This is a genomic window from Actinomycetospora aurantiaca, assembly GCF_037401875.1.
Classification (GTDB): domain Bacteria; phylum Actinomycetota; class Actinomycetes; order Mycobacteriales; family Pseudonocardiaceae; genus Actinomycetospora; species Actinomycetospora aurantiaca.
Genome location: NZ_JBBEGN010000003.1, coordinates 113,022 through 226,663, shown reverse-complemented (window position 1 = coordinate 226,663; position 113,642 = coordinate 113,022). Strand labels below are relative to the sequence as shown.

At 74.1% G+C, this 113,642-nt stretch carries 111 protein-coding genes and 1 pseudogene (1 of these 112 only partly in view); 46 read left to right on the top strand and 66 right to left on the bottom strand.

All coding sequences use genetic code 11. From position 1 onward, the window contains the following. Positions 1–101 precede the first annotated feature (101 nt). The 13 genes from rpsO to rimP form a co-directional block, all read right to left on the bottom strand. Positions 102–371: a 30S ribosomal protein S15 gene (rpsO, locus tag WCD74_RS08905; RefSeq protein ID WP_337694488.1), complete on the bottom strand. Its 270-nt coding sequence runs from the start codon at positions 369–371 to the stop codon at positions 102–104. Positions 372–508: 137 nt separating this feature from the next. Beyond that, positions 509–1,003 (bottom strand): 2'-5' RNA ligase family protein, encoded by a 495-nt coding sequence (locus WCD74_RS08900; RefSeq protein WP_337694487.1) that lies wholly within the window; start codon positions 1,001–1,003, stop codon positions 509–511. Continuing rightward, positions 1,000–1,944 (bottom strand): bifunctional riboflavin kinase/FAD synthetase, encoded by a 945-nt coding sequence (locus tag WCD74_RS08895; RefSeq protein WP_337694486.1) that lies wholly within the window; start codon positions 1,942–1,944, stop codon positions 1,000–1,002. Before WCD74_RS08895 ends, WCD74_RS08900 begins: the two co-directional genes overlap by 4 nt. Before the next feature lie 267 nt (positions 1,945–2,211). Next, positions 2,212–3,147, bottom strand: coding sequence for a tRNA pseudouridine(55) synthase TruB (truB, locus tag WCD74_RS08890; protein WP_337694485.1), 936 nt, complete (start codon positions 3,145–3,147; stop codon positions 2,212–2,214). Next, entirely contained in the window at positions 3,144–3,875 is a 732-nt protein-coding gene (locus WCD74_RS08885; RefSeq protein ID WP_337694484.1) for a hypothetical protein, read from the bottom strand. Before WCD74_RS08885 ends, truB begins: the two co-directional genes overlap by 4 nt. A gap of 31 nt (positions 3,876–3,906) precedes the next feature. Next, a complete protein-coding gene (fabG, locus tag WCD74_RS08880) occupies positions 3,907–4,668 on the bottom strand; it encodes a 3-oxoacyl-ACP reductase FabG (RefSeq protein WP_337694483.1) in 762 nt (253 codons plus the stop codon). Between the two features lie 78 nt (positions 4,669–4,746). After that, positions 4,747–6,060, bottom strand: coding sequence for an MATE family efflux transporter (locus tag WCD74_RS08875; RefSeq protein WP_337694482.1), 1,314 nt, complete (start codon positions 6,058–6,060; stop codon positions 4,747–4,749). Next, positions 6,057–6,554 carry a 30S ribosome-binding factor RbfA gene (gene rbfA, locus WCD74_RS08870; protein ID WP_337694481.1) on the bottom strand — a complete coding sequence of 166 codons (498 nt, stop codon included), beginning with the start codon at positions 6,552–6,554 and terminating at the stop codon, positions 6,057–6,059. Before rbfA ends, WCD74_RS08875 begins: the two co-directional genes overlap by 4 nt. A gap of 25 nt (positions 6,555–6,579) precedes the next feature. Then, positions 6,580–6,876, bottom strand: coding sequence for a DUF503 domain-containing protein (locus tag WCD74_RS08865; protein WP_337694480.1), 297 nt, complete (start codon positions 6,874–6,876; stop codon positions 6,580–6,582). 4 nt (positions 6,877–6,880) lie between these two features. Further along, positions 6,881–10,021 (bottom strand): translation initiation factor IF-2, encoded by a 3,141-nt coding sequence (gene infB, locus WCD74_RS08860; protein WP_337694479.1) that lies wholly within the window; start codon positions 10,019–10,021, stop codon positions 6,881–6,883. 61 nt (positions 10,022–10,082) lie between these two features. After that, entirely contained in the window at positions 10,083–10,472 is a 390-nt protein-coding gene (locus WCD74_RS08855) for a YlxR family protein (RefSeq protein ID WP_337694478.1), read from the bottom strand. Between the two features lie 50 nt (positions 10,473–10,522). Further along, positions 10,523–11,521 (bottom strand): transcription termination factor NusA, encoded by a 999-nt coding sequence (gene nusA / locus WCD74_RS08850; protein ID WP_337694477.1) that lies wholly within the window; start codon positions 11,519–11,521, stop codon positions 10,523–10,525. Then, positions 11,518–12,078, bottom strand: coding sequence for a ribosome maturation factor RimP (gene rimP, locus WCD74_RS08845; protein ID WP_337694476.1), 561 nt, complete (start codon positions 12,076–12,078; stop codon positions 11,518–11,520). Before rimP ends, nusA begins: the two co-directional genes overlap by 4 nt. A gap of 81 nt (positions 12,079–12,159) precedes the next feature. Here rimP and WCD74_RS08840 point away from each other — a divergent pair, with 81 nt between their 5' ends. Then, positions 12,160–12,651, top strand: coding sequence for a hypothetical protein (locus WCD74_RS08840; RefSeq protein ID WP_337694475.1), 492 nt, complete (start codon positions 12,160–12,162; stop codon positions 12,649–12,651). Next, positions 12,648–13,097 carry a DUF4439 domain-containing protein gene (locus WCD74_RS08835; RefSeq protein WP_337694474.1) on the top strand — a complete coding sequence of 150 codons (450 nt, stop codon included), beginning with the start codon at positions 12,648–12,650 and terminating at the stop codon, positions 13,095–13,097. The genes WCD74_RS08840 and WCD74_RS08835 overlap by 4 nt, the downstream gene beginning before the upstream one ends. Before the next feature lie 76 nt (positions 13,098–13,173). Here the strand turns inward: WCD74_RS08835 and WCD74_RS08830 are convergent, their stop codons facing one another. Then, positions 13,174–14,466 (bottom strand): hypothetical protein, encoded by a 1,293-nt coding sequence (locus WCD74_RS08830; RefSeq protein WP_337694473.1) that lies wholly within the window; start codon positions 14,464–14,466, stop codon positions 13,174–13,176. A gap of 89 nt (positions 14,467–14,555) precedes the next feature. Continuing rightward, a complete protein-coding gene (locus WCD74_RS08825) occupies positions 14,556–15,341 on the bottom strand; it encodes an SDR family NAD(P)-dependent oxidoreductase (RefSeq protein WP_337694472.1) in 786 nt (261 codons plus the stop codon). A gap of 100 nt (positions 15,342–15,441) precedes the next feature. Here WCD74_RS08825 and WCD74_RS08820 point away from each other — a divergent pair, with 100 nt between their 5' ends. Next, entirely contained in the window at positions 15,442–15,852 is a 411-nt protein-coding gene (locus WCD74_RS08820; RefSeq protein WP_337694471.1) for a secondary thiamine-phosphate synthase enzyme YjbQ, read from the top strand. 23 nt (positions 15,853–15,875) lie between these two features. Continuing rightward, positions 15,876–17,156, top strand: a complete 1,281-nt coding sequence (locus WCD74_RS08815; protein ID WP_337694470.1) for a geranylgeranyl reductase family protein — start codon at positions 15,876–15,878, stop codon at positions 17,154–17,156. A gap of 21 nt (positions 17,157–17,177) precedes the next feature. Here the strand turns inward: WCD74_RS08815 and WCD74_RS08810 are convergent, their stop codons facing one another. The 4 genes from WCD74_RS08810 to WCD74_RS08795 all read right to left on the bottom strand — a co-directional run bounded on the left by WCD74_RS08810 (position 17,178) and on the right by WCD74_RS08795 (position 21,952). Then, on the bottom strand, positions 17,178–18,221 hold the full coding sequence (locus WCD74_RS08810; RefSeq protein ID WP_337694469.1) for an alcohol dehydrogenase catalytic domain-containing protein: 1,044 nt from the start codon (positions 18,219–18,221) through the stop codon (positions 17,178–17,180). 147 nt (positions 18,222–18,368) lie between these two features. After that, the gene (locus tag WCD74_RS08805) at positions 18,369–20,183 is read right to left on the bottom strand and encodes a helix-turn-helix domain-containing protein (protein WP_337694468.1); all 1,815 of its coding nucleotides are present in this window, start codon (positions 20,181–20,183) and stop codon (positions 18,369–18,371) included. A gap of 73 nt (positions 20,184–20,256) precedes the next feature. After that, positions 20,257–20,697, bottom strand: a complete 441-nt coding sequence (locus tag WCD74_RS08800; protein WP_337694467.1) for an SRPBCC domain-containing protein — start codon at positions 20,695–20,697, stop codon at positions 20,257–20,259. Then, complete coding sequence (locus WCD74_RS08795) at positions 20,681–21,952, bottom strand: ROK family transcriptional regulator (RefSeq protein ID WP_337694466.1); 1,272 nt, start codon at positions 21,950–21,952, stop codon at positions 20,681–20,683. Before WCD74_RS08795 ends, WCD74_RS08800 begins: the two co-directional genes overlap by 17 nt. A gap of 65 nt (positions 21,953–22,017) precedes the next feature. On the opposite strand from WCD74_RS08795, the gene WCD74_RS08790 reads away from it, so the two are divergent. Beyond that, complete coding sequence (locus WCD74_RS08790) at positions 22,018–22,611, top strand: HAD-IA family hydrolase (RefSeq protein ID WP_337694465.1); 594 nt, start codon at positions 22,018–22,020, stop codon at positions 22,609–22,611. Continuing rightward, complete coding sequence (locus WCD74_RS08785) at positions 22,608–23,813, top strand: MFS transporter (RefSeq protein ID WP_337694464.1); 1,206 nt, start codon at positions 22,608–22,610, stop codon at positions 23,811–23,813. Before WCD74_RS08790 ends, WCD74_RS08785 begins: the two co-directional genes overlap by 4 nt. Before the next feature lie 42 nt (positions 23,814–23,855). Here the strand turns inward: WCD74_RS08785 and WCD74_RS08780 are convergent, their stop codons facing one another. Beyond that, the gene (locus tag WCD74_RS08780) at positions 23,856–25,607 is read right to left on the bottom strand and encodes a proline--tRNA ligase (RefSeq protein ID WP_337694463.1); all 1,752 of its coding nucleotides are present in this window, start codon (positions 25,605–25,607) and stop codon (positions 23,856–23,858) included. Positions 25,608–25,682: 75 nt separating this feature from the next. Between WCD74_RS08780 and WCD74_RS08775 the strand changes: the two genes are divergently transcribed. Continuing rightward, positions 25,683–26,825 (top strand): outer membrane protein assembly factor BamB family protein, encoded by a 1,143-nt coding sequence (locus WCD74_RS08775; protein ID WP_337694462.1) that lies wholly within the window; start codon positions 25,683–25,685, stop codon positions 26,823–26,825. 4 nt (positions 26,826–26,829) lie between these two features. On the opposite strand, the gene WCD74_RS08770 is transcribed toward WCD74_RS08775, so the two are convergent. From WCD74_RS08770 to WCD74_RS08755, 4 genes are all read right to left on the bottom strand, one after another. Then, positions 26,830–29,103, bottom strand: a complete 2,274-nt coding sequence (locus tag WCD74_RS08770) for a hypothetical protein (RefSeq protein WP_337694461.1) — start codon at positions 29,101–29,103, stop codon at positions 26,830–26,832. Between the two features lie 134 nt (positions 29,104–29,237). Continuing rightward, positions 29,238–30,320: a cysteine--tRNA ligase gene (locus WCD74_RS08765; protein ID WP_337694460.1), complete on the bottom strand. Its 1,083-nt coding sequence runs from the start codon at positions 30,318–30,320 to the stop codon at positions 29,238–29,240. A 21-nt stretch (positions 30,321–30,341) separates the two neighbouring features. Next, on the bottom strand, positions 30,342–30,770 hold the full coding sequence (locus WCD74_RS08760; protein WP_337694459.1) for a LapA family protein: 429 nt from the start codon (positions 30,768–30,770) through the stop codon (positions 30,342–30,344). A 64-nt stretch (positions 30,771–30,834) separates the two neighbouring features. Further along, positions 30,835–31,668: an SDR family oxidoreductase gene (locus tag WCD74_RS08755; RefSeq protein ID WP_337694458.1), complete on the bottom strand. Its 834-nt coding sequence runs from the start codon at positions 31,666–31,668 to the stop codon at positions 30,835–30,837. Positions 31,669–31,738: 70 nt separating this feature from the next. On the opposite strand from WCD74_RS08755, the gene WCD74_RS08750 reads away from it, so the two are divergent. Next, complete coding sequence (locus tag WCD74_RS08750; protein ID WP_337694457.1) at positions 31,739–32,557, top strand: LysR family transcriptional regulator; 819 nt, start codon at positions 31,739–31,741, stop codon at positions 32,555–32,557. Between the two features lie 549 nt (positions 32,558–33,106). Here WCD74_RS08750 and WCD74_RS08745 read toward each other — a convergent pair. From WCD74_RS08745 to WCD74_RS08720, 6 genes are all read right to left on the bottom strand, one after another. After that, positions 33,107–33,433, bottom strand: coding sequence for a cobalamin biosynthesis protein (locus tag WCD74_RS08745; protein WP_337694456.1), 327 nt, complete (start codon positions 33,431–33,433; stop codon positions 33,107–33,109). An 11-nt stretch (positions 33,434–33,444) separates the two neighbouring features. Further along, positions 33,445–34,782, bottom strand: a complete 1,338-nt coding sequence (locus WCD74_RS08740) for a cobyrinic acid a,c-diamide synthase CobB (protein ID WP_337694779.1) — start codon at positions 34,780–34,782, stop codon at positions 33,445–33,447. Positions 34,783–34,796: 14 nt separating this feature from the next. After that, on the bottom strand, positions 34,797–35,411 hold the full coding sequence (gene cobO / locus WCD74_RS08735) for a cob(I)yrinic acid a,c-diamide adenosyltransferase (protein WP_337694455.1): 615 nt from the start codon (positions 35,409–35,411) through the stop codon (positions 34,797–34,799). Positions 35,412–35,431: 20 nt separating this feature from the next. Then, a complete protein-coding gene (locus WCD74_RS08730) occupies positions 35,432–37,588 on the bottom strand; it encodes a VWA domain-containing protein (RefSeq protein ID WP_337694454.1) in 2,157 nt (718 codons plus the stop codon). A 75-nt stretch (positions 37,589–37,663) separates the two neighbouring features. Continuing rightward, a complete protein-coding gene (locus WCD74_RS08725) occupies positions 37,664–38,461 on the bottom strand; it encodes a siderophore-interacting protein (protein WP_337694453.1) in 798 nt (265 codons plus the stop codon). A 119-nt stretch (positions 38,462–38,580) separates the two neighbouring features. Continuing rightward, positions 38,581–39,507, bottom strand: coding sequence for a S1 family peptidase (locus WCD74_RS08720; RefSeq protein WP_337694452.1), 927 nt, complete (start codon positions 39,505–39,507; stop codon positions 38,581–38,583). A 297-nt stretch (positions 39,508–39,804) separates the two neighbouring features. On the opposite strand from WCD74_RS08720, the gene WCD74_RS08715 reads away from it, so the two are divergent. Beyond that, positions 39,805–41,187, top strand: a complete 1,383-nt coding sequence (locus tag WCD74_RS08715; RefSeq protein ID WP_337694451.1) for a mycothione reductase — start codon at positions 39,805–39,807, stop codon at positions 41,185–41,187. A 55-nt stretch (positions 41,188–41,242) separates the two neighbouring features. Here WCD74_RS08715 and WCD74_RS08710 read toward each other — a convergent pair. Further along, positions 41,243–41,929: pseudogene (locus WCD74_RS08710) on the bottom strand (alpha/beta fold hydrolase); the annotation flags it as partial. Between the two features lie 54 nt (positions 41,930–41,983). Here WCD74_RS08710 and WCD74_RS08705 point away from each other — a divergent pair. Continuing rightward, positions 41,984–42,574 carry a TetR/AcrR family transcriptional regulator gene (locus tag WCD74_RS08705; protein ID WP_337694450.1) on the top strand — a complete coding sequence of 197 codons (591 nt, stop codon included), beginning with the start codon at positions 41,984–41,986 and terminating at the stop codon, positions 42,572–42,574. 16 nt (positions 42,575–42,590) lie between these two features. Here the strand turns inward: WCD74_RS08705 and WCD74_RS08700 are convergent, their stop codons facing one another. The 3 genes from WCD74_RS08700 to WCD74_RS08690 form a co-directional block, all read right to left on the bottom strand. After that, positions 42,591–43,103, bottom strand: coding sequence for a CinA family protein (locus WCD74_RS08700; protein ID WP_337694449.1), 513 nt, complete (start codon positions 43,101–43,103; stop codon positions 42,591–42,593). Between the two features lie 103 nt (positions 43,104–43,206). After that, positions 43,207–44,076: an ABC transporter permease gene (locus WCD74_RS08695; protein ID WP_337694448.1), complete on the bottom strand. Its 870-nt coding sequence runs from the start codon at positions 44,074–44,076 to the stop codon at positions 43,207–43,209. 2 nt (positions 44,077–44,078) lie between these two features. After that, positions 44,079–45,068: an ATP-binding cassette domain-containing protein gene (locus tag WCD74_RS08690; protein WP_337694447.1), complete on the bottom strand. Its 990-nt coding sequence runs from the start codon at positions 45,066–45,068 to the stop codon at positions 44,079–44,081. Between the two features lie 62 nt (positions 45,069–45,130). Between WCD74_RS08690 and WCD74_RS08685 the strand changes: the two genes are divergently transcribed. Then, positions 45,131–45,745, top strand: a complete 615-nt coding sequence (locus WCD74_RS08685) for a TetR/AcrR family transcriptional regulator C-terminal domain-containing protein (RefSeq protein WP_337694446.1) — start codon at positions 45,131–45,133, stop codon at positions 45,743–45,745. Between the two features lie 66 nt (positions 45,746–45,811). Next, positions 45,812–46,273 (top strand): MSMEG_3727 family PQQ-associated protein, encoded by a 462-nt coding sequence (locus WCD74_RS08680; RefSeq protein WP_337694445.1) that lies wholly within the window; start codon positions 45,812–45,814, stop codon positions 46,271–46,273. Here the strand turns inward: WCD74_RS08680 and WCD74_RS08675 are convergent. Then, positions 46,270–46,923, bottom strand: a complete 654-nt coding sequence (locus WCD74_RS08675) for a TetR/AcrR family transcriptional regulator (RefSeq protein ID WP_337694444.1) — start codon at positions 46,921–46,923, stop codon at positions 46,270–46,272. The two genes, WCD74_RS08680 and WCD74_RS08675, sit on opposite strands and share 4 nt — an antisense overlap. Before the next feature lie 102 nt (positions 46,924–47,025). On the opposite strand from WCD74_RS08675, the gene WCD74_RS08670 reads away from it, so the two are divergent. From WCD74_RS08670 to WCD74_RS08660, 3 genes are read left to right on the top strand one after another with little or no spacing between them, the layout of a single operon-like run. Then, entirely contained in the window at positions 47,026–47,496 is a 471-nt protein-coding gene (locus WCD74_RS08670; protein WP_337694443.1) for a nitroreductase/quinone reductase family protein, read from the top strand. A gap of 9 nt (positions 47,497–47,505) precedes the next feature. Beyond that, on the top strand, positions 47,506–48,732 hold the full coding sequence (locus tag WCD74_RS08665) for a saccharopine dehydrogenase family protein (protein WP_337694442.1): 1,227 nt from the start codon (positions 47,506–47,508) through the stop codon (positions 48,730–48,732). 47 nt (positions 48,733–48,779) lie between these two features. Further along, complete coding sequence (locus WCD74_RS08660; protein WP_337694441.1) at positions 48,780–49,343, top strand: SRPBCC family protein; 564 nt, start codon at positions 48,780–48,782, stop codon at positions 49,341–49,343. A 3-nt stretch (positions 49,344–49,346) separates the two neighbouring features. On the opposite strand, the gene WCD74_RS08655 is transcribed toward WCD74_RS08660, so the two are convergent. Next, a complete protein-coding gene (locus tag WCD74_RS08655; protein ID WP_337694440.1) occupies positions 49,347–50,867 on the bottom strand; it encodes a cobyric acid synthase in 1,521 nt (506 codons plus the stop codon). A 75-nt stretch (positions 50,868–50,942) separates the two neighbouring features. Here WCD74_RS08655 and WCD74_RS08650 point away from each other — a divergent pair, with 75 nt between their 5' ends. After that, the gene (locus tag WCD74_RS08650; protein ID WP_337694439.1) at positions 50,943–52,868 is read left to right on the top strand and encodes a S9 family peptidase; all 1,926 of its coding nucleotides are present in this window, start codon (positions 50,943–50,945) and stop codon (positions 52,866–52,868) included. Positions 52,869–52,888: 20 nt separating this feature from the next. Here the strand turns inward: WCD74_RS08650 and WCD74_RS08645 are convergent, their stop codons facing one another. Further along, complete coding sequence (locus WCD74_RS08645) at positions 52,889–53,797, bottom strand: LysR substrate-binding domain-containing protein (protein WP_337694438.1); 909 nt, start codon at positions 53,795–53,797, stop codon at positions 52,889–52,891. 148 nt (positions 53,798–53,945) lie between these two features. On the opposite strand from WCD74_RS08645, the gene WCD74_RS08640 reads away from it, so the two are divergent. Further along, a complete protein-coding gene (locus WCD74_RS08640; protein ID WP_337694437.1) occupies positions 53,946–55,109 on the top strand; it encodes a TauD/TfdA family dioxygenase in 1,164 nt (387 codons plus the stop codon). After that, complete coding sequence (locus WCD74_RS08635) at positions 55,106–55,681, top strand: HD domain-containing protein (protein ID WP_337694436.1); 576 nt, start codon at positions 55,106–55,108, stop codon at positions 55,679–55,681. The genes WCD74_RS08640 and WCD74_RS08635 overlap by 4 nt, the downstream gene beginning before the upstream one ends. Before the next feature lie 12 nt (positions 55,682–55,693). Here the strand turns inward: WCD74_RS08635 and WCD74_RS08630 are convergent, their stop codons facing one another. Further along, the gene (locus WCD74_RS08630; protein WP_337694435.1) at positions 55,694–56,596 is read right to left on the bottom strand and encodes a helix-turn-helix transcriptional regulator; all 903 of its coding nucleotides are present in this window, start codon (positions 56,594–56,596) and stop codon (positions 55,694–55,696) included. Between the two features lie 115 nt (positions 56,597–56,711). Here WCD74_RS08630 and WCD74_RS08625 point away from each other — a divergent pair, with 115 nt between their 5' ends. From WCD74_RS08625 to WCD74_RS08565, 13 genes are all read left to right on the top strand, one after another. Beyond that, complete coding sequence (locus WCD74_RS08625; RefSeq protein WP_337694434.1) at positions 56,712–57,749, top strand: zinc-dependent alcohol dehydrogenase family protein; 1,038 nt, start codon at positions 56,712–56,714, stop codon at positions 57,747–57,749. Further along, complete coding sequence (locus WCD74_RS08620) at positions 57,746–58,504, top strand: glucose 1-dehydrogenase (protein WP_337694433.1); 759 nt, start codon at positions 57,746–57,748, stop codon at positions 58,502–58,504. Before WCD74_RS08625 ends, WCD74_RS08620 begins: the two co-directional genes overlap by 4 nt. 31 nt (positions 58,505–58,535) lie before the next feature. After that, entirely contained in the window at positions 58,536–58,841 is a 306-nt protein-coding gene (locus tag WCD74_RS08615; RefSeq protein WP_337694432.1) for a carboxymuconolactone decarboxylase family protein, read from the top strand. Next, complete coding sequence (locus WCD74_RS08610) at positions 58,838–59,605, top strand: glucose 1-dehydrogenase (protein WP_337694431.1); 768 nt, start codon at positions 58,838–58,840, stop codon at positions 59,603–59,605. Before WCD74_RS08615 ends, WCD74_RS08610 begins: the two co-directional genes overlap by 4 nt. Positions 59,606–59,623: 18 nt before the next feature. Continuing rightward, positions 59,624–60,028 carry a (R)-mandelonitrile lyase gene (locus WCD74_RS08605; protein ID WP_337694430.1) on the top strand — a complete coding sequence of 135 codons (405 nt, stop codon included), beginning with the start codon at positions 59,624–59,626 and terminating at the stop codon, positions 60,026–60,028. Positions 60,029–60,290: 262 nt separating this feature from the next. Next, positions 60,291–61,826, top strand: coding sequence for an amidase (locus tag WCD74_RS08600; protein ID WP_337694429.1), 1,536 nt, complete (start codon positions 60,291–60,293; stop codon positions 61,824–61,826). 46 nt (positions 61,827–61,872) lie between these two features. Then, positions 61,873–62,553: a nitrile hydratase subunit beta gene (nthB, locus tag WCD74_RS08595; protein WP_337694428.1), complete on the top strand. Its 681-nt coding sequence runs from the start codon at positions 61,873–61,875 to the stop codon at positions 62,551–62,553. Positions 62,554–62,590: 37 nt separating this feature from the next. Beyond that, a complete protein-coding gene (nthA, locus tag WCD74_RS08590; protein ID WP_337694427.1) occupies positions 62,591–63,223 on the top strand; it encodes a nitrile hydratase subunit alpha in 633 nt (210 codons plus the stop codon). 3 nt (positions 63,224–63,226) lie between these two features. Next, positions 63,227–63,658: a nitrile hydratase accessory protein gene (locus WCD74_RS08585; RefSeq protein ID WP_337694426.1), complete on the top strand. Its 432-nt coding sequence runs from the start codon at positions 63,227–63,229 to the stop codon at positions 63,656–63,658. Then, entirely contained in the window at positions 63,655–63,894 is a 240-nt protein-coding gene (locus WCD74_RS08580; protein ID WP_337694425.1) for a hypothetical protein, read from the top strand. Before WCD74_RS08585 ends, WCD74_RS08580 begins: the two co-directional genes overlap by 4 nt. Next, entirely contained in the window at positions 63,891–65,315 is a 1,425-nt protein-coding gene (locus tag WCD74_RS08575) for an amidase (RefSeq protein WP_337694424.1), read from the top strand. Before WCD74_RS08580 ends, WCD74_RS08575 begins: the two co-directional genes overlap by 4 nt. 48 nt (positions 65,316–65,363) lie before the next feature. Further along, positions 65,364–65,702, top strand: coding sequence for an ArsR/SmtB family transcription factor (locus tag WCD74_RS08570; protein ID WP_337694423.1), 339 nt, complete (start codon positions 65,364–65,366; stop codon positions 65,700–65,702). Between the two features lie 18 nt (positions 65,703–65,720). Beyond that, a complete protein-coding gene (locus WCD74_RS08565) occupies positions 65,721–67,166 on the top strand; it encodes an ABC transporter substrate-binding protein (RefSeq protein WP_337694422.1) in 1,446 nt (481 codons plus the stop codon). Here the strand turns inward: WCD74_RS08565 and WCD74_RS08560 are convergent. Continuing rightward, the gene (locus tag WCD74_RS08560) at positions 67,163–67,720 is read right to left on the bottom strand and encodes a TetR/AcrR family transcriptional regulator (RefSeq protein WP_337694421.1); all 558 of its coding nucleotides are present in this window, start codon (positions 67,718–67,720) and stop codon (positions 67,163–67,165) included. The two genes, WCD74_RS08565 and WCD74_RS08560, sit on opposite strands and share 4 nt — an antisense overlap. Positions 67,721–67,798: 78 nt before the next feature. Between WCD74_RS08560 and WCD74_RS08555 the strand changes: the two genes are divergently transcribed. Continuing rightward, positions 67,799–68,821, top strand: a complete 1,023-nt coding sequence (locus WCD74_RS08555; RefSeq protein ID WP_337694420.1) for an LLM class flavin-dependent oxidoreductase — start codon at positions 67,799–67,801, stop codon at positions 68,819–68,821. A 17-nt stretch (positions 68,822–68,838) separates the two neighbouring features. On the opposite strand, the gene WCD74_RS08550 is transcribed toward WCD74_RS08555, so the two are convergent. Together WCD74_RS08550 and WCD74_RS08545 are read right to left on the bottom strand one after the other, a co-directional pair. Further along, positions 68,839–69,822: a TIGR03617 family F420-dependent LLM class oxidoreductase gene (locus WCD74_RS08550; RefSeq protein ID WP_337694419.1), complete on the bottom strand. Its 984-nt coding sequence runs from the start codon at positions 69,820–69,822 to the stop codon at positions 68,839–68,841. Then, a complete protein-coding gene (locus WCD74_RS08545) occupies positions 69,819–70,793 on the bottom strand; it encodes a LuxR C-terminal-related transcriptional regulator (RefSeq protein ID WP_337694418.1) in 975 nt (324 codons plus the stop codon). The genes WCD74_RS08550 and WCD74_RS08545 overlap by 4 nt, the downstream gene beginning before the upstream one ends. A 101-nt stretch (positions 70,794–70,894) precedes the next feature. On the opposite strand from WCD74_RS08545, the gene WCD74_RS08540 reads away from it, so the two are divergent. The 3 genes from WCD74_RS08540 to WCD74_RS08530 are packed head-to-tail and all read left to right on the top strand — an operon-like array spanning position 70,895 to position 74,786. Beyond that, on the top strand, positions 70,895–72,328 hold the full coding sequence (locus tag WCD74_RS08540; protein ID WP_337694417.1) for an amidase: 1,434 nt from the start codon (positions 70,895–70,897) through the stop codon (positions 72,326–72,328). A gap of 44 nt (positions 72,329–72,372) precedes the next feature. Then, entirely contained in the window at positions 72,373–74,100 is a 1,728-nt protein-coding gene (locus WCD74_RS08535; RefSeq protein ID WP_337694416.1) for an FUSC family protein, read from the top strand. Then, positions 74,091–74,786: a carbon-nitrogen hydrolase family protein gene (locus tag WCD74_RS08530; protein ID WP_337694415.1), complete on the top strand. Its 696-nt coding sequence runs from the start codon at positions 74,091–74,093 to the stop codon at positions 74,784–74,786. Before WCD74_RS08535 ends, WCD74_RS08530 begins: the two co-directional genes overlap by 10 nt. Here the strand turns inward: WCD74_RS08530 and WCD74_RS08525 are convergent. After that, positions 74,783–76,513 (bottom strand): HNH endonuclease signature motif containing protein, encoded by a 1,731-nt coding sequence (locus WCD74_RS08525; RefSeq protein ID WP_337694414.1) that lies wholly within the window; start codon positions 76,511–76,513, stop codon positions 74,783–74,785. The two genes, WCD74_RS08530 and WCD74_RS08525, sit on opposite strands and share 4 nt — an antisense overlap. Positions 76,514–76,691: 178 nt before the next feature. Between WCD74_RS08525 and WCD74_RS08520 the strand changes: the two genes are divergently transcribed. Beyond that, positions 76,692–77,612 (top strand): alpha/beta fold hydrolase, encoded by a 921-nt coding sequence (locus tag WCD74_RS08520; RefSeq protein WP_337694413.1) that lies wholly within the window; start codon positions 76,692–76,694, stop codon positions 77,610–77,612. After that, positions 77,609–78,562: an alpha/beta hydrolase gene (locus tag WCD74_RS08515; protein ID WP_337694412.1), complete on the top strand. Its 954-nt coding sequence runs from the start codon at positions 77,609–77,611 to the stop codon at positions 78,560–78,562. Before WCD74_RS08520 ends, WCD74_RS08515 begins: the two co-directional genes overlap by 4 nt. Positions 78,563–78,566: 4 nt before the next feature. Here the strand turns inward: WCD74_RS08515 and WCD74_RS08510 are convergent, their stop codons facing one another. The 6 genes from WCD74_RS08510 to WCD74_RS08485 all read right to left on the bottom strand — a co-directional run bounded on the left by WCD74_RS08510 (position 78,567) and on the right by WCD74_RS08485 (position 86,750). Continuing rightward, positions 78,567–79,205 carry a response regulator gene (locus WCD74_RS08510; RefSeq protein ID WP_337694411.1) on the bottom strand — a complete coding sequence of 213 codons (639 nt, stop codon included), beginning with the start codon at positions 79,203–79,205 and terminating at the stop codon, positions 78,567–78,569. After that, entirely contained in the window at positions 79,193–82,105 is a 2,913-nt protein-coding gene (locus WCD74_RS08505) for a serine hydrolase (RefSeq protein WP_337694410.1), read from the bottom strand. The genes WCD74_RS08510 and WCD74_RS08505 overlap by 13 nt, the downstream gene beginning before the upstream one ends. Further along, a complete protein-coding gene (locus WCD74_RS08500; RefSeq protein WP_337694409.1) occupies positions 82,102–82,989 on the bottom strand; it encodes a CPBP family glutamic-type intramembrane protease in 888 nt (295 codons plus the stop codon). The genes WCD74_RS08505 and WCD74_RS08500 overlap by 4 nt, the downstream gene beginning before the upstream one ends. A gap of 278 nt (positions 82,990–83,267) precedes the next feature. Next, entirely contained in the window at positions 83,268–83,993 is a 726-nt protein-coding gene (locus WCD74_RS08495; protein ID WP_337694408.1) for a class I SAM-dependent methyltransferase, read from the bottom strand. Positions 83,994–84,082: 89 nt separating this feature from the next. Next, complete coding sequence (locus WCD74_RS08490) at positions 84,083–84,505, bottom strand: DUF7793 family protein (RefSeq protein WP_337694407.1); 423 nt, start codon at positions 84,503–84,505, stop codon at positions 84,083–84,085. Between the two features lie 82 nt (positions 84,506–84,587). After that, positions 84,588–86,750 carry a malate synthase G gene (locus WCD74_RS08485; protein ID WP_337694406.1) on the bottom strand — a complete coding sequence of 721 codons (2,163 nt, stop codon included), beginning with the start codon at positions 86,748–86,750 and terminating at the stop codon, positions 84,588–84,590. 204 nt (positions 86,751–86,954) lie between these two features. On the opposite strand from WCD74_RS08485, the gene WCD74_RS08480 reads away from it, so the two are divergent. Together WCD74_RS08480 and WCD74_RS08475 are read left to right on the top strand one after the other, a co-directional pair. Further along, entirely contained in the window at positions 86,955–87,944 is a 990-nt protein-coding gene (locus WCD74_RS08480; protein ID WP_337694405.1) for an LLM class flavin-dependent oxidoreductase, read from the top strand. A 95-nt stretch (positions 87,945–88,039) separates the two neighbouring features. Next, on the top strand, positions 88,040–88,423 hold the full coding sequence (locus WCD74_RS08475; protein ID WP_337694404.1) for a BMC domain-containing protein: 384 nt from the start codon (positions 88,040–88,042) through the stop codon (positions 88,421–88,423). Here the strand turns inward: WCD74_RS08475 and WCD74_RS08470 are convergent, their stop codons facing one another. The 8 genes from WCD74_RS08470 to WCD74_RS08435 all read right to left on the bottom strand — a co-directional run bounded on the left by WCD74_RS08470 (position 88,424) and on the right by WCD74_RS08435 (position 96,535). Continuing rightward, positions 88,424–90,511, bottom strand: coding sequence for a helix-turn-helix domain-containing protein (locus WCD74_RS08470; RefSeq protein ID WP_337694403.1), 2,088 nt, complete (start codon positions 90,509–90,511; stop codon positions 88,424–88,426). It lies immediately after the preceding gene. 16 nt (positions 90,512–90,527) lie between these two features. Further along, the gene (locus WCD74_RS08465) at positions 90,528–91,559 is read right to left on the bottom strand and encodes an alcohol dehydrogenase catalytic domain-containing protein (protein ID WP_337694402.1); all 1,032 of its coding nucleotides are present in this window, start codon (positions 91,557–91,559) and stop codon (positions 90,528–90,530) included. Positions 91,560–91,572: 13 nt separating this feature from the next. Beyond that, positions 91,573–92,919, bottom strand: a complete 1,347-nt coding sequence (locus WCD74_RS08460; protein WP_337694401.1) for a malate dehydrogenase — start codon at positions 92,917–92,919, stop codon at positions 91,573–91,575. Then, positions 92,916–93,557, bottom strand: a complete 642-nt coding sequence (locus WCD74_RS08455; protein WP_337694400.1) for a BMC domain-containing protein — start codon at positions 93,555–93,557, stop codon at positions 92,916–92,918. Before WCD74_RS08455 ends, WCD74_RS08460 begins: the two co-directional genes overlap by 4 nt. Next, on the bottom strand, positions 93,554–94,375 hold the full coding sequence (gene eutJ / locus WCD74_RS08450; protein WP_337694399.1) for an ethanolamine utilization protein EutJ: 822 nt from the start codon (positions 94,373–94,375) through the stop codon (positions 93,554–93,556). The genes WCD74_RS08455 and eutJ overlap by 4 nt, the downstream gene beginning before the upstream one ends. A 34-nt stretch (positions 94,376–94,409) precedes the next feature. Next, entirely contained in the window at positions 94,410–95,831 is a 1,422-nt protein-coding gene (locus tag WCD74_RS08445) for an aldehyde dehydrogenase family protein (protein ID WP_337694398.1), read from the bottom strand. Between the two features lie 28 nt (positions 95,832–95,859). Further along, positions 95,860–96,147: a BMC domain-containing protein gene (locus tag WCD74_RS08440; protein WP_337694778.1), complete on the bottom strand. Its 288-nt coding sequence runs from the start codon at positions 96,145–96,147 to the stop codon at positions 95,860–95,862. Between the two features lie 97 nt (positions 96,148–96,244). Continuing rightward, the gene (locus WCD74_RS08435; RefSeq protein WP_337694397.1) at positions 96,245–96,535 is read right to left on the bottom strand and encodes a EutN/CcmL family microcompartment protein; all 291 of its coding nucleotides are present in this window, start codon (positions 96,533–96,535) and stop codon (positions 96,245–96,247) included. Between the two features lie 229 nt (positions 96,536–96,764). Here WCD74_RS08435 and WCD74_RS08430 point away from each other — a divergent pair, with 229 nt between their 5' ends. The 3 genes from WCD74_RS08430 to WCD74_RS08420 are packed head-to-tail and all read left to right on the top strand — an operon-like array spanning position 96,765 to position 99,431. Continuing rightward, on the top strand, positions 96,765–97,739 hold the full coding sequence (locus WCD74_RS08430; RefSeq protein ID WP_337694396.1) for a DUF7064 domain-containing protein: 975 nt from the start codon (positions 96,765–96,767) through the stop codon (positions 97,737–97,739). Beyond that, positions 97,736–98,710: an HAD family hydrolase gene (locus tag WCD74_RS08425; protein ID WP_337694395.1), complete on the top strand. Its 975-nt coding sequence runs from the start codon at positions 97,736–97,738 to the stop codon at positions 98,708–98,710. Before WCD74_RS08430 ends, WCD74_RS08425 begins: the two co-directional genes overlap by 4 nt. Continuing rightward, positions 98,703–99,431, top strand: coding sequence for a tyrosine-protein phosphatase (locus tag WCD74_RS08420; RefSeq protein WP_337694394.1), 729 nt, complete (start codon positions 98,703–98,705; stop codon positions 99,429–99,431). The genes WCD74_RS08425 and WCD74_RS08420 overlap by 8 nt, the downstream gene beginning before the upstream one ends. Before the next feature lie 75 nt (positions 99,432–99,506). On the opposite strand, the gene WCD74_RS08415 is transcribed toward WCD74_RS08420, so the two are convergent. From WCD74_RS08415 to WCD74_RS08400, 4 genes are all read right to left on the bottom strand, one after another. After that, the gene (locus WCD74_RS08415) at positions 99,507–101,984 is read right to left on the bottom strand and encodes a pyruvate, phosphate dikinase (RefSeq protein ID WP_337694393.1); all 2,478 of its coding nucleotides are present in this window, start codon (positions 101,982–101,984) and stop codon (positions 99,507–99,509) included. Beyond that, the gene (locus WCD74_RS08410; protein ID WP_337694392.1) at positions 101,981–102,586 is read right to left on the bottom strand and encodes a hypothetical protein; all 606 of its coding nucleotides are present in this window, start codon (positions 102,584–102,586) and stop codon (positions 101,981–101,983) included. The genes WCD74_RS08415 and WCD74_RS08410 overlap by 4 nt, the downstream gene beginning before the upstream one ends. 79 nt (positions 102,587–102,665) lie before the next feature. Next, positions 102,666–104,096, bottom strand: a complete 1,431-nt coding sequence (locus WCD74_RS08405) for a hypothetical protein (RefSeq protein ID WP_337694391.1) — start codon at positions 104,094–104,096, stop codon at positions 102,666–102,668. Positions 104,097–104,146: 50 nt separating this feature from the next. Beyond that, entirely contained in the window at positions 104,147–104,563 is a 417-nt protein-coding gene (locus WCD74_RS08400; protein ID WP_337694390.1) for a PEP-utilizing enzyme, read from the bottom strand. 481 nt (positions 104,564–105,044) lie between these two features. Between WCD74_RS08400 and WCD74_RS08395 the strand changes: the two genes are divergently transcribed. Next, positions 105,045–105,245, top strand: a complete 201-nt coding sequence (locus tag WCD74_RS08395) for a hypothetical protein (protein ID WP_337694389.1) — start codon at positions 105,045–105,047, stop codon at positions 105,243–105,245. A gap of 48 nt (positions 105,246–105,293) precedes the next feature. Here the strand turns inward: WCD74_RS08395 and WCD74_RS08390 are convergent, their stop codons facing one another. From WCD74_RS08390 to WCD74_RS08380, 3 genes are read right to left on the bottom strand one after another with little or no spacing between them, the layout of a single operon-like run. Further along, a complete protein-coding gene (locus WCD74_RS08390; protein ID WP_337694388.1) occupies positions 105,294–105,890 on the bottom strand; it encodes a response regulator transcription factor in 597 nt (198 codons plus the stop codon). Then, positions 105,884–106,978 (bottom strand): GAF domain-containing sensor histidine kinase, encoded by a 1,095-nt coding sequence (locus tag WCD74_RS08385; RefSeq protein ID WP_337694387.1) that lies wholly within the window; start codon positions 106,976–106,978, stop codon positions 105,884–105,886. Before WCD74_RS08385 ends, WCD74_RS08390 begins: the two co-directional genes overlap by 7 nt. Before the next feature lie 31 nt (positions 106,979–107,009). Continuing rightward, on the bottom strand, positions 107,010–108,524 hold the full coding sequence (locus tag WCD74_RS08380) for a class I adenylate-forming enzyme family protein (protein WP_337694386.1): 1,515 nt from the start codon (positions 108,522–108,524) through the stop codon (positions 107,010–107,012). 109 nt (positions 108,525–108,633) lie between these two features. Between WCD74_RS08380 and WCD74_RS08375 the strand changes: the two genes are divergently transcribed. The 3 genes from WCD74_RS08375 to WCD74_RS08365 all read left to right on the top strand — a co-directional run bounded on the left by WCD74_RS08375 (position 108,634) and on the right by WCD74_RS08365 (position 111,616). Further along, positions 108,634–110,103 carry a linalool dehydratase/isomerase domain-containing protein gene (locus WCD74_RS08375; protein ID WP_337694385.1) on the top strand — a complete coding sequence of 490 codons (1,470 nt, stop codon included), beginning with the start codon at positions 108,634–108,636 and terminating at the stop codon, positions 110,101–110,103. Continuing rightward, positions 110,100–110,594: an SCO family protein gene (locus tag WCD74_RS08370; protein WP_337694384.1), complete on the top strand. Its 495-nt coding sequence runs from the start codon at positions 110,100–110,102 to the stop codon at positions 110,592–110,594. Before WCD74_RS08375 ends, WCD74_RS08370 begins: the two co-directional genes overlap by 4 nt. 134 nt (positions 110,595–110,728) lie before the next feature. After that, the gene (locus WCD74_RS08365) at positions 110,729–111,616 is read left to right on the top strand and encodes a crotonase/enoyl-CoA hydratase family protein (protein ID WP_337694383.1); all 888 of its coding nucleotides are present in this window, start codon (positions 110,729–110,731) and stop codon (positions 111,614–111,616) included. A gap of 76 nt (positions 111,617–111,692) precedes the next feature. On the opposite strand, the gene WCD74_RS08360 is transcribed toward WCD74_RS08365, so the two are convergent. The 3 genes in view from WCD74_RS08360 to WCD74_RS08350 are tightly spaced (at most 15 nt apart) and all read right to left on the bottom strand, a layout consistent with a single transcriptional unit that may run on beyond the window. Further along, on the bottom strand, positions 111,693–112,544 hold the full coding sequence (locus WCD74_RS08360) for a mycofactocin-coupled SDR family oxidoreductase (RefSeq protein WP_337694382.1): 852 nt from the start codon (positions 112,542–112,544) through the stop codon (positions 111,693–111,695). Positions 112,545–112,559: 15 nt separating this feature from the next. After that, positions 112,560–113,369, bottom strand: a complete 810-nt coding sequence (locus tag WCD74_RS08355; protein WP_337694381.1) for a mycofactocin-coupled SDR family oxidoreductase — start codon at positions 113,367–113,369, stop codon at positions 112,560–112,562. Then, positions 113,369–113,642, bottom strand: partial view of a nuclear transport factor 2 family protein gene (locus WCD74_RS08350; RefSeq protein ID WP_337694380.1) — the 3' portion only. Its footprint extends 116 nt past the window's final position; only the last 274 of its 390 coding nucleotides appear in the window; its start codon lies beyond the right edge, outside the window — the gene reads right to left on this strand; it ends in the stop codon at positions 113,369–113,371. Before WCD74_RS08350 ends, WCD74_RS08355 begins: the two co-directional genes overlap by 1 nt.

Genomic DNA, 113,642 nt, shown 5'->3' with positions numbered 1-113,642 from the left:
CCGGGCCTGTTCGGGCGAGCCGCCGCGGGGCGGGGCTCGGGTCTTCAGGTGTCCGGATGTGGGTCGGGCCGCCCGCGCGGTGCGCGGGCGGCCCGGGTGGTCTAGCGGCGCAGGCCGAGACGCTCGATCAGCGACCGGTAGCGCGTGATGTCCACCGACGCCACGTACTTCAGCAGCCGGCGGCGGCGACCCACCAGCAGCAGCAGGCCGCGGCGGGAGTGGTGATCGTGCTTGTGCATCTTCAGGTGCTCGGTGAGCTGGATGATCCGCTGGGTCAGCAGCGCCACCTGGGCCTCGGGGGACCCCGTGTCGGTGGTGTGCACGCCGTACTCGGTGAGGATCGACTTCTTCTGCTCGGTGCTCAGGGCCACGTCGGTGGTGCTCCTCGTGAATTCTCGGTCGTACCCGGGCTCGTGATCGCCCGGTACCGTGTGCGGTCCCGGAGGGCCCGTGCGGGCCACGTCCGGCGGTCCGGCCGCCACGGACCGCAGCCGGATCGTGGTCCAGTCTACCGGCCGGGTCCGACACCCTCGTGCCCGCCCACCAGCGGGAACCGCGCGAGCACCCGGTAGGGGGTGCCGCTTGCGACGAGGACCATGTCGGCCGGGCTCCACGACGGTCCGTGGTGGCCCTGCAGCGCCTCCAGCGCCGGACCCCTCCCGCGGGCCACCGTCAGGTGGGCGACGTGCTCGGCCGGGTCGGCGCCGACCGCGGCCAGGAGGCGCTCCCAGCTCGCCCCGTCGTCGGGACGGACCCCGAGCCACAGCGCGCTGCCGAACATGCCGGCGCCGCCGCAGCGCAGGGTCGGGCGGTCCGCGGCGACGAGCCGGTGGCGCAGGTCGGCGGCCACCTCGTCGGGGTCTGCGTCCGGGTGGAACCGCAACGTGACGTGCCGACGCTCCCGGGCGACGGGGCGCCAGCGGGTGGGGTCGAGGCCGGCGAGGGCCTCGTCCGCCGCGGCGTTCACGGCCTCGTCCGGGAACACGGCGACGAACAGCCTCACGGGATCCCGAGCTGCTTCCGGGTGGTGGCCACGTCGCCGTCCATGGCGGTGATGAGCTCCTCGACCGAGTCGAAGCGCTCCATCCCGCGGACCCGGCCGACGAACTCGACGCCGACCCGCTGCCCGTAGAAGTCCTCGGAGTGGTCGAGCACGAAGGCCTCGACCGTGCGCACCTGTCCGGAGAAGGTGGGATTGGTGCCGACGGAGACGGCGGTCGGCAGCCGCTGCCCGTCGCGGATGAACCAGCCCGCGTACACCCCGTCGGCCGGGATCGCGGCGTGCGCGGTCGCGGCGACGTTGGCCGTCGGGTAGCCGAGCTCGCGGCCCCGCTGGTCCCCCTTGACCACGACGCCCTCCACCAGGTACGGACGCCCGAGCGCGTCCGCGGCGGCCTCGACGTCGCCCGCGGCGATGCAGCTGCGGATGTAGGTGGAGGAGTACGTCACCGTCCGGCCGCGGTCGCCGTCGGCCACGAGGTCCAGCCCCGTCGCCTCGAACCCGAACCGCTGCCCCAGCCGCTCCAGCTCCGGCACGTCGCCCGCGGCGCGGTGGCCGTAGGTGAAGTTCTTGCCGACCACCACGGCCGAGGCGTGCAGCCGGTCCACCAGGAGCTCGTGGACGAACTCGTCGGGCTCGACCCGTGCGAAGTCCGGGGTGAACGGCAGCACCCAGAACGCGTCGACGCCGAGTTCGGCGACCAGGTCGGCGCGCCGGGCCAGGGTGGTCAGCTGCGCCGGGTGCGTCCCCGGCCGCAGGACCTCGCTGGGGTGCGGGTCGAAGGTGATCAGCGTCGTGGGCAGGCCGCCGAGCTCGCGGGCGCGCTCCACCGCGTACCCGATCAGCTGCTGGTGGCCGCGGTGCACCCCGTCGAACACGCCGATCGTCACCACACAGCGGCCCCAGCCCGGGGGGACGCCGTCTCGACCGCGCCAGCGTTGCACGTGGGTCGCGCCTCTCCTGTGCGTGTGCGGTCTCGTCCGGTGCGCGCCCAGCCTACGGCCGCGCGCCCGGGGGTTCCCGGCGGCCGGTCCCGACTCACCTGCGCGTGCCCCGAGTGCGACACCTGGCAGCTCCGGGCGTCCCGGAACCTGCGTGACGCAGCACTCGGCGCGGCCTCATCCCGCCGGCGCCACCCCACGCCACCGAGTGCGACACCTGGCAGCTCCCGGCGCCCCGGAACCTGCGTGACGCAGCACTCGGCGCGGGCCTCACCCCGCCGGCGCGAGCACCAGGACGGGGCGGGCGCGGCCCTCGGTGTCGGCGACCAGGCCGACGACGTGCCCGTCGGGCCCGAAGACCGCCGCCGTGCCGGGCGTGCCGGTGGGCGGCAGCGGGCGGCCGTGGGCGAGGTCGTCGGCGCCCGCCGCGTCGACGTCGCGGCGCGGGAAGGCCGTGGCGGTCGCGGCGTCCAGGTCCAGCGACAGGCTCGCGCGCCCCGCCTCACCGTCGGCCTCCGCCACCAGGGTGTCGACGTCCCGCGCGTGCTCCAGGGTGAACGGCCCGACGCGCGTGCGGCGCAGCGCCGTGAGGTGCCCGCCCACCCCGAGGCCCGCGCCGAGATCCCGGGCGAGCGCGCGCACGTAGGTGCCCGACGAGCAGTCGACGAGCACGTCGAGGTCGAGCACGGCGTCGCCCGGGCGCCGCACCAGCACGTCGAACCGCCCGACGTGCACCGGCCGCGCCGCCAGCGCGACCTCCTCCCCCGCCCGCGCCCGCTCGTAGGCCCGGCGCCCGTCGACCTTGATCGCGGACACGGAGCTCGGCACCTGCTCGATGTCGCCGGTGAGCGCCGCGACCCCCGCGTCGACGGCGGCCTCGTCGACCCCGCCCGCGTCGGCCGTCGAGACCACCTCGCCCTCGGCGTCGTCGGTGGTGGTGGCGGCGCCGAGCCGGATCGTGGCGAGGTAGGTCTTGGTGTCCAGCGCGAGGTGGCCGAGGAGCTTCGTCGCGCGCTCCACGCCGAGGACCAGCACCCCGGTGGCCATCGGGTCGAGCGTGCCGGCGTGCCCGACCTTCCTGGTACCGACGAGGCGGCGCACCTTGCCCACCACGTCGTGCGAGGTCCAGCCGGCGGGCTTATCGACCACCAGCAGGCCGGGCGGCGGGGGCGGACTCTGTCGGCGCTGCGGGCCTCGGGCGTTCATCGCACGGCATCATCCCCGAGCGCACTGAACGGGATCGACACCGCCGGGACGGGGGCCGGGGCCGGCACGTCGTCCGGCCCGTGGCTCCATACCGGCGTCGCGGCCAGCCACGCCCGCCCGGGCGGCTCGGCGCCGTCCTCCCACGGCACCGCGAGCCAGCCCGCGGTGGTGGCCGTCGCGGGGTCACCGGTCCACACCAGCACCACGTGCCGCAGCCCGGCGGGCTCGTCGAGCGGGTGCCGGGGCGCGGGCAGGCCGTCGAGGGTGAGCTGCCCGCCCGCCGGGACGTAACCCGCCCCGTTCTGCTCGGCGGCGGCCGCGCGGACCTCGCCCTGCCAGCGCAGCACCGCCCAGTCGGGCGCCGGCCCGTGCTGCGGCGGCGCCTTCATCAGGTGCAGGGTGACGCCCTCATGGGCGAGCACCAGCGAGTTCCACGGCGCCGCGATCCGCACCTCGCGCTCCGCCCACTCCGGCGCCACCGCGAGCAGCCGGGAGCGCAGGTTCTCCGACGAGGTGAGCCCGAGCGTCAGCGCCGTGTCACCGGCGACCCGGGGGTCGTGCCGGGCGACGTTGCGCTCCCACACGGCCGCCACGGCGTCCTCGAGGAGCCCGAGCACCCCCACGGCCCGCCACCGGTCGCGCATCTCCCGCAGCCACGCGACCGCCCCGGCGTCTCCCCACCTCGACGGTCGAGCTCCGCTGCGCTCCGTCTCCCACGTCCCACTCACGGGTGCAGGAGAGCACGACCCCCCGACAGTCTCAGGTCTTCGGACCGCCCGCGACGTAGATGACCTGGCCGGACACGTAGCCGGCGCGCTCGTCGACGAAGAACGACACCATGTTCGCGATGTCCTCCGGGACCCCGACGCGCTGCACCGGGATCTCCTTCGCACGGGCGGCCTGCCACTCCTCCCAGTCCTGCCCGAGGCGCTCCGCGGTCGCCCTCGTCATCTCCGACGCGATGAAGCCGGGGGCGACGCAGTTGGCCGTGATGCCGAAGCGGCCCAGCTCGATCGCCAGGGTCTTCGTGAAGCCCTGCAGACCGGCCTTGGCCGCCGAGTAGTTCACCTGCCCGCGGTTGCCCAGCGCCGAGGTCGACGACAGGTTCACGATCCGCCCGAAGCCCTCCGAGACCATGTGCCCCTGGACCGCGCGGGTCATCAGGAACGAGCCGCGCAGGTGCACGCCCATGACCTGGTCCCAGTCGGACTCGGACATCTTGAACAGCAGGTTGTCCCGCGTGATGCCGGCGTTGTTGATCAGAACGGTGGGCGGGCCGAGCTCCGCGACGATCCGCTCCACCGCGGCGTTCACCGCGTCGGCGTCCGAGACGTCCGCGCCGACCGCGATCGCCCTGCCCCCGGCCTCGGTGATCGCGTCCGCGGTGCCCTTGGCGGCGGACTCGTCCAGGTCGATCACCGCGACGGCCATCCCGTCGGCGGCCAGGCGCAGCGCGGTGGCGGCACCGAGTCCGCGCGCGGCGCCCGTGACGACGGCGACACGAGTGGTGGGAGCGGTCATGGCAGGCGGACCTCCAGGAACTGATCGGTAGCCGCCCCATCCTGCACCCGCGGAGTTCGCGACGGCTGGTGGGCCGGGTCACGCCCTCCCGGTCACGACCCAGGCGTCGCCCCGCGCCCGGAGTCCCACCCCGACCGCCCGGCCCAGCATGAACAGCGACAACCCGGCCCAGACGCCGGCGAGCCCCCAGCCGAACGCGAGCGAGGCCCAGATCGCGGGCAGGAAGCCCACGAGCGCGCAGCTGAGCGTCAGGCGGCGCAGGAACGCCGCGTCCGCCGCCCCGAGCAGCACCCCGTCGAGCGCGAACACGAACCCGGCGACCGGCATCAGGGCCACGAAGAACCACCACGCGGCGGGGATCGTGGCCAGCACGGCCGCGTCCGGGGTGAACACCTGCGGCAGGACCCCCGCCAGCGCCGCGAAGACCACGCCGGCCACCACCCCGAGTGCCAGGCCGTACCAGGTGACGCGCCGGGTGACGTCGCGGAGCGACGACGTCGCCGACGCACCCAGCGCCGCCCCGACCAGTTGCTGGGCGGCGATCGCCAGCGAGTCGAGTACCGTCGCCATGAAGGTCCAGAGCTGCAGGACGACCTGGTGGGCCGCCACGGACGCCGTCCCGAACCGGGCGCACACCGCCGTCGCGGACAGGAAGCACGCCTGGAAGGCGAGGCTGCGCAGCAGCAGGTCGCGGCCCAGGCCCAGCTGGGCCCGCAGGTCGGCAGGCACCGGTCGCAGGGTCACGCCCAGGCGCACCGACTCGCGCACCAGGGCGGCGACGAAGAGCAGCAGCACGACCGTCTGCGCCCCGACGTTCGCGATCGCGGAGCCCTCCAGCCCCAGGCCGGCCCCGTGCACGAGGATCGGGCACGCGATCGCGGACGCCCCGTTGCCCGCCAGCACCACGACGACGGGGGCGCGGGTCGACTGCACCCCGCGCATCCAGCCGTTGCCGGCCATCGCGACGAGGATGCCGGGCGCGCCGCAGAGCGCGATCCGCATCCAGTCGACGGCCTCGTCGGCGAGCGCGCCGCCGCTCCCGAGCGCCTCGGCGACCGGCCGTGCGACGACCTGGCCGACGGCGATCACGACGACGCCGGCGAACACCGCCAGCCACGTCGCCGCCACGCCCTCGGCGATCGCCCGGTCCCGCCGTCCCGCTCCGAAGGCCCGCGCGGCGCGGGCGGTGGTGCCGTAGGCGAGGAACGTCCCCAACGACGAGACCTGGGCGAGCACCACCGCCCCGACGGCGAGCGCACCCAGCGGCAGCGCCCCGAGACGCCCGACGACGGCGGTGTCGACCAGCAGGTACAGCGGCTCGGCGACGAGCACGACGAGGGCCGCCGCCGAGAGCGACAGCACCCGGCGCGGCCCGGCGTCGAGCGAGGTCACGAGCGCGTGTCGAGTTCCTCGTCGTCCAGCGAGTCGTCCAGCGAGTCGTCCAGCTCGTCCAGCTCGTCGTCGTCCTCGTGCGGCTTGCGGTAGGGGTCCGCCTCGCCGGCGTAGGCGGCGCCGGCCGCGAGGGAGGCGACCTGCTCGTCCGCGGCGCGGGCCCCGGCCAGCAGCTCCTCCATGCGCGCGGCGCCCTCCGGCACCTCGTCGGCCACGAACGTGATCGACGGCGTGTGCCGGATGCCGGTCTGGCGGCCGACGGCCGTCCGCACGACCCCGGTCGCGCTGTGCAGCGCGGCCGCGGAGGCGTCGCGGTCGGTGTCGTCGCCGTAGACGGTGTAGAAGACCGTGGCCTCACGGAGGTCGGCCGTCAGGCGGGCGTCGGTGATCGTCACCAGCTTGAGCCGCGGGTCCTTGACCTCGTGCTCCAGCGTCGAGGCGACGATCTGGATGACCCGCTTGGCGAGGCGCCGGGCGCGGGGTGCATCGGCCATCTCGGCCTTCCTCCAGGCGATCGGATCAGTCGTCGTGCGGACCCAGCCACCGGGTCCGCGCGGAGAGCACCTGGAACTCCGGATGGGAGCTCACCAGGCGCTCGCAGTGGTCGAGCACGTCACCGACGTGCTCGGCGTCCGCGGCCACCACCGCCACGCCGATCAGGGCGCGGCGGTGGAGGTCGAGGTGTCCGGCCTCGGCGACCGAGACCGCGTACTTCCGCTTGAGCTCGGCGACGACCGGTCGCACCACGGAGCGCTTCTCCTTGATGCTCCCGACGTCGCCGAGCAGCAGGTCGAGCTCGAGCACACCTACGAACACGAGATCACTCGCGCGGCTTCTCCCGCATCTCGTAGGTCATGATCTTGTCGTCGACCTTGATGTCGTTGAACGACCCGAGCGTCAGACCGCACTCGTAGCCGTCGCGGACCTCGGTCGCGTCGTCCTTGAACCGCCGCAGCGAGGCGATGGTCAGGTTCTCCGCGATCACCGCTCCGTCGCGCACCAGGCGGGCCTTGGCGTTGCGGCGGATGATCCCCTCGGTCACCAGGCAGCCGGCGATCGTGCCGAACTTGGAGGAGCGGAACACGTCGCGGATCTCCGCGGTGCCGAGCTCGACCTCCTCGTAGATCGGCTTGAGCATGCCCTTGAGGGCCGCCTCGATCTCGTCGATGGCCTGGTAGATCACCGAGTAGTAGCGGATGTCGATGCCCTCGCGGTTGGCCAGCTCGGTGGCCTTGCCCTCCGCGCGGACGTTGAAGCCCATGACGATGACGTTGGACGCGATCGCGAGGTTGATGTCGCCCTCGGTGATCGCACCGACGCCGCGGTGCAGCACGCGCAGCTGCACCTCGTCGCCCACGTCGATCTTCGTGAGTGCGTCCTCGAGCGCCTCGACGGTACCCGAGTTGTCACCCTTGATGATCAGGTTGAGCTCGTTGGTCTCCTTGAGCGCGGCGTCGAGGTCCTCGAGCGAGATGCGCTTGCGACGGCTGGCCAGCTCGGCGTTGCGCTCGCGCGCCCGCCGGCGGTCGGCGATCTGCCGGGCCACGCGGTCCTCGTCGACGACCAGGAACGTGTCGCCCGCGCCCGGCACCGACGTGAAGCCGATGACCTGCACGGGGCGGGAGGGCAGCGCCTCCCTCACGTCCTCGCCGAACTCGTCGAGCATCCGCCGGACGCGCCCGGAGGCGTCGCCCGCGACCACCGAGTCGCCGACGCGCAGCGTGCCGCGCTGGACCAGGACGGTCGCGACGGGGCCGCGGCCGCGGTCGAGGTGCGCCTCGATCGCGACGCCCTGGGCCTCCATGTCGGGGTTGGCCCGCAGGTCCAGCGAGGCGTCCGCGGTGAGCAGGACGGCCTCGAGCAGCCCCTCGATGTTGATGTTCTCGCGCGCCGAGATGTCGACGAACATCGTGTCGCCACCGAACTCCTCGGCGACGAGGTTGTACTCGGTGAGCTGCTGACGGATCTTGGAGGGGTTCGCCCCCTCCTTGTCGATCTTGTTCACCGCGACCACGATCGGCACGTCGGCCGCCTGGGCGTGGTTGATCGCCTCCACCGTCTGCGGCATGACGCCGTCGTCGGCCGCCACCACGATCACCGCGATGTCCGTGGACTTAGCACCACGGGCACGCATGGCGGTGAACGCCTCGTGACCCGGGGTGTCGATGAAGGTGATGGCCCGCTCGACACCCTCGAGCTCGGTCTCGACCTGGTACGCGCCGATGTGCTGCGTGATGCCACCGGCCTCGCCCTCGGCGACCTTCGTCTTGCGGATCGTGTCCAGCAGACGCGTCTTTCCGTGGTCGACGTGACCCATGATCGTGACGACCGGCGGGCGCGCCTCGAGGTCCTCGTCGTCACCCTCGTCGGAGCCGTAGCTGATCGAGAACGACTCCAGCAGCTCGCGGTCCTCCTCCTCGGGGGACACGACCTGGACGTCGTAGTTCATCTCGCCGCCGAGCAGCTCGAGGATGTCGTCGGACACCGACTGGGTGGCCGTGACCATCTCGCCCAGGTGGAACAGCACCTGGACCAGCGACGCCGGGTTGGCGTCGATCTTCTCGGCGAAGTCGGTCAGCGACGCGCCGCGGGGCAGCCGGACGGTCTCGCCCTTGCCCTTCGGCAGGCGGACGCCGCCGACCGACGGCGCCTGCATGTTGTCGAATTCCTGACGCTTCTGCCGCTTCGACTTACGTCCGCGACGCGCAGGGCCACCGGGCCGCCCGAAGGCACCCGCGGCACCGCCGCCACGACCACGGCCACCGCCGCCACCGGGGCGTCCGCGGAAGCCGCCCGCGGGCGCGCCGCCGCCACCGCCACCGGGGCCGCCACCGCCGCCGGGACGGAAGCCACCGCCACCGCCACCGGGACGACCGCCGCCACCGGGACGGCCACCGGGGCCACCACGGCCGGGGCCGCCGGGACCGCCGCGACCGGGAGCACCGGCCGGACGGGCCGGCATCATGCCGGGGTTCGGGCGCGGGGGCATGTTGCCCGGGCTCGCGCCGCCCGTGCCGCCGGGACGCGGCGGACGGTCTCCTCCGGCCGGGCGCTCGCCGTCCCGCGGCGGGCGCGGCATCGGCGCCTCGCCGTCGCGCGGCGGACGCGGCGGGCGCTCGCCCTGCGCGCCGCCGCCGGGACGCGGTCCCTGCGGGCGGGGCGGGGCACCGGAGCCGACGCCGAACGGGTTGTTGCCGACGCGCGGGGTCTTCGGCCCCGGACGCGGGGCCTGCGGGCGCGGTGCGGCGGCGGTGTCGCCACCGGCCGACGCGGCCGCCGGACGCTGCTGCTGCTGGCCGGGACGCGGCGCGCCCTGACGGTCGCCGCCCGGACGCTCGCCACCGGGGCGCTCGCCACCGGGGCGCTCGCCACCCTGACGGTCGCCACCCTGACGCTCGCCGCCCGGACGGGGCTGGCCCTGCCCGGGACGGCCGCCGCCCTGACGCTGATCGCCGCCGCGGTCGCCGCTCGGACGCTGCGACCCCGGCTTCGGGATGCCGCGCGGACGGTCGCCGCCGGGACGGGGCCCGGGCCGGTCGGAGCCGCCGGACGGCGCCTCACCGCCGGGGCGCGGGGTGTCGGCCGGCTTCGGCGCGGCCGGGGCCTCGGGCGCCTCGGGGGCCGCCGACGCGGCGGGGGCCGCGGGAGCGGCCGGAGCCGCCGGGCCGGGCCGGGGTGCCGCGCCGGGACGCGGGCCGGGGGCCGGGGCGGACCCGGTCGACTGCCCGCTGCCGTTCCCCGAGGACGGTCCGCCGGAGCGGGCGCCGGGGCGCGGACCGCGGGACGAGCCGCCGTTGCCGCCGCTGTGCATGGAGTCGCGCAGCTTGCGCGCGACGGGAGCCTCGACGGTCGAGGACGCGGACTTCACGAACTCGCCGAGGGACTCCAACTGCGAAAGTACCTGCTTGCTGGTGACGCCGAGCTCCTTCGCGAGCTCGTGCACCCGGGCCTTGCCTGCCACTGATCTCCTCATTCTCGAGGTCGGCGGCGTGCCCGCGACCTCGTGTCCTACGCCTGCGCGCTCATCGCGAGTGCTTCACGGCTGGCTCATGGGGGTCGACCTGCTTCCTGGTTCTCCGACTCCGACGGGCGTCGGGGCCGTGGTCCGCGTCGGACGGTGCCGGCTGCGGGGCGAGCAGTGCGTGCAGGGCACCGAGATCCAACGGCCCCGGGACGCGCAGCGCCCGGGGGAACGCCGACCGGCGCTCCGCGCGGTGCAGACAGTCGGCGTCGGGATGCAACCACGCACCCCGCCCCGGCTCACGACGCCGTGGATCGGGCACACAGGTCCCGTCCACGGCCACCACTCGCAGCAGTTCCGACACCGGCCCCCGCGATCGGCACCCCACACAGGTGCGCACCGGTCCTTCGATCGGTGGAACCTCGTGGTGAGCCGGACGGGTCCGGGCCATGTCTGACTCTACCGCGTCGCGGGATCGCCGCCGAAGCCCCGTGCCCACCGTCAGGGCGCGACGAGGTCGGACCCGGGCTCGGCGTCCGAGCGGATGTCGATGCGCCACCCGGTCAGCCGCGCGGCGAGGCGGGCGTTCTGGCCCTCCTTACCGATGGCGAGCGAGAGCTGGTAGTCGGGGACGACCACCCGGGCCGCGCGGGCCCGCAGGTCGACGACCTCCACCGAGACCACCTTGGACGGCGAGAGGGCGTTGCCCACGAACTCGGCCGGGTCGTCCGAGTGGTCGATGATGTCGATCTTCTCCCCGTGCAGCTCGTCCATCACGCCGCGGACCCGCGCGCCCATCGGCCCGATGCACGCCCCCTTGGCGTTCAGCCCGGGCACGGTCGAGCGCACCGCGATCTTCGAGCGGTAGCCCGCCTCGCGGGCGATCGCGGTGATCTCCACCGCGCCGCTGGCGATCTCGGGGACCTCGAACGCGAAGAGCTTGCGCACCAGGTTCGGGTGGGTCCGCGAGAGCGTGACCGCCGTGCCCCGCGGGGTGCGCGAGACCCCGATCACGTAACAGCGGACCCGCTCGCCGTGTTCCAGCTTCTCCCCCGGCACCTGCTCGGCCGACGGGATCACGCCCTCGACCGTGCCGATGTCGACGACCACGACGCCGCGGGCGTTGGCCTTCGCGTCGCGCTGCACGACCCCCGAGACCACCTCGCCCTCGCGCGTGGCGTACTCGCCGTAGCTGCGGTCGTTCTCGGCGTCGCGCAGGCGCGCGACCACGACCTGCCGCGCGGTCGTCGCCGCGATCCGGTCGAAGCCGGCGGGGGTGTCGTCGACCTCCCCGACGGTCTCGCCGTCCTCGCCGGTCTCGGGCACCAGCACGCGGATCTCACCCGAGTCCCGGTCGACCTCGGCACGCGCGCCGGGCGTGTCGCGCCCGGTCTGGCGGTAGGCGGTGAGCAGGGCCGACTCGATCGCCGAGACCACCGTCTCGAAGGCGATGTCCTTGTCGCGCTCGATCGCGCGCAGGGCCATCAGGTCGACCTTCACCGTGTCTCCTTGTCGGTCCGGTCGGCGCGCAGGGCCTCCACCTGGGCGTCCGACGCCGGCTTGAACTCGACCTCGATGCCGGCCCGCTCGACGCGGTCCAGCGGGACCTCCTGCAGCCCCTTCCCGACGGCGAGCGTCACCGCCGAGTCGGTCACCGCCCCGACCCGGCCCGAGAGCTTCGTCCCGTCGTCCAGGGTGACCGCCACGCGGCGCAGCCACGCCTTCCGCCAGTGCCGCGGCTCGGTCAGCGGGCGGTCGGTCCCGGGGGTGGAGACCTCCAGGGTGTACTCGCCGAGCACCGCCCCGTGGGCCTCCTCGTGGGCGTCGACCGCCGCCGAGACGTCCCGGCTGATGGCGGCGACCGCGTCGAGGTCGACGCCGCCGGCCGGTCCGTCGTCGACGGCGGGGGCGTCGGGGGTGTCGACGGTGACGCGGACGACGTGACGGCGGCCGGCGGGGCGGACGTCGAGGTCGTCGAGCACGAAGCCGGCCCGCTCGACGACGTCGGCGACGACGGGCGTCAGGGCGGTCGCGGCGGCACCGGTGGGTGAGCCCACGGGCACGGGGGGTCCTCCTCCAGGGGGGCGGGAGCGGTGGCTCCAGGGTAGTCCCGGGGTCGGCTGGCACGATGAGCGGTGATGCGCACCGTCCGGCACCCCGTCGCTGCGCTCGCCCCGACCCTGTCCCGCCGTTCCTTCACCTTCCTGACGGCGGGTGTGGTCGTGTCGGGCGCCGCGGGGTGCGCACGCGACGAGGGCCCGGACGAGCTCGAGGCGCCCTGGGCCGCGGCCCGCGCGGACGCGGCCGCCGCCGCCGCGGCGGCCACCGCCTTCCCCGACGCGGCGGCCCGGCTGACCCCCGTGGCCGAGGCGCGCCGGGCCCACGCCGACGCGCTGGCCACGGAGATCCGGCGCGCCCGCCCGGACCGCTCCGAGGTGCTCGACGCGCCCGCACCCGCCGTCGGGACCCCGCCGTCGGCCGCCGAGGCGGTGACCGCTCTGCGGACCTCGGTGGGGGCGGCCAGGGAGGCCGCGTCGACGCTCGCGGTGTCCACCGCGCGCTACCGCGCAGGGCTCGTCGCGTCGGTCGCCGCCTCGTGCGCCGGCTGGGCGGAGGTGCTCGCCTCGTGACGGCACCCGTCGACGGGTCCGCGGGACTCGAGGCCGTCCGGGCGGCGCTCGGCGCCGAGCACGCCGCGGTCTGGTGCTGCGGCCTGGCATCGGCGTTCCTGCCCGCGGCCGCCGCCCAGCCGCTGGCGGACGCGGCGCTCGCGCACCGACAGCGGCGGGACGCCCTGATCGCCCGGCTCGAGGCGTCCGGGGAACGGGCCGCGCCCGCTGCGGCCGCCTACGCGACCCCGCGGCCGGTGACCGACGGCGCGAGCGCGGCCGCGCTGCTCGTCGTGGCCGAGGACGACGTCGCCGTGGCGTGGCGGGCGGTGCTCGAGCGCACCGACGACCGCGACCTGCGCACGACCGGTGTCGCCGCCATGACGGCGTCCGCGACCGTGGGGTGGCGGTGGCGCCGGCTCGCCGGGATCACCCCCGAGGTGCCGCCGCTGCCGGGGTCACGCTAGGGACGGAGCACGATCACGAGTTCGTGAGCGACACGCGCAAGCCCTGCTGCGACACGCTCACGAGGTCCTGACCGCCCTACTGCGACGAACCCTCCCGCAGGCCCAGCGCCGCCCGGGCGAGACGGTCGAGGCTGGACTCCGAGGCCGAGCCGGAGCCCGTGGCGTCGGTCTCGGCGATGACGACGGTCTCGCCCAGCTGCGTGGAGGAGTACCCGCCGCCCGCGACCCCGCTCGGCGCGCCGGGGTAGCCGCGGCCCTCACGGAGCAGGTCCGCGACGTTGCCCGTGCCCGACGAGTCGACCAGCGACTTCAGGGCGGCCGCGGAGGGCGCGTCGTGCATCCGCACCACCGCCACGGACGCCACGACCGGGGTGCCGCCCGACTCCGCGGTCCACAGCGCGCGGTCGAGCTGCACGCAGGGCCGCTCGCGGAGGAACTGCACGGCCAGGCCGTAGGCGTGGCCCTCGCAGGTGGGCTCGGTCGCGACGACGCGCTGGGTCCACGAGACGCCGTCGACGACCTGGACCGGCTCGGCGGCGATCTCCTCGGGCGCCGTGCCGGTGCTGCGCACGACCAGCACGGCCGTCCCCAGGGCGACCGCGAAGGCGGCGACGGCCGCCACGCCCAGGCCGCGCCACGTCGAGACCCAGCCCGGCAGGGCGACCTCGCGGCGACGCGCGCGGCGCCGTCGTCCGGAGCTCTCCGAGGCATCGGGGGTGCCGAGCCGCGGCGACTCCTCCGGGCCCCCGACGGCGAGCGCCGCGGTCGCCGGCCGCGCGAGGGGCCCGCCGGGGTTGGAGAGGGCGGCCGACCGTGCGGTGGGGACCGGGCCGGGTGGCAGCGAGCCGGGGAAGCCCGCCGTCACGAGGTCCGCGGGGGCCGGGACGAACTCCGCGAGCCGCCACGCGGCGAACAGCCGTCGCACCTCCGCGACGTCGAGCACGGTGGGGCCGGAGGAGGCGGTGAGGACGAGGCGGGCGGCAGTCGCGACGCCGACCTCGGTGTCCTCGTCGGTGCGCTCCGGGTCCTCGGGCACCACGCGGCCCGGGCGTCCGCCGGCGATCGGGAGGACCTGGCGCGGGGCCGTCGGGGTCGGGTCGGCGAGCGCGAGCAGGCGGTCGATCTCGGCCGCGGCCCGCTCCTGCGAGCCCCCGCCGGCGCCGGAGGGCACCGGGACGCGGTCACCCGCCGGCACGAGGCCGAGGACACCGTCCGGACGCAGCACCAGGGCGTCGAGCACGCCGTCCGGCCCGCCGGGCAACGCCACCGCCAGCCCCGGGGCCGTCGGCAGCCCGTCGAGCAGCCGCCGGATCCGGTGGATCCGGTGCGGCGCGATCCCGTGGCGGGGATCGGGGGCGACGAGGAGCATCCGACCTCCACGATCGGGTGACAGCGGGCGGCGCTCACGGTAGCCCGCGAGATCACGGAAGCGTCACGACCCCCGCCGTGTCGCGTCGATCACCCGCCCGGCCGACGCCGCTCGCCGATCCGGGCCACCATCGGGGTGAGCACCCGGGCCACTCCGGGCAGCACTCCCTGTGTCCGGGTGAGCCAGCCGCGCCAGGTCGGCAGGACGCGGAGCTGGCGCCGCGCGTCGAGCATCGCCATGCCGGCCGCGACGACCTCGTCGACCCCCAGCACCCGCGGCCCCGTGAACAGCAGCGCCGACGACGGCCGGTCGGAGACCGCGCGCAACAGCTCCGTCGAGACCGCGTCGGGGCACAGGGCGAGGCAGCGGATCGGCCGGCGGGCGCCACCGAGCTCGGTGTGCAGGGCCTGGGAGTACGACAGCGCCGCCGCCTTCGACGCGCCGTAGACGGCCAGCCCCGGCGTCGGGCCGAGCCCGGAGAGCGAGACGACGTTGAGGATGTCGCCCCGGCGCATCACGTCGACGGCGGCCCGGCACCCGTGGATCACCCCGAGCGTGTTGATCTCGACCGTGGCGACGACCTCCGCGTCGCTCGCCTCCCACACCGGCGCGGTGGACAGCACCCCGGCGTTGTTCACCCACACCGCCACCTCGCCCAGGTCGGCGGCGGCCGCGGCGACGGCGCGGTGGGCCCCCGGGTCGCGGACGTCGAGGGGCAGGGGCGTCGCCGGCCCTGGCAGCTCCTCCGCGGTGCGCCGGGCGGCGTCGCCGTCCACGTCGGTGACCACGACGTGCCGCCCCCGCTCGCTCAGGGCTCGCGCCAGCCCGGCCCCGATGCCCCGCCCCCCGCCCGTGACGACGGCGACGTCGGTCATGTGGTGCTCCTCCCGGTGTCAGCAGTGCGGCCATGCTGACGCTGGACGTCAGAAACGCCGTCAGTACGGCCGCGCAGTCTGGCGCATAGGCTGCACCGCGATGCACAGCGAGGAGATCGAGGTCCGGACCGGCGGGGGCGAGACCGTCCGGGACGTCACGGCGGAGTGCGAGCGCTTCCTGCGCGACGCCGGCGCGGACGACGGCCTGCTGCACGTCTTCGTCCCGCACGCCACGGCGGGCCTCGCGATCATCGAGACCGGCGCCGGGTCGGACTCCGACCTCCTGCGCCAGCTCCACGAGCTCCTTCCCGCCGACGACCGCTGGGGCCACCGCCACGGCTCCCCCGGCCACGGCCGCGACCACGTGCTGCCCGCGCTGATCGCACCGTCGATGAGCGTGCCGGTGCTCGGCGGGCGGATGGCGCTGGGGACGTGGCAGTCGGTGTGCCTGGTCGACACCAACGGCGACAACCCGTCGCGCAAGATTCGTCTCAGCCTGCTCGCGGGGTGAGTCCAGCAGGCATCCTGGGGGACGTGAACACCGACGTCCTCGTGGTCGGCGCCGGACCGGCCGGCTCGTCGGCCGCCGCCTGGGCCGCGCAGGCGGGGCACGACGTCGTCCTGCTCGACGCCGCCGTCTTCCCCCGCGACAAGGCCTGCGGCGACGGCCTGACCCCGCGCGCGATCGCCGAGCTGACGAAGCTCGGGCTGGGCGACTGGGTCCGCGGCCGCGGCGAGAACCGGGGCCTGCGGGCCGCCGGGTTCGGGCAGCTCCTGACGCTGCCGTGGCCGGGCGGGTCGCTGCCCGCGCACGGCGGGGCGGTCGCGCGCACCGAGCTCGACGCCCGGATCCGGTCCGTGGCACTGGAGCGCGGGGCGACCCCGGTGGAGGGTCGGCGCGCGGTCGACGTCGAGTTCTCCGGCGACCGGGTCTCCGCGGTCGTCCTCGACGACGGGTCACGGATCGGCTGCCGCTCGCTCGTCGTCGCGGACGGGGCCCGCTCGACGCTGGGCCGCGTGCTGGGCCGGGTGTGGCACAAGGACACCGCGTACGGCGTGGCCGCGCGGGGCTACATCCGCTCCGGCCGGCACGACGACCCGTGGATCTCCTCGCACCTCGAGCTCCGCGGCACCGACGACGAGGTCCTCTCGGGCTACGGCTGGGTGTTCCCGCTGCACGACGGGTCGGTGAACATCGGCGTCGGCACCCTCGCCACGGACAAGCGCCCGGCCAACGTCCGGCTGCGCTCCCTCATCGCGCACTACGCCGACCAGCGCCGGGAGGACTGGCAGCTCGACGGCGAGGTCCGCGACGTCGCGTCGGCGCTGCTGCCGATGGGCGGCGCGGTCTCGGGCGTGGCGGGCCGGAACTGGGCTCTGGTCGGCGACGCCGCCGGCTGCGTGAACCCGCTCAACGGCGAGGGCATCGACTACGGCCTCGAGACCGGCCGGCTCGTGGTGGAACTGCTTGGTACCGACGACTGGTCGCTCGCGTGGCCGGCCACCCTGCGTTCCCACTACGGCTCCGCCTTCTCCATCGCCCGTCGCCTCGCGAAGCTCCTGACGATGCCCCGGTTGTTGCCGCTGGCGGGTCCGGTCGGCATGCGGTCGAAGGCGTTGATGACGGTGGCCCTGCGCGTCATGGGCAACCTCGTCACGGAGGAGGACCACGACGTCGTCGCGAGGGCCTGGCGCCTGGCCGGCCGGGCGTCCCTACGCGCCGACGAGCTGCCTCCGTTCCCCGCCGCGGATCTGCGGACCCCTGTCCGCCGAGTGCGACACCACGCAGGATCCGGCGCTGCCGAACCTGCCTGATGTCGCACTCGACGTGCTCGCTCAAGGCGTGATGACGACCTTCAGCGCGAGGTTCGCCGCGGCGTTGCCGAAGACGTCGTAGGCCTCGTCGATCTGGTCGAACGTGAACGAGTGCGTCCCCATCTTCTCGGCGGGGATGCGCCCGGACGCGACCATCTTGAGCAGGGTCGGGATCGAGACGGTGTCGACCAGGCCCATCGTCATGGTCACGTTGGAGATCCACATGTCCTGCATCGGGATCTCGACCGGGGTGCCGTGCACGCCGACGTTCGCGATCGTCCCGCCCGGCCGCACGAGCGAGGCCGCCGTCAGCAGGGTCTCCGGGTAGCCGACCGCCTCGATGGCGACGTCGACGCCGAGGCCGTCGGTCAGCCCGACCACGTCGGACACCGTCCCCGGCCCGACCTCCACGGCATCGGTCGCCCCGAACTCCAGGGCCTTCTCCAGCCGGAACTTGTTCGAGTCGATCGCGATCACCTTGGAGGCGCCCCACAGCCCCGTCGTCAGGACCGCCGAGAGACCCACCGCCCCGGCCCCGACCACGGCCACCGTGTGGCCCGGCCGCACGCCGCCGGCGAGCACGCCCACCTCGTAGCCGGTGGGCAGCGAGTCGGCCAGGAAGATCGCCTGCTCGTCGGTGACCTCCGGCGGCACCGCGTAGAGGGAGGTGTCCGCGTAGGGCACCCGAACGAACTCGGCCTGGGTGCCGTCGATGAGGTGGCCGAAGATCCAGCCGATCCCGCCGACGGTCTGGCAGTGCGACGGCATCCCCCGCTGGCAGTACTCGCAGCGCCCGCACTTGGTGATCGCCGGGACGAGCACCCGGTCGCCCACCGAGAACCCGCGGACCGCGTCGCCGACCGCCGTGATCGTCCCGACGGCCTCGTGGCCCAGGATCCGGCCGTCGGTCACGGCCGCCACGTCGCCCTGCAGGATGTGCAGGTCGGTGCCGCAGATCGTCGTCGTCTCGACCTTGACGACGACGTCGGTGGGTTCGGCGATCGTCGCGTCCGGGACGTCCTCCCACGCCTTGCGTCCGGGACCGTGGTAGACAAGGGCCTTCATCGTGAGAACCTCCGCTGGTTCGCCGCCTCGAGCGTCCTCGACGCTAGTGGCGCAGCACACACCCGGACTGTCCGATATCGGGACGATCCGACCCGCCGTCGGGAAGGCACCTCTCCCCGACTGTCCCGGCCTCGGGACAGCTCCGGCTCAGGCGATGTAGCTGATCCCGAAGGCGTCGATCTTGCGGTAGAGCGACGAGCGGGCGATGCCGAGCATCGCGGCCGCCTTGTAGCGGTTCCCGCGGGTCTCGTAGAGCGCGTGGATGATCGCGTCCGCCTGCGCGGTCTCGAGCATCGTCAGGCGCGGGGCGCTGGTGAAGCACAGCGCGGGCAGGTCCGGCGGCTGCACGATCCCGACCGGCTTGCGCGCCACCACGTACCGCAGCACGTCCTCGAGCTCGGCGATGTTGCCCGGCCACGCGTAGCCCTCGAGCACCCGGACCACCTGGTGGGACAGCCGCAGCGAGCGCGCGCCGCTCATCGCCCGCAGCACGGCCTGCGCGATCCCGGCGAGCTCGTCGGAGCGGTGGCGCAGCGCGGGGACGCGCACCGTGTCGTGGAAGTGGCGCAGCAGCAGCCCGTACGGCCGGCCCGCGTCCACCGCCGCCGAGTCCAGAGCGCCGACCACGACCACCCGGCCCGGCATCGCCGTCAGCGGCCGCAGCGCCTCGTCGAGCCGGCGGGCCGCGACCGGGGTGAGCGCGTGCATCCCGTCGAGCAGCACCAGGTGGGCGTCCGGGCCGACGGGCCGGAGCCGCAGGTCGTCCAGGGGGCGCGAGCAGTCCACCGTCGTCGAGGTCCCGCGCGGGAAGAGGTGGGTGAACCGCTCCCGCGCGAGCGTCCGCTTCCCCACCCCGGTCTCGCCGACCAGCAGCAGGTGGCGACGGTGCCCGAGCGCGGCGGTGGCGTCGCGGCGGATGCGCTCGTAGGGGCCGAACAGGTCCTGCGTCGCCCGCCGACGGGCCTCCTCCCCCGTTCCCGACGACGGGTCGCGGTGCAGGTCCGCGGCGAAGTCGCGGCGGGCGGTCGGCGCGACGTGCGAGCCCTGCCGGCGGCGGGCTTCGCGCGCGGCCACCCCGACCGTGCCGACGGCGTGCGACGCCACCGGCCCGCCCGCGAGGACCGCGCCGAACACCTCGCCGTCCTCGCCGCGGACCTCGCGCAGGTCGACCTCGGCGCACACGCCCGAGGGGAGGTCGAGGTGGCGCGGCCCGCCGGTCTCGTCGAGCAGGACGCTCGCGGTGAGGGTGTCGCCGAGGGCCTGCCGGTCGGGGTCGGGCAGCGCGGCGACACCGCGCCCCAGCCACGTCTCGTCGCCGGTCGCGGCCACCACCCAGGGCACGCCCTCCGCCCGCAGGGCGCTCATCGCGTCGTGCACGGCGAGGACGCGGCGCCGGCGGTCGCGCTCGCCGTGGTCGGTCACCGCGTCCGCGAGGAGCCGCGCGAGGGCGAGCGACACCGGGTCGTCGTCGTGCGTGATCACGACGACGAGCCCTCCCGCCACGGGGGCGGCCGCCTCGCGCAGGACCCGCCACGCCGGGTGCAGGTGCTCGGGGCCCTCGACGACCGCGGCACGGCCCTCGTGCGCCGCGACGGCCGCCGCCGTCGTCCCGACCGCCGCCTCGTCGCACCGGTGGCCCGGGACGAGACCGGCCGCGTCGAGCAGCTCGCCGAGCACCGGGTCGGTGTCGTAGCGGACGCGGACGACGCCGTCGTCGCCGACGAGCGCGACCGAGCAGCCCGTCTCCGGGTTCTCGCGCACGAACCGGTGCAGCACCGAGTCCGCGGCCGCGACCAGCGGCCCGCCGTCGTGATGACCGACGAACGGCGGGTCCCCCGGCTCGGGCCCCGAGCGCTCCCACGACGCGACGATCTCCTCGCGCACCACGCCCGGCGACAGCGCCGCCCGTCCGCCGTACCGGAACCGGCCGCGGGCGGCGTCGAGCACCCGACCCGCCGTCACGCACCGACGGTAGGCCGACCGACCGCGCGTCCACCAGAAACCGGCCGCTGCGGCAGACCTTGCACGCGGCCGCTCAGGCCGGCGGGTCCCACGCCGGCATCGGCTCGCCGCGCAGCGAGGCCGCCAACCGGGCGAGGTACCAGGTCCAGCCGGCGGCGAGGTCGTCCCGGGGAACGGACCCGTCGAGGCGCTGCACGAGGACCAGCTCGCTGCCGTCCCCGGCCGCCGACAGGGTGAGGTCCAGGTGCCACGAGGTGTCGCCGGAGGGGAGGTCGACGACGAGGCGGTGGGGCGGCTCGCAGACCTCGATGGCCACGTCGACCGGGTCGTCCACCTCGCCGCCCGCGTCGACCTCGCCGGTCATGGTGAAGGTGACCGTGCCCGTCGTCGGGTCGCCGGTCCAGGTCCCGATCCAGCGGCCGAGCCGCTCGGACTCGGTGAGCGCGGACCAGACGTCCTCCACCCGGTCGGGGTAGGTGCGGCGGACCACGAGGTCCTCAGCCGGTGCGGTCACGATCGGTCTCCTCGTGTCGCCGGGCGCGCCGGCCGCGGCGCACCTCGGTGTCCAGGGCGTCCAGCCGGGCGGCCGGTCCCGTGAGCGGTCGGTCGTCGGAGGCCGCGCGGGCCAGGCCCTCGGCGCTCGTCACCTCGTCCAGCGCCAGCGCGACCGCACCGTGCAGCGCGGCGTCGGCGCCGTGGACGCCGTCGCGGACCGGGGTCGGCGCCGACCGGCGCCAGCTCATCAGCCCGGCACGGTAGGCCTCGTCGAAGGCGGCCCCGCGCAGCTGCGGGGCGAGGCCGCCCAGCACGACGACGTCGGGGTCGTGCGCGTTGACCAGCCCCGCCACGCCCCGTCCCAACGCCGCGCCCGCCGCCGCGACCGCCTCGCGGGCCGGGGGGTCGGTCCGGTCCAGCACGGACGCTGCGAACGTCCGGGGATCGTCCGGGGCGGGCAGGTCGAGCCGCCGGGCCAGGCCGTACCCGTCGACCTCCGGGCCCCAGCAGCCCCGGGCCCCGCACGCGCACGCCACGGCCGGGTCGCCGAACGGCAGGTGGCCGAACTCGCCGGCGGCGCCATGCGCCCCGGTCTGCGGGCGGCCGTCGATCAGCAGCGTCCCCCCGAGCCCGACCTCGACCAGCAGCGACAGCGCCGTCCCGGCCCCGGCCGCTGCCCCGGTGCGGGCCTCGGCGAGCCCGGCGAGGGTCGCGTCGTTGCCCTGCAGCAGCGGGACGGACGCTCCACCGACCACCCGGGCGAGGTCCAGCGAGGTCCAGTCCAGCTCACCGGAGCGCACCACCCGTCCGTCGGACATCGGGGCCGGGAACGACACGGCCAGCGCGAGCGGCGTGCCGTCGCGGTCCGCCACCGCCGCGGCGACCTCGTCGGGGCACTGCCGCACCCGACGCCCGGACGCGACCAACGCGGGCACGCCGTCGAGGCCCGCGACGCCGAGCCGCCAGTCCTCGTGGCGCAGGTCGAGGGCGAGCACGGTCGGGCCGCCGGCCGCGGGGGCCAGGCGGGTGGTCGGGCGACCGCGACCCGCCACCGGCGCCCGCTCCTCGGCCACCCAGCCGGCCTCGCGCAGCCGCGCCACGGTCTCCGTCGCCGTCGCACTGGAGAGCCCCAGGCGCTCGGCGAGGACGACGCGGGTCAGCCCCGGATCGCGGCGGACCTCCCCGAGCACGCGTGCCGCGGTGCGCCAGCGGTCCACGGCGGCCCGCGAAGGGCGAGCAGCATCACTGTGCCCGCGCTCGTCGTCGCTGCCCATCGGGAACACACGACCATTATCCTCGGTTGGCGAGGAAAAGCTGCGTCGAGATGAACGGAGGGGTGATGACGGTGGACGCGGTGCTGTTCGACATGGACGGCACCCTCGTGGACTCCGACGCCGTCGTCGAGCGGGTCTGGCGGGCCTGGGCCCGCGAGCACGACGTGGACGAGGACCTCGTCCTGACGACGATGCCCGGTCGCCCCGCCGCCGACACCGTGCGGCTCGTGCGCCCCGATCTCGACGCGGACGCCGAGGGCCGTCGCCAGCTGGAGAAGGAGTACGTCGACCTCGACGGCGTCGTCGCGACCCCCGGGGCGCTGGCGCTGACCGCCGAGCTCGACCGCCGCGGCACCCCGTGGGCCGTCGTCACCAGCGCGGACGCCCGGCTCGCGGCGTTGCGCCTGGGTGCCGCCGGCATCACGCCTCCGCTGCTGGTTACCCGCGACCAGCTCACCCACGGCAAGCCCCACCCCGAGGGCTACCTGCACGCCGCCGAGCAGCTCGGCGTCGACCCGACCCGCTGCCTCGTCGTCGAGGACACCGCGACCGGCGCCGACGCCGGCCGCGCGGCCGGCGCCCGCGTCGCCGGCCTGAAGGGGATCAGCGCCGATCTCCCCCTGACCACCCTGAACGACCTCCTGGAGGTGACCCGATGAGCACGGTGCTCGAGCCGACCACGACCACCGCACCCCGGCGCCCACGCATCCCCGCCGCCGTCAGCCTCGCCGCGCTCTCGCTCGGCGGCCTCGCGATCGGCACCACCGAGTTCGCCTCCATGGGCGTGCTCCCCGGCTTCGCGGCCGATCTCGGCGTCTCCGTCCCGACGGCGGGGGCGGCCATCAGCGCCTACGCCCTCGGCGTCGTCGTCGGCGCCCCGCTGATCGCGATCGCCGGCGCCCGCTGGTCCCGCAAGCGGCTGATCGTCGCCCTCGCGGTCACGCTGGTCGTGTTCAACGCCCTGTCCGCGATCGCGTCGTCGTTCCTGCCGTTCGTGGCCCTGCGCTTCCTCTCCGGCCTGCCCCACGGCGCCTACTTCGGGACGGCGGCCGTGCTGGGCGCGGCGCTCGTCGAGCCGGCGAAGCGGGCCCGGGCGCTGGCGACGGTGATGCTCGGGCTGACGATCGCGAACATCATCGGCGTCCCCGCCGCCACGTGGCTGGGCGAGACGTTCGGCTGGCGGTCGGCCTACGTCGCGGTCACCGTGATCGCGCTGATCACGGTCGCCGCCGTCGTGTTCCTCGTGCCGGACCCCCCGCACGCGCAGGGCGGCAGCATCCGCGGCGAGCTGACGGCCTACACCCGCCCGCAGGTCTGGCTGACCCTCGGCGCGATCGCCGCCGGCTTCGGCGGCCTGTTCGCGGTGTACAGCTACATCAACCCGATCCTGACGGCGAACGCCGGCATCGACCCCACGACGATCGCCCTGCTGCTCGGCGCCCTCGGCATCGGCATGACGGTCGGCAATGTGGTCGGCGGCCGGCTCGCCGAGCGGGCCCCGCGGGCGACGATCGCGGTCGCGCTCGGCGTCTACACCCTGGTGCTGATCGGGTTCGTGTTCGCCTCCTACCACGCGGCGACCGCCGCCGTCGGCCTGTTCCTGCTCGGTTTCGTCGGCCTGTCGGCCGGACCCGCGCTGATGGGCCGTCTGATGGACTTCGCCGCGGAGGGCCCGTCGCTGGCCGCCGCGAGCTTCCACTCCGCGTTCAACGTCGCGAACGCGATCGGCGCGGCCCTCGGCGGGGCAGTCCTCGCCGCGGGCCTGGGCTACGACGCCCCGGCGCTGGTCGGCGCGGCGCTGCCGCTGCTGGGCCTGGCGGTGTTCGGCGTGAGCGTCGCCCTGGAGCGGCGGCAGGCCTGACGCAGGACCTGTCGTCGGGAAGGCTCTTCCCGACGACAGGCCTCAGGCGCCTCCGGTCAGCGCCGTCACCACCTCGTCGACCGCCACCTCGCGCCGCTCGCCCGACCGACGCTCGGTCACCTCGACGACGGCGTTCGCCAGGCCGCGGCCGACCGTGATCGACGTCGGCATGCCGAGGAGCTCGGCGTCCGCGAACTTGACCCCGGGCGAGGCCTTGCGGTCGTCGAGGATCACCTCGAGCCCGGCCTCGGCGAGTCCGGCCGCGATCGTCTCGGCGGCCGCGCGCTGGGCGTCGTCCTTGCCGGCGATGACGATGTGGGCGTCGTAGGGCGCCACCTCGCGGGGCCAGACCAGGCCCTTGGCATCCGCGTGCTGCTCGGTGATCGCCGCGACGGCGCGGGACACGCCCACGCCGTAGGAACCCATCGTGATCGTGACGGGCTTCCCGTCGGACCCGAGCGCGGTCAGCCCCAGCGCCTCGGCGTACTTGCGGCCGAGCTGGAAGATGTGGCCCATCTCGATCCCGCGCGCGGCGACCAGGGGCCCGGCGCCGTCGGGCGAGGGGTCGCCCGCCCGGACCTCGGCGGCCTCGATCGTGCCGTCCGGGGTGAAGTCGCGGCCGGCGACCAGGTCGAACACGTGCCGGCCGGGCTCGTCGGCACCGGTGACCCACGCGGTGCCGGTGACGATCCGCGGGTCGACCAGGTAGCGCACGCCGTTCTTGGCCAGCCCGACCGGCCCGATGTAGCCCTTGGTGAGGAACGGGTTCCGGGCGAAGTCGGCGTCCTCGAGCAGCGCGACCTCCGCGGGCGAGACCGCCGCCTCGAGCCGCTTCATGTCGACCTCGCGGTCGCCCGGCACCCCGACCCCGAGCAGCTCCCACTCGGCCGCGCCCGGCAGCCGCGTCTTGACCATGACGTTCTTCAGCGTGTCGGCCGCGGTGTAGTCCCGGTCCGGCGCGATGTCGCGGGCGACGGCGACCAGCGAGTCGATCGTCGGGGTGTCCGGGGTGTCGTGGACGACCGCCTCCGGCTTGTCGTCGACCGACTGCGCCGGCGGGGCGGGGATGGACACCGCCTCGACGTTCGCCGCATAGCCCGACTCCAGGCAGCGCACGTAGGTGTCCTCGCCGCTCTCGCAGGGCGCCAGGAACTCCTCGGACGCCGACCCGCCCATCGCCCCGGACATGGCCGAGACGATCTGGATCTCCAGGCCGAGCCGGTCGAAGAGCTTCTGGTAGGCCACCCGGTGCGCGGCATAGGACTCGGCGAGGCCCTCGTCGGACAGGTCGAACGAGTAGGAGTCCTTCATCGTGAACTCGCGCCCGCGCAGGATGCCGGCGCGCGGCCGCTCCTCGTCGCGGTACTTGGTCTGGATCTGGTAGAGCGTGACCGGGAAGTCCCGGTACGACGAGGTCTCCCCCTTCACCATGAGCGTGAAGAGCTCCTCGTGCGTCGGCCCGAGCAGGTAGTCGGCCTTCTTGCGGTCCTTGAGCCGGAACAGCGCGTCGCCGTACTCGGTCCAGCGGCCGGTGGCCTCGTAGGGCTCCTTGGGCAGCAGCGCCGGGAAGTGGACCTCCTGGCCGCCGATCGCGTCCATCTCCTCGCGCACGATGCGCTCGACGTTGCGCAGCACCCGCATCCCCAGCGGCAGCCAGGAGTAGATCCCCGGCGCCACCCGGCGCACGTACCCGGCCCGCACCAGCAGCCGGTGGCTGATCACCTCGGCGTCGGCCGGGTCCTCGCGCAGCGTGCGAAGGAACAGCTCGGACATGCGGGTGACGCCTCGTGCCATGACGAGAGCCTAACGACGGCCCGCACCCCGGATTCCCGGGTCCCGTCGTTCGTCGCCGCGGGTCAGACTGCTCCCGTGTCGCGCCGGGTCGCCCTGCTCGCCCTCGCTCTCGTGCTGGTGGGGTGCGCCGGGCCGTCGGCGGTCTCCACGACCGCCTCGCCGGTCGCCGCGGCCCCGGTCCCCACGCGTCCGGTCGGCGTCGCCTGGCGGTGGACCTCCCCCGCACCGCTGCACGACGTCCTCCGGGCCGGCGCCGGGGTCGTCGCGGTCGACGACGAGGGCGTCACGGCCCTCGACGGGTCGTCCGGGGCGGAGCGCTGGCGGTACGCGGTCCCCGGTCGGCGGCTCACGGCGGCGCAGGCCGGTCCCGACGGCAGGTCGCTCGTGCTCCTGCACGACGGCGGGTCGGTCACCGTCCTCGACGCCCTCACCGGGGCGCCGCGGTGGGCCGACGAGGTCGACGGCGAGCCGGTCCCGCTGCTCACCGACACCGTCGTGGTGCTGGCCCGGTCCTCCGCGGGCGGCGTGGAGCGCGAGGCCCGCGACCTCGCCACCGGCGACCGGCTCTGGACCCGCGGCACCGCCCCGGGCTGCGAGGAGCGGACCGTCGACGCGCAGTGGTCGCTCGGGACGGTGCCGGCGGCCGCCCGGTGCGCCGGCCGCACCGTGCTGCGCGGGCTCGACGAGCGCACCGGGGACGACCGCTGGACCGTCGACGCGGAACCGTCGGAGGCGGCGGGCGGGGCGGGCCTCGCGTCCGCGACGGACGGGACGCTCGTCGTCGTGACCGGGCCGGAGCCGCGCCTGCTCGTCGACCCGCGGACCGGGTCCGTCCGGGCGCGGGTCCCGCGCGTGGCCGGGTCGCCGCTGCTCGGCGCGGGGCTGCCGCGCATCGAGCTGCTCAACCGGATCGTGCCGGCCGTCGCGGTCCTCGACCTCGCGAGCGGCACGGCCGTGCCCACCCCGCCGACGGCGTGCGCGGACCCCGCTCTGCTCGTGCTGCCCGCGACGACGGTGCAGGCGTGCTCGGACGAGCTGGGCGACTCCGCCGTCGTCGGCACCGGGCCACCGATCGAGCTCGGGGCTCTCGCTCCCGACGACGGGGCACCGCTGGGCCGCCCCGCCCGGACCCCGGAGGACCCGGTGCTCGTGGCCGCGCCCGGCGCCGTCGTGGTCGCGAACCGGTCGAGCCGGACGGTGGTCGTCGGGCTGCGCTGACCGGCTACTGGTAGGTGACCAGGTCCGGCGCGGGCGCCAGGGCGAGCGCCTCGGCCGGCATGAGGGTCGGCGTGTCCTCGTCGATGAACAGCTTGAAGCCCAGGTGGAGCTGCTGCGGGCGCTGCAGCTGCTGGTACTTGCCGATCTTGTTCGGCGGGGCGCCGAAGCCGTCGATGTGCTGCACGACGGCGAGCTGCGGCGGGGTCTGCAGCCGCTCCGGGTTGGTGATCATGTTCGACGTGAACTGGTGCACGACGAACAGCTTCTGCGGCAGGTTCGCGGTCGCGACGATGTTCGCGAGCCAGCTCGAGACCTGGTTGACCTCGTCGGCGGTGACCGTCCCGATCTGCTCGCCCGGGACCTGGCCGGGCCCCATCCGCCACTCCGGGTCGAGCGCGAGGCCGACGTCGGGCTCGCGCAGCAGCGCCTCCCAGGGGCGCACCGCGGTCATGAAGTCCGCCCGCCCGGGCTGCACGTCGATGATCATGACCTGCTGCTTCGCCCGCGCCGCCGCGAGGTACTCCCGGGCCTCGGCCTCGTCGATGTTGCTGTGGTAGGTCCCGTCGGGCCCGGGCGTGCTGTTCGCGATCCCGACGATGAGCTCCATCGCGGGCAGCACGGTCTTCCCCGGCGACGCGAACGGCGCCGCGGCCGCCTCGAGCTTCGTGGCCGCGTCCTGCGGCGAGCCCTCGCCGAGGATGCCGAGCGAGTCGGTCCCGGCGGTGCCGTAGTAGGCGACGACCCGGTGCTGCGGGAAGAACGTCGTGCCGCCCCGCGGGAGCTGCGGTGGGGCCGGCGGCGCGGCAGGACCGGGCGGGGGCACCGTGACCGCGGCGTTCGGGGCTGGGGCGGCGGCGGGCTCGTCCGAGCCGGCGTGGTCGGTGATGAGCGCGACCAGCCCGAGGAACGCCGCGAGCACCAGGGCCGCGAGGACGAAGGCGAAGAGCACGCGGCGACGACGACGGCGGTCGCGGACGACCCCCGGCCGCGGGCCCGCCGGGGCGGGCTCCTCGACCGGGGACATGACGTCGGTCCGGTCGGACGGCGTGATCTCGGTGCGCTCGGCCGCGGACTCGGGTTCGGACTCGGGTTCGGGCTCGGGTTGGACGGCCGGGGTGGGCTCGCCCCTCTCGACGGTGGTCGCCGAACCGTGTCCTTCGGACCCGGTTGCGGAGGTCGTCTCGTCGCTCCGGGTCCGGTAGCGGCCCGCGACCGCGCCCACGGCCGCCCCTGCGCCCGCCGCGGCCACGGCGGCCCCCGCGCCTCGACCGTCACCGTCGTCGTCCGCGTCGACCTTGCGGATCAGCCCGGTCTGACGGTCGTCGACCGACGCGGCGGGCTTCTCGGTGGCGGCCTTCTCGGTGGCGGCCTTGTCGGCGGCCGCCTTGTCGTCTGCCGCCTTCTTCTCGGCAGCCGCCTTCTCCGCGGCCGCCTTCTCGTCCGCGGCCTTCTTCTCGGCAGCCCTCTCGGCGGCGGCCTTCTCGGCGGCGGCCTTCTCCCTGGCGGCCTTCTCGTCCGCGGCCTTCTTCTCGGCAGCCCTCTCGGCGGCGGCCTTCTCGGCGGCGGCCTTCTCCCTGGCGGCCCTCTCGTCTGCAGCCGCCGTGTCGGCGGCGGCCTTGTCCCTGGCGGCCTTGTCGTCCGCAGCCGCCTTCTCGGCGGCGGCCTTGTCCGCGGCGGCCTTCTCCGCGGCGACCTTCTCCTGGGCCGCGACCCGCTCCGCGGCCGCCGTCTCGGCGGCGGTCGGGGCCTTCGCGGCCGGCACGGTGACCATCTCGCTCGGCGTCCGGGTACTCGCGGAGTCGTCGGCCGCAGCACCGGCGGCGCCCACGGTCCGCCACGGCGGGGTGCGCGGGGCGATGCCGGGTTCGGGGCGCTCGCGGGTCGGGGTCCGGGCCGGCGCCTCGGGCGGCGACGATGGCGCGGGGCCGCGGCTCCAGCCGAAGACGGAGCGCCGCGGAGCGGGTCCGTCGGGGCGGGTCGGGGCGTCCGGGACCGGCCGGGGCCGCTCCGACGAGGACGGCTCGTCGCGTGTCGGCGTCTCCGCGGGCTCGTCCGGAGCAACGTCGGTCGCCGCGGTCCCCGCCGGCTCGTCGACCGGCTCGTCGGCCGTCCCGACCGGCTCGGGGCGGTCGCCGCCACGGCCCCGTCGCGAGCGCAGGAGGGAGCGCCCGCGCTCCCGGCCCCGCGGCTCGTCGTCGGGAAGGTTCTCCGGGGATTCCCGCGGGGCGGGCGGCTCCATCGGCTTCAGCGTCACCTCGTCGGGACCGCCCCAGCGCATCACGCCCTCCTCCGCTCCCCCGGGCGCGACGGAGCGCCCACACCCGACGTCACACCGTAGGCAGCGGCGGCACATTTCGCGGCACATCCGCCCCGCGTGTCACATCCGTATCACCCCGGGGAGCCCTGTGCCCGTCAGGTCAGGCCGAGCACCGAGAGCGCCAGCCGGGCCGCCTCCCCGCCCTCGGACTCGGCGAGCGCCAGGGCCGTGGGCACGTCGAGGTCGTCGAGCAGGGCCGCGAGCACCGCGTCGGCGGCCGCCTCGCCGTCGACGTGGCGTCCGGCCGCGGAGAACAGGCGCTCGAGGCGGTCGGCCGCGGCCCCCACGTCGTCGGGGGCCACGTCCCAAGCCGATGCCCAGGGCCGGTCGAGGACGAGCAGCCGGACGGCGGCGGCCGGCCACGACTCGAGCAGGTCCGAGACCAGCACCAGGTTGCCGGCCGACTTCGCCATCTTCGCGCCCTCGACCTGCACCGTCCCCACGTGCAGCCGCGCCCGCGCGAACGGCCGCACCCCCGTCATGGCCTCGGCCATCGCCCCCATGGCCGTGTGGTGCGGGTGGCGCAGGTCGGCGCCACCGACGTGCAGGTCCACCGCCGGGCCGAGCACCGAGACCGCCATCGCGGCGCACTCCGCGTGCCAGCCCGGCCGGCCGTCACCCCAGGGGCTCGGCCACGCTGCCTCACCGGGCAGGGCGGGCCGCCAGACGGTCGGATCGGCCGGGTCGTCGGCGCGGGCCGAGGGCGCGACCTGCGAGGACCCGTCGTCGGGAACGTGTCCGTCCAGCCCGACCGCGGACGCGCGCAGCAGGATCTCGCCGTCCCGCTCGTAGGCCACGCCCCGGTCGAGCAGGCCCGCGGCGAGCCGGACGACGTCCTCCACGTGGTTGTGCGCCCGCGGCTCGTGGGCCGGCGGGCGGACGCCGAGGGCGGCCATGTCGCGGTCGAACCGGAACTGGCCGACCGCGGCGAAGCTGTCGAACCGGCTGCCGGCCCGTTCGGCCGCGGCGTCCAGGACGTCGTCGACGTCGGTGACGTTGCGGCAGACCTCGACCGACACCCCCGTGCGGCGCAGGACGCGGGTCGCGACGTCGGCCCACACGAAGGTCGCGGCGTGGCCGAGGTGGGTGGTGTCGTACGGGGTGATGCCGCAGACGTAGGCGCGGGCGTGCCCGACCAGCGGCAACGGCTCCCCGGCGAGGACGAGGGTTCCAGTCACGTCCCCATCCTGCCCGCCGGTTCAGCGCTTCCGCGTCGAGCGCCGCCACTGGATCATCCGCCCGAGCCCGGGGATCGCGAGGAGCAGCACGCCGGCGATCGCGGAGAAGAGCATCCAGATGCCGAGCGGCAGCTCCGCCTGCAGGCCGAGGAACTGCACCCGGGCCGGGTCGAGGTTCTGCAGGATGAAGATCAGCAGGAAGACCAGGACGACCGCGCCGAGGATCAGGCCGATCCACGCGCCGCCGATGCGGGTCCGGCCGGGGCCGGTCCGCGGCGTCGCGTGCGTCCGCGTGGGCGCCCCCGCGGTCCCGCCCGGCATGCGCTCGGTCTCGCGCTCGGCGGGCGGGGTGCTCTCCGGCCGGGTGACCGTCGAGTGCTCGACGGTGGGGCCGTCGGCGGGGGACGGCGCGGTGAGGTCGGGCGTGGCCGCCCCGTCCTTCTCGGTCATGCGGCACATCCTGGCGCCTCGGCGGCACGCTGGGGAGACGACGCGGCCGCCGAGCGCGGAACGTTCAGCCCGTCCCGACGGCGGGTCGGTCGGTCCGGGCCGCGCTGTCCCGCTGGGCGTCGACGACGTCGAGGCGGTCGGTGAGGGCATCGCGCATCAGCCGGTGGGCGTCCGAGCCGAGGACCAGGCGCCGGGGCGTGGTGGTCGGGGCGCGATCCTCGTCGGCGGCAGCGATCATCGCGGCGACGACGAGCGCCTGGTCGCCCGGCATGTCCTCGACCGCGACGCGCTGTCCGTGCACGTGCGCGTACTCCGGCCGCTCCGGGGCGTACTCGGCGGCGTCGAAGAACGTCGTCCGGATCATGCCGGGCTCGACGAGCATCGTCGCGACCCCGAGGGGTCCGACCTCGGCGGCCAGGGCCTCGTAGAACCCCTCGATGCCCCACTTGCTCGCGTGGTACAGCGAGAACCCGGGGAAGGCGATCTGGGCGCCCATGCTCGACATCTGCATCAGCAGCCCGCCGCCCTGCGCCCGCAGGTGGGGCAGCGCCGCCCGGGCGAGCTGGATCGACGCGGTCAGGTTGGTCGCGACGAGCCCGTCGATCTGGGCGTCGGTGAGCTCCTCGGCGGTGCCGAACACCCCGGAGCCGGCGTTCGAGACGACGACGTCGAGCCGCCCGAGGTCGGCGGTCGCCGCATCGACGACGGCTCGGAGCCGGTCGGTGTCGGTGACGTCGAGGGCGGCGCGCCAGAGCCGGCCGGGGTGGGCGGCGGCGAGGTCGTCGAGCTGTTCCGGACGGCGGAGGGTGGCGGCGACGCGGTCCCCCCGGGCGAGGAGCTGGTCGGTGAGCTCCCGCCCGAAGCCGCGGGACGCGCCGGTGACGAACCAGGTCTGCATGTCTCCATTCCGCGCCTCGACGGCCTGTCGATCAACGACTGTTCGCGCGGTGCTGTGACAGGCTCCGCCTGTGGAACTGCGACAGCTCGAGTACGTCGTGGCGGTCGCGGAGGAGCTGCACTTCGGCCGGGCCGCCGAGCGGGTCCACGTGCGCCAGCAGTCGGTGAGCGAGCAGGTGGCCCGCCTGGAGCGGGAGCTCGGCGGTCCGCTGTTCGCGCGGACCAGCCGCCGCGTCGAGCTGACCGCCGCCGGGGAGGCCTTCCTGCCCGAGGCGCGCGCGGTGCTCGCGGCGGCGGCCCGGGCGCTCGCGGCCGGACGACGGGCGGCCGGTGGGGTCCGCGAGCTGCGGGTCGGATACGCCGAGGACCTCGGCACCGAGCTGTTCACCCGGGCGACGGGCGTGCGGGTCGTGCCGGTCCCGATGTCGACGCCGGAGCAACTGACCGCGATCGCCGACCGCCGTCTCGACGCCGGGTGGTGCTGGGAGCCCGAGCTGCCGCCCGAGCTGGACGCGGAGGTCGTCGGGCGGGAGGCCGCGATGATCGTCCTGACCGCCGACGACCCCGCCGCCACCGGCCCGGTGGACCCGGCCTCGCTCGTCGGACGGTCGTTGGCGGTGGTGCCGCGATCGGTGAACCCGTGGCTGCACGAACGGTTCGTCGCCGGGCTGCGGTCCCGCGGCGCGGACGTCGTGGTCGCGCACGATGCGGTGCGCCTGGACCGGCTGGTGCCCCTGGTGCTCTCGGGGGTCGCCGTCGGGATCACCCAGCAGCGTGCCCTCGCCGGCGGGCTGCCGTCCGGGCTGGTCGCGCTCCCGCTCGTCGGCGACCCGCTGACCGTGGAGCACCGGCTCGTGTGGCGGCGCGAGGACGGACGGCCGCCGCTGTAGGCCGCACAGGTGCGGCACATCGCCGATCTCGCCGGTCCTCTGGCACAGCGTTGCGTCGTGCACACGGCCAGGCCGGGCCGCCCTCCCCCGACACCGCGTTGCGCCGCGCACACGGCCAGGCCGGTCGGCACTCCTCCGACACCGCGTTGCGCCGCGCACACGGCCAGGCCGGGCGGCACTCCTCCGACACCGCGTTGCGCCGCGCACACGGCCAGGCCGGGCGGCACTCCTCCGACACCGCGTTGCGTCGCGCACACGGCCAGGCCGGTCGGCACTCCTCCGACACCGCGTTGCGTCGCGCACACGGACCGGCTGGTCACCAGGCAAGATCTCGTTCTGCCGAGCGAAGTGGGGCGAGGACCGATCGGTCCGCTCCCGCGTTGAGGATCTTGCTCTCGCCGCGGGCTCCGTCCGGCCGCCGTTGCGGCACGCACACCACCTGCACACCGGTACGGCTCCCGCAGACCGTGTGCGGCACGCAACGCCGAGACGCACCGAGGCGACCTGCGCCGACCGTGTGCGCCACGCAACGTCGGCGCGTCCGACGGCTCACCGCGCGAGCGCCACCGTCACCATCCGCCCCCGCTGCTTCTCGACGACGAGTTCGCCCGCTCCTCCGAGCTCCCGCGCGGCCAGGATCGCGGCCGCCTCGGCGACCGACCCCGTGCCGGTGAGCCGGCGGACGACGGCCGACGGGTTCGGGACGTCCACGGCGTCGAGGTTGGCGGTGCCGTAGGCGAGGAGCTTCCGTCCCTCGGCGACCGCAGCGATCGACGGCTCGCCGAGGCGGCGGTCGACGGTCGCGACGGCGTCGTACTCCAGGCCCGCGACCGCCTCGACGAGGTACTCCACCGGAGTGCCGGGTTCGACGCCCACGCCGAGCACGATCACGGCGGGCCGACCAGTCCGGCCACGAACCGGCGCACCGCCTCCGGCCGCCCGGCGGGGTGGGTGTGCAGGTAGGAGGCGTGCACGTTCCCCTGGACGAAACCCTCGCTCACGTCGTCCCACCGCCACGCCGGGTCGGCGCCGGCCCGCGGGGTGGTCACCGTGCGGTGGAACTCGTGCCCGGTGACGACGTCCCCGCGGGCGGCGACCGGCGAATCCGCGAGAGCCGTGGCCGTCCGGTACCCCAGCGTCAGCCGCGGCCCCATCGCCGCGTCGGCGAGCAGCACCCCGCACATCGGCGACCCGTCGAGCGACCGGCCGAGGTAGAGCAGGCCGCCGCACTCCGCGTGGACCGCCCCACCGGCCGTCGCGAACGCGTGGACGGCGGTGCGCAGGGCGACGTTGGCCGACAGGTCCTCGAGGTGCTCCTCGGGGAACCCCCCGGGCAGGACGAGCGCGGCCGCGCGCTCGGGCAGCGCCTCGTCGCGCAGCGGGTCCACCACGACCACCTCGCCGCCCGCCGCCCGCAGCAGCTCCGCGTGCTCGGGGTAGCCGAACGTGAACGCCGGGCCGCCGGCGACCGCGACGACGCGGGGCGCGCGCCGGTCGGTCGGCCCGACCTCGAGCACCGGGTCCCACGGCTCGACGGGGGTCGCCGGAGCCGAGCGCGCGAGCCGCTCGACCGCGTCGAGGTCCACGTGCTCGGCAACGAGGGCCGTCATCGCGTCGACGGCCGCGCGGGCGGCCGCGCCGTGCTCCGCGGCGGTGATCAGTCCGAGATGGCGGGAGGGCACGGCGAGCTCGGCCCGCCGCGGCACCACCCCGAGCACCGGCGCCCCGGCCTCCGCGCACGCCGCCCGCAGCGCGTCCGCGTGCCGCTCGGTCCCGACGCGGTTGAGGATCACGCCCGCCGGCGCCACCGCGGGGTCGAACGTGCGGAACCCGTGCAGCAGGGCCGCGATGGACCGGTGCTGTCCCCGCGCGTCGACCACGAGGACCACCGGCGCGTCGAGCACCCGGGCGACGTGGGCGGTGGACCCGTCGTCGGGAGCCTGCTGCAACCGGCCGTCGAACAGGCCCATCACGCCCTCGACGACGGCGAGGTCCGCCCCGGCCGCTCCGTGCGCGACGAGCGGTGCCAGGCGCTCCACGCCGCAGAGCACCGGGTCGAGGTTGCGCCCGGGCCGCCCGGAGGCGAGGGCGTGGTAGCCGGGGTCGACGTAGTCCGGCCCGATCTTGAACGGCGCCGGGACCGTCCCGCGGGCCGCCAGCGCGCCCAGCAGGCCCGTCGTGATCGTGGTCTTCCCGCTTCCCGACGACGGGGCGGCGATCACCACCCTCGGCGGGAGCGCTACCACTCGATGCCCTTCTGACCCTTCTGACCGGCGTCCATCGGGTGCTTGATCTTGGTCATCTCGGTGACGAGATCGGCCGCCTCGACGAGAGCGGGCGGCGCGTCCCGGCCGGTGACGACGACGTGCTGGAAGCCGGGCCGGTCGCGCAGCACCTCGACCACCTCGTCGACGTCGATCCACCCCCACTTCAGCGGGTAGGTGAACTCGTCGAGGACGTAGAAGTCGTGCGCGGCGCCCTCGAGCCGCCGCCGGATCTCCGCCCAGCCCTCGCGCGCGGCCTCGGCGTGGTCCTCGTCGGAGCCCGGCTTGCGGCTCCACGACCAGCCCTCGCCCATCTTGTGCCACTCCACCGGGCCGCCCTGGCCGGTCGAGGCGTGCAGCTCGCCGAGGGCCTTCAGCGCCGTCTCCTCGCCGACCCGCCACTTCGCCGACTTCACGAACTGGAACACCGCGACCGAGTTGCCCGCGGTCCACTGCCGCAGCGCCAGCCCGAACGCGGCGGTCGACTTGCCCTTGTTGACCCCGGTGTGCACGACCAGCAGCGGCCGGCGGCGGCGCTGGCGCGTGGTCAGCCCGTCGTCGGGAACGGTGGTGGGGACGCCCTGCGGCACGGTTCCTCCTCGTGGTCCGACTAGACGCCGACGGCGGTCCGGGCCACCGACGCGACGCTCTCACCGGTCAGTTCGTCCAGGGTCACGATCGTCCCCGCGGCCGCCCCCGCGATCCGCCCCGCCAGACCGAGCCGCACGTGCCCGGACTCGCAGTCCACGACGACCGTGCTCATCGCCGCGCCCCCGCGGCCCGGCCCGGCCTCGCGGGCGAGCCCCCGGGCGGCGTCGAGGGCGGCGTCGAGGGGACGCGGCCCGCCGACGGTGGCGCGCCCGTCGGTCAGCACGACCAGCAGGCCGCGGCGGCGGGGGTCGCGGACCCGCTCCGCCCGCAGCACCCGGCGGGCGGTGCGGAGCCCGTCGGCGAGCGGGGTCCGGCCCCCGGTCCGCAGGTCGGCGAGCCGGGCGTGCGCGGTGTGGACGCTGCTCGTCGGCGGGAGGGCGAGCACGGCGCCGGGGCCGCGGAACGTCACGACCCCGACCTTGTCCCGCCGCTGGTACGCGTCCCGCAGCAGCGCGTCGACCGCCCCGGTCACCGCGGTCATCCGCTTCCGCGCGGCCATCGACCCCGAGGCGTCCACGCAGAACAGCACGAGGTTCCCCTCGCGGCCCTCGCGGTGGGCGTGGCGCAGGTCGTCCGGACCGGGCCGGCCGCGACGCCCGCTGCGGACGCTCGCGAGGACGGTGGCCGGGATGTGCGGGGCGGGCCCGGACTCCGGCGCCTCGGCGACCGCGCGGACCGTCCGGCCCCGACGTCCCCGCGCCCGCGACCGCCGCCCGGGCACGCCCTCGCCGACGCCGTGCACCTCGAACCGCCGCTGCTTGAGGCGGACGTGCTGCGGGGCACCGGCCGGGGTCGGCACTGCGTCACTGCTGTCACCGGACGGCAGGGAATCCGCATCGTCGTTGCCGCTGCCCGTTCCCGACGGCCGGTCGGGGCGGGTCGGCGGCGCGGGCGCCTCGGTCGGACCCTGTCCGTCGGACACGGTTCCGCCACCGCTCGGCTCACCGGCCCCCTCCTCGGGGGCCGCCGTCTCCGACCCGTCGTCGGGACCGGAGCCGTCGTCGGGACCGTCGGGACCCTCGGGACCGTCCGACCCCGGGCCGCCCGGGTCGTCGTCGGGACCGTCGTCGTCGGATTCGTCGTCGGAGTCGTCGTCGAAGTCCTGCACCGCCTGCTCGGCGGCCTGCATCGCCTTCTCGAGCTCGTCCTCGGAGAGGTGCGGCTCGTCGAAGGGGTCGCGACGGCGGCGGTGGGGCAGGGCGAGGCGGGCGGCGGCCCGAACGTCGTCGACGTCGACGGCGCCCGCGGACCGCCAGGCCGCGTGCGCCACCGCGGTGCGGGCGACGACCACGTCCGCGCGCATCCCGTCGACGTCGACGAAGGCGCAGACCGCGGAGATGCGGACGAGCTCGCGGTCGGTGAGGGACACGGCGCCCAGGCGGTCCCGGGCGGCGGCGATCTGCTCGCGCACGGCGGACTCGTCGGGGGCGAAGCGGGACTCGAAGCCGGCCGGGTCGGCGTCGTGGGCGAGGCGGCGGCGGACCACCTCGGTGCGCTCGGCGACGGCCCGGGACGCCTCGACGCGGACGGTGAGCCCGAACCGGTCGAGCAGCTGGGGACGGAGCTCCCCCTCCTCCGGGTTCATCGTCCCGACCAGCAGGAACCGCGCCGGGTGCGTGAACGACACCCCGTCGCGCTCGACGTGCGACCGGCCGGAGGCGGCGGCGTCGAGGAGCAGGTCGACGAGGTGGTCGTGGAGCAGGTTGACCTCGTCGACGTAGAGCACGCCGCGGTGCGCGAGCGCGAGCAGGCCGGGCTGCACCGAGCCGCGGCCGTGGGCCAGGACCTCCTGCAGGTCGAGCGAGCCGATCAGCCGGTCCTCGGAGGCGCCGACCGGGAGCTCGACGAGGCGCGCGGGCCGCCGCTCGACGGCCGTCCCCGGCGGGAACGGCCCGTCCGGCGACTCCTCACCGGCGTCGACGTCCACCCCGAACCGGTCGCCGGCCCGCACGTCGACCTCCGGCAGCAGCGCCGCCAGCGCCCGCACGATCGTCGACTTCGCGGTGCCCTTCTCCCCGCGCACCAGCACCCCGCCGATGCCCGGGTCGACCGCGGAGAGCAGGAGCGCGAGCCGCAGGTCCGGGTGGCCGACGACGGCCGAGAAGGGGAACGCCACGGGACGCGACCCTAACCCGCCGTCGACCGCCTCATCTCACGGACCGCTGAGATGTACGCCGCTCCCGGGTCGCAGTCAGGCGGCCACCCCGTTGCCCGCGCGCTTGTCGGCCTGGAACGACTCCTCGTCCATCCCGCGCCGCCAGTACCCGGAGATGGAGAGCAGCTCCTTGGGCAGGCCGCGCTCGTCGCGCAGGTGCCCGCGCAGCGCCTTCATCGACGACGTCTCGCCGTGCACGAACGCCTGCACGCGTCCGGCCGGCCAGTCCACAGCCCGCACCACGTCGACCAGCGACTCGCCCGCGTCGCGGTGCACCCAGCGCAGCTCGAGGTCGCCGGCGCAGGTCAGCGGCAGCTCGTCGGCCGGGCCGTCGACCTCCACGAACGCCAGCACCGGCACGCCCGGGGCGACCCGCTCGGCCGCCGCGGCGATCGCCGGCAGCGCGGCCTCGTCCCCGATCAGCACGTGCGCGTCGACGTCCGCGGCCGGCGCGTACGCCCCGCCCGGGCCCAGCAGGATCAGCTCGTCGCCCGGCCGGGCCGCGAGCGCCCACGGGCCGGCCACGCCGGTGTCGCCGTGCACCACGAAGTCGATCACCATCTCGCCGGCCGCGTGGTCGAGCGAGCGAACGGTGTAGGTGCGCGAGATCGGCCACTCGTCGCGGGGCCGTTCCGCACGGACCGCGCCGACGTCGAGCGGCTCGTCGTAGGTGACCCCGGGGCGCCGGAACGCGAGCTTCACGTAGCGGTCGGTGAAGCCGTTGTCCTCGATCCCCGCCAGGCCCGGCCCCCCGAGCACCACCCGCCGCAGGTGCGGGGTCAACTGCTCGCTGCGCAGCACCTCGAGCCGGTGTCCCTGTCCGCCCTTCGCCATGCACCTCACCCTTTCTCCCTCAGGTAAGGCTCACCTTACTTCACCGGGCGACGGATCGGCCTGCCCGCCGATCCGCCCCCGGTCCCCCGTCCGGTCTGCCCTCCGACCCGGGACGTCTCCTACGAGGCCACCTGCTTCGCGATCAGCGCCGCGTTGGCCCCGACCCGCGTGTAGTAGCCGGGCTTGCCGGCGCGGGCGCAGCCGTCGCCGTAGCTGGTGATGCCGATGAGCTTGCCGCCCGCCACGAGCGGTCCGCCGGAGTCGCCCTGGCAGGTGTCCACCCCGCCGGAGTCGAAGCCGGCGCAGGTGAGCAGCTCGGGGTCGTACGAGGACGCCGAGCCCTTGCAGTAGGAGTCCTCGCGGATCGGCACGGTGGCCCCCAGCAGGTAGCGCGACGGCGTGCCGTTCTCCGAGGTCGCCCCCCAGCCGTAGATGCGCGCGGCGGTCCCGGGCCCGTAGAGCGCGTCGTCGTCCGCGGTCGCGAGCGGGAGGGTCGGCGTCGTCACCGGCTTCTGCAGCGTCAGCACGGAGACGTCCAGGCCGTTGCCCACCGCGGAGAACGTCGGGCTGACCCAGGTCTTCGCCACCGGCACCGACTCGCCGCTCTTCGACTGCTTGTCGTCCCGCCCGACGACCGCGTAGATCTTCCGCTCCGGCGACGAGGCCGTGCAGTGCGCCGCCGTGACGACCTTGGTCGGCGCGACGAGGGTGCCGCCGCAGAACTGGAAGCCCGACGAGTCGGTCAGGAACACCACCCACGGCTCGGCGGCGGTCGTCGTCTTCTCCCCGCCGACGATCCGCGCCTGCGACACCCCGTCGCCGCCCGGCCCGCCGCCGTCCCCCGGGTCGCCGACCGAGCCCGTCGTCACCGCCGAGCTGCGCCCGCCGAAGCCGACCAGACCGACCGCCACCACCGCCAGGACCACGACGGCCGTCGGGACCAGCAGCGCCGCCCGCCGGACCATCGGACCCCGTGGCCGCCGCTCCACCACGGCGCGGTGCCGCCCGCCGGTTCCCCGCATCCCGCCCGCCTCCCGCTCACTCACCGCTGCTCCACGCCCCGCTCCCGAGGACCGTCCGGCGTACCGCTCACCGCCCGACGGAGCAGAACCTGACCAGAGGTCCCGGGGACCGGACAAGCCGAGCGGCGGGAGTTCGCCCCGCTGAGCGACGACGAGCGGTCGATTTCGGACGATAAACGTCACCGGTGGGTGAGCGCAGCGCGACGAGCGGTCGCTGATGACCGTTCAGCGTCCGTCACGGTGCGACGACCGGTTGCTCACCTTCCGTCACCGGCGCGGAGGAACGAGCCGTCGGCGGGCGTGCTCCATACAGTGGAGGTCGTGCCGCACCACGACCTCGTCATCATCGGCTCCGGATCGGGCAACTCGATCCTGGACTCGCGCTTCGACGACTGGGACGTCGCGATCGTCGAACACGGCGTCTTCGGCGGGACGTGCCTGAACGTCGGCTGCATCCCGACGAAGATGTACGTCTACGCCTCCGACGTCGCGGAGACCGTGCGCCGGGCGGGCACCTACGGCGTCGACGCGAGCATCGACAAGGTCCGCTGGACCGACATCCGCGACCGGGTCTTCGGGCGCATCGACCCGATCTCGGCGGGCGGCCTGCGCTACCGCGACCAGGAGAGCGCGAACGTCACCGTCTACCAGGGGCACGCGGTCTTCACCGGCGAGCGCGCGCTGGAGGTCACCCCGACCGCCGGGGGCGCCGGCGAGACCGTCACCGCCGACCGGTTCGTCATCGCCGCCGGCTCGCGGCCGACGGTGCCGGCGGTCATCGCGGACTCGGGGGTGCCCTTCCACACCTCCGACGACGTGATGCGCCTGCCCGACCTGCCGCGCCGGCTCACGATCCTCGGCGGCGGCTACATCGCCTGCGAGTTCGCGCACGTGTTCTCGGCGCTCGGGGTCGAGGTCACGGTCGTCACCCGCGGCCCCGCCCTGCTCCGCGACCAGGACGAGACGGTCTCCGAGCGGTTCACCCGGCTCGCGCAGGACCGCTGGAACGTGCACCTGAGCTCGGAGCCCACCGCGGCGGAGCAGCGCGCCGACGGCACCGTCGTGCTGACCTGCCCGCAGGGCGAGACGATCGAGGGCGACGCCCTGCTCGTCGCCACCGGCCGCGTGCCGGGCGGGGACCGACTCGACGTCGGGAGGACCGGGCTCTCCCTGACCGACGACGGCCGGGTCGAGGTCGACGAGTACCAGCGCACCCCGGTCGCGGGCATCTGGGCCCTCGGCGACGTCAGCTCGCCCCACCAGCTCAAGCACGTCGCGAACCACGAGGCGAAGGTGGTGCAGCACAACCTGCTGCACCCGGACACCCCGCGGGCGACCTCCCACCGCTTCGTGCCCTCGGCGGTGTTCACCGACCCGCAGGTCGCCACCGTCGGCGCCCGCGAGCAGGACCTGCGCGACGCGGGCACGCCCTACGTCGCGAAGGACCAGGCCTACGGCGACGTCGCCTTCGGCTGGGCCATGGAGGACACGACCGGCTTCGCGAAGGTGCTGGCCTCGCCGTCGGGCGAGCTCCTGGGCGCCCACCTCATGGGCCCGCAGGCCTCGTCGCTCATCCAGCTGCTCGTGCAGGCCATGGTGTTCGGCCAGAACGCACGGGAGGTCGCCACCGCGCAGTACTGGATCCACCCGGCACTGCCCGAACTGATCGAGAACGCACTGCTGGGGCTCCCGCTGTCGTCGTGAGCGTCCCCGCCGACGCCCAGAACGCCGTGAGGAGCTGCGCGGCCCGCACCGGGTAGCGGGCCGGCCACCAGTGGCCCAGCCCCTCGAGCAGTCCCTCCTGCGCGCCCGCCCGCGCCGCCGACCGGCGGCGCTGGGCCAGGGTGCCCCCGACGGGGTCGCCGGTCGCGACGACGGCGAGCCCGGGCCGCGCGGCCGCCCGCTCCAGGTCCCGCCCGGCGCGCGCCATCGCGGGCTGGGCCGCCGCCCGGTACAGCGCGAGGATCGCGTGGGCCAGCGCCGGGTCGTAGCCGTCGACGACGCGCTCGGCGACCGCGAGCGGCATGCCGCGCGCCGTCAGGCGGGCCGTCCAGGAGGCGCGGTCCGCGAGGCCGGCCACCTGCCGCTCCCCCGCGCCCGGCGTCTGCCAGGTCACCGCGAGCTCGTGCCACGCGTACCCGGGGTCGAACACGCCGAGGGCGTCGCTGACCCAGCTGCGCAGCAGGTCCGGGCGGTCCATCGCGACCCGGACGACGTGGATCCCGCCCCAGTCGTGCCCGACGAGGTCGACCGGGCCCTCGAGGCGCTCGAGCTCGCGCACCAGCCAGTCGCGGTAGCCCTCCGGCGTCACGTCGAACCCGCCCGGCAGGGGCGCCCCGAACCCCGGCGGGGACAGGCACACGACGTCCTCGCGGCCGAGCTCGGCGAGCAGCCCCTCCCACACGGCGGCCGTCATCGGGTTGCCGTGGACGAAGACAGCGGTCATGGTCCCTCACTTACTTGTCGGTTGACACGCAAGTTACCACGCTATGCTGCCGCGATGGAACGGCGAACCCAGCAGGAGCGGCGGGAGACGACCGAACGGGCCCTGCTCACCGCGGCGGCCGACCTCGTCGTCGAGACCGGTCTGCGGTCGGTCACGCTCGCGGAGGTGGGGCGGCGGGCGGGCTACAGCCGCGGCATCGTCACGCACCACTTCGGCTCGAAGCAGGCGCTCGTCTCGGCGCTCGTGCGGGCGAGCCAGGCCGGGTTCGTGCCCGGGGTCGACGAGGTCGCCCCGGGCCTGGAGCGCCTGCTCGTGCTGGTGGAGCGCTACCTCGGTGCCGTCGGGCGGATCGGGTCGCTCTCGCGGGCGTTCCTGGTGCTGTGGGCCGAGTCGGTGGCCTCACCCGAGCTCGGTCCGCTGTTCCGCGAGCGCGATGAGCTGTTCCGCGCGGACATCGTCGCGGACCTGGAGGCGGGACGGGCGGCGGGCGACGTCCGGTCCGACGTCGACCCGCCGGTGGTCGCGGCGATCGTGGTCGCCGAGCTCCGGGGCCTCGCGCTGCAGTACCTCGTGGCCCCGGACTCGATCGACCCGGCCACGGCCGGCCGCGCCCTGCGGGCGCACTGGCAGGCCGTGCTGAGCTAGTCCGCGCTGATCGGCGCTAGTCGGCGTGGGCCGCGGCCGTGTGCTCGCGCAGCGCGTGCAGGGCTTCCATCCGGGTCGCCTTCAGCACGTCCGGCGGGTCCCCCGGGAAGCGCTTGACCCACGCGTCGGTCTGTCCGTGGTCGCTGACGGCGAACCAGACCGTGCCGGGAGGCTGGTCGTCCTGCGGGTCGGGCCCGCCCGCGCCGCTCACGGCCACGACGACGTCCGCCCCGAACATCTCGGCCGCGTTCTCGGCCATCGCGCGGACCGCGGGCTCGGCGACGACGGGGCCGTCCGGGACGCCCAGGACCCCGTGTTTGGTGGTGCGGTCGTAGGCGACGACACCGCCGCGGAACCACTCGCTCGATCCCGGCGCCGCGGCCAGGTCGCTCGAGACGAGCCCGCCGGTCAGCGACTCCACCACCGCGATGCGGCGCCCGTCCCGGTCGGCGCCGTCGGAGATCTCCTTCGCGAGATCCTCCGGCGCCTCGTCCGGCGGTCGATCGGCGCCCTCGCTGCGTTCGTCCACCACCGCGTACCTCCGCACGTCCTCGACGACCGCGGCGGATGACCGCCCCGACCGGTCGTCGAAACGGCATGATGTGGGCTCCGCCCAGGTGAGCAGGCCACATCTACTCGGTCCGCCGGAACCGCGTCACGGCGAGCGCGAGCAGCAGGGCGCTGAACCCGATCGTCAGGAGGATCTCCAGCCACGTCGGGACCAGGAAGGACCCCCACCGGATGCCCGGGTCGTACCGCGCGAGGTCCGCGGCCGAGACGTCGAGCCGCGAGAACACGACGTGACGCAGCGGCTCGACGGCGTAGGTCATCGGGTTGACGTGCGTGAGCACCGTCAGCCACGTCGGCAGGTTCCCGAGCGGGAACAGCGCCCCGGACAGGAACATCAGCGGCGTGATGATCAGCTGCACCATCGGCATCGCGGTCTGCACCTGCTTCAACCGGGCGGCGAGCATGAGCCCGAGGCAGCAGATCATGAACGCCATCAGGAAGATCAGCACGAGCAGCTCGAGGAACATCAGCGGGTCGTAGGGCACGCCCACCAGCCCCGCGAGCGCGAGCAGCAGCAGGCACTGCAGCGTCGCCACCGTCGACCCGCCGACTGCCTTCCCGACGAGGATCGACGTCGTCGACACCGGCGCCACCAGCATCTCGCGCAGGAACCCGAACTCGCGGTCCCAGACGATCGAGATGCCCGAGAACGCCGCGGTGAACAGCACCGAGATCGCCAGGACGCCCGGGAACAGGAACGTCGGCAGCGCCACCCCGGACCCGCTCGACCCCAGCAGCGACCCGAGCCCGCTGCCCAGCACGAACAGGAACAGCAGCGGCTGGGCCAGCGACGACAGGATCCGCGCCCGGTCCTTGACGAACCGGATCATCTCCCGCTGCCAGACGACGGCGGCCGCGCGGGCCTCCGTCGCGAGCCCGCTCTCCGGGACCCGCACCGCCTCCACACGCAACGGCTCACGCAGCTCGGTCACCGCTACCGCCCCCTCATCCGCATCGCCATCGGGTGCAGGGAGGGACCTGCGGACCGCTCCGCGTCGCGCAGCGTCGTGCCGGTGTGGGCCAGGAACACGTCGTCGAGCGAGGGCCGGGTCACCGACACCGACCGGACGTCGACACCGGCCGCCGTCAGCGCCGCGAACAGCCGCGGCACGAACCCGGCGCCGTCGGGCACGGAGATCGTCACCGCCCCCTCGTGCATGCCGGCCTCGAGCCCGAACTCGCGGCGCACGGCGGCGATCGCGGCGTCGTCGTCCCCGGTCGCGACGACGACCCGGTCCGCCCCGACCTGCGCCTTCAGCGCCTCCGGGGTGTCCAGCGCGACGATCCGGCCCTCGTTCATGATCGCGATCCGGTCGCAGTTCTCGGCCTCGTCCATGTAGTGGGTGGTGACGAAGACGGTGATCGGCTGGGTCTCGTGCAGGCGCGCCAGGTAGTTCCAGATCGACGCCCGGGTCTGCGGGTCCAGGCCGATCGTGGGCTCGTCGAGGAAGAGCACCTGGGGTGAGTGGAGCAGCCCGCGGGCGATCTCGAGGCGGCGCCGCATCCCGCCCGAGTAGGTCGAGACCGGGTCCTTGCGGCGCTCGAACAGCCCGACGGTCCGCAGCACCTCCTCGCGCCGCGCGGCCGCGGTGCGCCGGTCGACGCCGTAGAGCTCCCCGTGGAAGCGCAGGTTCTGCTCGCCGGACATCGGCCCGTCCAGGGTCGGCTCCTGGAACACCAGGCCGATCCGACGCCGGACGGCCGCCCGGTCGCGCACCACGTCGAGCCCGGCGACCGCCGCCTCGCCCGCCGTCGGCTCGACCAGCGTGCAGAGGATGTTGATCGTGGTCGACTTGCCCGCTCCGTTCGGGCCGAGGAACCCGAACGTCTCCCCGCGTGCCACCTCCAGGTCGATGCCGCGCACGGCCTCGACGTCGCCGTAGCGCTTGACCAGTCCCCTGACCGATACGGCCGGTTCGTCCACCCGCGTCCCCCTCTAACAGTGTTAGAGTCACGCTACTCGGCCACGCAAGGAGGTTCCGACCGGTGGCGATCAGCCGTGACGCGATCGTGACGGCGGCCGTCCGCCTGCTCGACGAGGGCGGTCTCGCGGCGCTGTCGCTGCGCAAGGTCGCGGCCGAGCTCGGGGTCAGCGCGCCGACGCTGTACTGGCACGTCACCGACAAGCGCGCCCTGCTCGACCTGATGGCGGAGCGCATGGTCGCCGAGCACGCGCCGCCCGACGCCCCCGCCCCCGGTCAGCCGTGGTGGGAGTGGCTGGCGGAGTCCGCCCGCGTGCGCTACCGCGCGTTCACCGCCCACCGCGACGCCGCGCTCGTCGTCGCCGGCAACCGCCCGACGATCGCGTCGCTGGACCAGATCGAGCGCACCCTCGCCGTGCTCGTCGACGCCGGGTTCACCCCGTCGGAGGCGATGGACGCGGTGTTCGGCCTCGGCCACTACATCCTCGGCGCAGCGCTGGAGTACCAGGCGGAGGCGGCCCGCACCGCCGCCCCGCCGGACCCCGAGGTCCTCGCCCGCCTCGCCGAGCTGCCCCACCTGCACGCCGCGGCCACGACGCGGACCGACGCGACGGGCGAGGCCACGTTCGAGGTCGGGCTGGCGGCGATGATCGGCGGGTTGCGCGCCACACGCTCGTGAGCAGCTTGAACGGGCGGAGTGTGACCTGGATCATGAGCGGCTCGCACCGAGGCCAGGAGGCGCACCATGACCGCGACCGACGACCGCGACACGAAGCTGCGCGAGGCCGGGCTCGACGGGCAGAACCGGGCCACGCTCGGCCGGATGCTCGGCACCGGCGAGGTCGGCTACGCCGAGGAGGGCGACGACGGCGTCATGCGCGCCACCGTCCGCATCCCCGAGGACGAACTCGTCTGGGAGCCGGCGATCCTCGTCTTCCCGCACGGCGGACAGATCGAGCTCACGCTGATCAACGACGACAAGAACACCCACTGCGCGCTGCTGCCGAACAACGGCGACCCGAAGCTCATCTGGCTGGTCAACCACTCCAAGGGCATCGCTCGCCTCGATCTCGACGGCCCCGGCGCCTACTACTACGGCTCCACCACCGGCAACGACGAGGGCCGCGGCCTCACCGGCGCGCTCGTCATGGGCGGCGAGGTGCCCCAGTCGGCGAAGCTCGACCGCCCGCCACAGCCCCGCCCCTAGAGGCCGCAGGCACGTCCCGCCGTCCGGGCCACGTGCTCGAAGAACACGTCCCGGTCGGCCACGACGTTCTCGTACTGCCCGAACAGCTCGAACCCGACGGTCCCGAACAGCTGGGTGAACGCGGCGATCGCCGCCGGCGCCAGCGCGGGGTCGAGGTCGGGCAGCACCTCCGGCACGATCGCGTTCCGGACGGCGGGTCCGGGGTCCTCGCGCGCCCCGGCCCCGTCCGCCGCGATCCGCACGAGCACCGTCGCCACCCGCCCGGCCGCCGGCAGCGTGTCCGTCGGCGCCGCGTACCCGGGCACCGGCGAGCCGTAGATCAGCGCGTACTGCGCCGGGTGCTCGCGCGCCCACGCCCGCACCGCCCGCCAGACCGACACCCACCGCTCCAGGCCGGTCGACCCGGCGTCGGCCTGCTCGGCGGCCTCCGCCGCCTCCCCGACGGCGTCGTAGGCCTCGATGATCAGTGCGGTGAGCAGCTCGTCGCGGCTCGGGAAGTAGCGGTAGACCGCGGACGACACCATCCCGACCTCGCGCGTCACCGCCCGCAGCGACAACGCCGCCGCCCCGACCTCGGCCAGCTGCGTGCGCGCCGCGGCCAGGATGCGCTCGGTGGTCTCGACTCGGGCCTGCTCGCGACGGGTGGGCATGTGCGACAGCATGTCAGAGAGCACTGCTCTTGACAGCAGCGTTGTTGAGCGAGAGCATTGCTCTCACTGCAGAGAGCAGTGCTCACATCGAGGAGTCGAGCCATGACCGCCACCCACTACCAGCAGCCCGGCTTCGTCACCCGCCGCATCATGAACCCACTGGTCGCCTTCGCCACCCGCCGCGGCCTGTCCCTCGCCGGCTCGGCCGTGCTCGGGGTCCGCGGGCGGACCAGCGGCGAGCTCCGGACGACGCCGGTGAACCCGCTCCCCCTCGACGGCGAGCGCTACCTCGTCGCGGCGCGCGGGCAGACCCAGTGGGTGCGCAACATCCGTGTCGCGGGCGACGCCGAGCTCACCGTCGGCCGCCGCACCGAGCACATCACGGTCCGCGAGCTCACCGAGCCGGCCGAGGTCGTTCCGGTGCTCCGCGCCTACCTGAAGGCCTGGGCCTGGGAGGTCGGCGCGTTCTTCGACGGCGTCGGGGCCGACGCGAGCGACGACGAGCTGGCCGCGATCGCCGGCCGGCACCCGGTCTTCGTCGTCACCTCGGCGGAGCCCGCGCCGCGCCGCTAGCGTGCCCGCATGAGCGAGCGCGAGCACGACGTCGTCCTCTACGGGGCCACCAGCTTCGTCGGTGCCCTGACCGCGGACTACCTGGCGCGCCACGCCCCGACGGGCACCCGGATCGCCCTGGCCGGGCGATCGCGGCAGAAGCTGGAGTCGGTCCGCGTCGGCCTGCCGGCCCCGGGCAGCGACTGGCCCCTGATCGTCGCGGACTCCACGGACCGGGCCGCGCTCGACGCGATGGTGGCGTCCACGACGGCGATCGCGACGACCGTGGGTCCCTACGCCAGGTACGGGCTGCCGCTGGTCGAGGCGGCCGCCGCGGCCGGCACCCACTACGCCGACCTCACCGGTGAGGTGACCTTCGCCCGCGAGGCGATCGACGCGACCGACGGCGTCGCCCAGGGCACGGGCGCCCGCATCGTGCACTCCTGCGGGTACGACTCGGTGCCCTCCGACCTGGGCGTCCTGCTCCTGCACGCGCAGGTCCAGGCCGACGGCGAGGGCGAGCTGACCGACGTCACCGCGGTCGCCCGCGTCCGCGGCGGGGTCTCCGGCGGCACGATCGACTCGATGCGCGGGATCGCCGACACCGCGAAGGCGGACCGCTCGACGATGAAGCTGATGCGCGACCCCTACGGCCTCTCCCCCGACCGCGACGGCGAGCCCGACACCCGCCAGCCCAGCGACAACCCGGCCCCGCACCGCCTCCCCGACGGCAAGTGGGCCGCCCCGTTCGTCATGGCCTCGTACAACACCCGCATCGTGCGGCGCTCCAACGCGATCGCCGGCTACTCCTACGGCAAGGGCCTGCGCTACGGCGAGGTGATGGGCGCCGGCTCGGGTCCCGTGGGGGCCGTGACGGCGGGCGCGGTCACCGCGGGCCTCGGGGCCATGCTCGCGGGCTTCGCGACGCCGGGTGCGCGCCAGCTGCTCGACCGGGTGCTGCCCAAGCCGGGCGAGGGCCCGTCGGAGTCGACCCGGCGCAACGGGTGGTTCCGCCACGACCTGGACGCGGTCACGACGACGGGGGCCCGCTACACCGGGCGCGTCTCCGGTTCGGGCGACCCGGGCTACGCGGCGACCGCGGTGATGCTCGGCGAGTCCGTGCTGTGCCTCGCGCTCGACGGCGACCGCCTGCCCTCCCGCGCCGGTTCCCTGACCCCCGCCACCGCGATGGGCCCCGCCCTGGTCGAGCGCCTCCGCACGGCCGGGCACGTCTACGAGGCGTTGCGCGCCTCCTGACCGGCCGATCGGGCAGGGCCGAACGGCGTATCGCCCACGATTGGGACGTGCACGACAGGGGCACGCTCTTCGGTGCCGACCGGTTCGCCGACCCGGCGCGCCGGTCCCCCACCGACGTGGACGGAAGGACGATCGTGAGCGACCAGCAGCAGGTCACCAAGACCGTGGATGCCAGCCCGGAGCAGATGTTCGCGCTGCTCTCCCAGCCCGAGCGGCACACCGAGTTCGACGGTGCCGGCATGCTCCGTGGCGTCGAGCCCGGCTCGGAGAACGTCACCGGCACCGGCGACGAGTTCGTCATGAACATGAACAACGACGCGCTCGGCGACTACCAGATGAAGAACACCGTCGTCGCCTACGAGGAGAACCGGAAGATCGGCTGGGCGCCCACGCTCCACCCGATCGACGGCTACACCGACAAGCTCGGCGACGTGAAGGCCACGGGCCACACATGGACCTGGCAGCTGGAGCCGGCCGGCTCGGGCACGAAGGTGACGCAGGTCTACGACTGGTCGGGCGTGAAGGACGAGAACTTCCGCGGCTTCTTCCCGATGATCACCGAGGACCAGATGTCACAGACCATCGACAAGGTCGCGAACGCCGCGAAGTAGCTCTCACGGGGCGCCGGCCGGGGGCACCACGCGCAGTCCGGCCGGCGCGCCGCGCTCGATCAGTTCCCGCAACGCCGCCGTGTCGAGGTGCTGCGACACGAGGTCGGCGAGCAGGTCGAGCTGCGCGGTCCGGGCCGCGGCGAACGAGGTCGTCGTCGACACCCGGAAGTCGCGCCCGGTCAGGGCGGCCACGCGCTCCAGCACCCGCCGTCGGAACCCGTCGTTCTCCAGCAGGCCGTGCCAGTGCGTCCCCAGCACGGTCCCGACGTCGAGCCCTTCCGGGGCTCCGTCGGCCGTCGTCACCAGCGGCGACCCGCCGCCGCGCAACTCCCGCCCGTGGTGGATCTCGTAGCCGGTGACCTCCTCCCCGAGCGCGGTGCCCGCCGGGGTCCCGAGGTGCTTGTCGCGGTCGAAGACGACGTCGAACGCCCCGAGGCCGAGGCCCGTGTGACGGCCGGGCGCGGCCTCGACGCCGTCCGGGTCGTCGATCGTGCGGCCGAGCATCTGGTAGCCGCCGCAGATGCCGAGCACGGGGCGGCCCGCCCGCACGTGCGCGACCACCGCGTCGGCCAGGCCCGTCGATCGCAGCCACGCCAGATCCGAGACGGTCGTCTTGGAGCCCGGCAGGACGACGAGGTCGGCCCCGACGAGGTCGCTCGGTGCGGTCACGTACCGGACGGCGACGCCGGGTTCGCTCGCCAGCGCGTCCACGTCGGTGCCGTTCGAGACCCGCGGGAGCCGCACGACCGCCACCCGCAGCCAGTCGCGCCCGAGCGGCGGCGCGGGCCGGCCGACGGCACCGTCGTGGCCGAGCGAGTCCTCGGCGTCGATCCAGAGGTCGGACGCGAACGGGAGCACCCCGAGCGTCGGCCGTCCCGTCAGGCGCTCCAGCTGCGCGAGCCCGGGCTCCAGCAGCGCCGGGTCGCCCCGGAACTTGTTCACGACGAAGCCGGCGACCAGCGCCTGGTCCGCCGGTTCCAGCACCGCGAGCGTGCCGAACAGGTGCGCGAGCACCCCGCCCCGGTCGATGTCGCCGACCACGATCGTCGGCAGCGACCCGGCGCGGGCGAGGCCCATGTTCGCGATGTCGGTGGCGCGCAGGTTGATCTCCGCCGGGGATCCGGCGCCCTCGCAGACGACGACGTCGTGCTGCGCGCGTAGCCGCGCGAGACCCGCCGTCACGATCTCGAGCAGGGCCGGCTTGCGCTCGCGGTACGACATCGCCGAGACGGTGCCGTCCACGCGCCCGTGCACGACGACCTGGCTGGTGCGCTCCGACCCCGGCTTGAGCAGCACCGGGTTGAACGCGACGCTCGGCGCGAGCCCGCATGCCGCCGCCTGCAGCGCCTGCGCCCGCCCGATCTCCCCGCCGTCGAGCGTGACGACGGAGTTGTTGCTCATGTTCTGCGCCTTGAACGGCGCCACGTCGACGCCCTGCCGCGCGAGCCACCGGCAGATCCCGGCGACGAGGACGCTCTTGCCGGCGTCGCTGGTGGTCCCGGCGACGAGGAGGGCGCCCTGCACGCCCCGAGCCTAGGCGCGAGACCTGGGTCACAGGCCCTGGAGTGTGCCGCGACGGCACGGGGTCGCATGGCTGCCATGACGCAGACGACCACCCAGTCAACGGCCCTCCCCCGCCTCCGGGACGTCGAGGAGTACTTCGCCGACCCGGACTTCGCCCGCGCGACGATCTCGCCGGACGGCACCCGCCTCGCCTACCTCGCCCCGCGCCATGGCCGCACACAGGTGTGGGTGCGCGGCATCGACGAGACCCACGACGACGCCGTCTGCGTCACCGACGACCGCCGTCGCGGCGTGAAGACCTACTCCTGGACCGACGACGCCCGGTGGCTGCTCTACCAGCAGGACACCGACGGCAACGAGGACTGGCACCTCTTCCGTGTGGACCTCACCGCGCCCGAGGAGCCCGCCGTCGACCTGACCCCGCTCGAGCCGGGCTCCCGCGTGGTCGACGTGGCGCCGCTGCCGGACGAGCCGGGCCACGTCCTGGTGTGGATGAACCGCCGGCCGATGTTCTTCGACACCTTCCGGGTCGAGGTGGCGACCGGCGAGACCACCCTGCACCTCGAGCAGCCCGGTCCGACGTCGAACTACCTGCTCGACCGCGACGGCCGCCCCGCGTTCCTCTCGACGCTCACCGAGGACGGCCACTACGAGTTCTCCGCGGTCGACCCGGACACCGGCGCGACGCGCTTCCTGCGCCGCGTCGGCGGCGCGGAGCACCCGCTGGGCGTGCAGCCGCAGCTGGCGACGCCGGACGGCTCGGGCCTGCTGCTCGGGCTCTACCAGGACTCCGACGACCTGCGGCTGGTGCGCGTCGACCGCGAGACCGGCGAGGAGAGCGTGGTCGCCGCGGTCGAGGGCCGCAGCGTGGACACCATGGGGCTGTTGGCTCCGGGCCTGCCGTCCACCGTGTTCACCAGCGCCCGGACCGGCGAGGTGATCGCGGTGCGGTTCGTCGGCGAGCGGTCGACGATCGAGGTGGTCGATCACGACTACGACGACGTGTTCACCGCGCTCACCGGGCTGGCCGACGGGGTGCTCCGCTCGGCGTCGTCGGACGACGCGGAACGCCTCTGGGTCGCGAACCTCGGCGGTGACCGCGAGCCGGGCGGGACGTGGCTCCACGACCGCGAGACCGGGGAGAGCCGGCTGCTCTTCCGGCTGCACACGCACCTCGACCGCGCCGAGCTCGCGACGATGGAGCCGGTCGCGCTGACCGCCCGCGACGGGCTGCCGCTGCACGGCTTCCTCAGCCTCCCGGTCGGCGAGGAGCCGCGGGACCTGCCGCTCGTGCTCGTCGTGCACGGCGGCCCGTGGGCCCACGACGCCTGGGGCTACGACCCGGAGTCGCAGTTCCTGGCCAACCGCGGCTACGCGGTGCTCCACCTCAACTTCCGGGGGTCGTCCGGCTACGGGAAGCGGCACACCACGGCCGCGGTGGGCGAGCTGGCCGGCGCGATGCACGACGACCTCGTCGACGCCGTCCGCTGGGCCGTCGCGGAGGGGATCGCCGACCCGGACCGCGTGGGCATCTACGGCGGGTCCTACGGCGGGTACGCCGCGCTCGTCGGCGTCACCGTCACCCCCGACCTGTTCGCCGCCGCCGTCGACTACGTCGGCGTCTCGGACCTGCCGAACTTCATGCGCAGCCTCCCGGCGTTCAGCCGCCCCTTCCAGGCCACGAACTGGCTGCTCTACGCCGGCGACCCGGACGACCCGGAGCAGGAGGCCGACATGCTCGCCCGCTCCCCGATCACCATGGTCGACCGCATCCGCACGCCGCTGCTGGTCGCCCAGGGCGCCAACGACGCCCGGGTGGTCCAGGCCGAGTCCGACAACATCGTCGCGTCGCTGCGCGAGCGGGGCGTCCCGGTCGAGTACCTGCTCGCCGAGGACGAGGGCCACGGCTTCGCGAACCCGGAGAACCAGTTCCGGCTCTACCGCGCGATCGAGGCGCACTTCGCGGAGCACCTGGGCGGGCGTCGCCTCGAACGTTCCTGACGGCGGGTGGCGCGAGCCCGTCACCGACGGCGGTCCCCGCCGGGCAGCGCGGGGACCTGCTCGTCGAGGCGGGCGAGCCAGGCGACGAAGGCGCGGGCTCGCGGGGAGGGCGTCGGGTCGTCGTGGGAGCGCAGCAGGTAGTGGGCCTGCCGCATCGGGAAGGACCGCGGCAGGGCGAGGCCGACCCGGCCCTCGCGGACGGCGGACCGGACGAACCGCTCGGGCAGGACGGCGCTCGCGTCACCGGCGGCGACGAGTTCGAGGGCGGTGACCGTGGTGTCGACGGTCGCCGTCGGGCCACCGGGAGTGGGTGGCAGGAGGCGTTGCCACACGTCGTCGAACCCGAGCACCCGGATCCGCGGACGGTCGGCGAGGTCGGCGACGTCGCGCACCGGGCCGAAGCGGTCGACGTGCCGGAGGCCGACGACGACGACCGCGTCGTCGTGGTGGAGGAGCTCGGCGTGCACGCCCGCCCACGCGCCACGGCCCTGGTGGATGTCGACGTCGACCTCGCCCGGGACGAGGGCCTCCGACCACACCGCGGAGACCACGCGCAGGTCGATCTCGGGGTGCTCGGCCCGGAAGAGGTGCAGGTGCGGGGCGAGCCAGGTGGTCGCGTAGGACACCTGGGTCCGGACGGTGAGCTGCTCGCGGCGGGCCGGGGCGAACAGTCCGCCGGTGGCGGCGGCGAGGTCGTCGAGGCTCTCGCGGACCGCGGGCAGGTAGGCGCGACCGAGTTCGGTGAGCGCCACGCTGCGCGCGAGCCGTTCGAAGAGCGGCACCCCGAGGTGGGTCTCCAGGGACCGGACGCGCTGGCTGACCGCCGCGGGAGACAGGTGCAGCTCGGCGGCGGCCGCCGCGAAGCTCCCGAGCCGGGCCGCGGCCTCGAACGCCTGCACGCCGGGCAGGGGCGGCAGCGGATCGCGCACCTCGACGACCCTAGTCGCGCAACTCGGCGAGCCACACATTTCCGAGGCCTCAGGGGCCGTTCCCGTCGTTTGAGTTCGTCCTCGGTGGCGGCGACGCTGGACTTGTCCAGCGACCGCGACACCCACCCGAACACCCAGGAGACCTCTGGTGAGCCAGACACTCGACACGGCCGACGGCGCCCTCGCGCTCGACGAGAGGCACCTGAGCGTCGTGCTCGACGGGCAGCCCCGCCACTTCCACTACGTCTGGCTGCGCGACAACAGCTGGGCCGCCGACGACCGCATCGCCCAGAGCGGGGAGCGCAAGCTCTTCACCGGGTCGATCCCGGCCGACATCGCGCCGACCACCGCCGCCTGGGACCCCGACCGGGGCCTGGAGGTGCAGTGGAACGACGGCCGGGCCGCGACCTACTCGCCGGACTGGCTGCGCCGCTACGACTACTCCCCCGCCGCGCGCGCCGCCCGCCGTCGTCCGGCCACGCTCTGGCCCGAGGCGGCGGGCGAGCCGCCGCGCTTCGCGCACTCCGACGTCGTCGGCAGCGCCGACGGCCAGCTCGCCTACCTCGACGCCGTCCGCGAGTTGGGCGCCGCGATCGTCACCGGGGTGCCGTCCGAGGACCACGAGGTCGAGCGGTTCGCCGAGCACATCGGCCACCTCCGCGAGGTCGCCTTCGAGCGCGTGCACAACGTCCGCCACGACCCGGCCGGGTACAACGTCGCCCACACCCCGGGCGAGCTGAAGCCGCACACCGACCTGCCGAGCTACGACTGGCCCCCGTCGGTCCAGCTCCTGCACTTCCTGACGAACCGGGCCACCGGCGGCGAGTCCACGCTGGTCGACGGCTGGGCCGCCCTGGCCGAGCTGCGCCGCGACGCCCCGGCGCACTTCGACACGCTCGTCCGGGTGCCCGTGCCGTTCCAGCTGTTCAGCGACGACGAGGACACCTGGGCCGAGAACCCCATGGTGCAGCTGGGCACCGACGGCGAGGTCCGGCTCCTCCGGTTCTCCAACCAGCTCGCCCAGCCGCTGGCGGCGCCGTTCGACGAGGTCGAGGCGTTCTACGACGCCTACCGCCACCTCGCCCGGATCCTCGACTCCGGCCGCTATCGCGCCACGTTCACGGCCGCCGACGGCGACCTGGTCACGGTGCACTCCCACCGCGTCCTGCACGGCCGGCTGCCCTACGACCCCGCCAGCGGCGCCCGCCACCTGCAGGACGTCTACCTGGAGTTCGACGACCTCATGGCCCGCCGCCGCGTCCTGCGCGGCGAGCACAAGCCGCTGGCCGCCCAGCCGCAGGAGGACGCATGACCGCGGATCGCCCCACCGTCGGGTTCACCGCCATGGCCGACGGCACGGCCGCCGACTACGCCCTGCTCGAGCCCTACGAGCAGGCCGAGCTCGCCCGCTTCCCCGACCGCGTCCTGGGCTGGCTGCGCGCGATGGACGACCACACCGGCTACCGGGTCACGCGTCTCGAGCACAGCCTGCAGGCCGCCACCCGCGCGCACCGGGCGGGCGAGGACGAGGAGACGGTCGTCTGCGCCCTGGTCCACGACGTCGGCGACATGCTGGCCCCGGCCAACCACTCCGAGGTCGCCGCCGCGGTCCTGCGCCCGTACGTCTCCGAGCAGAACTACCAGGTGCTGCGCCACCACGGGGTCTTCCAGGGCGTCTACTGGTTCCACCACGTCGGTGCGGACCCGAACGCCCGGGACCGCTACCGCGACCGGCCGTGGTACCAGGCGTGCGTCGACTTCTGCGCGTACTACGACCAGAACTCCTTCGACCCCGACTACGATGCCGAGCCGCTGGAGTTCTTCGAGCCGATGCTGCGCCGCGTCCTTGCGCCCGAGCGCGTGCGGGCTCCCGACCTCGGCTGACTTCCGAACGCCTCACCGGGCGGGGTCGACGTCCTCCGCGACCGAGGGGGTGAGGTGCGTGGCCGTCCAGGACGCGAGCAGGGCGAGCGCGTCCGCGGAGGGCGTGGCGGGTTCGGGGCTGTAGACGGTGAGTTGCAGGCCGGGGTCGGCGGTGATCGGCAGGGTCTCGTAGCCCAGTTCCATCTCCCCGACGACGGGGTGGTGGAAGCGTTTGGTGCCGGTGCGGTGCAGCCGCACGTTGTGGCGGGCCCACCGGACGCGGAACTCCTCGCTGCGTGTCGACAGTTCGCCGACCAGGTCCTGGATGCCGCGGTCGTGGGGGTCGCGGCCGGCGGCGGTGCGCAGGTTGTTGACCGCCACGTCGGCCATGAACTCCCAGTCGGGGTAGAAGTCGTGCGCGGCGGGGTCGAGGAAGCAGAACCGCGCGAAGTTGACCGGCTGCGACCGGTCCGGGCGCTGCGGGTCGGGGTAGAGCGGGGCGTAGAACGCGTAGCCCAGCGCGTTCGCCGCGACCAGATCCTGGCGGGCGTTGCCGACGATGCCGGGGACGGTCAGCGCGTCGAGCAGGCGCTGCACGATGGGCCGCACCGTCGTCGCGCGCCTGGCCGGCCGACGCCGCTGCGGGCTGGTGGAGACACTGCGGTGGAGGTCGGCCAGGTGCGAGCGCTCGGCGTCGTCGAGCTGCAGCGCCGTCGCGATCGCCTCGAGCACCGACTCGGACACGCCGCCGGACTTCCCGCGCTCGAGCTGGGTGTAGTAGTCCACCGACAGCCCGGCCAGGGTGGCCACCTCCTGGCGGCGCAGCCCCGGGACCCGGCGCTTGGCGGCGTCGTAGACCGGCAGCCCCACCTGGTCGGGCGTGATCCGGGCCCGCCGCGAGGCCAGGAACTCGCCGAGCTCGACGCGGTTGTCCATGCTCCGACGGTACGACCGCCGCAGCGACGGTGAGGGGTGCTGCCGGCACCCCCCTCCCGGTACCCCTCCCGACCTCGCCTGTCACGACGATGGATCCGGGCGTTCCCTGGGACCCATGCGAGCCACCCTGATGTACGCCGCCGGCGACGTCCGCACCGAGACCGTCCCCGACCCCACCCTCGAGCGCCCCACCGACGCCGTCGTGCGCATCACCACCTCCTGCATCTGCGGCAGCGACCTGTGGCCGTACGCCTCGATGCCCGCCTCCGACGGACCCGCGCGGATGGGCCACGAGTTCCTCGGCGTGGTCGAGGAGGTCGGCGCCGAGGTCACGACGGTGCGCCCCGGCGACTTCGTGGTCGCCCCGTTCGCCTACTCCGACGGCACCTGCGCGTTATGCCGAGAGGGCCTGCAGACCTCGTGCGTGTACGGCGGGTTCTGGGACGAGCCCGGTCAGCAGGGCGGCCAGGCCGAGGCCATCCGCGTGCCCCTCGCCGACGGCACCCTCGCCAAGCTCCCCGGCGGCACGGACACCGCCCTCGCGCCCTCGCTGCTCACCCTCTCCGACGTGTTCGGCACCGGCTACCACGCCGCCGTGCAGGGACGGGTCGAGCCGGGCAAGACCGTCGCGGTCGTCGGGGACGGCGCCGTCGGGCTGCTCGCCGTCGCGTCCGCGAAGCTCCTGGGCGCCGAGCGGATCGTCCTCATGGGGCGGCACACGACGCGCACCGACCTCGGCGTCGAGTTCGGCGCCACCGACGTCGTCGCCGAGCGCGGCGAGGAGGGCATCGAGCGCGTCCGTGAGCTCACCGGCGGCGAGGGCGCCCACGTCGTCCTCGAGGCCGTCGGCGCCCGCCCCGCCTACGACCAGGCCCTCGGCATCGTCCGCCCCGGCGGGACCATCAGCCGGGTCGGCGTCCCGCAGTACGAGGACGCCCCCGTCGGGTTCGGCAGCCTCTTCGGCCCCAACGTCACCCTCACCGGCGGCCCCGCCCCCACCCGCGCCTACATCGAGACCCTGCTCCCCCACGTCCTCGACGGCACCGTCGACCCCGGCAAGGTCTTCGACCGCACCGTCGCCCTCGACGGCGTCCCCGACGGGTACCGGGCGATGGCCGACCGCGAGGCCCTCAAGGTCCTGGTCACGCCGTGAGCGACCGGTTCGACGGCAAGGTCGCCCTCGTCACGGGCGGCACCAGCGGCATCGGCCGGGCCACGGCCCTCGCCTTCGCCCGCGAGGGGGCCGCCGTGGTCATCGCCGACGTGGACGCCGAGGGAGCGGCCGCGACGGTGGGGCTCATCGAGCGGGCCAGCGGCCGGGCCGTGGCCGTGACCTGCGACGTCTCCCGCGCCGAGGACGTGGACCACGCCCTCGACGTGACCGTGGAGAGCTTCGGCCGCCTGGACCTGGCGTTCAACAACGCCGGTGTCGAGCAGCCGCAGAAGCCCCTCACCGACGTGACCGACGACGAGTTCGACCGACTGGTGGCGATCAACCTCCGCGGGGTGTTCCTGACGACGAAGCGCGAGATCGCGGTCATGTCGCGGACCGGCGGCGGCGCGATCGTGAACAGCTCGTCGGGCGCCGGCGTGACCGCGTTCCGCAACCAGGCGGCCTACGCCGCCACCAAGCACGCCGTCATCGGCCTGACCACCTCCGCCGCCCTCGAGTACGCCGCCCAGGGGATCCGGATCAACGCCGTCTGCCCGGGCATCGTCGACACGGGCATGATCGCCCGGGTCACCGGCGGCACCGAACAGGGGTACGCCGCCGCAGTCGCCCAGGAGCCCGTCGGCCGGCTCGGCCGGCCCGAGGAGATCGCCGCCGCCGTGCTCTGGCTGTGCTCCGACGAGGCCTCCTTCACGGTCGGCCACGCCATGGTCGTCGACGGCGGCCAGACCGCCTGACGCCCGCCGACACCCACCAGGAAGGACCACCATGCCCCAGCACCCGCTCGACATCGCACCCAAGCTCGCCGAGCTCAACATCGAGGTCCTCTTCGGCGACATCTGGGAACGCCCCGGCCTGTCCAAGCGCGACCGCAGCCTGATCACGGTCGCCTCCCTCGTCTCGCTCTACCGCACGGAGCAGCTCGGGTTCCACCTCAACCGGGCGATGGAGAACGGCCTGAGTCGCGACGAGCTCGTCGAGGCCATCACCCACCTCGCCTTCTACAGCGGCTGGCCCACCGCGGTCACCGCGCTGACGCGCCTGCAGGAGATCCTCGGGGAGGACGCCCCGTGAACCCCACCTACGACTTCACCGGCCAGACCGCATTCGTCACCGGGGCCAGCTCCGGGATGGGGATCGCGACGGCGCGCGCGTTCGCGCAGGCCGGCGCCGCCGTGACGCTCGCCGACGTGAACCCGGACGCCCTCGACGCGGCCGAGAAGGAGTTGCGCGACGCCGGGCATCGCGTCCTTGCCGTGCGCTGCGACGTCGCCGACGAGGACCAGGTCGCCGCCGCCGTCACCGCGACCGTCGACGCCTTCGGCAGCCTGGACCTCGCCTACAACAACGCCGGCATCCAGTCCCCCACCACCGACGCCGCCGACGAGCCCGCGAGCGTGTTCGACCGCGTCAACGCGATCAACCTGCGCGGCATCTGGGCGAGCATGAAGCACGAGCTCGGTGTGATGCGTCGTCAGGGTTCCGGGGCGGTCGTGAACTGCTCCTCGCTCGGTGGGCTCGTCGGCCTGCCCGGCCGGGCGGCCTATCACGCCTCGAAGCACGGCGTGATCGGTCTGACCCGCAGCGCCGCCGTCGAGTACGCCCCCCGCGGAGTCCGCATCAACGCCATCTGCCCGGGCACCATCGAGACCCCGATGGTCACGCAGATGCTCGGCTCCGGCGACCTCGACCGCGCTACCGCCGAGGCCAACCAGCCGATCAACCGGCTCGGCACCGCCGAGGAGATGGCCCAGGCCGTGCTGTGGCTGTGCAGCCCGGGCGCCGCGTTCGTCGTCGGCGTCGCCCTGCCCGTGGACGGCGGCTACACCGCCATCTGACCCCACCAGGAGAACGTCGTGGAACTCGACCCCCGGACCCCCACCGCGCAGGCACCCGTCGAGCGCTTCACCGGCGAGGTCTACCTCAACATCGTCCACCCCGCGCGCGAGCCCTCCCGGTTCTCCGCCGCGCTGGTGCGCTTCACCCCCGGCGCCCGCACGCACTGGCACTCCCATGTCCTCGGCCAGACCCTGGTCTGCACCGACGGCGAGGGTGTCGTCGTCGGCCGCGACGGCACCGTCATCCGGCTGCGGCCCGGCGACAGCGTCTGGACCCCACCCGGCGAGGAGCACTGGCACGGCTCCGTCGACGGCCAGCTGATGTGTCACTACGCCCTGCTCGAGGGCACCGCCGAGGGCGACGGCACCACCTGGCTCGAACCCGTCACCGACGAGCAGTACCGCGCGGCCCACTCCGGCTGACGGCGGGCCTCGATGCCGCAGCGGCGTGGCCCGGACCGAGTGCGACATCGGGCAGGCAAGCGAGGCCGCGGACCTGCCCGGTGTAGCACTCGGCGCTCTCAGGCGGTGGACCAACCGGAGCGCCGCGCGGACGTGACGAAACCCGATCGCAACGGCGTCATCGGACCGGAACATGTGGATGCGTCGGAGTGCATTGACATATCGACGGTGCTCTTCCTACCGTGCCGCCAGTCACACCCCGACCCGACCGCGAGGAGCCCCGATGCCTCTCCCACCGCCCGACCACGAGGCCCTCGCCGCCGTCGCCGCCGGTTACGGACTCGGTCTGTCCGACGCCGAGGTCGACGAGTACGCACCGGTCGTGACCGGGCTGCTGGGCTCCTGGGACGCGGTCGAGGAGCTCTACGCGGCCGAGGCACCCGTCGTCCCGGACCGCGCCTGGCAGCACCCCGCCGAGAACCCGTACCACGCCTGGTACGTCACGACCTCGATCTCCGGGGCGCCCGACGGCCCGCTCGCCGGGCGCACCGTCGCGATCAAGGACAACACCGCGGTCGCCGGCGTGCCGATGACCAACGGCTCGGCCACCGTCGAGGGCTACGTCCCGCACACCGACGCCACCATCGTCACGCGGCTGCTCGAGGCCGGCGCGACGATCACCGGGAAGGCCGTCTGCGAGGACCTGTGCTTCTCCGGAGCCGGCATCACCGCGAGCACCGGGGACGTCGAGAACCCGTGGGACCCGACCCGGCACGCCGGTGGCTCGTCGGGCGGCAGCGCCGCGCTGGTCGCGGGCGGCGTCGTCGACATGGCCACCGGCGGCGACCAGGGCGGGTCGATCCGCATCCCCGCCTCGGACTGCGGCATCGTCGGACACAAGCCCACCTGGGGCCTCGTGCCCTACACCGGCGCCTTCCCCATCGAGTCGACGATCGACCACGTCGGCCCGATCACCCGCACCGTCGCCGACGCCGCCCTCATGCTCTCCGTGATCGCCGGAGCCGACGGGCACGACCCCCGCCAGCCCACCGGCATCGCCGCCGACGACTACGTCGGCGCCCTCTCCGGGGGCGCGGCCGGGCTGCGGGTCGGCGTGCTGCGCGAGGGCTTCGGCCTCCCGGAGTCCGAACCTGAGGTCGACGCCGCGGTCCGCGAGGCGATCACCGCGCTCGCCGACGCCGGGATGACCGTCTCCGAGGTCTCCGTGCCCTGGCACCTCCACGGGCCGAAGATCTGGGACGTCATCGCCACGGAGGGCGCCGCGTCGCAGATGATCGAGAACTCCGGGTACGGGCTGAACTGGAAGGGCCTGTTCGACCCGGACGTCATGGAGCACTACGGCCGCCGCTGGACCGAGGACGGCACCCGCTTCCCCGCCACGGTCAACCTCGTCCTGCTCGCCGGGAAGTACGGGCTCAACACCACCCACGGGCGGCACTACGCGATGGCGCAGAACCTCGCGCCGAGGCTCGCCGCCGCCTACGACGCCGCGCTCGCCGACGTCGACGTGCTCGTGCTGCCCACCCTGCCGATGCGCGCCACCGTCCGCCCCGGCCGCGACGCCCGCCCGCCCGAGCTGCTCGGCCGCGCGCTGGAGATGCTCGCCAACACCGCGCCGTTCGACGTCACCGGCCACCCGGTGTGCTCGGTGCCCGCCCCGGTCGACGGCGGCCTCCCGGTCGGGATGTCGATCGTCGGGCGCCAGTTCGCCGACGCCACCGTCCTGCGCGCCGCGCACGCCTACGAGCAGGCCGTCGGGGGCTTCCCCGCCCCCACGAGCGCCGCGGTTTCGGCCTGACCCGTCGTCACGAACCCGTCGTCACGAACCCGAGAGGCAGGCAGTCATGGACGGCATCCACGACCTCGGCGGCAAGGCCGGCCACGGCCCCGTCGTCCGTCCCGAGAACGAGCCGGTGTTCGGCTCGGAGTGGGAGAAGCGGGTCCTCCCGATGTTCCCGGCGATGGCGATCGCCGGCGCCTTCAACCTGGACGGCTTCCGCTCCGGCATGGAGCAGATCCCGGCCGCGGAGTACCTGACCTCGCGCTACTACGAGCACTGGATGCACTCCATGGTGCTGCACGGGACCGAGGCGGGGATCTTCGATCCCGAGGAGCTCGAGCGCCGCACGCAGCACTACCTCGAGAACCCGGGCGAGGAGGTGCCGAGGGCGACCAAGCCGGAGCTGGTCGAGGCGCTCAAGCAGCTGATCCCGAACGGGGACGACTACCGCCGCGAGGTGGAGGCCACGCCGAGGTTCCAGGTCGGCGACACCGTGCGCGTCCGCCCGGAGGCCTCGACCAGCCACACCCGCCGGGCGAGCTACGTGCGCGGGCACGTCGGCGAGATCACCCACCACCACGGCGCCTACGTCTACCCGGACTCGAACGCGTCCGGTCTGGGCGAGGACCCCCACCACCTCTACACCGTGCGGTTCACCGCCCAGGAGCTGTGGGGCGACGAGCCCGGCGCCGTGAACTCCGTCATGCACATCGATCTCTGGGAGCCCTACCTCACGACGCCGTGAGTCCCCCCGACCGTCACCAGCGAAGGACGAACACGAGATGACGTCGACAGACGACACGATCCAGCCCGTCGCCGGCCTGTCGCGGCACAGCGACGCCGAGCTGGCCGCCCGCGCCAAGGCCATGGAGTCGATCCTCGTCGAGAAGGGGATCATCGGTTCCGACGCGATCGACTACATGTCCTCGGTCTACGAGAACGAGGTCGGGCCGCAGATCGGCGCGAAGGTCATCGCGAAGGCCTGGACCGACCCGGAGTTCAGGGCCCGCCTGCTGGCCGACGCCACGAAGGCCTGCGAGGAGCTGGGCTTCGGCGGCATGCAGGGCGAGGAGATGATCGCCCTGGAGGACACCGAGACGGTGCACCACATGGTGGTGTGCACGCTCTGCTCCTGCTACCCGTGGCCGGTCCTGGGTCTGCCCCCGAACTGGTACAAGTACCCCGCCTACCGCTCGCGCGCCGTGCGCGACCCGCGCGGCGTCATGAAGGAGTTCGGGCTCGACCTGCCCGAGAGCGTCGAGGTCCGGGTGTGGGACTCCAGCGCGGAGCTGCGCTACTTCGTGCTGCCGATGCGCCCGGAGGGCACCGAGGACTGGACCGAGGAGCAGCTCGAGGCCCTCGTCACCCGCGACGCGATGATCGGCGTCGGCGGCGTGCAGAGCCCGGAGGCCTGAGCCGTGCAGACCATCAACGAACGGCCGTCCGCCGAGACCAAGCCGCGGGTCGACTCCCTGGTCGACGTGCTCCCGTTCAACGACCGCATCCCCCGTCACGACGGCGAGGTCGCCTTCGACCAGGCCTGGGAGATCCGCGCCTTCGCCATGACGGTGGCCCTGCACGAGAAGCTCGGGTTCCCCTGGGAGGAGTTCCAGTCCGAGCTGATCACCGCCATCAAGCGGTGGGAGTCCGAGCAGTCGGACCTGGAGCGGTGGAGCTACTACGAACGGTGGCTGGCCGCCCTGGAGGAGCTCGCGCAGGCCAAGGGCTGGGTGAGCGGCGAGGAGCTCGAGACCCGGACGCAGGAGATCCTCGACCTGCCCCCGACGACGGACCACCACCACGCGGTCCGCGATCCCGTGGCCGTGGTCCCGGCGGGGCCGGGCGCATGACCCGTCCCGACGACGACGGCGCCGGCCCGGTCACGGCCGGCACCGTCGCCGCGGCCGCGACCCTCGCCGGGCTCCCGCTCGACGAGGGCCGTGCGGCCGCGGTCGCCGCCCTGCTCTCCGCCTGGGTCCCGGACGCGAACGCGCTGAGCGCCCGGATGCAGGCCGAGTCCCTGCGCCCCCTGATGCCCGCCACCGTGTTCGGTCAGCCGCCGGCCGCCGAAGGGAGCGAGACGTGACCGACGACGTCGTCGAGAACACCCTCACCGGGTCCGCCGAGCTGATCGCCGGCGGCGCGCTGTCGCCCGTCGAGCTGATGGACGCGACCCTGCGCCGCATCGAGGCGATCTCCGGGACGCACGCCTACATCTCCGTGTCCGCCGAGCAGGCAATGGACGTGGCGCGGGCCAGCGAGACCATGATCGCCGCCGGGCACCGGCTCGGTCCGCTGCACGGCGTGCCGATCGCGCTGAAGGACAACATCGACGTCCGCGGTGAGATCACGACGGCGGGGAGCAAGATCCTGGCCGACCACCGTCCGGACGCCGACGCCGCCGTGGTCCGTCGCCTGCGCGGGGCGGGCGCGATCATCGTGGGCAAGACGAACATGCACGAGTTCGCCTGGGGCGGGACCTCCGCCAACCCGCACCACGGCAACGTCTGCAACCCCTGGGACACCTCCCGCATGCCGGGCGGGTCGAGCGGCGGGTCCGGGGTCGCGGTCGCGACGCGGGCCTGCGCGGGCGCCCTCGGCACCGACACCGGCGGGTCGGTGCGGCTCCCGGCCGCGCTCAACGGCGTCACCGGCCTGCGGCCGACGATCGGGCGGGTCAGCAACGCCGGGGTGGTGCCGCTGGCGTGGAGCATGGACACCGTCGGGCCGATGGCGCGGACGGCCGCGGACGTGGCGGCGCTGTTCACGGTCCTGGCCGGGTTCGACCCCGACGACGCCGGGTCGGTCGACCGCGGGACCGTCGAGTACTCCCGCGACCTCGACCGCGGGGTCGACGGGCTGCGGATCGGCGTGATCGAGGACTACTCGCTGCACCACGTCCAGCCCGCGGTGGAGAAGTCCGTCCGGGACGCCCTCGAGGTGCTCGTCGGGGCCGGGGCCCGCACCGTCGACGTCACGATCCCCGACATCGAGGGCAACATCTCCGCGCAGCTCACGATCGAGGCGGCCGAGCCGAGCACGTACCACCAGCGGTGGCTCCGGGAGCGCCCGCAGGACTACGGCGACGATGTCCGCCTGCTGCTCGAGGCCGGCGAACTGCTGCTCGCGACCCAGTACCTGCAGGCCCAGCGCTACCGGGCGCTGCTGCGCGAGCAGGCGACGGCCGCGCTGGCGCACGCCGACGTGCTCGTCTGCCCGACGCTGCCGTTCGCGGCCACGCCGCTCGGCGAGACCCGCGTGGAGATCACGCCCGGCGCCCCGGAGGACATGCTCTCGGCCATCATGCAGTTCACCGGGCTGCCCTCGTTGACGGGCCTGCCCGCGATCAGCGTGCCGTGCGGGTTCGACGCGGACGGGCTGCCGGTCGGGATGCAGCTGATCGGGCGCCCCTTCGACGAGGCCACGCTGCTCCGGGCCGCCGCGGCGTTGCAGGCGCACACCGGGTTCCACCGGGCGGTCCCGCCCCTGGTCACGGCGGCGTCGTGAGTCGCCGCAATGCGTCGACAGACATCGACGAGTGATAGCGTCCACGCCATGGAGGCGAACGAGAACCTCGCGTTCGACGCCCTGTCGGACCGCGTGCGCCGTCGCATCCTCGCGGAGCTCGGTCGGGAGGGCGAGCTCACCGCCACCGAGATCGCGAACCGCATCGACTCGGTCGGACGGACGACGGTGTCCAGCCACCTGCGCGTGCTGCGGACCTCGGGCGCCGTCATCGAGCGGCGGGACGGCCGCAACCGCTACTACTCGCTGGACCTGGACGGTACCGTTCGCGACGCGTTCGCGTACCTCCAGTCGATCATGAACCGTGCGGTGGGCGACGTGCCGGACGCCCCCGAGCAGGGCACGCGGAACGAGCGCGAGACCGGCTGAGGAGATCCCGGGGCCGCGATGACCAGTACGACCGTCGCGGCCGACCGCGCCGTCGACCTCCCGCGGCACGAGGCGTTCGCCCTGTTCGGCTCGTCGCGGACGGCCGGGTGGTTGTTCGGGGCGCGGTGCGACCGGGTGGCCGAGGGCGCCACCGTGAGCATGCGACTGCCCGTGGGCGACGACCCCGACGCCGAGACCCTCGAGCTGCTCGGCCGCTTCTCCCGCGTGGTGCCGGGCTCGCTGCTCGTCGTCGAGCACACGCAGCCGTGGCAGGGCCGGCTGTGCGTGCGCTTCCGCTCCGACGGCACCGCGCGGACCCGCGTCTCGGTCCGCGCGACGATCCCGGAGAACGGGGTGCGGTGGCTGCTGCACCGCCTCGGCGTCCCCCTGCCCGATCCCCCCGACGACGGGTCGATCCGCATCGGGGCGATCACGACGATGTCCGGCCCGGGCGCGGTCTACTCGGTCTCCGCGCAGGCCATGGCCGAGCTCGCGGTCGGCGAGGTCAACGCCGACGGCGGCGTCGCGGGCACCCGGCTGACCCTGGTCACCGCCGACGACGCCACCGACGCCGCCCAGGCGGCCTTCGAGGCCCGCCGCATGGTCGCGCTGGGGTGTCGCGCCATCTTCGTCAACAGCACGTCGGCGAGCTTCGACGCCGTCCGCGAGGCCGTCGAGTCGCCCCGCGTCCTGCTCGTCCACTCGGTGATCAACGAGGGCGGTGGCGAGTCCCCCACCACCCTGCGCCTCGGCGAACGCCCCGCGGCGCAGCTGGCGGCCCTCGTCGGCCCGACGATGCGGGCCGCAGGCGCCCGCCGGTGGTACCTCGTCGGCCAGGACTACGTCTGGTCGCGCGGCGCCCACCGCGACGCCCGCCGGGTGATCGACGCCGCCCACGGCCACGTCGCCGGTGAGCGGCTCACGCCCCTCGGGACCACCGACTTCGGCGCCATCATCGAGTCGATCCGGGCCTCCGGCGCCGACCTCGTGCTGAGCTCCCTCGTCGGCGCCGACGAGGTCGCCTTCGAGCGGGCCTGCGAGCGGGCCGGCCTGCGCGAGACCACCCGCACCGTGTCGCTGGTCCTCGACGACGCGACGTTCTCCCACATCGGCGGCCGCGCCGCCGAGGGCCTCCGCACGGCCCTGGGCTACTTCCAGAACGGCCCGGTGCACGGCAACCCCGAGCTGGTGACCCGCTACCACGCGGCGCACGGCGCCTGGGCCCCGCCGATCACGGCACTGTCCGAGACGGTCTACGAGGCGATCCACCAGTACGCCCGGGTGCTGCACCTCGACCCGCACGGCAGCGCCGCCGACCACGCCCGCGCCTGGCGGGCCCGTCGGGCAGGGCGCGGCCAGGACGTCGTCGGCCGCCGGGACCTCCTCGCGCCGCAGCTCTACACGGCCGAGGCCACCCGCGCCTCGCTGCTCGTCGACGGCGCCGCGGAGCTCCCGGGCCGCTAGCGGTGCGGGGTGCGGTACCCGGACCGGAGGATCTCGCGCGCCCCGTCGGCCTGGCGGGTGTCCGCCCCGCACGTCGACCCGAGCCACGCGAGCATGGCCGCGCAGCCGACGAGGTCGTGCGCGGTGACCTCCGCACGTGCCACACCCGCCGCCCGGGCCTCGGCCAGGAACCGCTCGGTCGTCGCGAGCATCTCCTGGCAGGCCAGGGTGAGCGGGGTCGCCTCCGCTCCCTCCAGCGCCCCGACCAGGGGGCCGGAGAGCCCGCGGTAGCTCGCGATGTGCTGCTCCATCTCGTGCAGCCAGGCGTCCAGGCGCAGCGCGACGTCGGGTTCGCGGGCGACGCGGTCCCGGGCCTCGCCGAGCTCGTCGCTCTCGGCACGGAGCACCTCGGCGAGCAGGTTCTCGCGGTCCGGGAAGTGCCGGTAGAGGGTGCCCGGGCCGACGCCGGCGTCGCGCGCGATGGCCTCCAGCGACGTCGTCACGCCGTGGCGGCGCACGTGCTGCCGGGCGACCGCGAGCAGCAGGTCCCGGTTCCGGCGCGCGTCCGACCGCATGCGTGCACCTTACCGGAGGCGGCCTCCGTGTAGGCTGAGCGGAGGCTGCCTCCGATACCCGTCCCGAGAGGACCCACGATGGCCGCGTCCGTCCCGCTCTCCATCCTGGACCTGGCGAGGGTCCTCCCGACGGAGGCGGCTGCCGACGGCATCGCCCGCAGCGTGCGCCTCGCGCGCACCGCGGACGCCCTCGGCTACCGCCGCATCTGGATCTCCGAGCACCACAACATGCCCGGCCTGGCGTCCTCGGCGACGTCGCTGTACATCCAGCACATCGCCGCCCACACCGAGAACGTGCGCGTCGGGTCCGGCGGGATCATGCTGCCGAACCACTCGCCGCTGGTGATCGCCGAGCAGTTCGGCCTGCTGGAGACGCTCTTCCCCGGGCGCATCGACCTCGGGCTCGGCCGGGCACCCGGCACCGACGGCGCCACCATGCAGGCCCTGCGCCGCGACGCCCGCGCCTCCGAGCACTTCCCGTCCGACATCGTCGAGCTCGACGGGTACCTGACCGGCGCCACCAAGGTCCCCGGCGTCCAGGCCTACCCGCACCGCAGCTCCGGAGTGCCGCTGTACATCCTCGGCTCGTCGCTCTACGGCGCCCAGCTCGCCGCCCACCTCGGCCTGCCGTACGCGTTCGCCTCCCACTTCGCCCCGGAGGCCCTCGAGGAGGCGGCCGAGATCTACCGGACGCGGTTCGACCCCGCCGGTCCGCTCGCCGGACCCGACGCGACGCCGCACTTCATCGCCGCGGTCAACGTGATCGCCGCGGACGACGCCGACACCGCCGCCGCCCAGCACGACCGGGCCCAGCTGGAGTGGCTGCGCGCGATCCTCGGCCGCGGGCGCGACCTCTCCGACGACCAGCTCGTCGAGCTGCGCGCGCACCCCCAGGGTCGGCAGGTGCTCGGCATGATGCGGCGCACGCTCGTGGGCACCGGTCCCGAGGTCGTCGCCGGGCTGGACGCGCTGGCCGAGGAGGTCGCCGCCGACGAGCTCGTCGTCGTGAACGCCGCTCCGGAGGAGCAGCACCAGCACCGCACCCTGGAGCTCATCGCCCCCGCTGCGGACCGGGCCGAGCCCGCCCTGGCCGCGTCCTGACGTGACCCGGTCGCCGGTCAGGCGCGCAACGCCTCCACCACGCCCGCGAAGTGGCGGGGTGGCGGCGTGTCGCCGGGCCGGTTGAGCCGCACCCGGTGCGCCACCGCGCCGTAGCGCCGCCGCAGGTCGGCGGCCACCTCGGCCGCGGAGCCGCTGGAGCACATCTCGTCGAGCAGGTCGTCGTCGACGAGCGTGGTCATGTCGTCCCAGCGCCCCTCCTTCGACATCGTTCGCAGCACCTCCTGCAGGTCCTCCCGGCCGTGCGCCTCGAGCACCGGGCGGTAGGCGGGGGTGGAGGCGTAGAAGGCGATCTGGCGGCGGGTCGCCTCGCGGTCGGCCTCGTCGAGGGCGACGAACGGGGACAGCGCGATCCGCAGCGGCGCCCGGTCGGCCGGACGGTGCCGGACCACGGCGGGCAGGATGACCTCCGTCAGGTAGCGCGGGCCGCAGAACGGGTGCACGAACAGCCCGTCCGCGACCTCGGCGGCGACGCTCAGCATCCGCGGTCCGACGGCGGCCAGGTACACCGGAGGCGGCCCGGACGTGTGGGGCGGCGGCGTGAACGCCGGGGTCATCAGCGTGTGCCGGTAGAACGAGCCGCGGTGGTCGAGCGGCTCGCCGGTCTCCCACGCGTGCCAGATCGCGCGCAACGCCGTCACGAACTCACGCATGCGGTCGGCGGGGTGCGACCACGGCATCGAGAAGCGGTTCGTGACGTGCGGCCGGATCTGCGGTCCCAGCCCGACCACCAGCCGCCCGTCCGAGAACCCCTGCAGGTCCCAGGCCGGGTGGGCCACCGTCATCGGGGTCCGGGCGAACGCGATCGCCACCGAGGGTCCGAGTTCGAGGCGCGTGGAGTGCTCGCACGCGAGCGTGAGCGACAGGAACGGGTCGTGCTGGTTCTCGTTGTTCCAGGCGCCGTCGAACCCGATCTCCTCGCACTCCCGGACGTCCGCGGCCACGTCGGCCAGCGTCGCCCGGAGCCTCGCGTCGATCTTCACCTCGGCACCCTCGCACGGGTCGGGCTCCCGATCAGGCCCCACCGGGCCGCCGTGGCCGCCGCCGCGACGCGGTTGCGGCTGCCCGTCTTCGCGAGCGCGTGCTCCACGTGGGTGCCGACGGTGCGTGCCCCGATCCCCAGGCGCTCGCCGATCTCGGCGTTGGTCAGCCCGTCGGCGAGGCCGGCGAGCACCTGCAGTTCGCGGGCCGTCAGCCCGTGCGGCGGGTCGACCTCGCGATGGATCACGACGACGTCCGTCCCGGTCCGGTGCAGCTCGACCTCGTGGACGGCGGAGCCCTGGACCAGCAGTCGGTATTCGACGGCGCGCCGCGCGGTGCGCGCGAGGGCGAGCAGTGGCGCCCCGGCCCGGAGCAGGTCGGGCCGCGCGGCCGGGGACAGCGGGACGACCCGGCCGTCCGCCGTGAGCAGCAGTTCCCCCGACCGGCCGTCGGCAGGGCGGCCGACGGTCCACCCGGGTCCGGGCAGCGGGTCCAGGGCCGCCGCGAGGTCGTGGCCGAGCAGCGTGAGCAGGGCGACGGCGTCGTCGTCGGGATGGCGCGCGTCGAGCGTGCTCGCGTTGACCATGCCGACGTAGCGGCCGTCGGCCGAGAACAGGCACTGGGTGACGCCGTCGCGGAATCCGAGCGGCCCGATGACGGCGTCGAACACCGGACCCCGACGACGTCGCTCCGGGATGTCCCGGACCCGCACCGGGCCACCGTCGGCGCGGACCACGGAGAACAGCGGGTCGGTGTGCATCCGGTCGTCGAGGAACGCGCCGACGTCGTCCGGGAAGGACGACGCGAGGGTGCGGTGGCGGCCGGCCACGGGGTCCCACACCGAGACGGCGGCGCAGTCCGACGGCACGACCGCGCGCAGGCCCTCCAGGACCACCGACGCCGAGGCGACGTCCCGGGCGCCGTGGCGCGCGAGGAACGCCCGCAGGTCCCGCGCCGCCGACAGGGCCGTCATGCCCTAGCACCGTAGGCACCGTGGCGGGTCCGTCAACCGACGGACCTCGGCGGCCGGCCGGTCCTCCTACGGTCGGGATCCCGCCCGGACAGGAGGCCCCCATGGAACTGCGCGAGTACGTCGATCTCGACGCCACGGCGATCGCCGAGGCGATCCGGGACGGACAGGTGACGGCCGACGAGGTCGCCCGGGTCGCGACCGAGGCCGTGACCGCTGCGAACCGCAGCGTGAACGCCCTCGTCAGCGGGCCCTTCGACACCCCGCTCGAGCACGCCGCCGACGGCCCCTTCGGCGGGGTGCCGTTCGCGATCAAGGACCTCATCACGCACGCGGCGGGCGTTCCGACGCGTTCGGGCAGCCGCCTCCTGGGCGCGGGCGTGCCGATGCCCGCCGACACCCACCTGATGGCCCGGTTCCGGCGCGCCGGGTTCGCCACGCTCGGTCTGACCGCCACCCCGGAACTCGGCTTCAACGCGAACACCGAGCCGGTGGCGACCGGCTCGGTGCGCAACCCCTGGAACCTCGACCGCAGCCCCGGCGGCTCGAGCGGGGGCTCGGCCGCCCTCGTCGCCGCGCGGGCCCTGCCCGTGGCCCACGCCAACGACGGCGGCGGGTCCATCCGCATCCCGGCGGCGGCCTGCGGCCTCGTCGGCCTCAAGCCGAGCCAGGGCCGGACCACCCCCGGGCCGGACTACGCGGATCCCCTGCTGGGCATGGGCATCGAGTTCGTCCTGACGCGGACCGTGCGCGACTGCGCAGGCGTCCTCGACGCGGTCCACGGGCAGGAACCCGGGGACCGGTACCGGCTCCCCGATCCGGTGCGTCCGTATCTCGACGAGGTCCGCCACGGCAGCCGCCCCCTGCGCATCGCCATCCACACCGCGCCGCTGTCGGGTCACGGGTCGGTGGACCCGCAGTGCGTCGAGGCCGTCGAGGCCGTCGCGCGCGAGCTCGAGGGACTCGGGCACGTCGTCGAGCCCGCGGCTCCCGACGTCGACGCGGCGGCCTTCGACGACGCCAACTTCGCCGGCTGGTGCTCCTTCCTCGCCGACGGCGTCGACACCATCGCGGGAGCCCTCGGGATCACCCCCGGGCCGGAGCACCTGGAGGCGGCGACGCTCGCCTGCGCCGAGGTCGGCCGGGCGCTGCGCGCCTCGGACCTGTACGCCACCGACCGGGTCTTCAACCTCACCCGGCGCTCGGTGGCGGCGTTCCACCAGCGCTACGACGTACTGCTCACCCCGACCATGAACGTCCCCTCGACGGCGGCGGGTCACCTCGACCAGAACGACCCCTCGCTCGACGGACGGGGCTGGTACGACCGCATCTTCGCGACCGCCGGCTTCACCGCCCTGTCCAACGTCACGGGCAACCCGGCGATCTCCCTGCCGCTCGGCACCACGGCGGACGGCGAGCCCATCGGGGTCCAACTGGTCGCGCCCTACACCGACGAGGCGACGCTCATCGCCGTCGCCGCCGACCTCGAGCGCGCCCGGCCGTGGGCCGACCGTCGTCCGGTGCACGCCGTGGGCTGATCAGCCTCGCGCGACCGTCCCACGCACGTGGGAAGGTCCTGACGATGCTCGGGCTCTTCGTCGTCCTCGTCGTGCCCGCGTTCGCGCTCGGTCTGCTCTTCGGCGCCGGGCCGGCCGCGATCGTGGGCGCGTTCGCCGGGCTGTTCTCCTTCATCGGCGTCGCCGGCGGGCCGCTGTGGTCCGACCTGCGGGCACTCGCGGTGTCCAGCCCTCTGCTCCTGGTCGCCGCGTGCGGTCCGCGGCTCCTCGCCGAGTGGTCGCGCCCGGCGGCCTTCGTCCTGATCCTGGCGATCGTGCTGGTCGCCGGGCTGCTCCCCCTGCGCCGTCCGGGCCTGACGACCCTCGGGCTCGGCCTGGGCCTGCTGACTCTGATCAGCTACGGCCTCCCGATCGGCGGTGGGATCCCGGCCCTGCAGCTCGTCGTCGCCACCGTCGCCGGGCTGGTCGTGGCGGCGCTGTTCCGGTGCGTCACCGGGCTCCGGGACCCCCACGGGCCGGCGCGCGCGAAGGTCGCAGGCCTTCTCGACGAGCCCGAGCCCTCGGTGGCCGGCGCGGTGGACCTCTGGCTCCGGGACGGCCGGCCGACGTGGCTCGCCGCCGTGATCACGGCCGCCGTCCGGACCCGCCTGGCCCTCGCTACCGCGGACGCCACGGTCCGGCGGCTGCCGGTCGAGGACCGGGCCGCGGGAGACCGGGCCGTGGAGGCCGTCCGCGAGCGGGCACGGAGTCTCGCCGCCGCCGTCCGCGCGACGCGGCCGTCCGACGAGCCGCCCGGCCGCACCACCCCCGTGCCGGAGCTCGAGGACCCGGTGCACGCGGCCGACGACGCCCTCGACCGGGTCGCCGAGCTCGTCGTCCGGCGCGACCGCACACCCCTCGCCGACGACGACCGCGCCCATCACGGTCTCCGCTCGGCCCTCGCGAGCACGGACGCCTGGCGTTCGACCCAGGTCCGCCACGCGTTCCGGACCACGCTGGGAGTGCTGCTCGTCCTGCTGGTCTCCCTGGCGCTGCGGCCCGGGGACCCGCTCCTGCCGACGCTGCTCATGACGACCTTCTCGATCCTGCAGACCAGCTGGGACGCCACCCTGGCCCGCGCCCGCCCCAAGATTCTCGGGCTCCTCGCCGGGGCGGCCGTGGCGGTCGCGATCATCCTCGTCCTCCCCAAGGCGTCCCTGCTCCCGATCGCCCTCGTCGCCCTCGTCCTGGGGCTCGCGACGATCACGTCCCGCCCGACCCTCGGCAGTGCCGCCATGGTCTGCGTCAGCGTCGGCTTCTCCAGCTCGCTGCGCGGTCTCGACCCGGTCGACGTGCTCGTCGAGTACGGGATCCTCATGGTGGTCGCGGTCCTGGTCAGCGTCGTCGTCGCCTTCGCCGTCGTCCCCTCCCGCCGCCGGCCCGACCTCCGCCGGCGACTCGAGGCCGCCGTCGCCGCGACGGCCGCCGCGCTCGACGCCCTCGCCGAGGACTCCCCGGACCGGACGCGGGCGGCCTCCGCCTGGCGGGACGCCGCCCGCGCCCGGCGCGACCTCGTCGGGGAGCACGACCGGCTCTCCGACCACCAGACCGAGCAGCTCGAGCGGATCCGCCTCGGACTCGACGACCTCGCCCTGCTGGCTACGCTGCGGGGTCCCGACGACGGGGCCGCTTCTCTGGTCGAGGCCCGCCACCGGCTGGAGACCGACGTCCCCGGAGCGCCGAGCGGTGTCCTGCCCGCCCTCGCCGACGAGGTGCGCACGGACCGTCGAGACCTGGAGAGCGCATGCCCCTGACCGTCGCCGCCGCCCAACCGAGCTGTCGACCGGGCGACGTCGCCGGGAACGTCCGGACCCACGCCCTCCTGGTCCGGCGGGCCGGGACCCGCGTAATCGTGTTCCCCGAGCTGTCGCTCACCGGCTACGACCTGGAGTCCCCGGCCGTCGACCCCGACGACCCGGCCCTCGCGCCGTTGCAGGAGGCCTGTACCGAGACGGGCACCCTTGCCCTGGTCGGAGCCCCGGTCCGACGGGCGGACCGTCGTCACATCGCCATGCTGGCCGTCGAGCCGACCGGGGTCAGCGTCGCCTACCGCAAGACGTGGCTCGGCGGCGACGAAGCGCAGTCCTTCGCCCCCGGCGACGGCCCGACGGTGCTGTCGGTCGACGGGTGGCGCCTCGGGTTGGGGCTCTGCAAGGACACCGGGTCGGCCCAGCACATCGCCGGCACGGCAGCCCTCGACGTCGACGTCTATCTCGCCGGGGTCGTGCACCGACCGGACGAACTGGCCGAGCAGGAAGCCCGAGCCACCGTGATCGCGCGGACCTGCCGGGCCTACACGGCGATCGCGGGCGCGGTCGGCGCGGTCGGGCCGCAGTACCCCGACACCTGCGGCGTGTCCGGCGTCTGGGCGCCCGACGGCCTCGCCGTCACCCGGGCCGGGCGCGAGCCCGACACCGTGGTGACGGCGAGCCTCGTCTAGCTCCAGGGGCGGTTGTGTCGGGGGGTGCGGGTGGGGTCGAGCCAGGCGGGTGGGATGAACCAGGGCAGGTGGTCGTGCATGACGATCTCCCATCCGGAGTGGTGGACCAGCCCGTGGTGGTAGGTACAGAGCAGTCCGAGGTTGTCGGGTTCGGTCTCGCCGTGGTGGGCCCAGTGTCGGATGTGGTGGATCTGGCAGTGGCGGGCTTTGCGGCGGCAGCCGGGGAACGCGCAGTGCCGGTCGCGGGCCCAGATGGCGCGCCGGAGCCCGGCCGGTGGGGTGCGGCTCTTGCGGCCGACGTCGAGGACCTCGCCCTTCGATCCCATCAGCATCGGGATGATCTCGGCGTCGCACGCCAAGCGGCGCACGGCCTCGGGACGGATCCAGGTGGTGTCCTCGAGCAGCGCGAGGGCTTTGCTGCGGTCGGCGAGCTGGTCGCGCAGCGTCTCGAAGTCGAGGGTCACGGTCAGCTGCAGCCGCGGAACGTCTCTGGCCTGGGCGGGCCGCGGCCGCGGCGGCGGCGCCGCAGTCGGTGGCGGTGGTGCTGCCGGTCCCCCCAAGCCGCCCGAGCCGTCGCTGTCACTAGCGGGGTCGGTGTCGTGGCTGCCGGCATCAGCGTCGGCGTGGCTGCCTGGCGCGGTGTCCTCGGCGCACGGGTCGGGCTCGGGGTCGTCGTCGGGCAGGAACTCCTCGTCCGCGCCGCCGAACTCGATCTGCCCGTCGGGGTCGGTTGTCTGGTCGGGTTCGTCGAGGCCGGCGGCGTACCCGGCGGCGATCAGGTCCATCAGGGCGCCGGCCTGGCGGGAGGGTTTGGACTCCCGCGCCTCGATCTGTGGGTCTTCGCCTCGTGCCCCGTCGGTGGTGGTGGGGGCGTGTCCGGTGTCGGGGTCGGCCACGGCGGTGGACTGCGGCGGCAGGGTCGCCCCGCGGATGGCCTGGTCGAACAGCTCCGCCGCGACCGGGTCACGCAGGATGGTCTTGGCGTGCAGGTCGCCGTTCTTGCGGCGGGTGTAGGTCAGCTCGTTCTCCCGCGGCGGGTCCTCGGCGGGGGCGGCCCCGTCGGGGTCGAGCCGATCGGCGATCACCCCCGCCGCCCGCTTCAGCGCGGCCGGGCAGTGCGTGCGCGCCAACTCGGCGAGCTGTTCCTCGGCGGTGGCCAGCACGTCGGCGTCGAGGTCGTCGACCCCCCGCAGCCGGGTCATCGTCTTGACGATCACCTCGACGTGCCCGTCCCCGGCCTCGCCGTCGTCGACCATTGTGCAGGTCGCCGGCAGGTCAGGTTCCACGGTGGCCCCGGCGGGGGTGACCCTCGGGTGCAGCGCCTCGGCGTGTCTGGCGAGCCGTCTGCTCTCGGCGGGGTCGAGCCGGGCGTGGTCGGCCAGCAGCCGCGGCAGGTCGCGGTAGCCGGACTCGGCGACCGCGTCCGAGGCGTCCAGGGCGGCGATCGCCTGGTAGACGCGGGCCCCGGCCCGCCGGTAGGCGGTCATGGCGTCGGCGATCTCCGCCAACGCTGTCCGCGAGGACCGCGACAGCTTCTCCTTGCCCCGCCCGGGGTCGGGATCGACCCCGGGCACCGCCCACCCGGCGTCGGGCTCCGGGTCCGGCGGGCGGAGCGGCAGGAGCCGGGCCAACCGCTCGACCGGTTCGCCCGGCGGCGGGGGCTGCTGTCGTTCGGCGCGGGGTTGCCAGGACCCGTTCGGGTCCAGGAACCACACCGCCGCCGTCATGCACCCATGATCGAACACGTGTTCGAGAAGATCAAGAGCCGTTCGGAGCAATCCACCGCATCCGCTCACCCCTCGTGACCCCTCGGTCGCAGGCGGATCAGCGCAAGGGACTCCGGTCGGGTCCCCGACGTGTTCCCGGTCCATTGTGGCTGGTCAGCCGCCCGGAGACGCTGAGCAGGTGCGCCGAGTCGTCGTCGCCCTCGTCAGCGGGTGCCTGCTGCTGCTGACCGCCTGCGCGCCGTCGGGCGGTGGCGCCGCGCCGCCCGCCACGGACGTCGCTACGGCCGTGGACGTCGGCGGCCGCCGCGTCTGGCTCGAGTGCCACGGACCGGCCCGGCCGGGCACGCCCACTGTCGTGCTCATGTCCGGGTTCGGCAACGCCGGGGACATCTGGGACGTCGTGGACCCGGAGCGGACACCGCCGCCCGAGGCGGTGGCCCCGGCCCTGGCCCGCGACACGCGCGTGTGCGCCTACGACCGCCCTGGGTCGACCCGGAACGACGGCAGCGTCACCACCCGTAGCGACCCGGCACCCCAGCCCCGCACGGCCCAGGACTGGGCGTCCGAGCTCGACGCGGTCCTCACCGCCGGGGGCGTGCCAGGTCCCTACGTGCTCGTCGCGCACTCCTTCGGCGGGCTCGCGGCCCGGCTGTACGCGGCCCAGCACCCCGACCGCACCGCCGGCCTCGTCATGGTCGACTCCACCACCGAGGAGACCTTCGCGCTCCTCTCCCCCGAGCAGCAGGCCGTCCTCACGCCGCCGGCGGTCCCGGGGGTCGAGCAGATCGACGTCGCAGCGAGCACCGACCAGGTCGCCGCGTCCGCCCGGGAACGTCCGCACCCGGCCACCATGCCGACGTGGGTGGTGTCGGCCGGTGTCACCGAGTTCCCGCCCGACTTCCCGGACCTCGCCCGGGCGGTCGAGGCCCAACGCACCGCGCAGTCGAACCTCGCGACGACCACCCTCCCCGGCAGCGTCCACGCCCTCGCCGACCGCAGCAGCCACTACGTGCACGTCTTCGACCCCGACCTCGTCGTCCGGGCCACCCGCGACGTCCTCGCCCGGGCGACCGGGCCGTCCTCCGGAGGTACGCGGTGACCCTCACCCGGGCCCTGGTCACGGTGGCGGCGATCCTCGCGCTCGGCGGCTGCGGCGTGACCGCCGGAGCGACTCCTGCACCACCGAGCGGCGCCTCGGGCGAGTTCGCGCAGGGCGTCGACATCGGCGGCCGGAGCGTCTACCTGGAGTGCCAGGGCGAGAACGCCCCCGGGCGGCACACCGTCGTCCTGATCCCTGGCTACCACGACTCCGGCGACGCCTGGAGCATCGACGAGATCATCGAGCCGCCCGCGGTCGGGCCGGCCGTGCCCGTCGCACTCGCCCGCGAGCACCGGGTCTGCACCTACGACCGTCCCGGCACCCTGCGCATCGCCCTCCCCGGGGCGCCCCTCACCGAGCGGAGCACGCCGGTCCCGCAACCGCGCACCGCCGCGGACGTCGTCACCGAACTCCACGCCGTCCTCACGACGGCCGGTGTGCCCGGGCCCTACGTCCTCACCGGGCACTCCATGGGCGGGCTGTTCGCCCGCCTCTACGCCCAGACCCACCCCGAGCAGGTCGCCGGCGTGGTGTTCGTCGACTCGTTCTCCCCCACGGTGCCGACGGTGCTCGGCCCGGCGAAGTGGGCGGCCTACCGCGACGCCTACCTGAACGCCGTCCCCCCCGGCACCCAGCTCGCCGACCCGGCCTCGGAGCGCATCGACGTCGACGCCGGTGTCGAGCAGGTCCGCTCCGGCCCGACGTTCCCGCCCGTGCCCATCGCGGTCCTGACGAAGACCGAGCCGTTCCAGACGACGCTCCCTCCGCCGCCGGGGCTCACGGTCGAGGAGCTCAACCGGCTCTACGAGGACGCCCAGGAGGACTTCATCGCCCTCCGGCCCCGCACACCGCAGACCATCGCCACCGGCGACGCGCACTACATCCAGTGGCAGAGCCCCGACCTCGTCGTGGGCGCGACGCAGCTGGTCGACGGACGCGCCCGACGCTGACGCCTCACCCCGTCAGGTACCGGACGACGGCGAGGACGCGGCGGTGGTCGTCGTCGGTGGCGGCGAGACCGAGGGCGTCGTAGATGCCCGACGAGTGGGCCACCACGGCCTTCTCGGTGATCGCGAGCCGCCGGGCGATCCCCGCGTTGGTCCGGCCCTCCGCGATGAGGGCCAGCACCTGGCGACGACGTGGCCCGAGGGCCTCGATGGCGTCGTCGCGCCGCGCCATCATGGCCGCGACGACCTCGGGGTCGAGGGCCGTCCCCCCGGCGGCGACGCGGCGGAGGTCCTCGCAGAACCCGGCGCCGTCGGCGATGCGGTACTTGAGCAGGTACCCGACACCCGCCGCACGGTCGGCGAGCAGTTCGCGCGCGTAGCGCCGCTGGATGTGCTGCGACAGGACCACGACCCCGACCGCCGGGACCTCGGCGCGGACCCGGACCGCCGCCCGCAGGCCGTCGTCGGTGTTCGTCGGCGGCATCCGGATGTCGGTCACGAGGACGTCGGGCCGGTGCCGGCGGACGAGATCCACGAGGTCGTCGGCGTCCGCCGTGCTGCCCGCGACCTCGATGCCGGCCCGGTCGAGGACGTGCACGAGCCCCTCCCGCAGGAGCGCCTCGTCCTCCCCGATCACGACCCGCACGGCACCTCCAGCACCAGGCCCGTGCCTCGGCCCTCGACGCTGTCGAGGGTGACGCTGCCGCCGAGCGCGCCGGCCCGGTCGGCGATGCCCCGCAGTCCGGCACCGCCCCCGACCTGCGCTCCCCCGACGCCGTCGTCGGCGATCTCCACCCGCAGCCGGTCGCCGAGGCGGACGACGTCGACGGAGACCTTGGTCGCCCGTGCGTGCTTCACCGCGTTCGTGACCGCCTCGACGACCACGTGGTAGACGGTGCTCTCGACCTCCGGGGGCAGGGCCTCGTCGGCCTGCGGGTCGGCGGCCAGCACCACGGGCAGCGGGCTGCGCTCGGCGAGGTCCTCGACCGCGGCGAGCAGGCCACGCTCGATCAGCAGGGCGGGCAGCACGCCCTGGACCAGGTGCCGCAGCTCGGTGATGGCCTCCTCGATCCCCTGCCGCACCACCGCGAGCGAGCCCGCCTCGGCGACCGACGCGTCCGAGGCGTTGATGGCGAGCAGGACCAGCCGGCTCTGCAACCGGTCGTGCAGGTCCCCCGCGAGCCGGCGGCGCTCCCGGTCGCCGGAGTGCAGCAGGCGGGCGCGTGAGGCGCGGAGCTCGTCGCGGCTGGCGAGCAGCTCCGCGGTGAGGCGCTCCCGGTCGGCCGCGAGCGCGACGATGCGCCCGGCGGCCCGGACCGGTTCGGGGTCGGGGAGCAGGGCGCGGTCGTGGATGACGACGGCGACCTCGCGCTCGCCGAGCACGACCGGGACGGCCACCCGGTCGGCGCCGGGTGCCGGGAGCTCGACCGGTGCGCCGGACTCGTCGACCCACTCGCCCACCGGCCCCTCGGGGCGGTGCACCCGGAACGCGAGCGTCAGCGAGGCGTCCCCGAGGGCGCGGACCAGGGCGCCGCGCAGGTCGCCGTCGCGCGCGGGACGGGCGAGCCACGCGGCGAGTTCCTCGAGCTCCCCGGCCCGCGCGAAGCCGCCGCGCAACATGGCCGCGGCGAACGCCACCGGCACACCGGCCTGGACGGCCAGCTGGATCAGGGGCACGACGAGCGGGTCGACGCCGACGTAGCGCGTGAGCGCGGCGAGCACCGCCACGCCGAGCACCGCCACCGCCCCGTAGGCGTAGACCGGGGCCAGTGCCCGACGACGGCGGCGGTCGGCGACGACGAGCCGGTGCACGAGCACGCCCGCCACGGCACCCACGAGGAGCGCCGCGGCCACGGCCTGGCCCACCCCGACGCCGTACGCCACGTCCGGACGGTCGGCGACGAGCAACGGGTCGTAGGGCGGGGTTGCGGGCATCGTCCCGTACCGCACCGGCTGCGGGAGGACGGCGATCAGGTAGCCGGCGGCCGCGAGCAGACGGGTCCGGCCCGTGTCGAGGCGCCCCGACGGGAACGCCAGCAGCACGTGCACGATGACGGCCACCGGGACCCAGGCGATGATCTGGCCGGCCGCGATCAGCACCGGCTCGACGGTGTTCACCAGCGCGGCGACGAACCAGACGAACCCGCCGGCCACGAGGATCGGACCGGTCCGGTTCCGGGATCGTCGGGCCCAGGCCACCGCGCCGACCACGACGTAGACGATGCCGGTGAGCGGGAGCAGCATCAGGGCCCAGTACGGGGCCTCGCGGCTGTCCGCGAGCAGGACCGCCTCGACCGCGGCGACGAGCACGGCCGCGCCGACCAGCCAGCCCAGCGCGAGACGCAGCGTGCGGGTCGCCGCGCTCGCCCGAACTCCGTGGATCACGCACGAACCGTGACACGCCAGGGCGTCCGGGTCGAGCACGGGACGGGTCAGGGCCAGCGGGGTGAGGGTGCCCGGGTAGAGCGTGTCGACGATGCGGATCCACAGCTCCTGGGCGGGCACCGCGGCACCGTTGCCCGCGTTGACCATGACCACCACGGTCGCCCCGCGCGCCGGGAGGTGGAACACCATGTCGCTGTAGCCGAAGATCGAGCCGTCGTGGCCGACCCACTCGCCGACCTGGGTGACCCCGAGGCCGTACTGCAGGCGGATGCCCGAGGAGGTGAGCGGCGCCCACGTCTGCCGGTCGGTCGCCCCAGCCAGCTGGACGGCGTGCCGGGCCATGTCCGGCACGCTGGAGATCATCGCGCCGGCGGTCCCGGGAACGGCCGGATTGGAGACGGTCCCGTCGCGGTAGGGCGGCCGGCTCTGCTCGTCGGCGGCGGAGATGTAGCCGCGCGCGAACGGGGCCGGGAGATCGTCGCCGCGGTCCGGATACGTCGTCTGCCCCAGCCCGTGGGCCGCGGCACGGGCTTCGAGGGCCTCGGCAGCCGGCCGGCCGGTGGCGCGCTCGATGACGAAGCCCAGCAGGACGTACTCGGAGTTCGAGTACCGGGTCTCCGTGTCCGGCGGGCGGGCCTCGGCGGCGTGCGCGGCCAGGATCGGCAGGAGGTCCTCGGCCCGCCACCCGGGCAGGGTCGGGTCGGCCTCGTAGCGCGCGACGAATCCCTGGTCGTCGGTGAAGTCGTAGACCCCGCCCCGCATGGCCAGGAGATCCCGGACCCGGATGCGGTCGCCGTTCGGGACGCCGGCGACGAACGTGGCCAGGGGCGCGTCCAGGGAGAGCCGGCCCTCGGCCGCCAGCACGAGGACGGCGTCGGCGGTGAAGGTCTTGGTGACGCTCGCGATCCGGTAGTGCGCATCGGGCGTCAGGGGCATCCCGGCCTCGTCGGCGGTCCCGTAGGCGCGGAGCAGCCGCAGGCCCGCCGGGTCCGCGACCGCCACCACGGCACCGGTGATGCCCTGCCCGAGGGCCTCCGAGGCCAGCTGGTCGATCGTCGTCGCCGGGTCGGGGGTGGGAGCGGGGCCGGCGGCGGGGGCACAGGCCGCGAGAGCGAAGGCGAACGCCACCAGCAGGAGGCGCGACCGACGGGCGGTGCTCACTCCTGCCGACCCGCGTACCCGAGACGCCCGCGCGTCACCGCGACCAGCACGAGGGCCACGGCCCCGAAACCGATCATGAACGGCATGGCACTCGCGAGGACGTCGGGCGGGAACAGGGCGCCGAGGGTGATGCTGAAGGTGTCGATCGAGGAGTGGACGAGGACGGCGATCAACAGGCTCGCCCGCGTGTGGTTGAACAGCCAGGTGATCACGACGGTGAACGTGATGGCGGTGAGGGTGAACAGCAGGATGCCCGACACCCCGCCGCCGCCGGAGGACGCCGCCCAGCTCGGCACGAGGAACTGCGGCAGGTGCCAGAGCGCCCACAGCACGCCCAGGACCACGGAGGCTCCCAGCGCCCCGAGGGAGGACTGCATGCGCGGGAGGGCGAAGCCCCGCCACCCGATCTCCTCGAACAGGGGCCCGCCGAGCACCGTCACGAGGACGAACGTGACCACGTAGGTCAGGAGGTAGGACGGCCCTCCGAGGGCACCGGACGTCGGCCCCGCACCCGCCCAGATGGTCGTGCCGACGAGCATGATCAGCGGGACGCCCACGAGGGCGACGACGTACCACTGCACCCCGACGCGCCACAGCACGAGTCGCGCGAGCAGGGCGCGGACCCCGGCGCGCCCGCCCGTCACCCTCGCCATGACCAGACCGGCCACGGTGGGACCGGCCAGGATCGCGGCCGCGTTGAGGTAGCCGATGAGCGCCGGATCGATCCTCGTCGGCAGGAGACCGGCGCCGTCCTCGCCGAGCACCCAGGGCGACCACACGAGCCACGAGAACGCGTAGGCCATGACGAAGAACGACGTCAGCGGACGACGGGCGAGGAGCCCGGGCCGCCCTCCGGCCTCCGGTCGTGCGGATGAGATCGTCATGGCGGCGCGCCCTCCTGCCCCGGCCTCCGGTGCGGCGGCCCCCGCATCGACGGTAGGCAGGCTCCCGAGCAGGGAGAATGGACGTCGGCCCGGGGGGCGGCAGGGGACCTGGGTCCCGTCGGAGGACTACTCCGCGGGCGTCGGGTGCGGGACGCCCCGGCCCGTCTCCTCCTCGCTCCGACGGGGCTCGGGCACCCGGGAACGGCGTCGGAGGACCGCGACGAGGCCCCGGATGCGTTCGCGCTCCGCGCTGCGGCGGTGCATCGGGACGGCGTGGATCACCGCGTCGTCGTCGACCTGCAGCCGCTCCCACCCGTCGTCGGGAAAGCTCCGGTCCAGCTCCTCCGCGCCGAACGGGCGGGGCGTGGGCAGGCCCGAGGCGATGGCCCGGGCCAGCGGGCGCGGCAGCCCCGGGCGCCGGCTCCCAGGCTCTCCAGGTAGCTCAGCAACGAGCCCTGGTGGTTGGTCTCGGCGATCACGGCGACGCCGCGGTCGCCGAGGAGCCGACCGACGTTCCGCGCGAGCTCACGGCGCGCGTCGGGATCGAGGACGTGCAGCACGCCGCGCACGAGGACGTTGACCTCGCCCAGTTCCTCGGCCAGCCGGTCCATCGCACCGGCGTCCGTGAGGTCGGCGACCACGAAGGACGGGGGCGTCCCGCCCCCGGCCGACCCGGACCCGGACTCGTCGTGGGCCAGGGCGACCGCCGCGTCCGACACGTCGACCCCGATCGCCCGCCATCCCCGGAGGGACAGGGCGCGGGTGAACCGGCCGTTGCCGCACCCGAGGTCGAGCACCGGGAGATCGGGGTCGGCGAACCGCTCGAGGATGTCGAGGTAGCGGGCGGGTTCGTCCGGATCGCTGGAGTCCCAGAGCACGTCACCGCCGTCGCCGGTGGACCCGACCCCGGCCCAGTAGCGGTCCCACCGTCCCTCCGCGTCCCGCGGAGCGCGGATCCCCCACCGGACGAGGTGCGGCAGCATCAGCAACCGGCGCAGCGGCATCGTCGTCCCCCTCGGCGCACGGGTGGGCCGGGAGGGACGCTAGGCGCGGCCGGGTGGCCGGCCACAGGGCCGAACGGGCGTTGCCGACCTCACCGGGACCGTGGGGTGCCCTCCGCCGAGCGCCACCACCGGAACCCGCGAGGCGGCGGGTCGTCGCCGCGGACCAGCCACGACGCCGCCTCCACCTCGTCGGTGAAGAAGTGCATCGGCATCGGGTGGGAGGCGACGCCCAGGGCGAAGTTCGCGAGCATGGCGTCCACGCGGGACCGGCCGAGCAGGGCGAGCCGCGACACCATGCACGGCCGGGTGAACACGACCCGGGCGTCCCGGGTCAGCATCCGCATCCCGGTCATGTCGACCAGCAGGGGACGCGCCTGGTCCCCGTTGAGGCGGTTGACGTACTGCACGGCGGCGTCGGCGAGCGGGCCGTCGATGTCGATGCCGGGCGCCCACTTCAGACGGAGGAAGCCGCGGCGGGCCTCCCACACGGCCATCGCGTCCTCGAGCTCCACACACGGAGCCTATCCGTCGGTGCCCGGACGGTCGGGGCTCGCGAGTCGGCGACAGCCGTTCGTGGCCCCGACCGGACCGCCGTCAGGCGTGCGCCTTGGCCTTCCGCCGCCACTGGGTGAGGGCCCGCTCCGTGTAGCCGTTCGGCTCCGTCCCGCCGGTGAACACCAGCTCGAGCGCCGCCTGGAACGACTCGCTGCGCTCCAGGTCCGGCGCCATCGGCGGGTAACCGGCCTGGCCCTCGTTCTGCTCGTCGACCAGGGCGGCCATGCGCGCGAAGGTCTCCCGCACGGTCGCCTCGTCGACGACACCGTGCTCGAGCCAGTTCGCGATCAGCTGGCTGGAGATCCGCAGCGTGGCGCGGTCCTCCATCAGCCCGACGCCGTCGAGGTCGGGCACCGTCGAGCAGCCGATGCCCATGCCCACCCAGCGCACGACGTAGCCGAGGATCGACTGCGCGTTGGTCTCCAGCTCACGGCGCACGTCGTCCTGCGACAGCGTGCTCGCGTCGGTGAGCGGGAGCTCCAGCAGGTTCCGACGATCGGCCGTCTCCCGCTTCGTGATCTCCTCCTGGACCGCGTGCACGTCGGTGCGCAGGTAGTGCAGCGCGTGCAGGGTGGCGGCGGTCGGCGACGGCACCCACGCGGTGTTCGCGCCGGCCTTCGGGTGGCCGATCTTCTGCTCGAGCATCTCGGCCATCGCCGCGGGCTTGGCCCACATGCCCTTGCCGACCTGCGCGTGGTGCTCGAAGCCGGCCGCGAGCGCGACGTCGACGTTGCGGTCCTCGTAGGTCTGCAGCCAGGTGGTGGACTTCATGTCGCCCTTGCGCAGCACCGGCCCGGCGGCGAAGCAGGTGTGGATCTCGTCGCCGGTCCGGTCGAGGAAGCCGGTGTTGACGAAGATGACGCGCTGCGCGGCCGCGCCGATGCAGGCCGACAGGTTGACCGTCGTCCGCTTCTCCTCGTCCATGATGCCGATCTTGAGCGTGTTCGCCGCGAGGCCGAGCGCCTCCTCGACGGCCGCGAACAGCTCCACGGTCAGCGCGACCTCGGCCGGCCCGTGCTGCTTGGGCTTGACGACGTAGACGCTGCCGGCCCGGGAATTCGTGTGCGGCCCGAGGCCGCGGAGGTCGTACAGGCCGGCGACCGCGCACACCAGGGCGTCGAGAACACCCTCGTTGGCCTCCGCACCGTCGCTGGTGAGCACCGCGTTCGTCGTCATGTGGTGCCCACAGGTGCGCACCAGCATGAGCGAGCGGCCGGGCAGCGTCAGCGACCCGCCGTCGGGACCGGTGTACTCGCGGTCCGGGTTGACGCGACGGGTGACGGTCTCCCCGCCCTTCGCGAATTCGGCGACCAGGTCACCGGTCATCAACCCCAGCCACGTGCGGTAGGCCAGCGCCTTGTCCTCGCCGTCGACCGTCGCGACCGAGTCCTCGAGGTCGACGATCGTGGTGACGGCGGACTCGAGCACGAGGTCGCTGACGCCCGCGTGGTGCTGCGTGCCGACCTGCGTCGACGGGTCGAGCACCAGGTCGGCGTGCAGGCCGTTCCGGACGAGCAGCACGGAGCCGCGGCCCTCGTCGTCGGGAACGTCGAAGCCCGCGAACTGGTTCTTGTCCGCCAGGCCGACGGTGCCGTCGTTCGTCTCCGCGGTCAGTCCGTCGGTCGACGGGCGGTAGGCGGTGACGTCGGCGTGGCTGCCGCGTTCGAGCGGGAACAGCTCGTCGAGCAGCTGGTCGGCGGCCTCGATGACCTGCGCGCCGCGGCGCTCGTCGTACCCCTTGGCGAGCTCGTGGTCCTGCGGCAGCGCGTCGGTGCCGTAGAACGCGTCGAACAGCGAGCCCCAGCGGGCGTTCGCGGCGTTCAGCGCGAAGCGGGCGTTCGTCGAGGGCACCACCAGCTGCGGGCCGGGGACCTCGGCGATCTCCGGGTCGACCCGGTCCACCTCGATCGTCGGGACGCTCGACGGCTCCGGCTCCAGGTAGCCCAGATCGGTCAGCAGCTTCTCGTAGTCGTCCCGCGAGCCCGCGCCGTGCTCGGCGTGCCAGGCGTCGATCTTCCCCTGCAGGTCGTCGCGCTCGGCGAGCGCCGACGCGATCCGCGGCGCGAACCGCTCCTGCAGGCGGGCCAGGGTGGACCAGAACTCCTCGGCGGTCAGCTCGACCTGCGCGAGGAGCTCGTCCTCGATGAACGCCCGCAGGTGCTCGTCGACCTGCAGACCTGACCGCTCGGACGTCTCGGACACTGACGGACCGCCCTTCTCCCCTGATGGGTTCATCAGGGCTCGTGTTCCCACTGCTGAGATGTCGACACCGAGTCGACCACCGTCTCTGCGCCGCGTCGAGCCGTGCTTCCGGTGCACGGGAGTGCTTGCCAGGGTGCGGACGACGTCGTCACGATGCACCGGACGGTGCGGTGCAGGTCACATCGGAGTGGGACGGAGAAGCCCGTGCAGGTGTCGTGTGCGTTCCCGACCGCTCTGAGCTCACCGGACGACATCGCACTCGCCGAGGAGCTCGGCTTCGACCGCGCCTGGGTCTACGACACGCCGCAGCAGAGCCCCGACGTCTGGATGGTCCTCGCGCTCGCGGCGGAGCGGACCAGCCGCATCGGGCTCGGGCCGGGCGTGCTGATCCCCAGCCTGCGCCATCCGATGGTGAACGCGGCCGCCACTGCCACGCTCGCCGCCCTGGCACCCGGGCGGACGGCGGTGGCCTTCGGCACGGGGTTCACGGGCCGCCGTGCGATGGGCTACCGCGCCATCACCTGGGCGTTCATGGAGTCCTACCTCCGCGCCTACCGCGGGTTGCTCCGCGGCGAGATCGTGGAGTGGGAGGGCGCGCAGATGCGGATGATGCACCCCGACGGACACGCGCCCGCGCGCCCGGTCGACGTGCCCGTCCTCATCGGTGCGCTGGGCCCCAAGGGCGACGCGGTGGCACGCGAACTCGGTGACGGGCTCTTCGCAACGCTGCAGGTGCCCGACTTCCTCGGGCAGTACTCCTGGGTGCCCTTCCTGGCGTGGGGCACCGTGCTCGACGAGGGCGAGCCGGCGACCTCGGACCACGCCCGCGCGGCCGGTGGGCCGGGATGGGCGCTGGCCTACCACGGGGCCTACGAGTTCGGCGGCCCCGAGGCCGTGCGGGCGATGCCGGGTGGCGATGCCTGGATGGACACCGTCGAGCAGGCCCCCGAGGGGCAGCGCCACCTCGCGGTGCACCAGGGCCACTGCGTCGAGCTCAACGACGCCGACCGCGCGGCCTGGGACGCCGGCGGCGCCGCCATGCTCCCCGACGTGACCGTCAGCGGCACCCGCGACGAGGTCCGCCGTCGGGTCGACGAGCTCGGCGCGCGGGGGGTCACCGAGATCGTCTTCCAGCCGTGCGGCCCGGACACGCGCTCGGAGCTGGAGCGCTTCCGCGAGGCCGTGCCGGGGTAGCGAGGAGGGTGTCGAGGCGGGTGGTCAGGTACAGGGGTGAACGTCCGGCCGCAGTCGCTGCCGCGGCCGGACAACGATGGCACTCGGGATTGTCCATGCGCGCCCTGGTTCAGGTGGACCACGGCGAGCAGAGTCGTGGTCGCAGGCCCTCGCTCGCGGAGTTCCAGGAGGACACCATGACCCAGCCAGTACGCCTCGGAGCACTCGGCATGGTCGAGACCAAGGGCCTCGTCGGGGCGTTGGAGGCCGCCGACGCGATGGTCAAGGCGGCCGCCGTCGAGATCGAGGGCTATCGCACGCTGCGCAATGGGCAGGTCTCCGTGCTCGTGCGGGGGGATGTCGGAGCGGTGACGGCCGCGGTCGACGCCGCGAAGGTTGCAGCGGCCCGGGTCGGGGAGCTCTACGCCACCCACGTCATCCCCCGCCCGCACGGCGACACCGAGGCCATCGTCGACGCAGCCATCACGCCGCCGCGTTGATCAGCCGGTCCCGCCGCCCAACTGCAGCAGGCGCAACGCCACGTCGGCCCGCATCCGGTCGTCGTGGCGGGAGAGGTCGAGACCGGTCAGCGCCTTGATCCGCTCGAGCCTGTACCGCAACGTCTTGTGGTGGACGAAGAGCTTCTCGGCCGCCACGCGCTGGGAGCAGTCCGCGTCGAAGAAGGCGCGCAGGGTCCGCACGAGCGATCCGTCGTTCTCCCGGTCGTAGGCAACGAGCGGGCCGGTGACATCGTCGACGAAGGTCTGCAGATCAGGATCCGATCCCGAACCGAGCAGCAGCCGCACGACGCCGAGCTCCTCGTAGAGCGAGACCTGGTTCCCGCCGAGCCGGTGGGAGGCGGACAGTGCCGTCCGGGCCTCGTTGAACGCTGCGGGCAGTGCCTCGGCGTCGTCGTGCTGGCGGCTTATGCCCCACGACGACCGGATACCCGGGTCCTCCGCATGGATCGACGTGACGATCTCCTGGACGAGGCGACGGGCAGCTGGAACGTCCAGCCCCTCGGCGACCGCGACCACGAGGTCGCCACGCAGGCCCACCAGCGCAAGACGGGGGCCGTCCTCGCGATCCCGGAGAGCTCGCACGACGTCACGGCGCAGCCGATCGCTGCGCGAGGTGTCCCAGCCCCGGTCTGCGGCGATCTCGTCGACGTTCTCGAGGTGGCCGTGCAGGACGCGTAGGCGGGCTCCGAGCAGCACGCCCATCTGCTGCGCCCGGGACCGTGCGGCGACCCGGTGTTCCGCCGGTCCCTGGACGAGGTCCCACAGCACCTCGTTCAGGGCTTCACGGCGTGCACGACTGGCGGCTCGTTCACGGAGCAGGGTCAGCGAGCAGGCCATCGCGACCTGACCGGCGACCGCGTCGAGCATCTCCTCCTCGTCGCCGTTGGGGACGAGACAGACCCACCCGACCTCGTCACCGTCGGAGTGGACCGGCTGCAGACGCGCCGAGGTCGGCATCGAGCCTGCTCGTCGCGCCGGGCGCCCGGTGCGGGTCAACGGCGGCATCGTCCCCGGGAGGCTGTCGCCGCCATGGACGGCGACCCGTGCACCCGTCGCGTCGTAGATGCCGACCTGGCAGCCGACCTGGTTGGCGACCCGCCGCGCGACGGCCGGTAGCCCGCCGCCTTCCAGAACGGTGGTCAGCAGAGCCTGCTGCAGCTCCGCGGTCCGACCGAGGACCCCCACCTGGTGCTTCAGAGCGGCGTGGGCGTCCGCCAACCGACTGTTGGCCCGATCCTGCTCATCGTGGGCGCGGGCGCTGCGCAGCGCGATCGTCGCGAAGTTGGCCAGGGTGACCATGCGCCGGACGTCCTGCTCGGTGAACACCGACGGCCGGCGGCGCCAGACCTCGAGGACACCGAGGAACTCCCCCGGCAGTTCGAGGGGCACGGCGAGCGCGGACTCGGTCTGTTCCCGCTCCGCGAGTCCGACGAAGTCGCGGCTGATGGTGCGGTCCTCGACATAGCGGTCCACCTTGGCGGGCGCCCCCGTCTCGAACACCAGGCCGGCGACTCCCTGGCCCCTCCGCATGCGCAGCCGTGCGGTGTCGATGACCCGGTGTCCGACGCAGGAGCGCATCCGGACCTCGTCGCCCTCGACCAGCAGCACCCCGCAGATGTCGGCCTCGAGGAGAGCCATCGTGCGGGTGGCGATCGACAGCAGGAGCTGGTCTACGTCGTGGAGCGCGAGCAGTTGCTCGACGACCGCGGTGACCGTGGCGGTCTCCTCGCTGGCGGCGTGGGTGGCGCGGCGGGCGTCGCAGCGCTCGATCGCCATGGTCGCCCAAGCACAGGCCTGGCCGAGCAGGAGCCGCACCTCGTCCGGCACGGGCGGGCATTCTCGGGTCCAGGAGACGGTGACACGGCCGGCGCGCACGGTCCGGCGGCCCGTCTCCGATTCGCACGCGTCGACGTCGACGATCGCAGCTCCCCCGAGGGCATCGCCGACGGCATCTCGCAGCGCGGAGAGCGCCGCATCAGCCGATGCCGGGACGGTGGCGAGCAGCCCGCGGAGGCCGTCATCGTCGTCCCGCACTGCGGCGAGACGGTCCACGTCGACCGGCCTCATGGGTCCCTCTCCGTCGTCAGGGGCGGATCAGCGCTTTGAGCGTAAGTCGGTCCGTGGTACGGCGATACGCCTCGGCGGCGTCGTCGAGGGCGACCGTCTCGGTCGCGATCACGCTCGGGTCCAGCGAGCCCGCCCGGACGAGGGCCAGCAGCGGCTCTGCGTCGCGCATCAGGTCACCGATCGCGAAGGACAGGCCGAGCTCCTCGGTGAAGGCACGGGCGGCGGACAGTTCGACCGTCGCGCCCGGCACGCCGACCGAGGCGATGCGGCCTCGCCGGCGGACCAGGTCGAAGGCGAGTCCGAGGCCCCGCTCCCCACCGACCGCGTCGACGACCACATCGGCACCCCGTCCGTCTGTGGCGGCATCGACGGCCTTGCGCGCCTCGTCCGGTGCGGCAGCGTGGGCTCCCTCACGCGCGGCGACGTCTCTACGGTCGGAGACCGGCTCGACGACCACGACGACCCCGGCGCCGACCGCTTGTGCGACGAGGCTGGTCACCTGCCCGACCGGACCTCCGCCGAGGATCGCCACGGTCTCCCCCGCTGCCAGCTCGGCCCGGCGCAGCGCGGCGTACCCGGTGGCGACGGTGTCGCCGAGGAGGACCGCCGCGTCGAGGTCGATCCCTTCGGGCAGGGCGACGAGAACGGTGTCGGCGTGCGGGACCCGCACGAGCTCGGCCTGTGCTCCCGCCAGTGGCGGGCCGAAGACCGATCCCGTGCCGAAGAACCGCCGGTCCGAGCACTGCCAGTGGTCGCCGCGGCGGCACCACCAGCATCGCCCGCAGGCGGTGTAGTCGGCGCCGGATACAAGGTCGCCGATAGCGTGCTCCCGGACCTGCTCGCCGCGCTCGACGACCTCTCCGACGAACTCGTGGCCGAGGACGAAGCCCCGGGGCAGCTCGTCGGGGTGGGCGAGGACGTGGAGGTCGGTGCCGCAGACAGCGGCTCGCCGCACCCGCACGATGGCGTCGGTGGGCGCGCACAGGCGTGGTTCGGCCACGTCCTCGACGCGCACCTTGCCGTGGCCCGCATGCACCACGGCCTTCACGAGGCGGTCCTCATCACGACGCCTGTGGCATCGCGCCGAGTCGCTCCCGGATGCGCTCGCCCGCGTCACGTAGTGCGGCGAGTTCCTCGGGTGCGAGCGGGATGGTGACAATCTCGCGGAGCCCTCGACGGCCGAGTCGGACCGGCAGGCCGAGGTACACGTCGCTGATGCCGTAGCTCCCGTCGGCGAGCACCGCCGCCGACATCACCTCGTCGCTCTCACGGATCATCGCGAGCACCATGCGCGCCGCCGACATTCCGGGCGCCATGAAGGCGCTGCCGGTCTTGAGCAGACCGACGACCTCACCGCCGGACCCTCGGGCCCGATCGACGACGGCGTCGAGGCGCGCCTGGGACACCACCTGCGGGAGCGGACGCCCGGCCGAGGTGGCACGGGAGAGCGGGATGACCATCTCCTCGCCGTGGCTGCCCAGGGCGACCGCGTCGACCGAACGGGCCCGACCCACCCCGTCCTCGAGCGCGATCAGCGCCTGGAAGCGCGCGGTGTCGAGGACGCCGGCCATGCCGAGGACCCGCGAGGACGGGAACTCCGACGAGGTCCACGCGTGCTGGGTCATTTCGTCGAGCGGGTTGGTCACGACGACGATCACCGCGCGCGGCGAGGTCGCCGCGACCCGTCGCGCGAGGTCCCCCACGATGGCAGCGTTCGTGCTGACGAGGTCGGCGCGGGTCATGCCGGGCTGGCGCGGTCTTCCCGCGGTGATGACGACGTAGTCCGCCGGGCCGGCCTCCTCGACGGTGCCGACCCCTCTGACCCGGGTCGTGAAGTCCGACAGGGGGGCGGTGTGCTGGAGGTCCAGGGCGACACCGGCCGCGCGACCCTCGTCGATGTCGACGAGGACGACCTCGTCGACGACGTCCGCGTCGGCGAGGCGCATCGCGGCGATCATCCCGACGTGACCGGCCCCCACGACGACGACACGGCTCGGGCCTCCATCGGCTACCCCGGAACCGCTCGAGAGTCCGCCGGGCAGTGGAGCACCGCGCCGGAACAGCGCCGGCGACGGCGGGCGCATCGAATGCACCGAGCCTGCCGAGTCCAGGTCGGGGGTCAGCGCCATCGGTGATGATGACGGCGAGGAGGAGCCGTTGCGCCGGGTCCCGGCGGTCGTGGCCGAGCTCCGGGTCCCCTGCGCCCGATCGGTCGTCCCCGAGGACGGGGGCGTCACCGGTGGAGCGGTCGTCGGCCGGTCGGCAGTGTCCGCGTCCGCGATCGTCACGCCGAGTTCGCGGGCCCGCTCGCGCGCGAGCGGGGTGACGATGTCCCTCGGGCCCACCCTCAGCGTCGCGCTGCGGGCCGCGGCGGCGTCGACGTCAGAGGCACCCCAGATGGTGCTCACCGGCTAGCCTCCTGTCCCTTGATCTCCTCGAGGGCCGCGACGGCGGCGTCCCGCGCGGACTGCACCTCGCTCTCGGTGCCGGAGAGGAACATGCGGCCGAAACGCCCGACGGCACGGAGCTCGATGACCGTGATCGATGCGGCCTTCTCGGCTTCGTTCGCGGCCACGGAGATGTAGGCGGCCGGGGCGACCTCCATGATGAACAGGCTCTGGCCCGGCATGAGCATGCTGCCCTTGCGCCATTTGTTGAGCAGCTGCGCCTGGTAGGGGTGCACGTTCGTGATGAACTGGGTCGAGGCGATCGTCGGGGCGATCCGGTCGGTCTCGAGCAGGCCGAACTCGTCGAGGATGGCCTGTCCGGACGCGAGCACCTCGGCCTGCTGCTCCGAGTGGATCTCGAGCAGCCCGAATTCGCGTTCGATGATCTGCAGGGCGGGCCGTACCCCGGCGGCCTTGAGGGCGATGTCAGCGGCCCGGAACACGTCGTTCCCGGGCGCCATCTCGATGTAGAGCTCGGCCATCCCGGCGATCGGGACGTCACCGGGACTCGTCGCGGCGATGTGGGCTGCGCACTGGGGCTGCATGCGGTCGATGAAGGCGTAGGTCCGCAGGGACGTGCCCGACCTCGGACTGGTCATGGAGTCGCTCCTTCGGGACAGCTCCTGGCGATCCCCAACGGCGTGATGAGCAGGGCGTGCGGATGAGTGATGACGGTCCGGTGCAGGTAGCGGGCCAGCACGTCGCCGGCGCGCGGGATCATGAGGGCGCCGCCGGCCAGGTAGAGCGGCAGGTCGGCGTCGACGCCTCGGGTCATGGATCGGATCGACTCCCCGATGCGGTGCAGGTTCGGGGTGACGATCGGCAGCGCGTCGGCGGGTCGCTCCCGTTTGAAGCGCTCGGCCTCGGCGAGGTCGACGTCCAGCGCACCGGCGAGGACCAGGTCGAGGTGGTGACCACCGCCGGGACGGTCGTCGAGCCGCACGAGCTCGCCGCCACGGAACACCCCGACACCGGTCGAGCCGCCGCCGACGTCGACGACCACCCCGTCGGCGACCTCGAGGGTCCGCTGAGCGGCGCTGACCTCGTCCACGAGCTCGACCCGCTCGAATCCCGCGGTCTCGCACACGTAGGTACAGGCACGCGCGTCGGCGACGGGGATGCACGGCGGGTAGGCCGTCGCCGCGGACGCCAGCTCGAGCCCGAGGGCGTCCTGTGCGCTGTCGCGCAGTGCCCGCACGGTGGCGACCGCCTTGGCGAAGTCGACCACGACGCCGTCGTGCAGCGCCCCGGAGCCCGCCGACTCCACCCACACCGGCTCGTCGTCGTCGAGCACGACCAGCACACAGCTCGCCGTCCCGAGGTCGACCCCGACGCGAGGACGACGCGGCGTGCCTGCGGGTGCTGCTCCGACGCGAGCCGCCGCCGCGGCGAGGAACTCGTGGGGCCCCGTCCGCACATCTCCTCCGGTCGCTCCGTGAGCTCGCACGACGTCAGACCTCGACGCTGTCGTAGACGCTGCGCCAGGGCCGGACCTCGTGGGCGACCCGCTTGATGTTGATCAGATGCAGGGGGGTGACGTTGTCCGAGCAGATCGAGCCGCTCCAGGTCCCGGTGCCGAGCTGGAACGACGGGTCGACGTCGGTCGAGTAGCCCATGCCCCCGAACAGGGCCGGGGTGTTCACGACGATGCGACCCGCCGGCAGTGCTGCGAACGGCGCGAGCTCCTGGGGGTCGGCCGCGTGCACCGCGGTGGTGTGCCCTTCCCCGCCGAGCGCGAGGATCTCGCGGCAGCGCGCCAGCCCGGCCTGCGGGTCGCGGGCCCGGTAGACCGACAGCACGGGTCCGAGGATCTCGCGGGAGAGAGGGGTGTCCTCCCCGACCCGGTCGAGCTCGCAGGCGAGGACCCGGGTGGATTCCGGTACCGAGAACCCGCAGAGGTCGGCGAGGCGACGGGCGGACTGGCCAACACTGGCCGGGCGCAGGGCCCCCCGCTCGTCGAAGAGCACGTCGACGAGCGCGGCCTGTTGATCGGGGTTCATCCAGAACGCGCCTCGATCGGCGAACGCCGCGAGGAACCGGTCTGCGACGGAATCGACCACGACGACCGACTGCTCCGCCACGCAGGCGGTGCCGTTGTCGAACGACTTCGAGGTGATGATCATCTCGGCTGCCTCGGCGGCATCCGGGACGCTCGCGCCCACGTAGGCGGGGACGTTGCCGGCTCCGACCGCGATGGTCGGTTTACCGCTGGAGTAGGCGGCGCGCACCATGCCGGGTCCGCCGGTGGCCAGGACCAGCGCGATCTCCTCGCGGCGCATCAGCTCGGCGGTCGCGGCGAGGGTGGGTGCCTCGAGGCAGGAGACCACGCCCTCGGGGGCGCCGGCCGCCACCGCGGCGTCGGCCATGATCTCGGCGGCGCGCAGCGTGCAGCGCGCTGCCCGGGGGTGCGGGGCGTGCACCACGGCGTTGCCCGACTTCACCGCGGCCAGGCTCTTGAACAGGGCCGTCGAGGTGGGATTCGTGACCGGGATGATCCCGGCGATGACCCCCATCGGGCTGCCGATCGCGGTGACGCGGGAGGCCTCGTCGGTCCAGAGCACGCCGACGGCCCGGCGCTCGAGCATCCATTGCGCGACGAAGCCGGTGTTGTACCGGTTCTTGTAGACCTTGTGCTCGTAGACGCCGTAGCCGGTCTCGTCGACGGCCAGCCGGGCGAGTTCCTCCGCGGCCTTGGTGCCCGCTCGGGCCATCGCCCGGACGTAACCGTCGAGGGTCTCCTGGTCGACGCCCTCGAGGCGGCGCACCGCCTCCTTGGCGGCACGCGCCTTCGCGCGGACGTCGGCGAGGCCGGCCAGATCAGCGTCGTCGGAGACGAAGCGCAGCGGAGCTCGACCATGACTCGTCGCGGTCATACCCACCTCCTCGGTTGCGTGGCGGGTGTCAGCCCTTCGGGCGGGCCAGGATCGCGAGGATGCTCTCGGTCTCGTCGTGCGGACGCGGGATGACGTGCACCGAGACGACCTCGCCGGCCTTGCCGGCCGCCACGGCGCCGGCGTCGGTGGCGGCCTTCACCGCTCCGACGTCACCGCGCACCATGACCGTCACCAGCCCGCCGCCGATCTCGCGGTGGCCGAGCACCTGCACGTTGGCGGCCTTGACCATCGCGTCGGCGGCCTCGATCGCGCCGACGAGTCCCTTGGTCTCGATCAGACCGAGCGCGCCGCGCATCGTCACCGCGCCGTTCGTGCCCGCTGCGGCCGGCGCCGTCGTGGTTGCCATGTCGTCCTCCCATGATTGGTGCTGCTCTGAGGTCCTGCGCGCGGCGTCAGGCCGTGCGGTGCAGTGCCGCCTCGTGGCGGATGACCGAGTCGGCGATCGCGACGACAGCCCGGTCGGTGGGGGTGTCGGCACCCGCGGCGACGCGCGCGGCGCTGCCGGTGGTCATGAGGACGACGTCGCCGCTGCCGGCACCGATCAGGTCGACCGCAACGCAGATGGCGCCTTCCCCGTCCGGCTCGTTGCCGGTGGTGTCCTGCACGAGCAGGAGCGAGACGTTGTCGAAGCCAGGTGAGCGGACGGTGGCCACGACCTGGCCCACCACGCGTCCGAGCAGCATCTCCGGCCTCCTCGTCGAGTACACGTCTCCCTGTCGCCGCCGCGCCCTGTGAGCCAGGTCTCGCCGGTCCTGGCCGACGCTAGGGCGGGGACGACCCCGACGGCGCTATCCCGGCCGGACAATGTCTCCGGGTTCCGCTGTCCCTCGCCGCCCTGGCTCATGCCCGCCTCGACCTCGACGCTGGCTCGTGACCGGAGCCACATCCCGCGCCCGTACCTGGAGGTCATCGGTGATCCGCGACGAGGACGCCCAGTTCCACCCGCCGACCAGTGACGACCCGCTGTGGGCCGAGACCAACTACTTCGGGCTCTATGCCGGTCAGGACACCGACCGGCCGGTGAACATCGGCCTCTACGCCCTGCACCGCAAGACGATGGGCATGGTCGGCTCGACCGTGTCGATCAACTCGCGGCGGGTGCGCGAGCCGTGGATGGCCGAGTACTGGGACTCCCAGAACCTCCCCGCGCCCGAGAGCCTGCTCGACTACGAGTTGCTCAACGGCCTCAAGGTCGTCTGCACGAAGCCGAACCAGGTCTGGGACGTCGACTACTCGGACCCGGCGGCCGACGTCGAGATCCATTTCCGGTACACGGCGATCATGCCGGCCTACGACATCAACGACCCCGAGCAGGATCCGCTCGCGGCCGTCCGGGACATGGCCAAGACCTGGGGGCACGCCTACGCCGGGCACTTCGACCAGTCGGGGCGGTACGAGGGCGAGGTCTCCGTGCGCGGCCGCACCCTCCCGATCGACTGTGTCGCCACGATGGACCACAGCTGGGGCGTGCGCTCCGAGCGCCAGACCTCCCGACTGTCGTGGATGCACGCCCACTTCGGCGAGGACCTCGTCGTCCACGGCCTGTTCGACTTCGACACGAGCAACGGACCGGACGGCGAGTCCCCGCTGAAGCTCACCCACGGCTACCTGGTGGAGAACGGCGAACTGCACGGCCTCTCGGCCGGCCACGGCGTCACGCAGCGCCGTGGCCTCTACCCCGAGCACATCGCCATCGAGGTCAGCGCCAGCGAGCGGACGATCGCCGTGGAGGGCGAGGCCCTCACCACGTTCCCGTGGTTGTCCCAGCCCGGCGTGGTCGGACACAACGTCCTCCTGCGCTGGAGCGCCGAGGGCCGCACCGGGTACGGCGAGTGCATGGACTTCGTCGGGCTCGGAGAGCTCGGCGCGGTCTACGACCGCGCATGAGCCCGCCCCCCGTGCGGGCGGTCGTGTTCGACCTCGACGGGACCCTGGTCCAGACCCGGATCGCGTCGTGGGAGGTCTTCGAGCCGATCAACCGCAGACACGGCCTGGGTGTCGACACCCCCCAGCGGTACTTCGACCTCTTCCGGGGCAACGTCTTCACCTCGATCCGCAACGTCTGCTCCACCGAGGCGCAGGCGAACGCAGCGACCGCGGACTTCCTCGCCGCGTTGCGCTCGCACTACTCCCCCCCGCTGGTACCGGGGATGCACGCCGTGGTCCGGCGCCTGGCGTCGCAGTGCACGCTCGCGGTGATGTCGTCGAACGCCATGGAGGTCCTGCGTCGCGTCCTGGTCGACAACGACCTCGCCTACTGCTTCGCGCACGTGTTCGGCGGCGACGTCGCCCCCGACAAGCGGGCCGCCCTGCGCTCGTTCCTGGCCGACGCCGGCAGCGGCTACGGCCGACGGTGTTCCGCCGACTACGACGAGGCGGGCGATGCGGACCGTCCCGACGCGTCGACGACGGTGCTCGTCACCGACACCGCGGGAGACGTTCGCGACGCCCGCGAGGTCGGGGTCCGCGTCGTCGGCGTCACCTGGGGCATGCACTCGGCTCGAGAGCTGACCGAAGCAGGCGCGGAGTTCGTCGCGCTGTGGCCCCAGGAAGTGCTCTCGCACCTGCTCGGTGACGAAGCGGCCCGCGAGCCGTCGGGAGCCTGTGCGATTCCGCAGCAGGCGTCCACCGGCTGTGGATGCGGCTGCGACGGCACCGGCTCGAAGCCGGCAGCCGGGGCAGCACCGATCACGCAGGAGGAGCCTGGTGAGCGGCGCCGCCGTCGACGCCGCGAGGCGGTCGCCGACAGCACCGCCCGCGTCCCGGCGCCCGCGACGCCTGCATCGGCGCGCGCGCCCCACCGAGACTCCACGGATGACGAGCTGCTCGCGGCCATGACCCGGATCTGCGGTGGCTGACTTGCTCGTCGGGGCACTGAACTTCCGGGACCTCGGCGGTCTACCGGCAGGACCAGGGCGACGGACCCGTCCCGGTGTGCTGTTCCGCAGTGACACCCTCCAGGCGCTGACCGACGACGACGTCGCGTTGCTCGTCGACCGTCTCGGGCTGGAGGTGGTGATCGACCTGCGGATCGACGACGAGGCCGTCCAACAGGGCCGGGGGCCGCTGGTCGGGCACGACGTGACCTACCTCAACGCGCCGCTGCGTGAGGCGGAGCCCGACGACGAGCCCCCCGCGCGGCAGGCGCTGCTGTTCTCGCTGATGCACCTCGAGGCGCCGACCTCGGTGCTCGGCTCGGTCATCCGCGCTGCCGCGGCCTTCGCCGGCCGCCCGACCGTGGTGCACTGCGCGGCCGGCAAGGACCGCACGGGTCTCGTGATCGCGCTCCTGCTCGCGCTCGCCGAGGTCGACCGCGAGGCCATCGTGGCGGACTACCTCGCCAGCGGGCCGAACATGGACGCGGTCAAGGCGCGCTTCGCCACCTGGCCCCGCTACGCGAACCACATGGCCTCGGTGAGCCCCGAGATGTACCTGGCTCACGAGGCGACAGTGCGCGGCATGCTCGACACCCTCGACGACCGCTACGGCGGGGCGCGGGGCTGGGCGCTCGCCCGAGGACTCGATGCGGCGTTGCTCGCGCGCTTCCCCGACCTGCTCCTGGAACCCACCGCGCCCTGACCCCGGCCGTGTGCCTGACCCGGGTGTGTGCGCCCGCGCTGGCTCCTGGTCAGCGCAGGCGCACACCGCGGTCGCTCAGTCCGCGAGGGCCGCGCGGCCCAGCCCGAGCAGCAGCGGGCGCACCTCCGGGAGGTCGACCGCGAATCGCCGGAAACCCAGGCCGAGCAGCTGGGCAGCGACCGCGTCGCACACCGTGCCCGCCAGCCGTACCCCCACGGGCGCGTCGACCGAGGCCGCCAGCCCATCGAGCAGCCGCACGACCGTCGGGTCGAGCGCGTGCCGCGGGTCGACGGGAAGCAGTCCCTTGGCGAGATAGGAGTCGAGCGGCTCTGCGGTGAGGAACTGCCGCGCGGGGATGCCGAACATCGCCGCCTGCAGCGCCCGCATCTCCAACCACACCACTGCGCTGTCGCCGGCCAGCCTGGTCACGTTCGCCACGGCACGAGGACTCGTCAGGTAGGTCCCGACGGCAGGAGCGCCTGGCCCCTGGTCGAGCGCGGCCAGCGCGGCTGCCTCGGCCGGGTCGGAGACGTGCCGGACCGCCAGGCGGAGCCGGCCGGAGTACCCAGTCGCGGCAGCCGCCTTGATCAGCCCCTCGCGCTGCGCCACGATCAGCTCGGGCACGCCGAGCGGCATCGCGAGCTCGGGGTGCCGGCTCGTGACCGCCGTCTGCTGGAGCAGCTCCCGCGACTCGTCGGCGAGCAGGTCGATCGCCCGGACGTCGACGTCGTGAGAGCCGGCCGCGGCGAGCAGCGGGGCGAACTGGGTTGCGATCGCATCCCTGACCTCGGAGAACGTGCCCGATCCGTCGAGTCCCTTGTCCAGCACCGTCTCCACCAGACGGTTCAGGTCGCCGGAGGCCGCGAGCACGTCATCGACCGCGGTCACCAGACCGGCCGCGCCGGCCGCCAGGGCGGCCGTGACGTCCGTGGGCACCGTGATCCGCGCCAGCACCTCGCAGCCCGAGGCCTCGCGTGCGGCGCCGAGCAGGGAGTCCATGGCCTCGGTGGCCTCGGCCGGCGTCGTCGTCGGCAGCGCCCCGGCGATCAGCTCGCCGGAGGCACCGTCGAGCGCCACCGGCTCACCCTCGGCGATCACCCGCTCCCCGACACGAGCGACACGGGCGTCCGCGTCGATGACGAGGTCCGAGGCACCGACCACACACGTGGTGCCCAAGGCGCGCGCCACGACGGCGGCGTGGCTGGTGGACCCGCCGGTCGAGGTCACGATGCCTGCTGCGGCGATCATGCCGTGGAGGTCCGCGGGGCTCGTCACCGAACGCCCGAGGATCACTGCGGCGCCGGCGGCGGCGCGGTCCTTCGCCCGGTCAGGGTCGAGGACCAGCTCGCCCGACACCTGCCCCGGGCAGGCACCGATCCCCGCCAGGAGAATCCGCCCGTCGCGGCGGGCGGCGGCCAGGGCGTCGGGATCGAAACCGGGGCGCTGGGCCTGGCGGAGCTGGTCGGCGGTGACCAGCAACAGGGCTCGTGCAGGCGACGCGGCGCCGTCGGCGAGCAGGTCCGCAGCGATGCGGACCGCGGCCTCGGCCGTGCGCTTGGCGCTGCGCACCTGCAGGAACCAGAGCACGCCGTGCTCGACGGTGAACTCGATGTCCAACACGTCACCGTGCCGGTTCTCGAGGTCGAGACACGACTGCTCGAGTTCGGAGAGCAGGACGGGCGGAAGTGCCTGCTGCACGGGGTCGGGAGTACGGACGCCGGCCACGACGTCCTCGCCCTGGGAGTGGGCGAGGTACTCGCCGTAGAGACCCGGTTCGCCGGTCACCGGGTTGCGGGTGAAGACCACCCCGGAGCCGGAGTCGTCGTCGAGGTTCCCGAAGACCATCGACTGCACGACGACTGCCGTGCCCATGTCGTGCGGGATGCCGTGGTGATCGCGGTAGGTCCGAGCCCGCCGAGTGTTCCACGAGCGGAACACCGCCTCCACGGCATGGACGAGTTGGTCCCAGGGCGTGGCTGGGACGCTCTCGCCGAGCTCCTCGTCGAGGGCCTCCTCCGCGGCGGCCCAGACCCGGTCGTAGACGGCTCCGGGCTCCTGCCCCGCCTCGACCGCGGCGACCAACGAGTCCACTGCAGGACGGTCGTCGAGGGCGCCGAGGACGATCTCGGAGTACATGGCGTGGAATCGCGCGACGAGGTCGGCCATGAACCGGGCGTTCGCGGACCGCTCTGCGATCGCGACGGCGGCCTCTCGGGAGAGCCCGAGATTGAGGACGGTGTCCATCATCCCGGGCATGGACACCGGCGCCCCGGACCGTACCGAGAGGAGCAGTGGTTCCGGGCCGGACCCGAAGGTCTTGCCGCTGGCGGCCTCGACGTCCGCGAGCCGGGCCCGCAGCTCCTCGGTGAGCCCTGCGGGGAGGGCCTGTTCTGCCAGATAGACGTGGCAGGCGGCGGTGGTGACGACGTAGCCGGGCGGGACCCGGAGTCCGTCCCGGGTCAGTCGCACCAACCCCGAGCCCTTGCCACCGAGCGCGTCGAGATCGACCGGCCCTTCATCGGTGAACGCGCGGGTCCAAGTGGACGCGCTCACTCCGTGCGCTCCCGCCCGAGCGTGCGCAGCAGGTCCTCGTGGAACTCGAACCAGATGTTGTGCACCGAGTCGCGCATCGGAGAGGACACCAGGTCGTGGTCACCCGAGTCGATACCGGCCAGGGCCGCCTCGAACCGCGTCGAGTAGGTCGCGAACCGGGCGTCGTGCGCGGCGAGCGCGGTGACGAGGCCCTCGAGCCGACCCACGAGCCGCTCGATGCGCGTGATGACCTTCTCGTCGTACTCGGCATCGCTGTGGTCGTTCGTGACCTTCTTGTCGCCGACGTCGATCTGCTGCCAGCTCGACATCGCCGTCAGGAACTGCGCGTTGGTGGTCTCGAACTTCCCGTCGAGCGCTGCGACCTCCGGGTCGGCGCGCACGGGCGCGTAGACCTCCGCAGCCGTGGCGGCCAGGGCCGGTTCGGCCTCGTTGGTCGGGAGCGCCGAGCCGCCGGCGACGACGACGAGTCCGGAGCCGGCGAGGCTCTCCAGTCGCTTCTCCACGTCCGCGGACGATGCTGCGATGACGGCGGCGATCGTGGGTGCGTCGGCCATTTTCTTCAGGGCGAGAACGTTCAGGACGTCGTAGTCGGGCTTGTCCATGGGGGTGGCTCCTCCGTCGCGCCAGCGAGCGCCGGGTGTCGCCTCGCGGCACCCGGCGCTCGCAGGACCATGCGGCTCGTTACAGGACCCGGTACTTGGACCGGTGGAGGTCGGTGCCTTCCGGGAACGGCAGATAGCCGGCGCCGGAGAAGATCTTCGAGGGCACCGTCTCCTGGGCGAAGCCGCGCTTGGTGATGTCGTAGTAGTAGTTCGCCACCCGCTGGTCGATCTCCCACAGGTCGTAGTCCCGGCAGGCCTTCTCGTAGGTTCCGGCCTTACGCATGTGCGGGAGGATCATGTCGATGTAGTAGACGTACTGGCCGTTCCAGATGAGGTCGCGGCGGCACATCTTCGACGTCTTCGTGTAGAGCTTCAGCGTCGCGGTCTGCACGCGACCGAGGTGGTCGCCCAGGTCGTCGATCTTGATGGGGTACACCTGCCCCATCGGCGTGTTCCACTTCTCCCGGGCGAACACCGCCCCGCCGATGATCGCCTCGATGTAGTTCTTCGGGCGCGTGAAGGTGGTGGAGATGTCGTTGACGCGAATTTCCTCGAGCCCCATCTTCTCGGGATCGATGACCATCGCCAGGGTGTAAGCGTGCGGCAGGCCTGCGTCCTCACTGACGTCGGACCAGTGGTAGATCTCCTCGTTGACGAAGAGGTCGCGCAGGATCAGCAGGTTGCCGTCGGGCAGCTCGTAGGGGCCGGTGTCGCCCAGCCCGAGTCGGTTGTCGTAGTGGTGCAGGAAGGCGAGCAGCTCGGTTGCGGCATTGAACTGCGTGAACGCCGAGTGCTTGGGGCTGCCGTGCTCGATCGGCTCTACCTGGGCGGTCAGCGTCTGGAGGAAGTCCTCGTCGTGGATCCGGGCGCGGTACCGGTCCTGGGAGTTGAGGATGTAGCCGTCCTGGCGCTTGCCCCACAGCACGCGCTGCATGAACTTCAGGATCTCGTTCGACTCCTGGACGTACTCGTCGGGCTTGATCGCCTCGAGGGCGAGCAGACCGCACCGGCCCATGCCGAAACCGACGGCGCCGATGCACCAGTCGTGCACCGAGTTGACCTTGGTGCCGATCTCGCGGCGAGCGGAGGCACCGATGTCCATGACGCCCTGGGCGCCCACCTCGCGGGTGGTCATCGCCAGCAGCTCCGGCCACCGGTAGAACTCGTGCATGAAGGCCAGGATCTCGTACTCCTGGCGGGGAATCATGCCCGAGACGCCCTCGGTGGCCCGCATGACGAGCACGTCCCAGATGTTCCAGGCGAGGTAGTTGTTGAGGTCGTTCAGCTCGTCGATGGAGAACTGGTCGTTGAGGACGTGCTCCTTGCTGACCTTCTCCAGCACCCCGCTCTTCGCACGGGACTTCATCATCTGGTCACCCTTGATGCCGTCGGTGACCGGCTCCATCCCGACGAAATTGCCGGTGTAGGTGAGGTCCTGGAAACGCAGGCCCTCGTCGCCCTCTTCGTAGCGCTTCTTGTACGTGGCGCGCTTGCCTTCAGTGGTCGTCATCTGCCGCTCCTGGTCGCGTGTCGTCGGCTCGGTGTCGTCTGGGTCCGTGCTCAGGCCGCGACCACGCGGCCGGTGTCGCCGTCGGTGCAGTCGAGCCGCACCCGCTTGCCGTCGAGCTCGCGTGCGATCTCCTCGAAGTGCGACTCGTCGGTGGAGCCGACGACGTAGCGGGAGTCGCTGCTGGTGAGGTGCGCGGTCATCACACAGGGCGTCTGGAACTCGCGGGAGAGGATGCCGAGGTGCGACTCCGGCGCCCCGGACATCGTGATCACGCCGATGGCGCCCATCGAGAGGGCCGGCGCGAGGAACGTGGTCGTCCCACCGCGGACCAGCAGGATGTGCTCCGCGAGCTTCCCCGACTGGATCAGGGTGATCACGTCCGCTGGGGACGACAGGTACTTGATCGTGCCCTCGGGCGACTTCTGCGTGTCGAAGACGTTGTAGCCCTCGGCCAGGACGTCGGCCATGAGTTCCTCCTCGAACTGGTCGATGTGCGGGCCCGTCCGCCCCTCGGCGCCACCGCCGCCCGCCGCGTTGCTCAGGTCACAGTGCCCTGGATCACGTACGACGCCGATGGCGAGCGCGGACAAAAGACGCCGACATGCTTGTCTGGCTCGGATAGGCCCTTCTGGAGGCGCCGCCACGGCGGACCATGGCCGTCCCGCAGCGACGACCCGCACCCCCGGAAGGCACCGAGCCACCGCTCACCTCGACCGCACCCGGCGCTCCACGCAGGAGACTTCGGGACGACCCGAGGCAGACACGACACGAACACTGCGTCGTCCACAGCACCGAGGCCACCCCCGATCGGGGGTGGCGACGGGACTCATCGCTCCCGCAGGGACAAGCAAGCTCGTGTCGGCTGTCCGTCCGGCCCATCGAGAGGGCTCGGCCGTTCTGCAACCGTCGATACGGCGCCCGGACAAGGGCAGCAGGAAGGAGGGGATCGTGTTCTCCATTCGCGTCCGTTCGACCGGACATGACTCCTGGCACGACATCGAGGCGATCAGCGCCGAGCACGCCATCCGCCAACTCCTCGAGGACGTCGACTCGCCCGGCCCCTGGCGGTTCGAGTTCCTGCTCGCCGTACCGACGCCACACCCCGACGGGCAGGCGGGACAGCAGCCGGTGCCGCTCGGCAGGCGCTGATCAAGGAGGTCCGGAGCGCCTGAGAGCAGTCCTGCCGGCCGTCGCTCCTCAGAGCAGGCCGTGCGCACGGGCGTTGGTGATCACCTGCGCCCGGTTACGGGCGTCGAGCTTGCGCATGACGTTGTGCAGGTAGGTCTTCACGGTGTTCGGGGACAACCGCAGTTCCTGGCCGATCTCGCCGTTGGTGTGGCCGGAGGCGACGAGGCGGAGGACGTCGTACTCGCGCGGGGTCAACGGGGCGTCCGCCTCCGCGCTCGCGCCGCGGTAGGACCCGTGCCGGGCCACCTCCCGGATCGCTGCGCCGAGCGCGGCACCTGAGGCGTCCTTGACCAGCAGCCCCACCGCACCCGCCGCCAGGGACGGCGCCACCGCCGAGTGCTCCGGGAACGCGGTGAACAGCAGGACCCGGGTCGACGGCGAGACCTCCCGCAACCGCGGCACGACGTCCGCGGCCAGGGCGTCCGGCAAGCGCACGTCGAGCAGCACGACGTCGGGCCGCTCCCGGGCACACACAACGGCGGCGTCGGAAGCATCTCCGGCGTGCCCCACCACCTCGATGTCGCTGTGCCGGGCGAGTTGCGAAGCCACGCCGTCGCGGACGACGGGGTGGTCGTCGACGATCAGCACGCGGACCGCGCTCAGCACGGCAGCTCGAGCCTCCAGGTCGTGCCGCCATGCGGGTCGGGCAGCACGCGCAGGGTGCCGCCGAGCCGCCCGACCGCGTCCGACGTCGTCGTCAACCCGATCCCGGAGGTGTGGCCCGCCGAGAGACCGGTGCCGTCGTCCGTCACCGCCACCACCAGCGCACCGCCCCGCCGCGCCACGCTCACCACGACGGCCGAGGCGCCCGCGTGCTTCTCCACGTTCAGCAACGCCTCGCGCACGCCGGCGACCACCACGTCGGCCCGCGACGGCGCCAACGACGGCGGGTCGTCGAGCATCACCAGCTCGGCCGGCACGCCGGTGCGGTCGCTGAACGCGGAGCAGTCCTCCTGCAACATCACCGAGAGCTCCAGCGCCGCCGGCGACGCCCGCAGCGTCCGGAGCGAGTCGCGCAGCGCCGCCGACGCCTCGCTCGCCTGGTCCTGCAGCCGCGCCAGCCGACGCGCCAGCTCCGGGTCCGCGCCGACCGCCTCGCTCAACCCCGCCATCCCGGAGCCGATGGCGAACAGCAGCGCGCCGACGCTGTCGTGGAGGTCCGCCGCGATCCGGCTGCGCTCCTCGTGGACCGCGACCTCCCGCGCCAGGCGCGCCCGCTCGGCCACCGCCGCCGCGAGCGCGACCTCGTGCGCCACCGCCTCCGCCCGCTCCGCGGCCCGGCCGCCGAAGGTCCCCGCCGAGCGCGCCCCGACCGCGAGCACCCCGAGCACCCGGTCGTCCCGCCGCACCGGCACGGCGAGCAGCCGCTGCACGCCCTCGAGGTCGATGACCCGGTCGAAGGTGTGCGTGATCTCCGCCGAGCCGAGGTAGTCGTCCACCCACGACGGCGTCGCAGACGCGTGCACCTTCCCCGTCAGCCCGAGCCCGCGGGGCACCGTCAACCCGCGGAGCAGCCCGGTGCGGTCGCCGGCCAGCTGCGCGAGGACGAGGTCGTCGGACGAGTCGACGGGCTCCGCCACCCACGCGACGTCGCCCTCGGCGCGCAGCAGGTCCAGGGCGGCCCGCACCGCGGCCCGCCGGTCGAGCAGGCCCACCAGCTCGGCGTGCTCGCGCGTCAGCTCCGTCGGGTCCACCTGCCCATCGAACGCCGACGGCACGGTGATGTCACGGCGTGAACTGCTTGATGAGCTCACGGCGCATGATCTTCCCGGTCGACGTCGCCGGCAGGGTCTCGACGAACCGCACCAGGCGTGGGCGCTTGTAGGCCGCCAGGTGCTCGCGGGCGTAGTCGACGAGCTCGTCCTCGGTCGGCTCCGACCCCGCGACCGGTACGACGTAGGCGCACGCGATCTCGCCCCGGACGTCGTCGGGAACGGGTCCCGCCGCCACCATCGCGACCTTCGGGTGCCCGGCGAGCACCCGCTCGACCTCGGCCGGGTAGACGTTGTAGCCGCCGGTGATGATCATGTCCTTGCGGCGGTCGACGACGAACACGTGGCCGGTGGCGTCCATCGTCGCGACGTCGCCGGTGTGCAGCCAGCCGTCCGGCTCGATCGTCTCGGCGGTCGCCTCGGGGTTGCCGTGGTAGCCGGACATGACGATCGGCCCGCGCACCATCAGCTCCCCCGGCTCGCCGGTCGGCGCGTTCCGGGACACGTCGGAGAGGTCCGCGATGCGCAGCTCGATCCCGGGCAGCGCCACCCCGATCGAGCCCGGCACCGGCGGTGCGTGCAGCGCGTGGGTGGTGCCGAGGCCCGCGACCTCCGTCATGCCCCACAGCTCGATCAACGGCGCACCCGAGCGCGTCTGCCACCGCTCGATCGTCGACAACGGGATCGTCTGCCCGCCCACCGTGCAGCGCGTGAGCGACGACAGGTCCGCGTCGGCGAGACCCGGATCCGCGAGCAGCATCGCGTACATCGCGGGCACGCCCTCGAACAGCGTCGCGCGGTGCTCGCCGATCAGCCGCAGCGCCTCCCCGGCGGCGAACCGCTCCATGAGCACGACGGTGCCGCCGGCCAGCAGCGTCCCGTTGATGACGACGTTGCCGTAGACGTGCGGCGCGGGCAGGGCGGTCACGACGACGTCGTCCTCGCGACGCCCGTGCATCGTCGCCGTGAGCGCGCAGTTGAGCAGCACCGCCCGGTGGCTCTGCACCGCGCCCTTGGGGTGGCCGGTGGTGCCCGACGTGTAGCCGATCGTCGACGGCTCCTCGGGATCCGTGACGACGGCGGGGGTCGGCTCCTCGCAGGCCAGCAGCTCGTCGAAGGCGACCGCGCCCTCCACCGACCCGAACGCCACCACCGTCAGCGGCTCGGGCAGGTCCCGTGTCAGCTCGAGCACCGTCGGGGCCTGCTCGGCGCTGGTGAACACCGCTGCCGACCCGCAGTCGCGCAGGACGAACGCCAGCTCCTCGGGAGTGAGCATGACGTTCACCGGGTTCACGACGGCGCCCGCCTTCAGCGCGCCGTGGTACGCGACGACCCACTCCCACCGGTTCTGCGCGTACAGCGAGACCGGGCGGCCCGCCGTCACACCTCGGGCCACCAGGCCCGCCGCGACCCGGTCGCTCAGCGCGTCGAGCTCGGCGAAGCTCAGCGTCCGCGTCGCCGTGACCAGCGCCGGCTTGTCGCCGAAGCGCGGCCCGACCGCGCGCAGGATGTCCCCGGGACCGTCCACCGTCACCTCCACGTCGCGATGTGCCCGCGCATCCGACCGTGCCGGAGCGTGGCGCGGCACACCCGAACGGGTGTGGTGCGCGTCGCTCTCCTGCGTACCGTCGCGGTGCATGACGGTGACGACGACGGCGTCGGGGCTCGACCAGGCGCAACTGGGGCACCTGCGGCACTGGGACGACCTGTCCCGCCGTCTGCCCCACGACTGGTCCGGCATGCAGGGCAAGGGCGCCGGCGAGGACGACTTCGGCAGCTACCGCTTCCAGCTCGCCTACATGGTCTACGGGCTCGCGCTCGCCCACCGCCACCGGCTGCCGGCCGCACCCGGCGTCTTCCGCCCGACGATCCAGCGGCTGATCGGGAAGCTGCTCATGCCCGACGTCTGGCTGTACTGGCGGGACGTGTCGCGGGGCGGGATGGTCATGAACGCGCACCTCTCGGAGGGCTACCACGAGGAGTGGGACCCGGTGGTGCGCGACAACATCATGTACTCGGCGTACGTCCAGTCCTGCGCGCTGCTGCACGACGTCCTGTTCGCCGACGACCGCTACGCGCAGCCGGGCGCGCTCTCCTTCGAGCACTGGTCGTTCTTCTGGGGCGGCGAGCCGAAGCGGTTCTCCTACGACCGCGAGTCGCTCAACGAGCACCTCTACTGGCAGATGGTGCAGAACGGCTACCTCGGGATCGCGTGCGAGCCGAACTGCGTGTTCCAGATCTGCAACCAGCCCGCGATCCTCGGCTTCCGACTGCACGACGTGCTGACCGGCGGCGACCGGGCCGACGAGGTCGTCGCCGGCTACCAGCAGGCCTGGGCCGACTTCGGGCGGCTCGACGACACCGGCCACTACAACCAGATGATCCTCGAGGACTCGAAGGTCGTCCGGCCGAACGCCCTGCAGGCCCCGTGGGTGGACGCCTGGTGCGGCGCCCTGATGAACACCTGGAACCGCGAGTTCGTCCACGAGCACTACCCGCGCCAGGTCGCCGACTTCCTGATCCCCGGCCCCGACGGGACGATCTCGGTCCGCTCGACGCCCGCGATGGAGGTCATGGGGCAGCAGGTCGTCACCGACACCTGCGACCTCGGCTGGGTCGCCGCGTGGGCCTCCGAGGTGGGCGACCACGCCACCCTCGACGGCATCCTCGCCCACGCCGACCGCTTCATGAATCCGACCTGGACCGACGGCGCCCTGCACTACCCCCGCAACGACACGAAGACCGACGCCGACGGGAACCGCACCGAGATCGAGCCCATGACCGGCAACGTGCTGCTCGGCTACGCCCGCCTCAACGTGCCCGACGGCCTGCACCGGCTGTACCAGGAGCCGTGGGGGCCGGAGCACTTCGCCGAACCGGCGCTGACCGAGGTCGGCCGCGACGTCGAGGTGAGCCGGGCGGAGGTCGTCGACGGGGTGCTGCACGCGCGCCTGCGCCGGCGCTCCGGGTCGGACGCCACCGTGGTGATCGACCGCGTGCCCGCCGGCGCGCGGCTGTTCCTCGACGGGCAGGAGGTGCCCGCCGAGGGCAGCGTGACGCTCGAGGTGCCGGACGGCCCGGCCCGCGACCTGGAGCTCCGCCCGTGAGTGCACCGACGGCGATCGGGTTCGACCTGGTCGACCACCACGGCTCCCCCGTCGACGCCGGGACCTACCGCGGCTCGTGGCTGCTCGTGCAGTTCGGCTTCACGTCCTGCCGCGTCGTGTGCCCGCGGGCGCTGACGAAGCTGACGGCCGCCCTCGACGGGCTGGGCGACGACGCGGAGCGGGTGCGCCCGCTCTACGTGACGGTCGATCCCGACCGGGACACACCCGACGTCATGAAGGCCTTCCTGACGAGTTCGTACCCGCGGTTCACGGGCCTGACGGGCACCTCCGCGCAGGTGGAGGCGGCGAAGGTGACGTTCCGGGTGTTCGCGCGTCGCCGCGCGGACCCCGAGGACCCGGGCGGCTACGGCGTCCCGCACACCGCGATGACCTACCTCGTCGACCCCGACGGCCGGTGGGTCCGCCACTGGCCGGACACCGCTGACGCGGAGACGATCACCGCCGACCTCCGGAGTGCGCTCGCCGCGTGAGTCGGCACGTCCCGTGCCGGCAATGCGTCACTGCTTGCACTGGACGCCAGGAAATCCGGCATCGTGGCCCCGCGACCCGCGCCGGCGGACCCATCCCCGGATCATGATCGATGCAGGGAGCGCACCATGGGGGCGTGAGCGACGAGCAGCGGGTCCGGGTCGAGGTCGTCGACGGCGTCGCCGACGTGCGTCTGGCGCGCCAGGAGAAGCGCAACGCCCTCGACCCCGCGATGTTCGAGGCGATCGTGCGCACCGGGGAGCAGCTGCGGAGCGACCCCTCGGTGCGGGTCGTGGTGCTCTCGGGCGACGGACCGGACTTCTGCGCCGGGCTGGACTTCGGCTCGTTCCGGGCGATGGCGGGCGGCGAGCGGCTCTCGGCGTCCGCGCAGCTCCCGCCCGACAGCGGGCCCGCGCAGGCCACCGGCCAGCGGGCGGCGTGGATGTGGGCCGAGCTGGAGGTCCCGGTGATCGCCGCGATCCACGGCAACGCGCTGGGCGGCGGGCTGCAGATCGCGCTCGGCGCCGACCTCCGCATCGTCGCCCCGGACGCGCGGCTGTCGGTGCTCGAGACGCGGTGGGGCCTCGTCCCGGACATGACCGGTACGCAGGTGCTGCCCGAGCTCGTCGGCCGGGACGTCGCGAAGGAGCTGACGCTGACCGGCCGCTTCGTCGACGGCGAGGAGGCCGTGCGGCTCGGGCTGTGCACCCGCACCGACCCGGACCCGCACGCCGCCGCCCTCGCGCTCGCCCGGGAGATCGCCGCGCGCAGCCCGCACGCCGTCCGGGCCGCCAAGCGCCTGCTCGACCTCGCCGGCCGGGTCGACCTCGCCACCGGCTTCGCCGCCGAGCAGGCCGAGATCGGCGCGCTCATCGGGAGCCCGAACCAGGTCGAGGCCGTCACCGCGGAATTCGAGAAGCGGCCGCCGACCTACGCCGAGGTGCCAGCCGGGACCTCGTCACGGGCGTTGACGACGATCGACGGGCGGCCGCTCTCACATCCTCGAGGACGGCCACGGCCGTGATCGTCACGTCGCCGAGCACGCCGAGCACGCCGAGCTCGACGACGCCGGAGCGCATCGCCTCGGCGCGCAGCGCACATCACGTCCCTGCCGGGTTCGACCCGGGCAGGAGCAGGTGCCCGGAGTCGACGGGAATCGTCACGCCGGTGACGTGCGCGGCGAGATCGGAGTTCAGGTAGAGCGCCGTGTCGGCGATGACCTGCGGGGTGAGGAACGTCGTCCCCTGCAGCACCCCGTAGTGCCGGCCGCCCGCGACCCATTCGTCCTGCGTCCCGCCCTCACGCCCCGCGAACCAGTCCCAGAACTGCTGGTGGTTGGTCATGGGGGTGTCGATGGCGCCGGGCGCGATCGCGTTGCACCGCACCCCGTGCGGGGCGAGCTCGACGGCCATGTTCTTCATCAGTCCGATCACGCCGTGCTTGGCCGCGACGTAGTGCGTGAACCCCGCGGTCGCCTCGAGACCGTTCACCGACGCCGTCACCACCACCGACCCGCTGCCCCGCTCGATCAGGTGCGGTGTCGCCGCCTTGACCGTGCGCCAGACCCCGGTGAGGTTCGTGCCGACCATGTCGTCCCAGGCGGCGTCGTCGAGCTCCCAGAACGGGCCGAACGAGTGGATGCCGGCGTTCGCGATGACGATGTCGATGCGACCCAGCTCCGCGAGGGCGCGGGCGACGGCGGCGTCGAGCGCGGCCTGGTCGCGGACGTCGGCGACGACGTCGACCGCCCGCCGCCCGTACTCCTCGACGAGCTTCACCGTCTCGGCGTGGTCGTCCGCGGTGGCGAGCCCGTAGGTCGTCGCGCTCACCTCGGAGTCGACGTCGACGAGCACGACGTCCGCGCCCTCCCGCGCGCAGGTGACGGCGTGCGCGCGACCCTGGCCGCGGGCGGCCCCGGTGATCAGGGCGACCTTGCCCTCGAGCAGTCCCATGTCGGTCCTCTCCGGTCAGTACTCGGTGACGCCGGCGTCGGCGGCCAGCTCGTGGGCGGTGACGAAGCGGGACTCGTCGGAGGCGAGGAAGAGCACCGCGTTCGTCTGGTCCTCCGGCTGCGCCTGCTCGAGCGGGAGGATGTTGGTGAACATCCCGGCGAGTCGGGGGTGCGCCTCCAGCGCCGGGCCGAGGATGCCGAGCACCGACTCGTCGGCCATCGGGGTCGCCGTCGCGCACGGGTGGACGCTGTTGACCCGGATGTGGTGCTCGCCCAGCTCGACGGCGAACGCCTTGGCCATGCCGCGGACCGCGAACTTGCTGGTGGTGTAGGGCACCAGGAAGGGCTGCACCCGGATCCCGGCCGCGGAACTGACCAGCACGATCGAGCCGCCGCCGGCGCGGACCAGGTGCGGCGCGGACACCATGACGGTGTTCCACGTGCCGGTGACGTTCACCGAGCAGGTGCGCTCGAAGAGCTCCGGGCTGACCGCGTCCCACTCGGCGGGGATGCAGATGCCGGCGTTCGCGACGACGACGTCCAGGTGTCCCAGGGTCTCCACGGCGCCGTCCACGGCCGCCCGCAGGCCGTCGAGGTCGCGGATGTCGACCTGGGCGGTCACGATCCGCCGGCCGGTCTTCTCGACGAGGGCGGCGGTCTCGGCCAGGTCGTCGGGCGTCGCCGCGGGGTACGGGGTGTCCAGCGGGGCGCAGACGTCCACCGCCACGATGTCCGCGCCCTCCTCCGCGAAGCGCACCGCGTGCGAGCGGCCCTGCCCGCGGGCGGCCCCGGTGACCAGCGCGACCTTGTTCTCGAGGCGGCCCATCAGGCGCTGATCCCGAGCTTCGCCCAGTACTGCGCGAAGGACGGCGGGCACAGGTCGGTGGCGCGGAGGATCCGCCCGTCGACGAACTGGAAGCTGGTGACCATGGTGACGTCGAGGACGTCGTCCCCGAGGCGCCGGTAGATCTGGACGTACGCGACGACGAGGCCCTCCGGGGTCTCGTCGGTCCAGGTCACCTCGTTGCGGGACTCGTCGAGCTTCGCGAGCACGCCGAACGCGCCGAGGAACTCCTCCTTGGAGTACACCGCCTGCGTC

Excerpts from the sequence above, each read along its gene's own strand:
- truB (WP_337694485.1), bottom strand. The coding sequence starts at position 3,147 with ATGAACGCCCGAGGCCCGCAGCGCCGACAGAGTCCGCCCCCGCCGCCC.
- fabG (WP_337694483.1), bottom strand. The coding sequence starts at position 4,668 with ATGACCGCTCCCACCACTCGTGTCGCCGTCGTCACGGGCGCCGCGCGC.
- rbfA (WP_337694481.1), bottom strand. The coding sequence starts at position 6,554 with ATGGCCGATGCACCCCGCGCCCGGCGCCTCGCCAAGCGGGTCATCCAG.
- WCD74_RS08855 (WP_337694478.1), bottom strand. The coding sequence starts at position 10,472 with ATGGCCCGGACCCGTCCGGCTCACCACGAGGTTCCACCGATCGAAGGA.
- WCD74_RS08840 (WP_337694475.1), top strand. The coding sequence starts at position 12,160 with ATGCGCACCGTCCGGCACCCCGTCGCTGCGCTCGCCCCGACCCTGTCC.
- WCD74_RS08830 (WP_337694473.1), bottom strand. The coding sequence starts at position 14,466 with ATGCTCCTCGTCGCCCCCGATCCCCGCCACGGGATCGCGCCGCACCGG.
- WCD74_RS08825 (WP_337694472.1), bottom strand. The coding sequence starts at position 15,341 with ATGACCGACGTCGCCGTCGTCACGGGCGGGGGGCGGGGCATCGGGGCC.
- WCD74_RS08820 (WP_337694471.1), top strand. The coding sequence starts at position 15,442 with ATGCACAGCGAGGAGATCGAGGTCCGGACCGGCGGGGGCGAGACCGTC.
- WCD74_RS08810 (WP_337694469.1), bottom strand. The coding sequence starts at position 18,221 with ATGAAGGCCCTTGTCTACCACGGTCCCGGACGCAAGGCGTGGGAGGAC.
- WCD74_RS08795 (WP_337694466.1), bottom strand. The coding sequence starts at position 21,952 with ATGGGCAGCGACGACGAGCGCGGGCACAGTGATGCTGCTCGCCCTTCG.
- WCD74_RS08790 (WP_337694465.1), top strand. The coding sequence starts at position 22,018 with ATGACGGTGGACGCGGTGCTGTTCGACATGGACGGCACCCTCGTGGAC.
- WCD74_RS08785 (WP_337694464.1), top strand. The coding sequence starts at position 22,608 with ATGAGCACGGTGCTCGAGCCGACCACGACCACCGCACCCCGGCGCCCA.
- WCD74_RS08780 (WP_337694463.1), bottom strand. The coding sequence starts at position 25,607 with ATGGCACGAGGCGTCACCCGCATGTCCGAGCTGTTCCTTCGCACGCTG.
- WCD74_RS08770 (WP_337694461.1), bottom strand. The coding sequence starts at position 29,103 with ATGCGCTGGGGCGGTCCCGACGAGGTGACGCTGAAGCCGATGGAGCCG.
- WCD74_RS08760 (WP_337694459.1), bottom strand. The coding sequence starts at position 30,770 with ATGACCGAGAAGGACGGGGCGGCCACGCCCGACCTCACCGCGCCGTCC.
- WCD74_RS08755 (WP_337694458.1), bottom strand. The coding sequence starts at position 31,668 with ATGCAGACCTGGTTCGTCACCGGCGCGTCCCGCGGCTTCGGGCGGGAG.
- WCD74_RS08725 (WP_337694453.1), bottom strand. The coding sequence starts at position 38,461 with ATGGCGAAGGGCGGACAGGGACACCGGCTCGAGGTGCTGCGCAGCGAG.
- WCD74_RS08705 (WP_337694450.1), top strand. The coding sequence starts at position 41,984 with ATGGAACGGCGAACCCAGCAGGAGCGGCGGGAGACGACCGAACGGGCC.
- WCD74_RS08680 (WP_337694445.1), top strand. The coding sequence starts at position 45,812 with ATGACCGCGACCGACGACCGCGACACGAAGCTGCGCGAGGCCGGGCTC.
- WCD74_RS08675 (WP_337694444.1), bottom strand. The coding sequence starts at position 46,923 with ATGCCCACCCGTCGCGAGCAGGCCCGAGTCGAGACCACCGAGCGCATC.
- WCD74_RS08670 (WP_337694443.1), top strand. The coding sequence starts at position 47,026 with ATGACCGCCACCCACTACCAGCAGCCCGGCTTCGTCACCCGCCGCATC.
- WCD74_RS08665 (WP_337694442.1), top strand. The coding sequence starts at position 47,506 with ATGAGCGAGCGCGAGCACGACGTCGTCCTCTACGGGGCCACCAGCTTC.
- WCD74_RS08650 (WP_337694439.1), top strand. The coding sequence starts at position 50,943 with ATGACGCAGACGACCACCCAGTCAACGGCCCTCCCCCGCCTCCGGGAC.
- WCD74_RS08635 (WP_337694436.1), top strand. The coding sequence starts at position 55,106 with ATGACCGCGGATCGCCCCACCGTCGGGTTCACCGCCATGGCCGACGGC.
- WCD74_RS08630 (WP_337694435.1), bottom strand. The coding sequence starts at position 56,596 with ATGGACAACCGCGTCGAGCTCGGCGAGTTCCTGGCCTCGCGGCGGGCC.
- WCD74_RS08625 (WP_337694434.1), top strand. The coding sequence starts at position 56,712 with ATGCGAGCCACCCTGATGTACGCCGCCGGCGACGTCCGCACCGAGACC.
- WCD74_RS08615 (WP_337694432.1), top strand. The coding sequence starts at position 58,536 with ATGCCCCAGCACCCGCTCGACATCGCACCCAAGCTCGCCGAGCTCAAC.
- WCD74_RS08600 (WP_337694429.1), top strand. The coding sequence starts at position 60,291 with ATGCCTCTCCCACCGCCCGACCACGAGGCCCTCGCCGCCGTCGCCGCC.
- nthB (WP_337694428.1), top strand. The coding sequence starts at position 61,873 with ATGGACGGCATCCACGACCTCGGCGGCAAGGCCGGCCACGGCCCCGTC.
- nthA (WP_337694427.1), top strand. The coding sequence starts at position 62,591 with ATGACGTCGACAGACGACACGATCCAGCCCGTCGCCGGCCTGTCGCGG.
- WCD74_RS08580 (WP_337694425.1), top strand. The coding sequence starts at position 63,655 with ATGACCCGTCCCGACGACGACGGCGCCGGCCCGGTCACGGCCGGCACC.
- WCD74_RS08570 (WP_337694423.1), top strand. The coding sequence starts at position 65,364 with ATGGAGGCGAACGAGAACCTCGCGTTCGACGCCCTGTCGGACCGCGTG.
- WCD74_RS08565 (WP_337694422.1), top strand. The coding sequence starts at position 65,721 with ATGACCAGTACGACCGTCGCGGCCGACCGCGCCGTCGACCTCCCGCGG.
- WCD74_RS08560 (WP_337694421.1), bottom strand. The coding sequence starts at position 67,720 with ATGCGGTCGGACGCGCGCCGGAACCGGGACCTGCTGCTCGCGGTCGCC.
- WCD74_RS08555 (WP_337694420.1), top strand. The coding sequence starts at position 67,799 with ATGGCCGCGTCCGTCCCGCTCTCCATCCTGGACCTGGCGAGGGTCCTC.
- WCD74_RS08545 (WP_337694418.1), bottom strand. The coding sequence starts at position 70,793 with ATGACGGCCCTGTCGGCGGCGCGGGACCTGCGGGCGTTCCTCGCGCGC.
- WCD74_RS08540 (WP_337694417.1), top strand. The coding sequence starts at position 70,895 with ATGGAACTGCGCGAGTACGTCGATCTCGACGCCACGGCGATCGCCGAG.
- WCD74_RS08535 (WP_337694416.1), top strand. The coding sequence starts at position 72,373 with ATGCTCGGGCTCTTCGTCGTCCTCGTCGTGCCCGCGTTCGCGCTCGGT.
- WCD74_RS08530 (WP_337694415.1), top strand. The coding sequence starts at position 74,091 with ATGCCCCTGACCGTCGCCGCCGCCCAACCGAGCTGTCGACCGGGCGAC.
- WCD74_RS08525 (WP_337694414.1), bottom strand. The coding sequence starts at position 76,513 with ATGACGGCGGCGGTGTGGTTCCTGGACCCGAACGGGTCCTGGCAACCC.
- WCD74_RS08500 (WP_337694409.1), bottom strand. The coding sequence starts at position 82,989 with ATGACGATCTCATCCGCACGACCGGAGGCCGGAGGGCGGCCCGGGCTC.
- WCD74_RS08495 (WP_337694408.1), bottom strand. The coding sequence starts at position 83,993 with ATGCCGCTGCGCCGGTTGCTGATGCTGCCGCACCTCGTCCGGTGGGGG.
- WCD74_RS08475 (WP_337694404.1), top strand. The coding sequence starts at position 88,040 with ATGCGCGCCCTGGTTCAGGTGGACCACGGCGAGCAGAGTCGTGGTCGC.
- WCD74_RS08470 (WP_337694403.1), bottom strand. The coding sequence starts at position 90,511 with ATGAGGCCGGTCGACGTGGACCGTCTCGCCGCAGTGCGGGACGACGAT.
- WCD74_RS08455 (WP_337694400.1), bottom strand. The coding sequence starts at position 93,557 with ATGACCAGTCCGAGGTCGGGCACGTCCCTGCGGACCTACGCCTTCATC.
- WCD74_RS08445 (WP_337694398.1), bottom strand. The coding sequence starts at position 95,831 with ATGACCGCGACGAGTCATGGTCGAGCTCCGCTGCGCTTCGTCTCCGAC.
- WCD74_RS08440 (WP_337694778.1), bottom strand. The coding sequence starts at position 96,147 with ATGCGCGGCGCGCTCGGTCTGATCGAGACCAAGGGACTCGTCGGCGCG.
- WCD74_RS08435 (WP_337694397.1), bottom strand. The coding sequence starts at position 96,535 with ATGCTGCTCGGACGCGTGGTGGGCCAGGTCGTGGCCACCGTCCGCTCA.
- WCD74_RS08425 (WP_337694395.1), top strand. The coding sequence starts at position 97,736 with ATGAGCCCGCCCCCCGTGCGGGCGGTCGTGTTCGACCTCGACGGGACC.
- WCD74_RS08410 (WP_337694392.1), bottom strand. The coding sequence starts at position 102,586 with ATGGACAAGCCCGACTACGACGTCCTGAACGTTCTCGCCCTGAAGAAA.
- WCD74_RS08405 (WP_337694391.1), bottom strand. The coding sequence starts at position 104,096 with ATGACGACCACTGAAGGCAAGCGCGCCACGTACAAGAAGCGCTACGAA.
- WCD74_RS08400 (WP_337694390.1), bottom strand. The coding sequence starts at position 104,563 with ATGGCCGACGTCCTGGCCGAGGGCTACAACGTCTTCGACACGCAGAAG.
- WCD74_RS08375 (WP_337694385.1), top strand. The coding sequence starts at position 108,634 with ATGACGGTGACGACGACGGCGTCGGGGCTCGACCAGGCGCAACTGGGG.
- WCD74_RS08360 (WP_337694382.1), bottom strand. The coding sequence starts at position 112,544 with ATGGGACTGCTCGAGGGCAAGGTCGCCCTGATCACCGGGGCCGCCCGC.
- WCD74_RS08355 (WP_337694381.1), bottom strand. The coding sequence starts at position 113,369 with ATGGGCCGCCTCGAGAACAAGGTCGCGCTGGTCACCGGGGCCGCCCGC.